The sequence below is a fragment of the Streptomyces sp. 35G-GA-8 genome, from assembly GCF_023534745.1.
Lineage (GTDB): Bacteria > Actinomycetota > Actinomycetes > Streptomycetales > Streptomycetaceae > Streptomyces.
The window spans coordinates 1-113,435 of the sequence record NZ_JAMHJQ010000010.1 but is presented as its reverse complement, the minus strand read 5'-3'; the positions used below and the strand labels follow the sequence as shown (position 1 = coordinate 113,435).

General features: G+C 68.5%; 98 protein-coding genes and 13 pseudogenes (1 of these 111 running past the window's edge). 52 read left to right on the top strand and 59 right to left on the bottom strand.

What is annotated here, in order from left to right; translation table 11 throughout:
• Positions 1–1,735: the 3' portion of a hypothetical protein gene (locus M1203_RS23720; RefSeq protein ID WP_249951799.1), read on the top strand. Its footprint begins 275 nt before the window's first position; only the last 1,735 of its 2,010 coding nucleotides appear in the window; the start codon falls outside the window, past its left edge; it ends in the stop codon at positions 1,733–1,735.
• A 37-nt stretch (positions 1,736–1,772) separates the two neighbouring features.
• Here M1203_RS23720 and M1203_RS23715 read toward each other — a convergent pair whose 3' ends face one another.
• Both M1203_RS23715 and M1203_RS23710 read right to left on the bottom strand, forming a co-directional pair.
• The gene (locus tag M1203_RS23715) at positions 1,773–2,156 is read right to left on the bottom strand and encodes a hypothetical protein (RefSeq protein WP_249951798.1); all 384 of its coding nucleotides are present in this window, start codon (positions 2,154–2,156) and stop codon (positions 1,773–1,775) included.
• Between the two features lie 138 nt (positions 2,157–2,294).
• Positions 2,295–5,672, bottom strand: coding sequence for an ALF repeat-containing protein (locus tag M1203_RS23710; protein ID WP_249951797.1), 3,378 nt, complete (start codon positions 5,670–5,672; stop codon positions 2,295–2,297).
• A 555-nt stretch (positions 5,673–6,227) separates the two neighbouring features.
• Here M1203_RS23710 and M1203_RS23705 point away from each other — a divergent pair.
• The 3 genes from M1203_RS23705 (at position 6,228) to M1203_RS38780 (ending at position 10,427) form a co-directional block, all read left to right on the top strand.
• Positions 6,228–6,785, top strand: a complete 558-nt coding sequence (locus M1203_RS23705; protein WP_249951796.1) for a hypothetical protein — start codon at positions 6,228–6,230, stop codon at positions 6,783–6,785.
• Between the two features lie 34 nt (positions 6,786–6,819).
• Positions 6,820–9,024: a S1 family peptidase gene (locus M1203_RS23700; RefSeq protein WP_249951795.1), complete on the top strand. Its 2,205-nt coding sequence runs from the start codon at positions 6,820–6,822 to the stop codon at positions 9,022–9,024.
• 161 nt (positions 9,025–9,185) lie between these two features.
• A complete protein-coding gene (locus tag M1203_RS38780; protein ID WP_283958961.1) occupies positions 9,186–10,427 on the top strand; it encodes a S1 family peptidase in 1,242 nt (413 codons plus the stop codon).
• Between the two features lie 486 nt (positions 10,428–10,913).
• Here the strand turns inward: M1203_RS38780 and M1203_RS23685 are convergent, their stop codons facing one another.
• Positions 10,914–11,414, bottom strand: a complete 501-nt coding sequence (locus M1203_RS23685; RefSeq protein ID WP_249951794.1) for a hypothetical protein — start codon at positions 11,412–11,414, stop codon at positions 10,914–10,916.
• 67 nt (positions 11,415–11,481) lie between these two features.
• Positions 11,482–11,643, bottom strand: coding sequence for a hypothetical protein (locus tag M1203_RS23680; protein WP_249951793.1), 162 nt, complete (start codon positions 11,641–11,643; stop codon positions 11,482–11,484).
• Positions 11,644–12,095: 452 nt separating this feature from the next.
• Here M1203_RS23680 and M1203_RS23675 point away from each other — a divergent pair, with 452 nt between their 5' ends.
• From M1203_RS23675 to M1203_RS23665, 3 genes are read left to right on the top strand one after another with little or no spacing between them, the layout of a single operon-like run.
• Positions 12,096–12,596, top strand: a complete 501-nt coding sequence (locus tag M1203_RS23675) for a TetR/AcrR family transcriptional regulator (RefSeq protein WP_249951792.1) — start codon at positions 12,096–12,098, stop codon at positions 12,594–12,596.
• A gap of 13 nt (positions 12,597–12,609) precedes the next feature.
• A complete protein-coding gene (locus M1203_RS23670; protein ID WP_249951791.1) occupies positions 12,610–12,960 on the top strand; it encodes a hypothetical protein in 351 nt (116 codons plus the stop codon).
• A 14-nt stretch (positions 12,961–12,974) separates the two neighbouring features.
• Positions 12,975–14,003, top strand: coding sequence for an alpha/beta fold hydrolase (locus M1203_RS23665; RefSeq protein WP_249951790.1), 1,029 nt, complete (start codon positions 12,975–12,977; stop codon positions 14,001–14,003).
• A gap of 36 nt (positions 14,004–14,039) precedes the next feature.
• Here the strand turns inward: M1203_RS23665 and M1203_RS23660 are convergent.
• Together M1203_RS23660 and mdlC are read right to left on the bottom strand one after the other, a co-directional pair.
• Positions 14,040–14,798, bottom strand: a pseudogene (locus M1203_RS23660) (IS630 family transposase).
• Positions 14,799–15,087: 289 nt separating this feature from the next.
• On the bottom strand, positions 15,088–16,716 hold the full coding sequence (gene mdlC / locus M1203_RS23655; protein ID WP_249951789.1) for a benzoylformate decarboxylase: 1,629 nt from the start codon (positions 16,714–16,716) through the stop codon (positions 15,088–15,090).
• Positions 16,717–16,893: 177 nt separating this feature from the next.
• On the opposite strand from mdlC, the pseudogene M1203_RS23650 reads away from it, so the two are divergent.
• A pseudogene (locus tag M1203_RS23650) lies at positions 16,894–17,318 on the top strand (IS5 family transposase); the annotation flags it as partial.
• 62 nt (positions 17,319–17,380) lie between these two features.
• On the opposite strand, the gene M1203_RS23645 reads toward M1203_RS23650, so the two are convergent.
• Positions 17,381–18,106 (bottom strand): hypothetical protein, encoded by a 726-nt coding sequence (locus M1203_RS23645; RefSeq protein WP_249951788.1) that lies wholly within the window; start codon positions 18,104–18,106, stop codon positions 17,381–17,383.
• Between the two features lie 427 nt (positions 18,107–18,533).
• On the opposite strand from M1203_RS23645, the pseudogene M1203_RS23640 reads away from it, so the two are divergent.
• Positions 18,534–19,044 (top strand): annotated as a pseudogene (locus M1203_RS23640) (GNAT family N-acetyltransferase); the annotation flags it as partial.
• A 122-nt stretch (positions 19,045–19,166) separates the two neighbouring features.
• On the opposite strand, the gene M1203_RS23635 reads toward M1203_RS23640, so the two are convergent.
• Genes M1203_RS23635 through M1203_RS23625 form a run of 3 tightly spaced genes read right to left on the bottom strand, consistent with a single transcriptional unit; the run spans position 19,167 to position 22,930 of the window.
• On the bottom strand, positions 19,167–21,395 hold the full coding sequence (locus tag M1203_RS23635) for a xanthine dehydrogenase family protein molybdopterin-binding subunit (protein ID WP_249951787.1): 2,229 nt from the start codon (positions 21,393–21,395) through the stop codon (positions 19,167–19,169).
• 9 nt (positions 21,396–21,404) lie between these two features.
• Positions 21,405–22,388: a xanthine dehydrogenase family protein subunit M gene (locus tag M1203_RS23630; protein WP_249951786.1), complete on the bottom strand. Its 984-nt coding sequence runs from the start codon at positions 22,386–22,388 to the stop codon at positions 21,405–21,407.
• Entirely contained in the window at positions 22,385–22,930 is a 546-nt protein-coding gene (locus M1203_RS23625; protein ID WP_374403752.1) for a 2Fe-2S iron-sulfur cluster-binding protein, read from the bottom strand. The genes M1203_RS23630 and M1203_RS23625 overlap by 4 nt, the downstream gene beginning before the upstream one ends.
• Positions 22,931–23,141: 211 nt before the next feature.
• On the opposite strand from M1203_RS23625, the gene M1203_RS23620 reads away from it, so the two are divergent.
• Positions 23,142–23,654, top strand: coding sequence for a hypothetical protein (locus M1203_RS23620; RefSeq protein ID WP_249951784.1), 513 nt, complete (start codon positions 23,142–23,144; stop codon positions 23,652–23,654).
• On the opposite strand, the gene M1203_RS23615 is transcribed toward M1203_RS23620, so the two are convergent.
• Together M1203_RS23615 and M1203_RS23610 are read right to left on the bottom strand one after the other, a co-directional pair.
• Positions 23,619–25,130, bottom strand: coding sequence for an NRAMP family divalent metal transporter (locus M1203_RS23615; protein ID WP_249951783.1), 1,512 nt, complete (start codon positions 25,128–25,130; stop codon positions 23,619–23,621). The two genes, M1203_RS23620 and M1203_RS23615, sit on opposite strands and share 36 nt — an antisense overlap.
• Before the next feature lie 422 nt (positions 25,131–25,552).
• Positions 25,553–26,839, bottom strand: a complete 1,287-nt coding sequence (locus tag M1203_RS23610) for a magnesium transporter MgtE N-terminal domain-containing protein (protein ID WP_249951782.1) — start codon at positions 26,837–26,839, stop codon at positions 25,553–25,555.
• 514 nt (positions 26,840–27,353) lie between these two features.
• Here M1203_RS23610 and M1203_RS23605 point away from each other — a divergent pair.
• Positions 27,354–28,022 carry a hydrolase gene (locus tag M1203_RS23605; protein WP_249951781.1) on the top strand — a complete coding sequence of 223 codons (669 nt, stop codon included), beginning with the start codon at positions 27,354–27,356 and terminating at the stop codon, positions 28,020–28,022.
• Positions 28,023–28,405: 383 nt separating this feature from the next.
• Here M1203_RS23605 and M1203_RS23600 read toward each other — a convergent pair whose 3' ends face one another.
• The 5 genes from M1203_RS23600 to M1203_RS23580 all read right to left on the bottom strand — a co-directional run bounded on the left by M1203_RS23600 (position 28,406) and on the right by M1203_RS23580 (position 33,000).
• On the bottom strand, positions 28,406–29,248 hold the full coding sequence (locus tag M1203_RS23600; protein WP_249951780.1) for an alpha/beta fold hydrolase: 843 nt from the start codon (positions 29,246–29,248) through the stop codon (positions 28,406–28,408).
• Positions 29,249–29,384: 136 nt separating this feature from the next.
• Entirely contained in the window at positions 29,385–30,689 is a 1,305-nt protein-coding gene (locus M1203_RS23595; protein WP_249951779.1) for a glutaminase, read from the bottom strand.
• Positions 30,690–30,855: 166 nt separating this feature from the next.
• Entirely contained in the window at positions 30,856–31,524 is a 669-nt protein-coding gene (locus M1203_RS23590) for an NADPH-dependent F420 reductase (protein WP_249951778.1), read from the bottom strand.
• Entirely contained in the window at positions 31,521–32,591 is a 1,071-nt protein-coding gene (locus M1203_RS23585) for an LLM class flavin-dependent oxidoreductase (protein WP_249952008.1), read from the bottom strand. The genes M1203_RS23590 and M1203_RS23585 overlap by 4 nt, the downstream gene beginning before the upstream one ends.
• Before the next feature lie 190 nt (positions 32,592–32,781).
• On the bottom strand, positions 32,782–33,000 hold the full coding sequence (locus tag M1203_RS23580; RefSeq protein ID WP_249951777.1) for a hypothetical protein: 219 nt from the start codon (positions 32,998–33,000) through the stop codon (positions 32,782–32,784).
• A gap of 195 nt (positions 33,001–33,195) precedes the next feature.
• On the opposite strand from M1203_RS23580, the gene M1203_RS23575 reads away from it, so the two are divergent.
• Complete coding sequence (locus M1203_RS23575) at positions 33,196–33,591, top strand: nuclear transport factor 2 family protein (RefSeq protein WP_249951776.1); 396 nt, start codon at positions 33,196–33,198, stop codon at positions 33,589–33,591.
• A gap of 32 nt (positions 33,592–33,623) precedes the next feature.
• Here M1203_RS23575 and M1203_RS23570 read toward each other — a convergent pair whose 3' ends face one another.
• On the bottom strand, positions 33,624–34,094 hold the full coding sequence (locus M1203_RS23570; protein WP_249951775.1) for a MarR family winged helix-turn-helix transcriptional regulator: 471 nt from the start codon (positions 34,092–34,094) through the stop codon (positions 33,624–33,626).
• Positions 34,095–34,366: 272 nt separating this feature from the next.
• On the opposite strand from M1203_RS23570, the gene M1203_RS23565 reads away from it, so the two are divergent.
• Together M1203_RS23565 and M1203_RS23560 are read left to right on the top strand one after the other, a co-directional pair.
• A complete protein-coding gene (locus tag M1203_RS23565; RefSeq protein ID WP_249951774.1) occupies positions 34,367–34,675 on the top strand; it encodes a GNAT family N-acetyltransferase in 309 nt (102 codons plus the stop codon).
• A gap of 30 nt (positions 34,676–34,705) precedes the next feature.
• A pseudogene (locus M1203_RS23560) lies at positions 34,706–35,116 on the top strand ((4Fe-4S)-binding protein).
• Positions 35,117–35,519: 403 nt separating this feature from the next.
• Here M1203_RS23560 and M1203_RS23555 read toward each other — a convergent pair.
• Entirely contained in the window at positions 35,520–35,933 is a 414-nt protein-coding gene (locus M1203_RS23555) for a MarR family winged helix-turn-helix transcriptional regulator (protein ID WP_249951773.1), read from the bottom strand.
• 110 nt (positions 35,934–36,043) lie between these two features.
• Here M1203_RS23555 and M1203_RS23550 point away from each other — a divergent pair, with 110 nt between their 5' ends.
• Complete coding sequence (locus tag M1203_RS23550) at positions 36,044–36,958, top strand: alpha/beta hydrolase (RefSeq protein WP_249951772.1); 915 nt, start codon at positions 36,044–36,046, stop codon at positions 36,956–36,958.
• Between the two features lie 166 nt (positions 36,959–37,124).
• Positions 37,125–37,655 carry a MarR family winged helix-turn-helix transcriptional regulator gene (locus M1203_RS23545; RefSeq protein WP_249951771.1) on the top strand — a complete coding sequence of 177 codons (531 nt, stop codon included), beginning with the start codon at positions 37,125–37,127 and terminating at the stop codon, positions 37,653–37,655.
• Positions 37,656–37,815: 160 nt separating this feature from the next.
• On the opposite strand, the gene M1203_RS23540 is transcribed toward M1203_RS23545, so the two are convergent.
• Positions 37,816–38,703: an aldo/keto reductase family oxidoreductase gene (locus M1203_RS23540; protein ID WP_283958960.1), complete on the bottom strand. Its 888-nt coding sequence runs from the start codon at positions 38,701–38,703 to the stop codon at positions 37,816–37,818.
• Positions 38,704–38,844: 141 nt separating this feature from the next.
• On the opposite strand from M1203_RS23540, the gene M1203_RS23535 reads away from it, so the two are divergent.
• The 3 genes from M1203_RS23535 (at position 38,845) to M1203_RS23525 (ending at position 40,974) form a co-directional block, all read left to right on the top strand.
• Positions 38,845–39,279: a helix-turn-helix domain-containing protein gene (locus M1203_RS23535; protein ID WP_249952006.1), complete on the top strand. Its 435-nt coding sequence runs from the start codon at positions 38,845–38,847 to the stop codon at positions 39,277–39,279.
• A gap of 280 nt (positions 39,280–39,559) precedes the next feature.
• Positions 39,560–39,916: a hypothetical protein gene (locus tag M1203_RS23530; protein WP_249952005.1), complete on the top strand. Its 357-nt coding sequence runs from the start codon at positions 39,560–39,562 to the stop codon at positions 39,914–39,916.
• 173 nt (positions 39,917–40,089) lie between these two features.
• On the top strand, positions 40,090–40,974 hold the full coding sequence (locus tag M1203_RS23525) for a menaquinone biosynthesis protein (protein WP_249951770.1): 885 nt from the start codon (positions 40,090–40,092) through the stop codon (positions 40,972–40,974).
• Positions 40,975–41,049: 75 nt separating this feature from the next.
• Here the strand turns inward: M1203_RS23525 and M1203_RS23520 are convergent, their stop codons facing one another.
• Positions 41,050–42,027, bottom strand: coding sequence for an aldo/keto reductase (locus M1203_RS23520; protein ID WP_249951769.1), 978 nt, complete (start codon positions 42,025–42,027; stop codon positions 41,050–41,052).
• Positions 42,028–42,251: 224 nt separating this feature from the next.
• Positions 42,252–42,854 (bottom strand): TetR/AcrR family transcriptional regulator, encoded by a 603-nt coding sequence (locus M1203_RS23515; protein WP_249951768.1) that lies wholly within the window; start codon positions 42,852–42,854, stop codon positions 42,252–42,254.
• 419 nt (positions 42,855–43,273) lie between these two features.
• Here M1203_RS23515 and M1203_RS23510 point away from each other — a divergent pair, with 419 nt between their 5' ends.
• Entirely contained in the window at positions 43,274–44,617 is a 1,344-nt protein-coding gene (locus tag M1203_RS23510; RefSeq protein WP_249951767.1) for an MFS transporter, read from the top strand.
• 217 nt (positions 44,618–44,834) lie between these two features.
• Positions 44,835–46,166: a carboxylesterase family protein gene (locus M1203_RS23505; protein ID WP_249951766.1), complete on the top strand. Its 1,332-nt coding sequence runs from the start codon at positions 44,835–44,837 to the stop codon at positions 46,164–46,166.
• 92 nt (positions 46,167–46,258) lie between these two features.
• Here M1203_RS23505 and M1203_RS23500 read toward each other — a convergent pair whose 3' ends face one another.
• Positions 46,259–47,215 (bottom strand): helix-turn-helix domain-containing protein, encoded by a 957-nt coding sequence (locus M1203_RS23500; protein WP_249951765.1) that lies wholly within the window; start codon positions 47,213–47,215, stop codon positions 46,259–46,261.
• A gap of 117 nt (positions 47,216–47,332) precedes the next feature.
• Here M1203_RS23500 and M1203_RS23495 point away from each other — a divergent pair, with 117 nt between their 5' ends.
• The 3 genes and pseudogenes from M1203_RS23495 to M1203_RS23485 all read left to right on the top strand — a co-directional run.
• Positions 47,333–48,361 carry a trans-acting enoyl reductase family protein gene (locus M1203_RS23495; RefSeq protein WP_249951764.1) on the top strand — a complete coding sequence of 343 codons (1,029 nt, stop codon included), beginning with the start codon at positions 47,333–47,335 and terminating at the stop codon, positions 48,359–48,361.
• Positions 48,362–48,586: 225 nt separating this feature from the next.
• A complete protein-coding gene (locus M1203_RS23490) occupies positions 48,587–49,525 on the top strand; it encodes a MerR family transcriptional regulator (protein WP_249951763.1) in 939 nt (312 codons plus the stop codon).
• A 244-nt stretch (positions 49,526–49,769) separates the two neighbouring features.
• A pseudogene (locus tag M1203_RS23485) lies at positions 49,770–50,109 on the top strand (ATP-binding protein); the annotation flags it as partial.
• 2 nt (positions 50,110–50,111) lie between these two features.
• Here the strand turns inward: M1203_RS23485 and M1203_RS23480 are convergent.
• The 3 genes from M1203_RS23480 to M1203_RS23470 all read right to left on the bottom strand — a co-directional run bounded on the left by M1203_RS23480 (position 50,112) and on the right by M1203_RS23470 (position 53,001).
• Positions 50,112–50,885, bottom strand: a complete 774-nt coding sequence (locus tag M1203_RS23480) for a methyltransferase domain-containing protein (protein WP_249951762.1) — start codon at positions 50,883–50,885, stop codon at positions 50,112–50,114.
• Positions 50,886–51,188: 303 nt separating this feature from the next.
• Complete coding sequence (locus M1203_RS23475; RefSeq protein ID WP_249951761.1) at positions 51,189–52,367, bottom strand: HAMP domain-containing sensor histidine kinase; 1,179 nt, start codon at positions 52,365–52,367, stop codon at positions 51,189–51,191.
• On the bottom strand, positions 52,348–53,001 hold the full coding sequence (locus tag M1203_RS23470) for a response regulator transcription factor (protein WP_249951760.1): 654 nt from the start codon (positions 52,999–53,001) through the stop codon (positions 52,348–52,350). The genes M1203_RS23475 and M1203_RS23470 overlap by 20 nt, the downstream gene beginning before the upstream one ends.
• Positions 53,002–53,150: 149 nt before the next feature.
• Between M1203_RS23470 and M1203_RS23465 the strand changes: the two genes are divergently transcribed.
• Genes M1203_RS23465 through M1203_RS23450 form a run of 4 tightly spaced genes read left to right on the top strand, consistent with a single transcriptional unit; the run spans position 53,151 to position 56,975 of the window.
• Entirely contained in the window at positions 53,151–53,720 is a 570-nt protein-coding gene (locus tag M1203_RS23465) for a hypothetical protein (RefSeq protein WP_249951759.1), read from the top strand.
• Positions 53,717–55,045, top strand: coding sequence for a peptidoglycan-binding domain-containing protein (locus tag M1203_RS23460; protein WP_249951758.1), 1,329 nt, complete (start codon positions 53,717–53,719; stop codon positions 55,043–55,045). The genes M1203_RS23465 and M1203_RS23460 overlap by 4 nt, the downstream gene beginning before the upstream one ends.
• Complete coding sequence (locus tag M1203_RS23455) at positions 55,042–55,755, top strand: ABC transporter ATP-binding protein (protein ID WP_249951757.1); 714 nt, start codon at positions 55,042–55,044, stop codon at positions 55,753–55,755. Before M1203_RS23460 ends, M1203_RS23455 begins: the two co-directional genes overlap by 4 nt.
• Positions 55,756–55,802: 47 nt before the next feature.
• Positions 55,803–56,975, top strand: a complete 1,173-nt coding sequence (locus M1203_RS23450; protein ID WP_249951756.1) for an ABC transporter permease — start codon at positions 55,803–55,805, stop codon at positions 56,973–56,975.
• Positions 56,976–57,466: 491 nt separating this feature from the next.
• On the opposite strand, the gene M1203_RS23445 is transcribed toward M1203_RS23450, so the two are convergent.
• A complete protein-coding gene (locus tag M1203_RS23445) occupies positions 57,467–58,894 on the bottom strand; it encodes a beta-propeller fold lactonase family protein (RefSeq protein ID WP_249951755.1) in 1,428 nt (475 codons plus the stop codon).
• Between the two features lie 1,072 nt (positions 58,895–59,966).
• Here M1203_RS23445 and M1203_RS23440 point away from each other — a divergent pair.
• Positions 59,967–63,104 (top strand): annotated as a pseudogene (locus M1203_RS23440) (Tn3 family transposase).
• Between the two features lie 43 nt (positions 63,105–63,147).
• Here M1203_RS23440 and M1203_RS23435 read toward each other — a convergent pair.
• Complete coding sequence (locus M1203_RS23435) at positions 63,148–63,726, bottom strand: TetR/AcrR family transcriptional regulator (protein ID WP_249951754.1); 579 nt, start codon at positions 63,724–63,726, stop codon at positions 63,148–63,150.
• A gap of 81 nt (positions 63,727–63,807) precedes the next feature.
• On the opposite strand from M1203_RS23435, the gene M1203_RS23430 reads away from it, so the two are divergent.
• The 3 genes from M1203_RS23430 to M1203_RS23420 all read left to right on the top strand — a co-directional run bounded on the left by M1203_RS23430 (position 63,808) and on the right by M1203_RS23420 (position 66,093).
• A complete protein-coding gene (locus M1203_RS23430; RefSeq protein ID WP_249951753.1) occupies positions 63,808–64,581 on the top strand; it encodes an oxidoreductase in 774 nt (257 codons plus the stop codon).
• A gap of 31 nt (positions 64,582–64,612) precedes the next feature.
• Positions 64,613–64,981, top strand: a complete 369-nt coding sequence (locus tag M1203_RS23425) for a VOC family protein (protein ID WP_249951752.1) — start codon at positions 64,613–64,615, stop codon at positions 64,979–64,981.
• A 188-nt stretch (positions 64,982–65,169) separates the two neighbouring features.
• Positions 65,170–66,093, top strand: a complete 924-nt coding sequence (locus tag M1203_RS23420; protein ID WP_249951751.1) for a recombinase family protein — start codon at positions 65,170–65,172, stop codon at positions 66,091–66,093.
• A gap of 216 nt (positions 66,094–66,309) precedes the next feature.
• Here M1203_RS23420 and M1203_RS23415 read toward each other — a convergent pair whose 3' ends face one another.
• Positions 66,310–67,113 (bottom strand): SMI1/KNR4 family protein, encoded by an 804-nt coding sequence (locus M1203_RS23415; protein WP_249951750.1) that lies wholly within the window; start codon positions 67,111–67,113, stop codon positions 66,310–66,312.
• A 29-nt stretch (positions 67,114–67,142) separates the two neighbouring features.
• On the opposite strand from M1203_RS23415, the gene M1203_RS39055 reads away from it, so the two are divergent.
• A complete protein-coding gene (locus tag M1203_RS39055; protein WP_308404897.1) occupies positions 67,143–67,505 on the top strand; it encodes a DUF6192 family protein in 363 nt (120 codons plus the stop codon).
• A gap of 103 nt (positions 67,506–67,608) precedes the next feature.
• Positions 67,609–67,737, top strand: a pseudogene (locus tag M1203_RS23405) (DUF3626 domain-containing protein); the annotation flags it as partial.
• A gap of 1,057 nt (positions 67,738–68,794) precedes the next feature.
• Here M1203_RS23405 and M1203_RS23395 read toward each other — a convergent pair.
• A complete protein-coding gene (locus M1203_RS23395; RefSeq protein ID WP_374403737.1) occupies positions 68,795–70,885 on the bottom strand; it encodes an ATP-dependent DNA helicase in 2,091 nt (696 codons plus the stop codon).
• Positions 70,886–71,962: 1,077 nt separating this feature from the next.
• Between M1203_RS23395 and M1203_RS23390 the strand changes: the two genes are divergently transcribed.
• Positions 71,963–72,442 (top strand): hypothetical protein, encoded by a 480-nt coding sequence (locus M1203_RS23390; protein ID WP_249951749.1) that lies wholly within the window; start codon positions 71,963–71,965, stop codon positions 72,440–72,442.
• An 880-nt stretch (positions 72,443–73,322) separates the two neighbouring features.
• On the opposite strand, the gene M1203_RS23385 is transcribed toward M1203_RS23390, so the two are convergent.
• Together M1203_RS23385 and M1203_RS23380 are read right to left on the bottom strand one after the other, a co-directional pair.
• Entirely contained in the window at positions 73,323–73,700 is a 378-nt protein-coding gene (locus M1203_RS23385) for a hypothetical protein (RefSeq protein WP_249951748.1), read from the bottom strand.
• 190 nt (positions 73,701–73,890) lie between these two features.
• Complete coding sequence (locus M1203_RS23380; protein WP_249951747.1) at positions 73,891–75,144, bottom strand: helix-turn-helix domain-containing protein; 1,254 nt, start codon at positions 75,142–75,144, stop codon at positions 73,891–73,893.
• A 393-nt stretch (positions 75,145–75,537) separates the two neighbouring features.
• Here M1203_RS23380 and M1203_RS23375 point away from each other — a divergent pair, with 393 nt between their 5' ends.
• The gene (locus tag M1203_RS23375; RefSeq protein WP_249951746.1) at positions 75,538–76,023 is read left to right on the top strand and encodes a hypothetical protein; all 486 of its coding nucleotides are present in this window, start codon (positions 75,538–75,540) and stop codon (positions 76,021–76,023) included.
• Between the two features lie 22 nt (positions 76,024–76,045).
• Here the strand turns inward: M1203_RS23375 and M1203_RS23370 are convergent, their stop codons facing one another.
• The 4 genes from M1203_RS23370 to M1203_RS23355 form a co-directional block, all read right to left on the bottom strand.
• Positions 76,046–76,918: an NmrA family NAD(P)-binding protein gene (locus tag M1203_RS23370; RefSeq protein WP_249951745.1), complete on the bottom strand. Its 873-nt coding sequence runs from the start codon at positions 76,916–76,918 to the stop codon at positions 76,046–76,048.
• A 66-nt stretch (positions 76,919–76,984) separates the two neighbouring features.
• Positions 76,985–77,251, bottom strand: a complete 267-nt coding sequence (locus M1203_RS23365) for an SCP2 sterol-binding domain-containing protein (protein ID WP_249951744.1) — start codon at positions 77,249–77,251, stop codon at positions 76,985–76,987.
• A 130-nt stretch (positions 77,252–77,381) separates the two neighbouring features.
• Entirely contained in the window at positions 77,382–77,897 is a 516-nt protein-coding gene (locus tag M1203_RS23360) for a hypothetical protein (RefSeq protein WP_249951743.1), read from the bottom strand.
• Positions 77,898–78,581: 684 nt separating this feature from the next.
• Positions 78,582–79,535: an NADP-dependent oxidoreductase gene (locus M1203_RS23355; protein ID WP_249952002.1), complete on the bottom strand. Its 954-nt coding sequence runs from the start codon at positions 79,533–79,535 to the stop codon at positions 78,582–78,584.
• A gap of 86 nt (positions 79,536–79,621) precedes the next feature.
• Here M1203_RS23355 and M1203_RS23350 point away from each other — a divergent pair, with 86 nt between their 5' ends.
• Positions 79,622–80,194 (top strand): TetR/AcrR family transcriptional regulator, encoded by a 573-nt coding sequence (locus tag M1203_RS23350; RefSeq protein ID WP_249951742.1) that lies wholly within the window; start codon positions 79,622–79,624, stop codon positions 80,192–80,194.
• An 843-nt stretch (positions 80,195–81,037) separates the two neighbouring features.
• Here M1203_RS23350 and M1203_RS23345 read toward each other — a convergent pair.
• The gene (locus tag M1203_RS23345) at positions 81,038–82,021 is read right to left on the bottom strand and encodes a zinc-binding dehydrogenase (RefSeq protein ID WP_249951741.1); all 984 of its coding nucleotides are present in this window, start codon (positions 82,019–82,021) and stop codon (positions 81,038–81,040) included.
• Positions 82,022–82,082: 61 nt separating this feature from the next.
• Between M1203_RS23345 and M1203_RS23340 the strand changes: the two genes are divergently transcribed.
• Positions 82,083–82,391 carry a helix-turn-helix transcriptional regulator gene (locus M1203_RS23340; protein ID WP_249951740.1) on the top strand — a complete coding sequence of 103 codons (309 nt, stop codon included), beginning with the start codon at positions 82,083–82,085 and terminating at the stop codon, positions 82,389–82,391.
• Positions 82,392–82,850: 459 nt separating this feature from the next.
• Here M1203_RS23340 and aztD read toward each other — a convergent pair whose 3' ends face one another.
• The 4 genes from aztD to aztB are packed head-to-tail and all read right to left on the bottom strand — an operon-like array spanning position 82,851 to position 87,119.
• Positions 82,851–84,044: a zinc metallochaperone AztD gene (aztD, locus tag M1203_RS23335; RefSeq protein WP_249951739.1), complete on the bottom strand. Its 1,194-nt coding sequence runs from the start codon at positions 84,042–84,044 to the stop codon at positions 82,851–82,853.
• Positions 84,041–85,033, bottom strand: coding sequence for a zinc ABC transporter substrate-binding protein AztC (aztC, locus tag M1203_RS23330; RefSeq protein WP_249951738.1), 993 nt, complete (start codon positions 85,031–85,033; stop codon positions 84,041–84,043). Before aztC ends, aztD begins: the two co-directional genes overlap by 4 nt.
• Positions 85,030–86,235 (bottom strand): hypothetical protein, encoded by a 1,206-nt coding sequence (locus tag M1203_RS23325; protein ID WP_249951737.1) that lies wholly within the window; start codon positions 86,233–86,235, stop codon positions 85,030–85,032. The genes aztC and M1203_RS23325 overlap by 4 nt, the downstream gene beginning before the upstream one ends.
• Positions 86,232–87,119, bottom strand: a complete 888-nt coding sequence (aztB, locus tag M1203_RS23320) for a zinc ABC transporter permease AztB (protein ID WP_249951736.1) — start codon at positions 87,117–87,119, stop codon at positions 86,232–86,234. Before aztB ends, M1203_RS23325 begins: the two co-directional genes overlap by 4 nt.
• A gap of 50 nt (positions 87,120–87,169) precedes the next feature.
• Between aztB and aztA the strand changes: the two genes are divergently transcribed.
• Entirely contained in the window at positions 87,170–87,886 is a 717-nt protein-coding gene (gene aztA, locus M1203_RS23315) for a zinc ABC transporter ATP-binding protein AztA (protein WP_249951735.1), read from the top strand.
• A gap of 285 nt (positions 87,887–88,171) precedes the next feature.
• Here aztA and M1203_RS23310 read toward each other — a convergent pair whose 3' ends face one another.
• Together M1203_RS23310 and M1203_RS23305 are read right to left on the bottom strand one after the other, a co-directional pair.
• Positions 88,172–88,369 carry a ferredoxin gene (locus M1203_RS23310; RefSeq protein WP_249951734.1) on the bottom strand — a complete coding sequence of 66 codons (198 nt, stop codon included), beginning with the start codon at positions 88,367–88,369 and terminating at the stop codon, positions 88,172–88,174.
• Positions 88,369–89,490: a cytochrome P450 gene (locus tag M1203_RS23305; RefSeq protein WP_249951733.1), complete on the bottom strand. Its 1,122-nt coding sequence runs from the start codon at positions 89,488–89,490 to the stop codon at positions 88,369–88,371. The genes M1203_RS23310 and M1203_RS23305 overlap by 1 nt, the downstream gene beginning before the upstream one ends.
• Positions 89,491–89,796: 306 nt before the next feature.
• Here M1203_RS23305 and M1203_RS23300 point away from each other — a divergent pair, with 306 nt between their 5' ends.
• Positions 89,797–90,402, top strand: coding sequence for a TetR family transcriptional regulator (locus tag M1203_RS23300; RefSeq protein WP_249951732.1), 606 nt, complete (start codon positions 89,797–89,799; stop codon positions 90,400–90,402).
• 74 nt (positions 90,403–90,476) lie between these two features.
• Here the strand turns inward: M1203_RS23300 and M1203_RS23295 are convergent, their stop codons facing one another.
• On the bottom strand, positions 90,477–91,376 hold the full coding sequence (locus M1203_RS23295) for an erythromycin esterase family protein (RefSeq protein WP_249951731.1): 900 nt from the start codon (positions 91,374–91,376) through the stop codon (positions 90,477–90,479).
• Positions 91,377–92,252: 876 nt separating this feature from the next.
• Between M1203_RS23295 and M1203_RS23290 the strand changes: the two genes are divergently transcribed.
• The gene (locus M1203_RS23290; RefSeq protein ID WP_308404901.1) at positions 92,253–92,639 is read left to right on the top strand and encodes a Tn3 family transposase; all 387 of its coding nucleotides are present in this window, start codon (positions 92,253–92,255) and stop codon (positions 92,637–92,639) included.
• 70 nt (positions 92,640–92,709) lie between these two features.
• Here the strand turns inward: M1203_RS23290 and M1203_RS23285 are convergent.
• A pseudogene (locus M1203_RS23285) lies at positions 92,710–94,025 on the bottom strand (MFS transporter).
• An 89-nt stretch (positions 94,026–94,114) separates the two neighbouring features.
• Here M1203_RS23285 and M1203_RS23275 point away from each other — a divergent pair.
• From M1203_RS23275 to M1203_RS23265, 3 genes and pseudogenes are all read left to right on the top strand, one after another.
• Positions 94,115–95,092 (top strand): winged helix-turn-helix domain-containing protein, encoded by a 978-nt coding sequence (locus tag M1203_RS23275; RefSeq protein ID WP_249951728.1) that lies wholly within the window; start codon positions 94,115–94,117, stop codon positions 95,090–95,092.
• 3 nt (positions 95,093–95,095) lie between these two features.
• A pseudogene (locus tag M1203_RS39240) lies at positions 95,096–95,202 on the top strand (Lrp/AsnC family transcriptional regulator); the annotation flags it as partial.
• Positions 95,203–95,553: 351 nt separating this feature from the next.
• Positions 95,554–96,261 (top strand): hypothetical protein, encoded by a 708-nt coding sequence (locus tag M1203_RS23265; protein ID WP_249951726.1) that lies wholly within the window; start codon positions 95,554–95,556, stop codon positions 96,259–96,261.
• A 257-nt stretch (positions 96,262–96,518) separates the two neighbouring features.
• Here M1203_RS23265 and M1203_RS23260 read toward each other — a convergent pair whose 3' ends face one another.
• The 3 genes and pseudogenes from M1203_RS23260 to M1203_RS23250 form a co-directional block, all read right to left on the bottom strand.
• Positions 96,519–96,947, bottom strand: coding sequence for a hypothetical protein (locus tag M1203_RS23260; RefSeq protein WP_249951725.1), 429 nt, complete (start codon positions 96,945–96,947; stop codon positions 96,519–96,521).
• A gap of 302 nt (positions 96,948–97,249) precedes the next feature.
• Positions 97,250–97,423, bottom strand: coding sequence for a NucA/NucB deoxyribonuclease domain-containing protein (locus M1203_RS23255; protein WP_249951724.1), 174 nt, complete (start codon positions 97,421–97,423; stop codon positions 97,250–97,252).
• A 7-nt stretch (positions 97,424–97,430) separates the two neighbouring features.
• Positions 97,431–98,339, bottom strand: a pseudogene (locus tag M1203_RS23250) (IS3 family transposase); the annotation flags it as partial.
• An 859-nt stretch (positions 98,340–99,198) separates the two neighbouring features.
• Here M1203_RS23250 and M1203_RS23245 point away from each other — a divergent pair.
• From M1203_RS23245 to M1203_RS23225, 5 genes are all read left to right on the top strand, one after another.
• The gene (locus M1203_RS23245) at positions 99,199–100,026 is read left to right on the top strand and encodes a sugar nucleotide-binding protein (RefSeq protein WP_249951723.1); all 828 of its coding nucleotides are present in this window, start codon (positions 99,199–99,201) and stop codon (positions 100,024–100,026) included.
• Between the two features lie 550 nt (positions 100,027–100,576).
• The gene (locus M1203_RS23240; RefSeq protein ID WP_249951722.1) at positions 100,577–100,918 is read left to right on the top strand and encodes a hypothetical protein; all 342 of its coding nucleotides are present in this window, start codon (positions 100,577–100,579) and stop codon (positions 100,916–100,918) included.
• A 75-nt stretch (positions 100,919–100,993) separates the two neighbouring features.
• Positions 100,994–101,275 carry a hypothetical protein gene (locus M1203_RS23235; protein WP_249951721.1) on the top strand — a complete coding sequence of 94 codons (282 nt, stop codon included), beginning with the start codon at positions 100,994–100,996 and terminating at the stop codon, positions 101,273–101,275.
• A gap of 133 nt (positions 101,276–101,408) precedes the next feature.
• Positions 101,409–101,966 (top strand): hypothetical protein, encoded by a 558-nt coding sequence (locus M1203_RS23230; protein ID WP_249951720.1) that lies wholly within the window; start codon positions 101,409–101,411, stop codon positions 101,964–101,966.
• A gap of 192 nt (positions 101,967–102,158) precedes the next feature.
• The gene (locus tag M1203_RS23225; RefSeq protein WP_249951719.1) at positions 102,159–102,491 is read left to right on the top strand and encodes a hypothetical protein; all 333 of its coding nucleotides are present in this window, start codon (positions 102,159–102,161) and stop codon (positions 102,489–102,491) included.
• An 86-nt stretch (positions 102,492–102,577) separates the two neighbouring features.
• On the opposite strand, the pseudogene M1203_RS39050 reads toward M1203_RS23225, so the two are convergent.
• The 4 genes and pseudogenes from M1203_RS39050 to M1203_RS23205 all read right to left on the bottom strand — a co-directional run.
• Positions 102,578–102,811: pseudogene (locus M1203_RS39050) on the bottom strand (winged helix-turn-helix domain-containing protein); the annotation flags it as partial.
• 161 nt (positions 102,812–102,972) lie between these two features.
• Positions 102,973–103,212 (bottom strand): helix-turn-helix domain-containing protein, encoded by a 240-nt coding sequence (locus tag M1203_RS23215; protein ID WP_249951718.1) that lies wholly within the window; start codon positions 103,210–103,212, stop codon positions 102,973–102,975.
• Between the two features lie 235 nt (positions 103,213–103,447).
• Positions 103,448–103,693, bottom strand: coding sequence for a hypothetical protein (locus M1203_RS23210; protein WP_249951717.1), 246 nt, complete (start codon positions 103,691–103,693; stop codon positions 103,448–103,450).
• Positions 103,681–104,664 (bottom strand): hypothetical protein, encoded by a 984-nt coding sequence (locus M1203_RS23205; RefSeq protein WP_249951716.1) that lies wholly within the window; start codon positions 104,662–104,664, stop codon positions 103,681–103,683. Before M1203_RS23205 ends, M1203_RS23210 begins: the two co-directional genes overlap by 13 nt.
• 251 nt (positions 104,665–104,915) lie before the next feature.
• Between M1203_RS23205 and M1203_RS23200 the strand changes: the two are divergent.
• A pseudogene (locus M1203_RS23200) lies at positions 104,916–105,038 on the top strand (IS481 family transposase); the annotation flags it as partial.
• Between the two features lie 196 nt (positions 105,039–105,234).
• Here the strand turns inward: M1203_RS23200 and M1203_RS23195 are convergent.
• The 3 genes from M1203_RS23195 to M1203_RS23185 all read right to left on the bottom strand — a co-directional run bounded on the left by M1203_RS23195 (position 105,235) and on the right by M1203_RS23185 (position 108,200).
• Positions 105,235–105,780 carry a TetR/AcrR family transcriptional regulator gene (locus M1203_RS23195; protein ID WP_249951715.1) on the bottom strand — a complete coding sequence of 182 codons (546 nt, stop codon included), beginning with the start codon at positions 105,778–105,780 and terminating at the stop codon, positions 105,235–105,237.
• Between the two features lie 20 nt (positions 105,781–105,800).
• The gene (locus tag M1203_RS23190) at positions 105,801–107,321 is read right to left on the bottom strand and encodes an MFS transporter (RefSeq protein WP_249951714.1); all 1,521 of its coding nucleotides are present in this window, start codon (positions 107,319–107,321) and stop codon (positions 105,801–105,803) included.
• A gap of 393 nt (positions 107,322–107,714) precedes the next feature.
• On the bottom strand, positions 107,715–108,200 hold the full coding sequence (locus M1203_RS23185) for a hypothetical protein (protein ID WP_249951713.1): 486 nt from the start codon (positions 108,198–108,200) through the stop codon (positions 107,715–107,717).
• Positions 108,201–108,315: 115 nt separating this feature from the next.
• On the opposite strand from M1203_RS23185, the pseudogene M1203_RS23180 reads away from it, so the two are divergent.
• A pseudogene (locus M1203_RS23180) lies at positions 108,316–108,745 on the top strand (helix-turn-helix domain-containing protein); the annotation flags it as partial.
• Between the two features lie 305 nt (positions 108,746–109,050).
• Positions 109,051–109,920, top strand: coding sequence for an LLM class F420-dependent oxidoreductase (locus tag M1203_RS23175; protein ID WP_249951712.1), 870 nt, complete (start codon positions 109,051–109,053; stop codon positions 109,918–109,920).
• A 408-nt stretch (positions 109,921–110,328) separates the two neighbouring features.
• Here M1203_RS23175 and M1203_RS23170 read toward each other — a convergent pair whose 3' ends face one another.
• From M1203_RS23170 to M1203_RS23155, 4 genes are all read right to left on the bottom strand, one after another.
• Positions 110,329–111,594 carry a serine hydrolase domain-containing protein gene (locus tag M1203_RS23170; RefSeq protein ID WP_308404895.1) on the bottom strand — a complete coding sequence of 422 codons (1,266 nt, stop codon included), beginning with the start codon at positions 111,592–111,594 and terminating at the stop codon, positions 110,329–110,331.
• A 165-nt stretch (positions 111,595–111,759) separates the two neighbouring features.
• Positions 111,760–111,972 (bottom strand): hypothetical protein, encoded by a 213-nt coding sequence (locus M1203_RS23165; RefSeq protein WP_249951711.1) that lies wholly within the window; start codon positions 111,970–111,972, stop codon positions 111,760–111,762.
• A gap of 126 nt (positions 111,973–112,098) precedes the next feature.
• Positions 112,099–112,866: a transposase gene (locus tag M1203_RS23160; RefSeq protein WP_249951710.1), complete on the bottom strand. Its 768-nt coding sequence runs from the start codon at positions 112,864–112,866 to the stop codon at positions 112,099–112,101.
• Positions 112,867–112,908: 42 nt separating this feature from the next.
• The gene (locus tag M1203_RS23155; RefSeq protein ID WP_249951709.1) at positions 112,909–113,328 is read right to left on the bottom strand and encodes a hypothetical protein; all 420 of its coding nucleotides are present in this window, start codon (positions 113,326–113,328) and stop codon (positions 112,909–112,911) included.
• Positions 113,329–113,435 lie beyond the last annotated feature (107 nt).

The following is a 113,435-nucleotide window of genomic DNA, read 5'->3' as shown; positions in this document are numbered from 1 at the left end:
TATAGGGGATTTCACCGGGTTCAACCCGCGCGACACAGGGGACTTCGCCGTCACCGTCACCGCGGCGGCCGGCACGGGAACATCGGTTCCCTTCGGGATCGGCGCGTACTGGACAGACCGTGTGTCCTACCAGCGCGCCATCGAGTTCATGGCGGGCAGCCGGTGCTACTTCGGTGACTACACGCGCAAGACGGTCGATCCTGTCAGCGACGAGTACGGCGCACGCGACTGCATGAAGGCAGTGGCCTGGCGCGACGCGGCGCAGTACTCAAGGGAGATCCAATCGCTCATCGACATGTACTTGGCCAACCCGAGCGCGTTCGACCGGATCCGTGTGGGCGCCGACTACCAGGGCCTGCCGGTGGCACTGCCGGAAGGCACCCCGGACGTGGTGCGACTCATCTACTGGGGAGTTGAGCTGCTCCTTCAGGAGAAGGCCAACGATCCGCAGTTCAAGGAGCAGTTGGCCGCGTTCGTCTACGCCTATCCGCAGCTCAGCACGTACATTCCCGAATCCGTGTACCGGCGTGCGTCCGATCATCTCTTCGCCTCCTGGGGTGATGCCGATCGTGATCGGTACCACTGGCAGGCCTTCACTCCCCACACCGGCGACCTGTTCCAGGTGTACACGCAGGTGGGGACCGGTAAGGGGGAGCTCGCACCAGGGCACTCGGTGTGGCCGAACCTGATGATGCACGAGGTGGCCGAGCGCGAAGGCCGCGATGATGCCGACCGTTATCTGCGGGCCGCCCAGAACCAGGCTGCCTGGTTGATCGACAATCTGGACCTTGAGGATCCACGCGTCACCAAGGGACAGCGGCAGAGTGAATCCGTGCTGGTCACCGGCCTGGTGCAGTTCGCCGAAACGTATCCGGACAAGGCTCCCCCTGGCATCAGGCAGTTCGTCAGGGACTGGGCTCGCCTCGCCGTCGACCGCTCGGACAATCTGTGGGACTTCCGCCGGTACTCCGACGACCGTTGGACCATTCCGGCCTTCAGCGGCGGCGGCGCCGACGACCCCAACGAGGTGGGAAACGTGGCCGGCTTCCCCGCGTCCGCACTCGCTGCCGCGAAGCTGTTGGGTCACGATCCGCTGGCCGCTCGACTCCGCGAGATCGCCACCGCTCAGGTGGACAACATCTTCGGCCGCAACCCCACCGGGCGGCACGCCTCGTACGACGCGCCCAGCGAGGAAGGGGGATTCGAGGGCGTGGAGAACGGATGGTTCTCCGAATACTACGGCGGCGCGGGACTGCTGGAAGGTGTCTCCGGTGTGCTCGACGGGAGCCCCAAGAACGGGCACTATCCTTTCCATCCCGAGCAGGGCAACATCGGTCACACCGAGGGCTGGGTCGCCTTCAACACCGCGTGGAACGAATCACTGGCCTGGCGGGCGGCCGACCGGACAAAGCTCAAGGCCGGCACCCAGGGTGATGTCCCGGCGCGTGTGGTGCGGGCGGATGCCAAGGTGCGCGTCGACCTGGAAGCGCCTCTGAATCTCGACGCGGACGCCCTCGGCCAAGGCACAGTCGATGTGCGCGTGGGCGACCGCACCACCCAGCGGCTGACCGTCACACAGACAGCGAAGAACGCGAAGACGTTCAGCGCCACCCTCGACCTCGCCGCATCGGGTGCCAGACCTCGCGATTCCGTCACCGTGACATATGGACATGGCCCATTCGCAGTGTCGTACTCCTTCACGGTGGCCAACACGCCATCGATGCCCGCCGACTGACGCCAAGGGCCCGAACGCGACTCAGCGGGTTAGCGGGTCAGCGGGTCAGCGCGAAGCCGGCGAGCAAGACGGCGATCACGCAGACGGCGAGAAAGACCTGGTGCCGGCGCGGGACCTTGATGGTGTCCGTGGCCTCACCTCTGCGCCAGCGCTCAAGCACCTCTTTGAACAGCTTCCGCTGGGGGAGCAGGCCAAGTGTCAGGCCGATGTGGGCGCACGAGTACATGACGAGCGCCCCGGTCAGGTCGATGCCCTTCAACCGGCAGACGACGACCAGGACCCCACCGCAGATGACCATGATCACCGGATAGGCGATACGGAACTTCCGGAGCGGAATCCAGCTGCCCAGGAGGCAGCTGGACAGGGCAGTGGACGCCGCGGCCAGCAGCCACAGCCATCCGATCGGCAGGGACGTGAGCATGGGGCCCTTCTGCGCCGGGGCGGGGGACCGGCCTGATGTGCCGGCCCCCCGCCGGCTGGATCAACGGTCGGCGGTCATCAGGTGATCAGCGGTCATGGGGCGATCAGCGGACATTGGGTGATCAGCGGTCATTGGTGATCATCCGAACAGGGACGTCAGCGTACCGGTGATGGGCGAGATGATGTCGCTGCCGAGCTGCGTGGCCCGCTTGGCGATGGGCGACACCACGCCGTCCAGTGTGGCCCCGATCCACTTGGACTGGCCGAACGTGAGCAGCCCCAGGCTGGTTCCGACGAGGGAGCCCGCGAACTCGGAGCTGCCGAAGCCGTACTCAATGCCCGTGAACAGCGTGCTGAGTGCGGCCGACCCCACGGAGACCCAGCCGAGGATCCCCGCCGCTCCGGCGACGAACGGTGCGAACGGGCCGGTCCACGGGGCGGCGAAGGCAAGTCCCGCGGCGAGGAATCCGGAGCCGATGCTGATCCAGTTGAACGCGTCGGCGTAGAACTGCGCGTCGTTCCACCACTCGTCCTTGTCGCCCTCGCTGCCACCCGAGTTGGTCTTGTCGTGCGTCGGGCTGTCGGCCGGGTTCCTTCCCTCCTCCTTTGCCCGCCGCGCCGCCTCGGCGGCCTGGCGTGCGGCCTCCGCCGCCTCCGCCTTGCGCTTCTCCGAGACGATGCGGCGGGCGTCGGTGGCCGCCGCCGCGGCCGTCCTCGCGTCCTGGCCCGCGGCGATCGCCGACTGGCGCGCGCTGTTCGCCGAGGCCTGGGCGCTGTAGGAGGAGCGCAGGGCGCTGCGGGCCGAGTCGATGGCCCGGTTCGCCGAGTAGTTGGCCGCACGGCTCGCCTTACGGGCCGTATTCGCCGCGGACTTCGCCCGGTCCGCGGACGCCTGGGCGGCCTGGGCGGACTTGTCCGCGTCGTCGGCGTTCTGCCTGGCCTGCGTGGCGTACGTGTCGGCCTGCTTCGCCGAGGCGAGCGCCTTGTCCGCCCATTCCTTGGCCTGGTCCGCCGCGTTGCGCGCCTCCGCGGCGGCCTTCGACGCGAGTTGCGCGTTCTCCTGCGCCTTGTAGGCGATCTTCGCGGCAGCGGCGATCGCACCGCGGATCGCGGCGATGTGCGAGGCCGAGTCGTGGTCGAGCTGAGCCGCCTTGTACTGCACGAGGTTGATGAAGTTCCGGCGCATCCACGTCGGGCCCTCCAAGGCGACTTCCGCGTACGCCTTGGTGTAGATGCCCACGGAGTTGAGCAGCGCGGCGGTGGCGACCCCGTCGTCGTCCCGTACCGCCTCGGGGTAGGTGTGGTCGAAGAAGCTCCTCAGCGCCTGCGGGGTGTTCGCGTCGAGCGCGGCGTTGGCCGCGGTCCTGACGGCCGAGCCGGGACCGGTGGAGAGGATGGCGGCGATGCTGACGCGGTTGTCCTCGGCCACGGCCTCGATCAGCCCGTCGGTCAGGAATGCCTTGACGGCGCCGGTGGCCTCGCTCGTCAGCGCCGCGTGCACGGCCGTTCCGACATTGGCGGACGCGACCTCCGCGAGGTGAAGGGCCGTCTCCCGGTCGTCCTGGTCCTCGGCGAGGGCCCGGTCGGTGTCGATCCAGGCGTGGACATCCGCATCCGCACCGGCCAGCGCGAACTGGGCGGCCTCCCGCGACCAGGAGCCCTTCGAGGCCGCCATGCCCAGGCCCGCTTTGCGGCCCAGCGTGGCGGCCAGCGCGAGATTTCCGTCCGCCAGCGCCTTCTCGGCGCTCGCGATCTGGTCCTTGAGGGTCCCTGCGGTCTGCTGCTCCTGCGTGCGCAGGTTCGCCAGTGCGGCCCGCTCCTCCTCTTCCAGCTGTGCGAGCAGCTTGGCCTCCGCCAAGCCGTCCTGCTTGTCCTCCTCCAGACGCGCCGACTCCGCGTCGCGGGCCGCCTGTTCCACTGCCCTGGCATCCTCGACGGCCTTGGTGGCGGTGTTGGCGGCCTTGATCGCCTCGGCCGCATGTGCGGTGGACTTGTTGGCATAGTCGATGGCCTGCCCCGCGTACTTGACCGCTTCCTCGGCCGCGTCGGCTGCCTTGTCGGCGTGCGCCGCCGCGGAGTTGGCGGCATCGCGTGCGGTGCGCGCGGCGGACGCGGCCTGGTTGGCGAGTGCCTGTGCGGTGGAGGCGGCGTTGGTGGCGCGGTTCGCGGCGCTGTTCGCGATCGCGGCCTGGCGCTTGGCCTCCGCGGCCTCGGACTGGGCGACGCCCGCCGCGGTGGCCGCCTGCGCCGAGGCGTTGGCGGCGGCGGCCGCGTTGCGGGCGGCGGACGCGGCGGCGGATCCGGCACCGGCCGCCTGGGAGGCCGCGGTGGCCGCGTAGTCGGCGGCCTTGGCCGCCGTACGGGCACGCGCGGCGCCGTTGCGCGCCGCGACGGCGGCGTTCTTCGCCGCGTTGGCCTTGGAAGCGTCCTTGGAGGCGGCGATCGCCGCGTTGTAGGCCAGAGACGCGGCGTTGCCCGCGGTGGCGGCGGCCTGCGAGGCGGCGGTCGCGGCGAACGAGGCGCGGCGCGAGGCCGCGACCGCGGACTGGGAGGCGCTGATGGCGTTGCGGGCGGCCTTCGCGGCTCCCTGAGCGGCGCTCGCGGCCTTGCGGGCCGCCGCACCGGACTTCGCCACGTCGTCCTTGGCCGCCTCGGCCTCGGCCGCGGCCTTCTCGGCCGCCTCCTTCGCCTTCTCCGCAGCGGTTTTGGCCCGCTCGGAGGCCTCGACGGCGAGGTCGGTCTCTTCTTGTGCGCGCTTGCCCTCGTGCTCCACGACGGCGACCAGTTCCTCGATCGTCGCGGCCTCTTGGTCGCGGGCGCGCGCGATGTGCTGCCCGGTGTTGAGGAACCACTCCACCTCTTGGCGACCGCCGCTGAGCGCGCGGTCCGCGTACTTCTGCACCTCCGGGCCGGCGGACATCAGCATGGTGGCGGTCTCCACCCGCTGGTCCTCCTCGCGGGCGTCGAACCGGCCCGTGGACAGGAAGTCCGCGAGGGCCTGTTCGGTGCCGGCGTCCAGGGCCGCGGACGCCTCACGCTTGACCCCCTTGCCGCCGGTGGCCGAGACCGTGGAAGTGGCCACTTGCAGGTCTTCCAGCAGGGCGGATCTGAAGCCGCCGCCGAGGAAGGCGGCCACCGTGCTGTCCCCGCCGTCCAGAGCCGCGGACGCCTCACGCCGCACCCCCACACCGGATCTGGCGAGATAGGTGGCGACCGCGACGCGATTGTCCTCCGCCGTCACGGTCGGGAGCGTTGTGGCGAGGAACGTCTGGATGTCCGTGTCCGTGCCGTACAGCGCGTATTCCGCGGCGGCCTTGGTCGCCTTGCCGCCCGTCAGCCACGCCTTGACGACCTTCGCCCGCTCGGTGCCCGGCAGCTCGAACGGATTCGGCGGTTCATCCGCCGCCGCTGTCGTGGCGCGGGCCAGCGGGGCCAGAGTCAAGGGCGTGGCGGCGGCGGCCGTGACGGCGGCGAGGGTGCCGAGCAGGCGTCGCCGGCTCCAGAACACTGTCTCCATAGGAAGTCTTCCTCCAGGTAAGTGCCGTGTGGCATTCGACGGATATCAGTCGTGACCCGACCGCCTAGCCATTCATATTTCTTGGGGACCGTCAATTGTCGCTGGACAAAGGAAGGTTAATCGGACACCCGGAGTCCTCTTTGGTCGCCTGCCGAGGAAACGCTCAGCTTTCCCTCGAATCCCTCCCGAATCCCCATCGGGTGGAAATATTCGCGCCACGTGAACTGTTCAATTGATCAACACAAATTCTCCATATATGGCAACGCAACCTTCCGGGAGGGTGACGGGAGTCACTGCCTGCATACAACTTGCGTCCGGTTTCAGCTGGTTGAAGATGTGGACAGGTCGTCGAGTGAGCGGATTGCATGGAGAAGTGAGCGGCTCCCGTAAAGGACGTGGAAGCCGCCTCTCCTTTGCGCGTCACGGCGAAATGGAGACCCTCGTCGCGTTTCGTCGCCGTGAGTCTCCGCTGGCCTGACGTGTCATCGGAGCGCCGTCCCCACCTTTATGAGGTGTTCCGCCCGGGGGGACGGAACCGACGAATATTGGAGCGCGATGAAGGCCCGTACCGAATCTTCGGAATTCACGGACAACAAGCAGAAGAAGAGATTTCTCGTGCGCACCCTCGCCGCCGCGACGGCGGGCGGCGCCCTGGCGTGGGCGGCCCTGTCGGGCGCGCTCACCGGCGTCGCTCCCGCCCCGACCGGTGCCACGTCGACGGTCGCCGACGGCGCGCCCGGCTACGCGGTCGAGGACTTCAATTACCCCAACGCGGACAAGATCCTGGCCGAGCAGAACATCGTGCTCAAGCGCGGCGACGGGCACATCACACTGGTGGACTGCACCAGCGGCACGGGCTTCATCGAGGTCCTGGCACGGCGGCACTCCGGCAAGGTGTGCTTCAAGGTCGTGGGCAACTCCGGCTGGCTGACTCTGGAGATCCCCGCGGTCTACTCGATGAAGGGCAACGACTACACCACCGAGGTCGACATGACCGCGGGTACCGAGAAGAGGTCCTTCGACCTGGACAAGAACACCTGGACCGCGGTCGGTGAGAGCGATGACGAGCAGGGCCGTGAGCACATGCTCGTGGAGATCCGCTCCGCCAAGTAGCCGTCGGACAGCAGGAACAGAGGACACGACCTTCATGCACTCCATCAGACGCCCTCGCCTCGGCGCGCTCGGCGCGGTCTTGGCGGCCGGGGCGCTCGCGGTGTCCGCGACGCCCTCCGCCGCCGTGACGGGACCCGCCTCCCCGTCCGGCGACACCACTCATGCCTACGCCGCCCAGTTGATCGTCGGCGACCACGACCGCGGCTGTTCCGGCGTCCTGGTCGACGCCGAATGGCTGCTCACCGCGGCCGGCTGCTTCGCCGCCGACCCGGCCACCAGCCTCGCGGTGCCCGCGGGCAAGCCGCAGCTGAAGACCATCGCGACCATCGGCCGCTCCGATCTGACGAGCACCACCGCGGGGGCGGTGCGCGAGGTCGTCGAGCTCCAGCCCCGCACCGACCGCGACGTGGTCCTGGCCCGGCTGAGCCGTCCGGTCACCAACGTCACCCCCATCACCCTGGCCACCGCCGCGCCCACCGCGGGCGAGGAACTGAGGTTCGCCGGGTATGGCCGCAGCGCGACCGAGTGGGCGCCGCTGAACCTGCACACCGGCGGGTTCTCGGTGGACGCCGCCGATGCCACCACCGCAACGGTCACCGGCAAGGACGGCGTGGCCGCGTGCATGGGCGACAGCGGTGGCCCGATGGTCCGCGTCTCGGGCGGCGCGCACCAGCTGGCCGCCCTCAGCAGCCAGTCGTACCAGGGTGGTTGCTACGGCATCGACGAGGCCGTGACCAGTACCGGCGGCATCGCCGCCCGCGTCGACGACCTGGGTGCCTGGGTGGCCTCCAAGACCAGTGCGGCCCGCATCACCGACTTCAACTGCGACGGCGCCGAGGACATCGCGGTCGGTGACCCGAAGGCGTCCGTGAACGGCCTGTCGCAAGCCGGCCTGCTCAAGGTCGTCTACGGCGCGGGCAAGGGCAGCGAGACGATCCACCAGGACCTGTCCTACGTGCCCGGCGAAGCCGAGGCGGACGACGAGTTCGGCGGCGAGTTGGCCGTGGTCGACTACGACGAGGACGGCTGCACCGACTTGGCGGTGGGCATCCCCCTGGAGGACGTCGAGACGACGGCGGACGCCGGCTGGGTGACCGTCCTCTACGGCTCCCCGGCCGGACTGGGCAAGGGCAAGGCCGCGCTCAACCTCCAGCAGGGCACCGGCACGGGCGCGCTCAAGGAGCGGGCGTCCGAGGCGGGCGACCGGATGGGCGCCGCGCTGGCCGCCGGCCGGACCGCCGCCGGTGAGCCGTACCTCCTGATCGGGGCGCCCGGCAAGAACCTGAAGGGTTACCACGACGCGGGCCTGGCCTACTACCTGCGGGGTTCCACCAGCGTCTCGTTCCATCAGGACTCCCCGGGCATCGTGGGCGTCATCAGCGAAGGCGACGAGTTCGGCGCCTCCGTCGCGGGCTCCCCGAACCACATCGCGGTCGGCTCCCCGGGCGAGACGGTCGGCACCAGCGCCGACGCGGGCATGGTGGCGATCCTCAAACACGAGGTGAACGCGGACGGCGTCCCCGCCCCGGTGGCGAGCGTCAACCAGGACTCGACCGGCATCAGCGACGCGAGCGAGCCCGGCGACCGGTTCGCCTCGTCGCTCTCGATGGTCGCGTACCGTCCCTCCGGCGCCACCGCCGCGACCGACTCTGTCCTCGCCATCGGCACGCCCGGTGAGACGCTCTGGGTCGGCACCAACTCCTTCCCGCAGGCGGGGCAGGTGACCACCGTCCGGGTGACCGGGGCCGGCGCGGTCAGTGAACTGGCCACCATCCATCAGGGAATCGAGGGCGTGAACGGCGCCTCCGCCTCCGGTGACGGATTCGGCACGCGGGTGGTCGCCGTCAACACCGCGCCGAACGCGGTCGGCACCGCCTCGACCATGCTGCTGGCGGTCGGCGTACCCGGAAAGGACATCGGCACGGCAACCGACGCGGGCTTCGTGCAGACCTTCTCACTTCTGGGAGCCCCGGGCGACTCCGACCACTGGATCGAGGCGGGTAACGACCGTGGTGTGCCCGGCACTCCGGGCGCGTCACAACTCATGGGCAACTACCTGAACGGCACGGGTACACACCTGTGGATCGGTATGCCGCACGGTCCCGCCGACCGGGGCGCCATCCACGGCATTCCGTGGTCGAACGCCATGGGCGGCACGGGCGGGACGGTCATCACCCACCAGCCCGGCCTGAACGGTCTGCCGCTGACAGGCAAGGCGTTCGGCATGGCGATCCGCTGATACGCACGACGTAGGTGCCCCGGAGCGGACCTTTCCCTCCGGGGCCACCCCCTCGCCTCCGGGGTCCCTCAGGGCGTTGGTGCGGGCACGAGGGAAGACCACCACGTAGCGCCCGCACACCGCCCTCGGCCCGCCACGTTCCGAACAGCAAAGGGATTTCCATGCCCAGACCCAACCGCTCCACGCTGGCCGCCCTGGCCGCCGGCATGCTCGCCATCCCACTGGCCGTCTCCGCTCCGGCCAATGCCGTCTCGGGCGCGCAGGCCGCGGACGGCGCCTATGCCTTCACCGCCAAGCTGGACATCGGCGACTCCCACCGCGCCTGCTCCGGCGTACTCGTCGAGTCCCGCTGGGTGCTCACCGCCGCCAGCTGCTTCGCCGCGGACCCGAACGTCAGCCTCGACATCCCGGCCGGGGCGCCCGCGTCGGCCACCAAGGCCACCATCGGCCGCACCGATCTGACCGGCACCGCCGGCGCGGTCCGCGACATCGTCGAGCTCGTCCCGCACCCCGACCGCGATCTGGTACTCGCCCGGCTCTCCGCCTCGGTCGGCAACACCCCCGCCCGCCTGGCAGCCACCCCGGCCGCCGCCGACGAGCAGCTCACCGTGGCCGGATACGGCCGCACCGCCGACACCTGGGTGCCCGACAAGCTGCACACCGGCACGTTCACCGTGAATGCCGTCAACGCCGGCCAGGTCACCACCACCGGCAACGACGGCGCCGCCGTCTGCCAGGGTGACACCGGCGGCCCCGCACTGCGCGACACCGCGAACGGCGTCGAGCTGGTCGCCCTCAGCAGCCGCTCCTGGCAGGCCGGCTGCCTCGGCACCGACGAGTCGGTCACCGACACCGGCGCCATCAGTACACGGCTGGACGACGTCACCGACTGGATCGGCACCCACGTCGCCCGCTGGACCCTCAAGGCGCACGTCAACGACAACTACGTCACCCCCGAGATCAACGAGACAGGCAACCAGCAGGGCAAGCTCCGCGCCCGGGCCACCACCCCGTACGGCTGGGAGCAGTACACCCTGCACACTCGCGACGGCGGCCAGACGGTCTCGCTGCGCGCCGAAGCGAACAACCTGTGGGTCACCACAGAGAACTCCATGACCGGCGACTACGAGGGCATGCTCCGCGCCCGTGGTACGGCCACGCCCGCCGGCTGGGAGCAGTACACCCTCGTACCGCAGGGCGGCCAGAACTACGCCCTGAAGGCCAAGGTCAACGGCAAGTTCGTCGCCGTGGAGCACAACTACACCGGCTCCGACGCCGACCTGCTGCGCGCCCGCTCCACCACCGTCACCGGAGGCTGGGAGCGCTTCACCTTCCAGCACGCCGACAACTTCACCGTCACCGGCAAGGCACCCGCCGCCCCTACCCCCCGGCCCCTGGACTGACCGCACAACACCGGATGCCGGGCCACACCACGCGGCCCGGCATCCGGCTGATACACAACCAGGCTCCCGTACGCCGCGAATCCCGCGCGCCGCAGTGGCGCTTCCCGCCACGATCGGGTTCTCGTCGAGCCGGGCACATGGCACGGACCACGGATCGGGATGCCGTGCAGCCGGGCGGCTGCTTCGCATCAAAACCTCCGTCAGCGTCCCACTTCAGCCGAGGCATCGACCCGGCCAAGAAGATGATCGGGCGAAAGCGCCACATCGTCACGATTCGCTCGGACTCCTGCCGGCCGTCGCCCTCACGGCCGCCAGCGGCCATGACTCAACGGCTGGTAAGGGGTAGCCAGGGGCAGCCGCCGAAGCTCGGGCCGCGCAGGCACGGACCACAGGGCCACAAGGGCTCTGCGATGCATGAGGCGCCACCCACCAGGCGGATCGAGCGGCCTGGTCGGTCCACTACAAGATCAGTTATTTGGTGCCGGCTCAGTGCCGTGGGAACGGGGCATAGACGGTGGCTGGTTCAGACGGCAGTGACCGGCTGGGGCGAAACTGCGGAAGATCGTGGTCAGGGATCAGGAAGCTGCTGTACCCCATGGGCACGGGACTCTCCGCCCAGTACATCGCGCCGGCCACCACGTGACCGTTGCTGCCGGACTCGGTCTCTAGGACGAACGCACGCCAGTCGTGCCAGCGACGAGGGTCTGCGACCCGAAGCTGCTCTTCTTCCGTCTGGGAGGCGAGTCGAATGGTCAGCCGTCGGTAGTGATCGCGTACCGAGAGCGCGCCAACATCCTTGAAGAGGAGTTCGACCGTGGTGGGCAGCCCGGCATCAAGGTCCTGCTCGCCGCGGAACAGGACCTGGCTGTGGCCGATGATGTAGGCAAACAGTCGCAGTGGCCGTTCGAACGAGACCGGCAGATCCACAAACTCTGTACGTTTCCCCGCCACGAACACCCCATAGTGCTGCTTCGATACCTGAGCCACCGACAGTCACACTGCAGATGAAGCGACACCACCTTACATCCCGACCCCGCAGCCCCGTGATCACGTGTCAGAACCCACTGACCGCATCCGTCTTGATGGTCATCGATTTGGCCCGGGTGGCCCCGCGGGCCACGATGCAGCTCGGGATGCCGTTACCGCGACGATGGCCGATCGGGGCTGGGCCGTACAGGCCGCCGGCAACGATGTTCTCGCCTGCTGACGGCATCATCGCCGTCGTTGTACCCGAACTCGCCGCGCATACCAGGCCGTGAAGTTCGTTCCGGACCGGGCAGCTAGTGCCCTGACCACATAGGTTCGCCGGGTTGGGATGGGCGTGACGGTTGGATGTGCGGTGGCCGACCTGTCGGTGTGCTCAGACCGACCGACCAGGGGTGGCAGAAGCCGCAGCAGATCGTGCGCCGGGGCAGCACCGGCTCGCCGCACTATCGGCGGGCGCCGATGCTGCCGGCCTCGGCGGTCCCCGCCTCGCAAGAGCTTTCGCGATGCCCAGCGATGTCTCAAACGCAACGTCTGCCGCCAGATCTTCAAACCCCGCAAAGGAAGCAAGCAATCGAACAAGGAAGAGTTCCCGCAGGCGGCTTGGCGCGCCTCGAAGGGGATGGGAGATTAAGGAACGATCGTTCTTGACTGATCGTTCCTTAACTGTCTACTCTAGTGGCCATGGGCAGGCCAAGAGCATTCGACGAGGACGAGGCGGTGCGTGCCGCCGTGGATCTGTTCGGCGGACGCGCCTATGACGGCGTGTCAGTTGACGATCTCGTCAGTCACCTCGGCGTGCACCGCAACAGCCTGTACAAAACGTTCGGCAGTAAGCGCGGCCTCTATCTGATCGCTCTGCGCCGCCACCTCACCGACGACGTCCGTCCTTTGCTCGACGCCCTCGCCGGCGCATCGGATGCCGCGGCCGCGCTGCGACTCGTCACCACGGCCGACCTCCGTCTGCTCCTACTCGCGACGATCGAACGCGCACCGGTCGACAAGGAGGTCGCCTCCGAGGTGAAGGCCGTATTGGCCGCCGTCGACCAGGCGATCGCCGACGCCCTCGGCGTTCCCGCCGACCTGGCCGCCGCCCTCACCGCCGCCGCGCTGGGCATTCTCCTGCGTGGCAACCCCGACAACGCCACCACCGCGCTGATCCAACACCTCGACCCATTCGCCTGAAACGGAAACCGAAATGGCACTGATACGTATCGACGGCGACGACCTCGTCGTCGTGATCGAGGGTCTCGACAAGCTCTGGTCCTTCAAAGGCAGCCTGACCATCCCACTGGCCAACGTCCGTGGCGCGACCGCCGACCCCGGTATCGCCACCGACCCCAAGGGAATCCGCGCGCCGGGCTCCCACGTACCCGGCGTGATCACCGCTGGCACATTCCATCAGGATGGCGAGAAGGTCTTCTGGGATGTCAGGGATCCGTCAAAGGCTGTCGTGGTCGAACTCGCCGACGAGCGGTACGCACGCCTGGTGCTCCAGGTCGACGACCCCCGCGCGGCTGTCGCCCTGGTTGAAAATGCCCTTGCATAAAGAGAGGTAAGCCGATGTTTCGCCACTTGGCAGCAGCTGTGATGGCACTGGCCGCCGTCACCGCCGCTCCGGCCGAGGCAACACCCGGGCTCGTGCCTGCCGCCGACCGCGAGGTCGTCTTCACGGCCGACGGTACGACCGCGTACGGCACCCTGCATGTTCCCGAACATCGTGCCGGGCAACGGCTGCGGGCGGCACTGCTGCTGCCAGGCAGCGGACCCACCGACCGCGACGGCAACCAACCGCCCGTGTCCTCACCGGACACCCTGGCACAGCTGGCCGACGCGCTCGACGGGGAGGGAATCGCCACGCTGCGGTTCGACAAGTACGGCACCGGCCGCACCGGACTCGGCGCCTACCGGGACCACCCGGAAGAACTCGACTACCCAGCATTCGTCCGCCAGGCACGGGCTGCCTACGAGTCGTTGCGCGATCAACCGGAGACCGACCCGCACGAACTGCTGCTCGTCGGACACAGCGAGGGCGCGATGACGGGCCTGGTGCTCGGCGGCACCGTCCGCCCGCGCCCTGTCGGCCTGGCGCTGCTGCAACCCCAGGCGATCCGCATGCTGGACCTGGTCGCGCTCCAACTCAAAGCTCAGATCGCCGAAGCAACCCGACAGGGCCAGTTCACTCCGGAGCAGCAACGCACCGTCAACGCGGCCATCGATGCCGCCGTCACCTCCCTGCGCGAACGCCGACCGGTCGACACCACCGACCTGCCCACCGCGATCGCCCAGCTCTTCGAGGCATTCCAAGGCCCCAACGCCCGGTTCGTGGAAAGCGATGACGCCGTCTACCCACCGGACACCGCCGCCGCACTCCGGCCGGGAACCACGGTGCTGCTGACGTGCGGCACGAACGACGCCCAGGTCCCTTGTGCCACAACGAACGCCCTGACGACCGCCCTGCGTCACGCGCATGCCGGTGGACCGGGCCGAGTGACACTGCCGGCAGTGGACCATCTCATGCACGACCCCGACCACCCGAACACGCTCGCGCCGCCCGTACTCGACGCCTTGCACCGGTTGGCCCGACACTGACGCCGGCCGAGGACGCCCCCGGACCCAGCGGAGACCCTAAACCGTGTGGTTGGGGTAGTTCGAGTTGGCGATGCTTAACCGCCGCAGCGGCCCGAAGTGCGCCTCGACGGGGTTCGCCCACGAGGCATAAGTCGGGGTGAAACACAGCTCGACGTTGTGCTTCTTCGCCCTTTGTCGGATGTCGGCGCCTTTGTGGGCGGACAGGTTGTCCAGGATGACGTAGATCGGGGCGCTGTCGGGTCGGGCGGCGCGGATCGACCTCAGCGCGGCCGGCGTGTTCACGGCTCCCTTTCTGCGGCGGTTGACGCCCCACAAGCGGTCGTCGCCGACCGAGTAGCGGCCGTGGAAGGAGTGCACGCCGTGGGTGCGGTGGTGAGCAGCGGGCAGCCGGTCGGGCGTTTGAGTGCGGCCCAGCCCGAGCCCGCGGTGGGTCTGATCCCGAGCGGGCTGAACTCGTCGAAAGCGAAGACCCGGTCGGGGAAGCGGTGGAGGACTTCCTCGATCCGGTCCAGCTTCGCCTCGCGGTCGGGCCCGGGGATTCTTTCCAGGCCTTGGTGCGCTGGAATGTAATGCCACGGCGGGTGAGCAGGCAGCGTAACGTCTCGCGGCCGATGAGGATCATCCGGCCGTGGACTTTGCGCAGGTAGGCGACGAGCTTGCGCAACGACCAGCGAGGGCCAGCAGCATCATCGTGCGCCGGTATCGCACCGTGCTGGTGCAGCTCCGGCGCACGATCTGCTGCAGCTTCTGCCCCTCCTGGTCGGTCAGTCCGCGCACACGGACAGGCTCGGCCACCGCGCCTCCAGCGGTCGGATCGGACGCCACCGCCCATCCAACCGCCACAACTACCAACCCGGCGAACCTATGAGGGCACAGCACTTGACACATCGTCTCCGCCGCACCCGCCTACGGTACGAAGCTCCGCTGGAGCGCCCCGAAGGTGATCAACCACGCCAACCAGGTGGTCCCGGGTGCGGCAGTACAGACGATCCACGTTCTCGCACCCGGTTCCACGGGAGTCTCAGCAGTGTCCGCTGCCGGCCCGGCCCTAGCGGCCAGGAACCGCCATGGCTATCGGAAGGGGTCACAGAGGGCCGGTGCCGCGCAGTGCCTGTACGGGGACGTCGACGAGAGTGGGGCCGGGGGCGGCGAGAGCAGCGGTGAGGGTGTCGGCCAGGCGGTGCGGGTCGTCGGCGCGGGTCGCGGTGGCGCCGAGGCTGGTGGCGAGGGCCACCAGGTCGAGGGCGGGCAGGTCGAGGGCGGACTGGATCGGCGGCGGGAAGGCGTCAATGCCGAAGAGGGTGGTGAACTCCTTCATCGCGCCGTACTCGCTGTTGTTGAGGACGACGACGGTGAGGGGCAGCCGGTGGCGGGCGGCGGTCCACAAGGCCTGGACGGAGTACATGAGGGAGCCGTCGCCGATGAGACACAGCGTGCGACGGTCGGGGTCGGACAGAGCGGCGCCTACGGCGGCGGGCAGAGCCCAGCCCAGGCCCCCGCTGAACGCGTTGTGGAACTGGCCGGCTTCCATCGGGAAGTGGGCGCGGATCTCCTGCCGGTAGGAGGGGGCCTCCTCGAACACCGGGCTGGCGTCCGGCACCAGCTCGCGCAGCAGGTGCAGGACTGCGGACGCCTCAAGCGGTGTGGCCAGAGGGGCGGGCTCGGGGCGCGGCGGCGCGCTGAGAGGTGTGCGCTGGGCAAGTTGGTCGGGCAGCTGGTCGAGGAGGGCCTGGATTCCGATGCGGGCGGAGCAGATCAGGCTTTCGCCGACCGGGGCGGAAAACGCGTGCACGGGATTGTCGGTCAGGTGCAGGCACTGGGCGCCGGCGGGCAGGAAGCGGCCCTCGGTGTGGACGTGGTAGGTGAAAACCTGGGCGCCGATGACGAGGACGACGTCGTGCCCGTCGAGACGCTGGACCACTTCCTCGCGGGTCGCGGTGAGGTAGCCCTGAAAGAGGGGATGACGTTCGGGGAAGCTGGCCCGAGAGCTCCAAGGGGCACCGTAGACGGCGGCGCCGAGGCGCTCGGCCAGCCGTACCGCGTCGAGGGCGGCGCCATCGCCGTCCACCGCGGGGCCCAGAACCAGGACCGGATGCCGGGCGCCGGCGAGGAGGCTGGCGAAGCGGGTGATGGCGGCGGGGTCGGCGCCCAGCGCCGGGACGACCGTGTGGGGCGGCACCGGCGTGGCCGGCTCGGACCAGTCGTCCTCGGGGACGGAGATGAACACCGGCCCGCACGGCGGGGTGAGCGCGGTCAACAGGGCACGGGCGACGGCACCGGGGACATCGGCGGCACGGGCGGGCTGGACAGCCCACTTCACATACGGGCGGGGAAACTGGTCCGCATCAAGCGCGGACAGGTACGGCTCGGTCGGCAGCATGGCCCGGGTCTGCTGTCCGGCCATCAGCACCAGCGGGCTCTGGTTCCGCCACGCGGCGATCACACTGGACAGCGCGTTGCCCACACCGGCCGCTGAATGCACGACCGCGACCCCGGCCCGCCCTGTGCGCTGCGCCAGGCCGTCGGCCATCGCCACCACGCTGCCCTCCTGGAGCGCCAGGATGTACTCCAGATCGTCGGGCCAGTGCAGGTACATATGCATCTCGGTGGAGCCCGGATTGCCGAACACCCGTGTGACATCGAAGGCGCGCAGTACCGCGAAGACCGCCTCGGCCACGCTCGGCCCGTCGGCGCGGGCACTCGCAGGAGCCATGAAAGACCTCTCTCGTGATCCCGGCACCAGCGTGAGCAACGCGAGAGGCGAACGCCACCTGAAAATCCGCTGATCGGCCGCTTCTCGCGCGGCTCGTTGAAGCGAGTGTGCGGCGTGTGATGTCCCCCGCGCACCGCGTATCACGGCGGGGACCCAGGTGAGCGGCAGTGGCGGCACTGCCACCGTCGTGTGATCAACGGGATCTTGTTCTGGCAGCGCTAGCCTGCCGTGGCGGGTTCTGCCGTCCCGTTTCGGGAGGTGGAAGACGGTTCATGACCATCATCGCAGGTGGTCAGCGGACGGGTATGTGGGAGAGGACCCTGAGAGCCGTCCGCGCCGACGCTGACGCTGCGGGCCAGATCGACTGGAGCATGGTCAGAGTGGACTCCACCTCATGCCGAGCTCATCAGCACGCGGCAGGTGCACACTCTCGACCGCCAAAAGTTTTCGGCAGTGGGAGCAAGCCCGTCCGGCACCGGGCCGACGAGACCCTGGGCCGTTCGAGGGGCGGGCTGACCTGCAGAATCCATCTGGCGGGCGAGGGCGGACGTCGCCCTCTCGCTTTCGTCATCACTGCCGACCACCGGGGCGGTGCCCCGCAGCGCGGTCCGGCTCTGGCTTCGTGCGTGAGGCACAGCCAGGTCGCTGTTGGTTTCGTCGCGGCCTACCGCATGATGGGGCGATTGGTGGAGGTGTACTCGTCCGCAACGTTGAAGACACTGGCGCAGAGCGGGCATTCCGCACGTCCGAATAGATGGGCAATTCCGTCGGCCAATACCTCCTGACCTGCGTGGACGGCCATCTCGAACATCCACCTGCCAGTTCCGGTCAGCTCCTCGGCGGGCGTCGGCCGCAGGTCCCTTCGTTCCACATCACCCAGGTTCCAATCCTGGGTCGCGGAGTACCGCCCGTAGTTGCCGATGGCGATCCTGACCTCTACGCCACAGTGCGGACATGTCAAGGGATAGAAGTCATCCTCGAAGTCACCAAGGACCGCGGCCCAGTGGTACTCCTCCTCGACCGCGAGTAGGGCACGCAAGGACACGAGGAAGTCAGCCGGCCGCGACCGCAGGTGCCGGTCCAGCACTTCGCGGAACTCCGCGATGGCGTCGGCACAATCCGTCAGGAGATCGTCGCAGCCATGGTGCCCTGCCGCGCGCTCGAGAATCTCCCCTGCCAGTGCGCGCGCCTCCGCGCTGCGCGGCGCGAGGCGCACCAGGCGCGGCAGGGCAGCGAAACTGGCCGGGGACACCAGATCATGCTCAAGAACGAGCCGCCATCCCAGCTCCTTCCATGCCTCTTGATCGTCATCGTGCTCGACCTGCTCCAAGAGCTTCGGAACAGGATCGACCTCAAACCAGCAGTCATACATATGTGCCCAGGCGCCCACTGCAGCATTGAACCTTGCCCAGGTGGCCAGGGGCGAGTGCGCGTTTGCGGGTCAATTCTGATGACACCCCTGAGCGACCCGTCGGACAGAACTTGGTCGCAGCGCCAGCACAGGCCGATGACCAAGTCGTCTGCACGGCCGCAGCAATCAGATCGTGTTGACGACCTTGTCCAGCAGGGCGCCGCTCGCCGGAATGTCGTGACTCAGCTGGACCGCGCGTCCTGTCCGAAGATGTCTGAGTACCGGTCCTCCGTGGCACCGTGGGGAGTCTGGAGCATCTGGAGGAAGTCGAGTCCGGCCGCGTCACGAGGAAACTCCGAGGGGTGACGGACCTGCTTCGCCACTGTGGCGCCGGCACAGCACGTCAAGCCGTCGAGGAGCTGACCGAGTACGTTCAGGCGAAAGGAGCGGCGTGACGCCGTCGGAGTTGACCTACGAACGGTTCGAGGGCAAGGAAGCCGCAGGAAAGCTCGACACCTTCCTCGAAGCGTACGAGGAGGTGTACGCCGAGCCGCCGTACGGCGAGGGCCCAAGCGACATCGCCGAGTTCATCGAGCACTACCAGGTCCATGCCCAGCGGGACGGGATGCGCCTGGTCCTCGCGCGGGACGGCGACCAAGTCGCCGGCTTCACGTACGGATACCTGCTCCCGGCCGACAGCCGGTGGTGGGCCAACGTCCAGGAAGAGCTTCCCGAGGACTTCACTCGGGAGGACGGGGCGCGCACCTGGGTCATCCTCGAACTCGCTGTACGGAAAGCGTGGCGGCGTCTTGGTGTCGCCGCCAACCTTGCACGGCCTACTCCTCGACGGCCTGGGCGTCGAGCGTGTCACGCTCACCGTCCGGCCCGAGCCTGAAGCGAAGGCCGCCCAGTCGGCGTACGGAAAGTGGGGCTACCGCGAAGTCGGGATGTCACACCCGTGGGAGGAAGCGCCTTTCTGCACCACTTCCCGCTTCGCGTGCCCGCGTTGTACCGAAGCGGGCGGGCCGCCGGGGCCTGTCCCACTGTCAGCGGATGTGCATGTAATCAGCGGAGGAGCTGGGCTCCGTCCCGCACGGACTCAGGCCTCCAGCAGTGGCAGACCGGGCAGCACCTTCTCGATGGTGATGGGGAAGTCGCGCACGCGCACCCCGGTGGCGTTGAACACCGCGTTCGCGACCGACGCACCCGCCCCGCAGATGCCCACCTCACCGACGCCCTTCGCGCCCAGGGGGTTGGCCTTGTCGTCGTACCCGTCGAGGACGACCGCGTCGATGTCGGGGATGTCGGCGTGGACCGGCACCAGGTACCCCGCGAAATCCCGGTTGACGAAGGCGCCAGATCGCGGGTCGACGACGGCCTCCTCTTCGAGGGCCGCGCCGACTCCCCAGATCATGCCGCCGATCAGCTGCGAGCGGGTCGTCTTCGGGTTGAACACGCGGCCCACCGAGAACACGCTCAGCATCCGCCGCAGACGGATCTCCGCGGTGTCGGCGTCGACTCCCACTTCGGCGAAATGGGCCCCGTAGGTGTTGATCGAGTAGTCGGTGTAGTTCGGGTCGTCGCCCATGAAGCGGACCTGCCCCTGCGCCTCCACACCTTCGGGACAGCTGCGCGCGACGATCCCGCTCAGCGTCTCGGACGCGTCACCGATGTCCACGCCGCCGTCGGAGAACACGGCGTCCGCCGGGTCCAGACCGTGCAGCGGGGAGCGGGGGTCGCCGCAGGCCGCTTCCAGCACCTTCTCGCGCAGAGCCGCGCATGCCCGATATGCCGCGGTGCACGAGTTGGTGGCGCCCCACGAGCCTCCCGACCCCCAGCTGGAGGGCAGATCGGAACGTCCGAGCTCGATCCGTACTCGTTCGAGAGGGAGCCCGAGTCCGTCCGCCGCGACCTGGGTCAGGATGGTGTAGGTGCCCGTGCCGATGTCGGTCATGTCGGTGTGGACGACAGCGGTGCCGTCCGCCTCCAGCCGCACCCGTACCGTCGTCGGCCCCTGGAAATGCCCCCGGATGGCGGCCGACATGCCGTAGCCGACCAGCCACCGTCCCTCGCGCACACTCGCGGGGGTGGCCGGGCGGTTTTCCCACCCGAACCTGCGCGCGCCCTCGCGCAGGCACTCGACCAGGTGCCGGTCGCTGTACGGCACGTTCCGCTCGGGATCGACCGTGGGCTCGTTGCGGATCCGCAGCTCGACCGGGTCCATCCCGAGCGCATCGGCCAGCTCGTCCATCGCCGACTCGACCGCCAGCAAGCCCGGCGCCTCGCCCGGCGCGCGGACGTCCGTCCCGCGCGGCAGGTCGAGCGCCGCGAGCCGGTGACTGGTCAGCCGGTGGGGCGCGGCATAGAGGCTGCGGGTGGTGGCGGCGGTCTGCTCGGCGTACTCGACATCGGGGTTGGTGTGCATGCTGACGTCGTGGGCGATCGCCGTCAGCCGTCCGTCGCGCTCCGCGCCCAGCCGGACCCGCTGGCTCGATATGGGGCGCATGCCGACGAGCTGGAAGACCTGCTGGCGGGTCATCGCGACCTTGACCGGTCGGCGCAGCGTGCGGGCGGCGAGCGCCGCCAGGATCGTTTCGGAGTGGATGCCCAGCTTGGAACCGAATCCTCCGCCGACGAAGGGGGCGACGACGTGGACCCGCTCCGGGGCCATCCGAAGCGTGCCGGCGACCGAAGCCTGCGCGGCATCGACGATCTGGCAGCTGACATGGACGACCAGGTCCTCGCCGCGCGGTTCCGCCAGGCACGCGTTCGGTTCTATCGGCAGCGAGAACTCGTACGGCGTCGAGTAGTGCTGGTCGACCTTGACCTCGGCGCTGTCGAACCCGGCGGCGAAGTCGCCCACCTCGGTGTCGGTGGGGAGGCCGGCGTTGACCACCTTCGGGATGTACACCTGGTCCTCGTACTCGGCGAAGTCGAAGCGCCCCCGCCCAACGCTGTATTCAACCTTGACGAGGCCGGCCGCGGCTCGGGCCTGCTCAAGGGTCTCGGCGACGACGAGCGCCACGGGCTCGCCGTAGTGGTGGATGTCCGGGCCGGTCAGCACCGGCTGGGCGCGCCAGTATTCGAAGGTGACGGACTCGTCCCGGGGGCCTTGCGCCGGGGCGTTGAGATGGGTCATCACCAGACGCACACCGGATGCGCTCGCTACGCTCTCGGTATCGATCCCGGTGATACGGCCTTTGCCGATCGTCGCGCCGACGATGAAACCGTAGAGCGGTTGGCCGGCCTCCCAGTGCTCGTAGGCGTAGGCGGCCTGGCCGGTGGCCTTCAACGGGCCGTCGACGCGGTCCACAGCTTGCCCGATCATCTCGCCTCCTCAGCTCGCCCCGGCCACTTGGGCCAGCGTGCGGCACAGCGTGCGCTTGGCCAGATCGATCTTGAAGTCGTTGTCCCCCTGCCCGACCGCGTCGCGCATGGCCACCTCGGCGGCGGCGCGATAGGTGGCCATCGTGGCCGGACGGCCGATCACCGCGTCCTCCGCCTCGGAGGACCGCCACGGCTTGTGCGCGACACCGCCGAATGCCACCCTCGCCTCACTGATCGTTCCCTGCTCGGTCGAGACGACAGCTGCCACGGAGACCAGCGCGAACTCGTACGACGCCCGGTCGCGTACCTTGCGATATCGCTGCCGGCCCGGCGGGGGCGGGGGCAGGAGGACACCCGTGATCATCTCGCCCGGCCTCAGCACGTTCTCGATGTGCGGTGTGTCGCCCGGCAGCCGGTAGAAGTCGGCGATAGCCACGCGGCGCACCTTCTGATCGACGCCGAGCAGCTCGATCTCCGCATCCAGTGCGGTCAACGCGACGGCCATGTCCGAGGGGTGGGTGGCGATGCAGGAAGCGTCGGCTCCGAGGATCGCGTGTATCCGGTTGAATCCGCCGATCGCCGAGCAACCGGATCCGGGATCACGCTTGTTGCAGCCGGCGGCCGTGTCGTAGAAGTACGGGCAGCGAGTGCGCTGCAGCAGGTTTCCGCCGGTGGACGCCTTGTTGCGCAACTGACCCGATGCGCCGGACACCAGCGCCTCCGACAGCACCGGATAGCGGGTGCGTACGTGTGTGTCGGCGGCCACCTCGGAATTCGCCGCCTGGGCGCCGATGCGCAGTCCGCCGTCCGGGAGTTCCCCGATGTCCCGCAGCGGGAGCCGGCTGATGTCGACCAGATGGCTGGGCTTCTCGATGTCGAGCTTCATCAGGTCGAGGAGATTGGTGCCGCCGCTGATGAACTTCGCGCCGTCTCTGGACACCGCGGCAACGGCGGCTCGCGCGTCCGTCGCTCGTTCGTAGGTGAAGGGCCTCATTCAGGGCTCCTTTCCGCGGTGCCGCGGATGGCCGCGACGATATTCGGATAGGCGGCGCACCGGCAGATGTTGCCGCTCATCCGCTCGCGGATCTCCTCGTCGGTCAACGCGATGTGCGGCGCGCTCACGTCAGCGGTGGCGTGGCTGGGAGAACCAGCCTCCACCTCGGTGAGCATGCCGACGGCCGAGCAGATCTGGCCTGGTGTGCAGTAGCCGCACTGGAAGCCGTCGTGCTCGACGAAGGCGCGTTGCATGGGGTGCGGATCATCGGGGGCGCCCAGGCCCTCGATCGTGACGATCTGGTCGCCCTCGTGCATCACGGCGAGCGTCAGGCAGGAATTCACGCGCCGGCCGTTGATCAGCACGGTGCAGGCGCCGCACTGCCCGTGATCACACCCTTTCTTGGTGCCGCTCAGGCGCAGGTGTTCGCGCAGCGCGTCGAGCAGCGAGGTCCGCGGATCGACCTCAAGCCGCCGCACCTGATCGTTGACGTTCAGCCTGATCGCCAGGAGTCCGGCCGTCTCGCCCTGGCTCCGCCCCATGGCGCCCGTATCCGAATCGCTCATCGCGGCCCGCCTTCCCCGCTAGCTGCGGGTTCCAGCTGGTAATGCGTCGCCACCTTCAGGCGCGCTCCTCCTTCCCACCGTCTCGCGAAAGCCGTCGCTCCGCGCGTCGAAGGCGGACGCCGGGCTGCCGGGCCCCTGGGACAGGGGACACGGGACACGGGACACGAGGTGCGGGAGAGTGGAAGGAGTGGCGGAGGAGGAAAGCCATATGGGTGTTTCACGGCTCGGTCGGCATCGGGAGGGCATCGCCATTTTGGTGGTGCTGGTGCTGGCCGTACTGGCGGAAATCGCTGTGACCGTGGGGCCCGCGTCCGACCGGCCGCTGGTGGGGGTGGCTGTTACCGGTCTGCTGGCCGTGGTGCTCGTGATCGGCATTGGCTGGGTGTGCGGCCACTGGTACATGATGCGGCACCGTTCTCGGCCGGAGTGGGGCGGCCTGGAGAAGGATGTGCCGCTTACCACCGAGGCTCTGGCAGGTTTTCCGTTCGCCGAGGTGAGTGAGCGGCTGGGACATTGCGACACGGCCTGTATGAACCGTGTGTACGCCGCCTGGGTCCTGGCGAGCCATGGCCATGACGCGGAATGGATCGTCCGCAGTCTGGACCTCCCTCTTGATGTCGCCGAGGTCCTGGTCGCGGCCGTGGACAGGAGGCCGCGGACCTCTTCAGGCGCCGCCGAGGCGGACCGCCTTGAAAAGTAGGAGCAGGACGCTGAGGATCAGGTAGCCGCGCAGCACCGTCATCCCCAGCCTCGTGCCCGGTGACCATCGCACGGGTTTGAGCAGGGTGACGGGTGGCATGCGCCAGGCGAGTTTGTCGGCGTGCGTCATGACCGGGGCCCGGGGCGCGGGCGAGCGGCGCCGCGTGGTGAACATGGTCGCTGCCGCGGTGGCCAGACCGATGACCAGCGCGATCGCGAGCCAGGTGACGAGGCGGGCGACGTCCAGGGCCGGGAAGAGTGTAGTGGCCATCAGAGTGCCGGACAGCAGGAGCAGTACGGCGATGATGACGGTGGCGAGTGCGTTCAGCCACCGAGGGTTGACCCAGGGACCCAGGACCTCGGAATCGTTGCACAGCAGCAGAAGGAACACGCTCGCCGAGGGCAGAAGCAGCCCCGCCAGCGCCTGCACGGCTTCCGTGATGAGCCCCAGCGGCGCTCCGGGGATGAGCACGATGGCGGCGGCGACCAGGACCAGCAGGCTGTAGGAGGTGTAGAACTGCTTGGCCTCGCGGAAGCCGCGGTGCAGGGAGTGGCGGAGATTGAAGACGTCTCCGAAGGCGTAGCTGGTGGCCAGGGTGACCGCCGCCGCGCCGATGATGCTGGCGTCCAGGAGGATGACGGCGAACATCACGCCCAAGGCGTGATCGTGCCGGCCCAGTGCGTGCGCGACTCCGGCGGCGTCGGTGAAGTGGCCCTGTGCGCCGGTACCCCGGACGGCGAAGTCGGCGACCATCATCAAAGCCGCTGCCCCCGCCACGACCACGAGGGCGCCGATGGCGGTGTCGGCGCGTTCGTAACCGATGAAGCGGGGGGTGATGCGTTTGTCGATCACATTGGACTGCTGGAAGAACAGCTGCCAGGGAGCGACCGTGGTACCGACGATCGCGATGATCAGCAGTACGGAGTTGCTGCTCACACCCCCCTCGACGCTGGGGACGACGAAGTCGTGCGCGGCCTGTCCCCACCGGGGCTCGGACAGCAACGTCAGCGGGACGATCAGCAGACTCAGCGCCATGAAGACGAACATCGCCCGTTCCCAGCGGCGGAAGGAACCGCTGGCCACCACCGCGATCAGGATGACGGCGGCGGCTGGCACGGCGACATACCGCGACAGGCCCAGGTAACCGGCGGCCAGTGAGACACCGATGAACTCGGTCACGATCGTCAGAAAGTTCAGCAGGAAGAGATCACCGGCGCTGAACCAGCCCCAGAACCGGCCGAACCGTTCCATGATCAGCCGCGCGTGGCCCACGCCGGTGACCGCGCCCAGCCGTACCACCATCTCCTGGTTCACCACCAGAACGGGAATGAGCAGGAGCAGCACCCACAGCAGCGAGTATCCGTAGTTCTGGCCGGCCTGGGCATACGTGGACACGCCGCCCGCGTCGTTGTCACCGATCATGACGATGAGCCCGGGCCCGACAATCGCCAGCAGCGTCAGCAGGCGCGTTCTCACACCGGGACGGCCGCCCTCACCGGCTGTGTTCGGGACGCGGCCGAGAGCACCGCGGATCTCGTCCTGAGGGGCCGGGCCCCGTACCGCGCCGGGCGGTCTCACCTCGGCGGCGGGCGGCACCGGCGTACGGGATCGCTCCGGGACATCGGGCTGCCCCGGTTTCTCCGGAGGGTGGGGTTCTTCTCGTCTCCCTGTGGGGCTCGCGGACGTCTCTGCGGGGCTTGCGGACGGGGGCTCCGGTGCGGCCGGGGCGGCGGGTCCCGGCCGCACCGGATGAGCGCCGTCGAGCGGACCGGCATGGTCGGGGAGCTCCGGAAACGGAGGAGGCTTCGGTGACGGAGGGGGCTGAGGGGAGGGGGGAGGCTTCGATGTCGGGGGCGGCTCCGGACGGTGATCGTCACCTCCGGGCGCTTCGTCCTCGCTCACGGGGAAGCGGGAGTCTCGCGCTCGGGGCGGCCCGGCGGACGCGGTGCGTGGCCACGCCGGCGCCAGTCCGGCGGAATGATCACTTCCAGTACATCATCGACGGTGATCACGCCCAGGATCCGATCCTCGTCATCGACGACCGGAACGGTCAGCAGGTTGTAGTCCGTCATCAGGAGGGCGACGTCCTCGATGTCGGTGTCCGGTACGACGCGCACCGGGTCGGCGTCCGCCAGTTGTTCAAGCGGTGCTGCCGCATCCGCTTGCAGGAGATCCACCAGTGTGACCGCCCCCGTCAGCCGATCTCCCTCGCCGATCAGATACACGCTGGTCAGCACCTCGGGCTGAAGGGCACGTGATCCGCCCGCCTCCCGCAGCGCCTCGGCGGCCGTGACGCCCGGCGCCGCGGTGAGTACGTCCAGGGCCATCAGCCCCCCGGCGCTGGAGGGATTGAAGCCCATCAGTGTCAGCACTTTGACGCGCTGTCTGGCCGGCAGCGCGTCGAGTACGGGCTGCCGCCGGGCCTGCGGCAACTCGTTCACAGCGTCCGTGGCGTCGTCGGCCCGCATCCGGGCGATCACCTGCGCGATCTCGGCGTCGGACCGCTCACGGAGCAGCCGGATCTGCGAATCCGGCTCCAGTTCCTCGAACACATCGGCTTCGAGTTCCGGGTCGCTGTGGACCGTCTGAAGGATCTCGTGGGACTCGGTACGGCTGGCCTCTTCGAGAAGATCGGCGATGTCCGCAGGTTTGAGCCGGCCCAGTCGCCCGAACACACTTCTGACCCGGGCGGAACGCGCGTGACCGATGAGTGGCTCGAAAGACTTCCAGTCCCTCCAGTCCCTTCGGTCGTGCTCGCCGTCGCCGCCTCCGAACAGACGCGCGAGTCGCTGCGGCCGACGTGTGTTCAGACCGGTGACCACCAGGCCCTCGGACGTCCGCTCCAGAACGAGGTCGTAGGCCCGGACGAACTCGGCCGCCGGCACATCGATCACCCGATGGCCCAGAACATCCGCGCGCAGCAGCACTTCCCCCTCACGCCGCTCGAAGCCGCCCAGGTTCACCCTCCGGCTGGTCAGTGTGATCCCTTCGGCACTCCAGTTCGCCACCTGCTCCCCGGGAAGGAAGACATCCCGCCCGCCCAGCCGCGCCACAAGACCCGTGACCAGTGGGTAATTCCGGCCCCGCAAACGCACGATGACATCGGAGAGACGGCCCACCGTCTCACCGCCTTTGCCCAACAGCGGCCGACGTAGCAGCTCCGCCAGATACAAGTCGCGACCCACAGGCCCAACGTAGGCACAGCGGCGGGAACCGCAATCGAAGACGCGGCCATCCAGCCCTCTCCGCACGTTGGCCTCAGCAAGGTGACGGAGGCCGGATGGTTCGCTTCGGACGCGGACGCGGAGGCGGCGTCGAGGCGGCGTCGCCGCCGACGGCGACGGTGGCCCGCGGGCTGGTGGTGTCCTCACCCTCGCGGCGGGCTTGGCATGTCTGCGACGAGCTGGTGCAGACGTCCGGCCCCGCAGTGCGAGCGCCCCACCAGGAGCTACATCCGCGCTCGGCAGGTCCAGAGTTGCGCTTCACGGACGCCGATGGCCATGCCTGACCAGCTCGCCTCCACACCCAAGACTGACGCTAGTTGACGCGTCAATAACCGACATCTAATGTAGATGACGCGTCAACCAAATGGTTGGGGGTCGCCGGCCCGGCCGGCCCGCACACGCCTTGCTGCGGGGCATCGAGGTGTCGGTGCACTGCCGGAGACCCGAGGACGCGAAGTTCCGGAAGGGGAATCCCGTGAGTACTGAGAACAAGGCCGGACTCGGCGCGCTGCTGACGCCCGAGGAGAGCGTGCTCGCCCTCATCGACCATCAGCCGTTCCAGGTCGCCAATCTGCACAGCCATGAACCGACGATGGTCATCAACAACGTCGTCGGGCTCGCCAAAGCCGCCAAGGTGTTTGACGTTCCGACCATTCTGACAACCGTTCTGGAGGAGCGCGGTGGCCTTCTTGTCCAGGGTCTGCAAGACGTGTTCCCGGAGCAGAAGCCGATCAACAGGACGTTCATCAACACCTGGCAGGACGAACGTGTCGTGGATGCCGTCAAGGCGACAGGACGCAAGAAGCTGATCATCGCCGGCCTCTGGACAGAGATCTGTGTGGCCATGCCGGCGATACAGGCGGCGGGCGAGGGCTTCGAGGTCTTCGTCGTCACCGACGCGTCGGGCGGTGTCTCGAAGGAGGCCCACGACATGGCGGTGCAGCGGATGATCCAGGCGGGCGTGGTCCCGATCACCTGGATGGCCGTGCTGGGCGAGTGGCAGCGCGACTGGGCCCGCGAGAAGACCGTGCAGGGCGCCGCCGAGGTCCAGGCGCAGCACGGCGGTGCCAGCGGTGTGGCCTTCGCCTGGGAGATGCAACTCCTGGCCACGCCCACCGCCACGCCCACCGAAAGCGAGGCCTGACATCGCCGCCACCCCGGCACTGGTCCGTATCGGGTACTGCCTGTCGTTGACCGGTTCCTTACGCGGAAGCTCTCACCGCTGAGTGACGGAAGTCAGTCGCAGCCTTTGGAGATCGGGCCGCCGGAGATTCCGGCGGCCCGTTCGGCGGCCCGGGGCGTTCCCCTGACCTGCGATGGACGCGGCACCGTGCGATGAGGCGTTCCCACAGGGGGTGACGGAGCCTTGGACCGATCGCGGGGAGCACCGTCTGCACGCCACGCGGTTTGTCCGACACATACTCCCAGGCGGAGAGGAGGATCTCATCCGAATACGCCTCTCGTCGGCAGCGATGACGCGGTTCCGCGTCATGAGAAGCCGTCAGGGGAACAGCCGGTCATCCACCGTCACTTCGAGAGAAAGTCGCGCAGCGCTGTGTTGACCTCGTCGGCGTGGGTCCAGAGCAGGCCGTGCGGCGCTCCTTCGACCTCGATGTAGTCGGCCTCGGGGAGCGCCTTGTGGAAGCGGCGCGCAGTGGCGTCGATCGGGAGGATGTTGTCCTTCGTACCGTGCAGGATCAGTGCGGGCTTGCCGCTCGCGCGGACCGCCTCGACGTCGGCACGGAAATCCTCGATCCATGCCGGTACCACGGCATACGCAGCCACCGGAGCGCTGCGGATCGCGACGTTCCAGCTGCCGGTCACAGCCTCCTCGCTGATACGTGTGCCGAGGTTCTCGTCGAGGTTGTAGAAGTCCGCGTAGAACTGCTTGTACCAGGCGTACCGATCCGCCTTTGCGGTCGCGGCGATGCCGTCGAAGATCTCCTGCGGCACCCCGTCGGGGTTGTCGTCGCGGGCGACGAGAAACGGTTCGAGCGAGGCGAGGAAGGCGAGCTTCGCGACACGCTCATGGCCGTAGTGACTTACGTAGCGGGCGAGTTCCCCGGTGCCCATCGAGAAACCGACAAGGATGACATCTTGCAGGTTGAGGGTCTCAAGGACCGTGTTCAGGTCGGCGGCGAAGGTGTCGTAGTCGTAGCCGGAGTTCACCTTCGACGACTCGCCGAAGCCACGACGGTCATAGGTGATGACCCGATAGCCCTGGGCCAACAGCTCGCGCGTCTGACGCTCCCAGCTGTGCCCGTTCAGTGGGTAGCCGTGGATCAGGACGACCGGCTGCCCGGAACCCTGGTCCTCGTAGTAGAGCTCGACGGGCGTGCTGTTCTCCGTGCCGACGGTGAGGTAACCCATGATTTCTTTCCCTTCTGGCCGACGAAACGAACGCAGGCCCATATCTGTATGTGGAAACCGTGTGTTGTCGGGGTGGGTCAGAGGTCTCGCCGTTCCGCATCGGCCTGCGGTGGGGAGCGGATTTCACCATGCGTGTTCAACCGCCCTGACCTCCTCCCGAGATCGCGGCGTTCAGGGCGTGATCCACGTTGTCGATGAGTGTGACTCGGCCACCATCGCCGGGATCGGGATCGGGCATGATCGATTCTGGGTCGACGAGGTAGACCTCGTGACCATTCAGTGTCAGCCTCCGTGCGACCTCCAGCAGCACGCGCCGTGCCACGTCATCGATCGAATAGACCCTTGTCAGGTCCAAAGCCACCCTGACTTCCGAGGGCGAAATATCCATGGATTCCTGAACAACTCTCTCGGCTCCGGCAAAGCCGATGCCACCTTGCAGTTCCAGGACCCGGAGCGCGTCCGGTCCGCTGCCGACGACATGGTTGGACCGTACGACGGCACGCGCGGCGGCGGGGACCTCCATCACATGCAGACCCATGTCTGAAGAGAATCGTTCGAACAGTGACACCCCGCGAACGCTGTTCCCGTGACGATCCAGTCGCGGTGAGAAAGTGGCAATGCCGATCTGTCCGGGGAGCGCGCCGATGAGGCCCCCGGCCACCCCGCTCTTCGCCGGAATACCTACCTGGGTCGCCCAGTCACCGGCGGCGTCATACATTCCACAGCTGAACATGACGCTCAGCACCTGACGCACCACCGGTTCAGGCACCACCTGCTCTCCCGAGAGAGGGTTTATCCCGCGGTTGGCCAACGTCGCGGCCATCATGGCCAGATCTCGCGTGGTGACGAGCACGGAACACTGGCGGGTGTAGCCGTCCACGACGGCCCTCGCGTCCTCGGTGAGGACGTTGTGACTCCGGAGCATGTGCGCAATGGCGAGATTGCGGTGCGCGTGCTCCATCTCTGACGCACATACCGCCTCATCCATCCTCAGTGGACGACCGGCGAACGCCGAGAGGCCGTGGAGCACGCGTTCCACACGCTCTGTCGGATTCAGGTCCTCCGCGCCGGCCAGTGAGTGAACGGTGATCGCACCAGCGTTGATCATGGGATTGCGAGGGCGCCCCGTATCGCTTTCGAGTGAGATCTCGTTGAACGCCTCTCCGGACGGCTCGACACCGACCTTGGCGAGCACCGGGTCGAATCCGCGGTCAGACAGGGCCAACGCATAGATGAACGGCTTGGAGATCGATTGGATGGTGAACTCGATATCGATGTCACCGGCACCATAGACCTCTCCGTCAACCATGGCGAACGCAGCGCCGAGACGCTCGGGGTCCGCTGCCGCGAGCTCAGGGATGTATCCCGCCGGCTCTCCGGACGTGTCCGACTCCACATCTCTCAGTACCTCGGCCAGATAGTCGGGAATGATCGGCCGCATTCGTCCTCCATGCATCATCGCAATCCTCACGCCGTGACATCCGTGTTGTGTTCGGCCGTAGTACCAGGTTGCACCCGGCGGCGCCTCACCGCGTCACGTTGTCGATGGAGAGCGTCACGGCGTGGCCGCATCTCTCCGGTCCGGCCGAGGTGCTTCTGTTGTTCTGTTACGAAGGTTCAAAAAGTCTTGTCGGAGCAGGGGCGGCGGTAAGCACGCGAAGCTGGTCGGCGTCGACATTGGCTCCGAAGGCGGGGGTTCCGGGTTCGAGCCGGACGCCCGCGGCGAGGTCGCCGATGGTGAGTGGGTCGAATCCGAGAGTGTCGATCAGCGCCGACACGACGGCGAGATCCTCGGGCGAGTCACCGGCGATCGCGATGGCCCTGCGTCCGAGGCCGCCGACTGGACGAGCCCCGTCTTCGAGGTCGTGGTAACCCATGTGGTTGAGGGCTTTCACGACACGTGCGCCCGTCAGGAACCGCTGAACGACTTCGCTCGAAGAGGTATCGGGCGGGAGGATCGCGTCGCGGGGACCATCGACCTCCCACCAATGGTTCATCGCGTCGAGGACCAGCTTTCCTTCCAGCTTCGGAACTGGGAGGTCGCGGTGTTTGCCGAGCGGGAGAGCCAGGATCACGACGTCGGCGGCATCCGCGGCCTGGGCCGGCCACACGGCGGTCGCTCCGGGGGTGAGGATTTTGACGGTAAGCGCGATCTTGGAAGGGTCACCGGACCCGGAGATCAGGACTCGATAGCCGGAGGCGACCGCCAGGCGCGCCAGGACGGTGCCGACCTTCCCGGCTCCCAGGATCCCGACAGTGGTGACAGGGTGGGTCATCGCGCCGCTCCCGCCGTGGCCGCGGGCCGCTCGGCCAGAAGCTCGCGGATCCGAGGGATGACTTGGGTGCCGTACAGCTCGACCGAACGCAGGCGCGCGGAGGCTGAAACCGTGCCGGCGGCAGAGTAAATCATGTCGAACCGGCCCGCGTTCAGTACCCGGATGGCATGGGCGATCTTGGTCGCGACCGTCTCGACCGAGCCGACATACAGCGACCCGCGGTCCACCTCGTCGTCGAATTCCTCCCGGCGGAGCGGCGGCCAGCCGCGCTGAGCCCCGATCCGGTCGCGGATCTCCTTGTACCCGGGGTAGAAGAGCTCCTTGGCTTCTTCGTCAGTGGAGGCGACGAAGCCGGGCGAATGCGTCCCGATCGGCTGCGCGGTAGTGCCGAACTCCTGGCTGGCACGCCGGTACAGATCCACGTAGGGAGCGAACCGGTCAGGGGCGCCGCCGATGATGGCGAGCATGAGCCGGAAGCCATACTGAGCGGTGCGGAGCACGGACCGCGGTGTCCCGCCCACCCCTACCCAGGTGTTGAGACGTCCCGAATCGGTTTTCGGGTACACGTCCGCGTTGTGCAGGGCGGCGCGCGTGGTGCCTTCCCAGGTGACCGGCCCCTCGTCCAGGAGCCGATGGAAAAGGTCGATCTTCTCCTCGAACAGCACCTCGTAGTCCTTGAGGTCGTAGCCGAACAGGGGGAACGACTCGGTGAAGGAACCGCGCCCGAGGATCACCTCGGCGCGGCCGCTGGAGAGCGCGTCGACCGTGGCGAACCGCTGGAACACTCGCACCGGGTCGTCCGAGGACAGCACTGTGACGCCCGAGGCGAGCCGGATGCGCTTCGTGGCTGTCGCGATGCCCGCCAGTACTGTCTCAGGGCTGGAGATCGCGTACTCAGGCCGGTGGTGCTCGCCCAACGCAACAACGTCGATACCGATCTGGTCGGCAAGGACCGCTTCGGCCACCGCGGCGCGGATCGCCTGCGCGTGCGAGACGATCATGCCCTGGTCGTTTCGGGGCCGGTCTCCGAAGCTGTCGATGCCGAACTCGATTTGCGAAACATCCATCGTGTTCACTTCGTTCAACGCTTTCGTTGTGTCGGGGCGTGACGGTGCCTGGTTCGTGACGACCGGGCGGGACGTCAGCCCCGGGCGACCTGCGCGAGTTTCCTGCCGGTCAGGTCCCGCGTGTCGTCATCGCCGGCCGGCGGCCACCTCCGCCGATCTAGTTGACACGTAAACTATGGCACCCCATTGTTTACGTGTCAACTAGATCGTGGCGCGGAGGGCGCGGCTGCACGTCGGTGGACTGGCGGTTGGTCACGAGATCCGCGCCCTGTTGTTCAACGGCGTTGGCGAGCCGCTGCTTTGCGAAGTTCTTCGCCGCCTGGACGAGGGCCGGGGCAAGACGCGTATTCACATCCTCGTGGCCGTGGTCTGTCGCCGTGGTGGCCAACTCGGTCAGCGTGTCCCGCACGGCCTGGACTAAGTGCCTGAGTGTGTTTCATGTCTCAGAAGACTTGCGTAAACACCGAGCGTGAGTTGAAGCTTCAACTCGCTGCCGAGGATGTGATCCTCTGTCTGGAGGACTGTGAAAACGGGACGTTGTATCCAACGTGACCGTCGACGGCAAGCTCTGCCACTTCATCGGAACGATCAAGGAGGCCTGACCATGACCCACTACACCGCCGTGCAGGACGATCAGGCAAAAAGCAACGTCGACATCGTGCTCACCGCGATGCGGGAGTTGTTCGCCGACAAGGACCTCACCGCGATAGATCGATACTGGGCCGAGCCCTACATTCAGCACAGCCCGCAGATGCCCAATGGGCTCGACGCTCTGCGCAAAGTCGTTCCAAACCTGGAGGGCTTCTCCTGGGAGCCGCAGCGGATCGCCGCCCAGGGCGATCTGGTCTTCACCCACAGCATCGTCCACGGCTGGGCCCCGAACCCCGTGGCCATCGTCGACATCTTCCGGCTGGACAACGGACGCATCGTGGAACACTGGGACGTTGTCCAGGACATTGTCTCTGCCGAAGAATCCGCCAACGGCAACACCATGGTGTAGACCCGGCACGTGGACATCTCGATCTCGCCCGGTCAGTCCGGCTGCTTCTCCATGTGGTCCAGGACGCGCTGGGAGATCCGGCCGAGTGTGCTGAGCTGGTTCGGGGTCAGGGCATCGATGAACAGGCGGCGGACGTGCTCGACGTGCTGGGGTGCGGCCTCTTCGATCGCCTTGTAGCCGGCCGGGGTGGCGACGATGAATGCTCCGCGTCCGTCGTCGGGGCACTCCTCCCTGGCCAGGAGCCCGCGTTTCGCCATCCGCGTGACCTGGTGGGACATCCGGCTCTTCTCCCACTCCACGAGTTTGGCCAGATCCAGGAAGCGCATCCGCCCATTGCCTCTTTCGGTGAGGCTGGCGAGCACGAGGTAGTCGGAGGCTGACATTCCGGAGTCGGCCTGGACGCGTCGGGACAGCCGTCCGATGAGTGTCTCCTGCATTCGGATGAAGCTGTCCCACGCGGCCTTCTGTTCTGGGTCGAGCCAGCGCGGTGGTGGTGCGTCCATGGGGGCAGTCTAACGAAATCGTTGACAGCTCATCTACTGGCGGTGGCGGCGATGCGGCCCGCGGCGAGGCCGCGTCCGTCGTGACCAAGATGCTGCGGTTCGCACCCGGCCCTGGTGCGCGAGCTGGAAGGCGCCGGGATCGATGCCCGTCGGACGGGTGAGGAACGTCGTCGAGGGTTAAGTTGATGCATCAACCTGGTGCGGCTAGGCTGATGTCCTGGCTGGCGGGATCCCGCCGAGTTGAGCGGGATCAGACCTTACAAGGAGGACACATGACGGTCGAAGTGATCGACGTGCCCGAGGCGAAGCGCTACGAGGCCCGTGTCGATGGAGAGTCCAAGGTGGCGGGCGTCGCCGAATACATCCGTACGACGGAACTCGTCGCGTTCGTGCACACCGAGGTCGAGGCGGAGTACGAGGGCAGGGGAGTCGGGTCCACGCTGGTCCGTACCGCCCTTGACGAGGCACGCGCCGCGAACCTGCGGGTACTGGCCACCTGTCCCTTCTTCGCGGGCTGGATCAGCCGGCACCCCGAGTACCAGGACCTGCTGTACCAGTCCCGCAGCAGGGTCAGTGACTGAGAGCCGAGCACGGCGGAAACGGAGGCGGGCATGAGCGGCGAATCCGAGCAGAAGGCATACCGGACGGAGTCGATCACGGTGACCTTCGAGGCCGGGCGCTGCCTCCACGCAGCCGAATGCGTCCATGGCCTGCCCGAGGTGTTCGACCCGACGAAGCGACCTTGGGTCCAGCCGGAGAGAACCACGGCCGAGCGCCTGGCGGAGGTGGTGCGGCGCTGTCCCTCGGGCGCGCTCCAGTACGAACTCGCGGAGGGCGGGACGGAAACCCCCGACCGGCCCACCACGATCACCCGCGGTGTCAACGGGCAGCTGACCGTGCGCGGGGAGCTGAGTGTGGACACGCCGTAAGGCGCGCGCGCCGAGACCAGGGTCGTGCTGTGCGGCTGCGGTCAGAGCCGCCTCCAGCCGTACTGCGATCACGCGGGCCCCTGCGGTCAGTGACACGACCGTGCCCGCTTCCCGCAGGTCACACCCAAGATCCTGAAGTCGAGCACATGTCCCTTGCGGTGCGGTTCTCTGAGTACGGCACCCCTGACGTGCTGCGTGCTGAGCTCCGCTCTTTCGGTGTGGAACCGGTCACCTATGGCAACGGCCTGGTCGAGCACCTGAGCGGCAAGCTCGTAGTGCTCCCGGCGTAAGGTCACGACCTTTCGCGCGAGCAGCGTGCGGCACAGCCCCGCGCGGGGGACCCGCTGCCCGCCCACCTGATCTTGCCCGTGATGCTGTTGGTGCACGGCGGACCCTGGCGGCGGGACACCCGGCGTTTCGATCCCGTCGGCAACTGCTCTCACAGCACTGGCGAATAGCGGTTCACCGGACAGGCGAACCGCTCGCAACCATGGACTCATACGGGCGAGAGCATCTCCTGAAGGATGCGCCGCAGCTCGGTGCGGTCCCGCGGGGTGATCCTCGCCAGCCTGCGGTCGTACTCCGCGGCCAGGGCTGCGAGTGCACGATCCCGAGCCTCTGTGCCCGCGGAGGTCAGTACGAGGCGGTGACGCCGCAGATCCGCGTCGTCGATCTCGCGCCGGATGAACCCCTTGGCGACGAGATTGCGGACGTAGACCGTCACGCTGGCTTTGGGCAGCAGCAGTGCCGCCGCGATCTCTGCCGGGTACGGCGACGCGGCCACCTCCGCCAGGACGAAGAACTCCTTTGTTTCCAGCCCGAGATCAGCCAGCTCCTCCGTGCAGGCATCCATTACGACACTCAGCAGCCGCTGGTTCAGCGTCCACAGCTGCGCACCGTCGACCGGCATACGAGTCCCCCAAACCAAGTGGTACTGTTCTGTACTAGTTCCAAGCTGTACCAGTAGTGTTTTTGTACTGGTACAGCTATGGAACAAGGATCTCACGAAGGGCGCTGTCCATGCTTCAGCACATCACGATCCCGCGCGGACCGATCGAGCTCGCGGCCGACCTTCACCTGCCCGACACCGCCGACAGCACCGCGCTGTTGCGCGCCGTGGTGCTCTCCACGCCCGGCAGCAGCGTGAAGGAGCAGATCGGTGCGAACTATGCGTCCCGCCTCGCCGCCCGCGGCATCGCGGTGCTCGTCTTCGACCCCGCTCACCAAGGGCAGAGCGGAGGCGAGCCCCGCGATCTCGAAGACCCCTACCGCCGAGGTGAGGACATCTCCTACGCCATCGATGCCCTCACCACGACCCCCGGCATCGACCCGAAGCGCATCGGCGTTCTCGGTATCTGCGCCGGCGGCGGCTACGCCGTGCACACCGCCCGCACGGACCACCGCATCAAGGCCGTCGGAACCGTCGTCCCCGGCAACATGGGCACCTCGTTCCGCGGCTTCCAGCCCGACGGCCCGGCCGCCGCACTCGCCGCACTCGCCGACGCGCGCATCGAAGAGGCACGCTCCGGTGAGATGTCCCGTGTGAACTGGCTGCCCGACACCCTGGAAGATGCGACGGATGCGGGGCTGACCGACATCGACACCACCCAGGCCATCACCTACTACCGCACCGAGCGGGGCGGCAACGAGCACTCCACCAACCGCCGCCTCTCGCGCGGCGACTCCCTCCTGCTTGGCTACGACGCGTTCCACCTGGTCGACCAGCTCATGACCCAGCCACTGCAAGTCATCCTCGCCGGACGCATCGGCAACACCGGCTCCTACGAGGCGGGCATGCGGCTGTGGAAGATGGCCCCCAACCCGGTCGACCTCATGGTGATCGAGGGCGCCGGCCACTACGAGATGTACGACGAGCCCGAATACGTCGACGCCGCCGTCGAACGGCTCACCAACTTCTACGTCAACAACCTGTAGGCATCCAAACCGGCGAACCTATGTTCCGGTCACGGGACAGCTGAATCGGCATGACTAGACTTCTCCCGGCAGGGTGGTTGCGCGAGTGAGTTGCACCCACAACTCACATGGGGGCTCGTAGTACGAAGGCTTGACCCGTGGGCAAGCGGGAGAGGTGGATGACCGATTGCCTGATCTCACATCGCCGCGGCCGGGCGGGCGAGGGCGAGCCCGCTCTCTTGCCGAATCCGTCGAGGTCGCCGCGCCCCGGGTGGCGCGGGAGCAGCGGGAGAACTGGCAGTCGCTGGTGATTCTCGCGCACTTGGTCGAAGCCGAGCTTGAGCGAAAGACGCAGGATGATGCCGGCATCCCGCACAGCCACTTCAAGATTCTCGCGTTGCTCGCCGGCGCGGATCGGCACACGATGGGCCTCACCCGATTGAGCCGGGCGCTACGGTTCCAGAAGAGCCGGCTGTCACATGCGCTCCGCTCACTTGAGGCCGCCGGATTGCTCCGCCGCGAGGACACCCCTGAAAGGGGCCGTGCCTACCAGGCCGTCCTCACACGCCGTGGTCTCGACCTCGTGGAGCGAGTGCTGCCGCTGCAGGACGCCTTCGCCCGTGACACAGTGCTCTCCGGCCTCACCGCGACCGAGGTCACGCAACTGCGCACCATCGCTGAGAGGATCATCGCGAACCTGGATGATCGGGGGGAATGACCCGACCGGCGTCCCCCTCTGTGAGCTCGGCGGAGAGCATGGACAGACGCCTAGTTGATGCGTCAACTGTCGGGCTTGGTGTCCTGCTTCGGCCCCGGTCGCACGAAGGTGACCGGGGCCGGGACGTGAACGGCGGCTTCGGGCGCGGCTTGTGGGCCGTTCAGCTCTGTGGCATTGAGCGGCCGATGTCGTCCAGTTCGGTCAGATCCTCATGGGAGAGGGAGAGTCCCGCGCCGGCGATGTTCTCGCGCAGGTGTGCCGTCGATGACGTGCCCGGGATGAGCAGAATGTTCGGTGATCGCTGCAGCAGCCAGGCCAGTGCGACGGACATCTCTGTCGCCTTGATTCGAGCGGCGACCGCCGAGAGCGCCGAGGACTGAAGCGGGGTAAAGCCCCCGAGGGGAAAGAAAGGCACATACGCGACGCCGTCGGTGGCGAGCCGGTCGATGAGCTCGTCGTCCTGGCGGTGGGCGAGGTTGTACATGTTCTGCACGCACACGATCGGCGCGATGCTCTGTGCCTCGGTGACCTGCTCCTCGGTGGCGTTGCTGACCCCGAGGTGGCGGATCAGGCCCTGCTGCTGGAGTTCCACGAGCGTCTCGAACGCCTCGGCCAGCGAGCCGGGCCGGCGACCTTCGGCGTTGCCGAGCCGGAGGTTGACCAGGTCGAGTGTGTCGAGCCGGAGGGACGTGAGGTTGTCCTGGACCTGGCGGCGCAGATCTTCGGGTCGGCGGGCCGTGGGCCAGCCACCCTGTTCGTCGCGGGTCGCGCCGACCTTGGTCACGATGTGCAGCGACTCGGGATAGGGGTGCAGTGCCTCGCGGATCAACTCGTTGGTGACCCGCGGCCCGTAGGCGTCACTGGTGTCGATGTGGGTGACACCGAGGTCGACGGCTTCGCGCAGAACGGCCAGGGCACCCCCGCGATCGGCCGGCGGCCCCATCACCCACGGCCCGGCCAGTTGCATGGCACCGTAGCCGAACCGGGTGACGGTCAGGTCACCCAGAGTCCAGGTGCCTCCGGGCAGAGAGAGGGACGGTGTGCTCATCGTGTTGCCTTTCGTCGTGCACTTTGGGGGTGGCGCCTGTTGCCTTCCTGCATCAGCATTGGAGAGAAACTTCCTGTCGGGAAGTAGGCACTCTGGAGTGCGTAACCCACCCATCGGTGAGAGGTGCGATCAGTGACAACGATGAAGGCGGCCCAGAAGAGGGCTCAGGCCAAGGTGGAGTACAACGCGTTCCTGGCAGGGTGCCCCAGCCGGCAACTACTCGACCGAATCTCGGACAAGTGGGTCGTCCTGATCCTGTGTGCGCTGGGCGGCGACAACAACCCTGGACCCGCCGGTGCGGCACACGCAGACGCTCCGAAGGCGCTGCGTTACTCCGAGATCTCCCGTCTTCTGGCCGGGGTCAGCCAGAAGATGCTGACCCAGACACTACGGTCGCTGGAGCACGATGGTCTCCTCACCCGCACCGTGACGCCAACTGTTCCCGTCACCGTCTCCTACGAGCTGACCGACCTCGGCCTCTCGCTCCACCACATGACGCGCGGGCTCAGAAGCTGGGCACAGACACACATGGCCGAGGTCCTCGCGAACCGCGAGAACTACGACGCTCGCACCTAACCGATCGGCGGCCCCTCCTTCGGCTTCCGTCGGCTACGCCTTGAGGCGGCGGGATTCGACGCCTCGCGGGTCGAGTGACGGCGGCCGTACCATGGGTGACCGTCGCGTCTTCGACCCGGGGAGTCCGCTCATGCCGTCACCAATGGACGCCGCCCACCAGCCGGACTACCCACCCAAGACTCCGCCACCCCCCAAGCGCCCGGTCCAGCCATCACGCCCTCCCACGGACACCAAGCCGAAATCGACCACGCTGGCCCGGCCGGGCAGGCGCACGGTGAACATGGCGAACCGACGGGGCGCCAACTGGAGGTTGGAAGCGGAACCGTGGGCGGCCGGGCGCGCCCGCAAGAACGTGATCGGCAAGCTCCACGAATGGGGTTACACCGGCGCGGACACCGCCGCCTCCGAGATCGTCACCGTCCTCGTCAACACCGCGGTGGGCGACGGCGGGAAGCGAGTGAGCCTGCACCTCGCTGACCAGAACCGACAGGCCCTCATGGTGGTACTCAGCCATCATCCCGGCCTGCCGGTCGCAGACGAGACCGTGTTGCCTCGGATCGCGGAGTTGGGCGCGACGAGCTGCGGCACGGATACAAGTGAGGATGGCCGACGCCTGTGGGCGGTGCTCGACCTATAGCCACCACGTCGAAGGCTCCACCCGGTTCCCTCGGGTCGGAGGCCGGGCCCGATCGGGGCGGGCGTGGGTGACCTGCTTGGATCCGCTTCGTTCCGCCCTTGGCTTGCCTGGTCACTGACCGGGTGGCCCTGGCGCCGGGCGCCGGGCCATGGCGGACTCTGAGGTATTAGCCTGTGGACGTGGATATTTCACATGTAGCTCGCGTCCTGCGTGATCCGGGGGAGCGTCCCCGGGTCGGGCATATCCAGTTCCTCAACTGTCTGCCGATTTACTGGGGACTGGCACGTACCGGCACCTTGCTCGACCTGGATCTGACCAAGGACACTCCGGACCGGCTGAGTGGTCTGCTGGTCGACGGGACCCTGGATATCGGTCCGATCGCCTGCATGGAATATCTCAAGCATGCGGATGACTTGGTGCTTCTCCCGGACATCGCGGTGGGCAGCGATGGTGCGGTGACCTCTTGTCTGATCGTCAGCCAGGTCCCACTGCGTGAGTTGGACGGGCGCCGGGTCGCCCTGGGTTCCACCTCGCGCTCGTCGGTACGCCTGGCTCGACTTCTGCTGGAGGAGAGGGAAGGGGTTCGCCCGGAGTACTTCACCTGCCCGCCGGACCTGCCGGTGATGATGCGGGACGCGGATGCCGCGGTCGTCATCGGTGACGCGGCGCTGCGTGCCTACCTTCACCAGGCCGAGGACCTGGGTCTGCTGGTGTACGACCTGGGCGAGATGTGGAAGGCGTGGACTGGTCTGCCGTTCGTTTTCGCGGCCTGGGCCGTCCGCAAGGACTACTTGGAGCGGAACCCTCGCATCGTACGAGAGGTGCACCGGGCCTTCCTGGAGTCCCGGGACCTCTCAATGGACGAAATTGACAAGGTGTGCGAGCAGGCCGCCCAGTGGGAGGCGTTTGGCGAGCAGGCGTTGCGGAGCTACTACACCGAGGCTCTGGACTTCTCCTTCGGCGAACGCCAGTTGGCAGGTGTTCGCGAGTTCGCCCGCAGGGTCGCTTCGGACTCCGGATTCGATCCTGAGCTGGAGATCTCGGTATTCCAGCCGTAGTGGCTGTCGTGGTAGGCCGTCGGCCGCGTTGCCGGTGCGTCCTGTACCGGGCGGGCGTGATCGGGCGGGCGCGGGTCAGAAGCCGGAGGCGGGGCGCGTGGTGTAGTGCTCTTCCAGTCGGGTCAGTTCTTCGGTGGTGAGCTTGAGCTCGGTGGCGGCGACGGCGTCGGTGAGGTGGTGCGGCTTGGTGGTGCCGACGATCGGTGCGGTGATGGCCGGCTGGTGCATCACCCAGGCCAGTGCTACCTGGGCGCGGCTGACGGCGCGCTCCGTTGCGATGGCGGCGACCGCGTCGATGATTCCCCGGTCGGCCTTGGCGGTCCGGCCGTAGAGGATTTCCTCGGCGCTGTCGGTGCTGTTGCGTGTGGTCTGCTCGTCCGGATCGCGGGTCAGCCGGCCGCGCGCCAGTGGGCTCCATGGGATCACGCCGATGCCCTGGTCGAGGCAGTACGGCAGCATCTCCCGCTCCTCCTCGCGCTGAAGCAGGTTGTACTGGTCCTGCATGGACACGAACCGGGTCCAGCCGTGCAGATCCGCGGTGTGCTGAAGCTTGGCGAACTGCCAGGTCCACATCGAGGACGCGCCGAGGTAGCGGGCCTTTCCGGCCTTCACCACGTCGTGCAGTGTCTCCATGATCTCCTCGGCCGGCACGTTCGGGTCGAGCCGGTGGATCTGGTACAGGTCGATGTAGTCGGTGCCCAGCCGGCGCAGACTCTCGTCCACCTGGGTGAGGATCGCCGCCCGGGACAGGCCGCCGCCCTTGGGGCCGGGGCCCATCGTGGCGTGCACCTTGGTGGCGATGACCACCTCGTCCCGCTTGGCGAACTCGCGCAGCAGCCGGCCGGTGATCTCCTCGCTGGCGCCGCGGCTGTACATGTTGGCGGTGTCGAAGGTGGTGATGCCGGACTCGATGGCCTGCTTGAAGTACGGACGGGACTCGTCGATGCCGAAGGACCACTGATGGGTGCCGCGGGCCGGGTCGCCGAAGCTCATGCAGCCCAGCACGACCTTGGAGACCGACAGTCCGCTGTTGCCCAACCGGAGGTATTGCATGGCGAGGAATCCTTACGGGGTGAAGGGGAAGCGAAGGGGGGCGTCGTACACGTAGTCGCCGTGCCTGAACGGGGAAGGCGGGCAGCACTTCAAGCGCGCCGTCCTTCTATCGCTATAGCTTAACGATCGTACAGTTACGCAAGGTAGCATAACGCTGCCTGCTGCCTGCTGCCTGCTGCCTGCTGCCCGCCCGCGCGCACGGCTGCCCACGGGCGGCATCGAGGTCACTCGGTGACGAGCCAGACCACTTCGTCGACGAAGTCGAGGAGGGCCTCGGCGGCTACGGGGTCCCCGGAGGCGTGCCAGAGCGCGACCCGGCCGTGGGCGGCTGTGAAGACCAGGACCGCCGCTCGTCGCGCCGGCAGCCGCAGCCGTACACCGGCCAGTTGGCAGCGCTCGAACGCCGTGGCCACCCTGGTCACGAGGTCGATCATCGGCCCGCTGCGGGGTGCCGTCAGCGGCTGATGGTTGATCAGCAGGCGGTAGTGGCCCGGATTGTCCACCACGAACTGGCAGTAGGTCCGCACCTGGGCCCGCACCCGCTCCAGCACGGCGTCCTGAGGGCACGACTCGTCGGCCTTGGTCATGGCCCGGGAGATCTGTTCGTAGTCGTACCCGATCAGGCCATTGACCAGTGCGGACTTGTCGGCGAAGTGCTGGTAGATGGCGGCCGGTGAGATGCCCGCGGCGCGTGCGACGCCGCGGATCGTCAGTCCCTCCTCGCCGCCCAGCTCGGACAGCAGGCGCGCGGCCCCCTCCAGGATTTCCAGGCGCAGCCGGTCACCCTGCCCCCGTGGATTACGTGCGCGCTGCGATGTCTCGGCCACGAGGCACTGTAACCGGTGATGTCGGGGCCCATCGAAGACCAATGCCGCCCGCGCCGGTTTCGCCCACGCCGGGCCATGTAGCCGAGGAGGTCGGGCACGCCGGGGATGATCTCGGTCACATCCTGCCCGTACGTGGGCTGCGCGCGCAGGCGCACGGCGCTAGGCTGCTCCCCGCAAATGAACAATCGTTTAGTTACGGAGAGCTGCCACGCCATGCCGGAAACGCTGCCTGCCTTCCCCATGCCATGGCTCATCACCGACTCGGCCAGGCCGATGCGGACGGCATCGTCGTACTGCTCAACGGGCCCGCCGCTCGCGCCGTCCGCGGGCGACGGGCAGCCCTCTGCGCACACAAGTCCCCGACCCGCTCAACCCCGCCGACGAACTGGGAACACCATGAACATCAACAAGGAAATACCGTGAGCACCCACAAGGGCACGCCCCGGAGCGTGCGTTCCCCCGGGTGGATCCCCACCCTCCTCGGAGTCATCTATGGACTCGCCACCACCGGTACGTCCGCCCTCGCGGTGAGCCTGCCCCAGATATCGGGCGAGTTCGACATCAGCGCGGGCGGCGCCGCCTGGGCGATCAGCGTGTACACGGTGATGCTTGCCGTCGCGACCCCGCTGCACGGACGGCTGGCCGACGCGTACGGACTGCGGGTTCCCCTCGTCGTCGGGGTGGTGACGATGGCGGTCGGCGCGGTCGCGTCCGCGCTGGCCCCGAACTTCGCGTTCCTGATCGTCGCCCGGGTGGTGCAGGGCTTCGGCGGGGCGAGCATCGCGGTGCTGACCACCGCACTGCTCTCGGTGCTGTGGGCAGAGCCGCAGCGGGGTGCGGCGCTCGGCCGGGTGACCGGGGTGGGGGCCACATTCAGCGCACTGGGTCCCCTTATCGGCGGGGCACTGGAAAACATCGGCGGTTGGCGGCCGGCCGTGGCGCTGCCCGCGCTCGGGCTGCTCGCCCTCCCGTACGTGGCCCGGCTCGCGCCGTCCGGCGGGTCCGGCAAGCGCATCGACCGCACCGGTGCCCTGCTCGTCGCGACCGCCGCGTCCGGGCTCGTACTGCTGCTGCAGTCGCCGTCCTCGGGCCCGGTCACGGCGATCACCGGCGCGGTGCTGCTCGCCGCGGGCGCACCGGCCGTCGTCGCCCGGGTGCGGGCGCGACCACACGGGTTCCTGCCCCGCTCCGTCGTGACCAACCCGGCGGTGCTGCACAGTGCGTTCGCCGCCTCCGCCATACCGGCCGGCTGGTTCGCACTGCTCGTGGGGGTACCCAGTGTGGCCGCCGGCTGGGGCTGGACACCGCTGGCCACCGGCCTGTTGATGCTGCCGGCGGCGGTCGTCGGGCTGGTGGCCCCGTCGTTCTGCCGCAGGGCGCTCGCCCGGCTGGGCGCACGGCCCGCCATCACCGTCGCGTGCGCCATCGCGGCCCTGGCACTGCCCGTCGCCGCGGTCGGCGTGGCCATGGACTTCCCCCCGGTACTCGCGCTGGGCGTGGCGCTCACCGCGGTGGCGTTCGGGCTGGGACAGCCGGCCATGATGTCGGCCGTCAACGAGGCGGTGGCCGCCACCGATCGCGGCGTCGCCATCGGGGTCGCGACGCTGGTGTCCTTCACCGGTGCCAGCATCGGCGCCTCCCTGGTGGGCGGTCTCGGCGGGGTGGCGAGCCTGTCCACGGTGTTCCTCGTGCTGATGACGCTGCCGGTGCTGGGGCTGACCGTCCTGCGGCTGGCGGGTCGTCGGCGCGCCGCACTCGCGTGACCGCGCCGACGCGGGGACGGCCCTGCCTCAGGGCCTGCCGTTTCGCCGGGCCGCGTCGGTGGCCACCGATGGTATGGACACCGGCCGCACAACGGCAGAAGGGCGTCCGCCTGCTCCCGACCGCGCTGTACTTCCGCGGCGGCCTCGCGTAGGACCGCGCACGGCGCCGTGCCCCGCGCGGCTGAACCACTCTCAGGACAACACAAGGAGCCAGCCCATGAACACCCACATCGACACCGGCGCCGGACGAGTGGTCGCCCACCCGGAGTCCGGTCCTGTCACCGGCCTCCGTGGAACGGACCGGCTACTGCGGTTCGCCGGGATCCGCTACGGAACGGCCGAGCGGTTCGCGCGGCCGGTCCCGGCCGCCCGGCACACCCTCCCCGTCGACGCGACCCGGCCGGGCCCGATCTGCCCGCAGCTGCCGTCCCGTCTGGAACCGGTCTACGGCCCACACCGGAACGAGCCGCCGCAATCCGAGGACTGCCTCTACCTGGCGATCACGACAGCGGATCTCACCGGGAGCCGACCGGTGATGGTATGGGTGCACGGCGGCGGGTACCTGACCGGCGGCGGCACCCTCCCCATGTACGACGGTGGGCGGCTCGCCGCCGACGGCGATGTCGTCGTTGTGTCGATCAACTACCGGCTGGGCGCGCTGGGCTTCCTCGCCCACGAGGGGGTCAGCGAGGGCAACCTCGGCCTGTACGACCAGATCCTCGCGCTGGAATGGGTGCACGACAACATCACCGCGTTCGGCGGCGATCCGGCGAGCATCACCGTCTTCGGTCAGTCCGCCGGCGCGAGCTCCGCCATGGCGCTCCTGTCGGTCCCGCGCGCCCGGAAGCTGATCCGCCGGGTGATCGCGCAGAGCGCACCGTCCCTGGCGAGGCTCCCCACCCGCGACGAGGCATTCGCGGCGGGGCCCTACTTCGCCGAGGCAGCGGGTGGCGATCTGATGACCCTCCCGGTGCGGCGGATCCTCGACGCCCAGGCCCGGACCGAGCAGTGGAACGCGGACACGCCGGCAAGGCCGGGGACAGTGTCGTTCCGGCCCGCCCTGATGGAACCGCTCCCGGACACCGAGACGCGCGAACGGACCTTCCGCTCCGAACCCGTGCCGGACCTCGTCATCGGCTACACCTCCGACGAGGGCGGGGCCTTTGTGGTCGGCGCCGCGTCGCCGGTACCCAGGGAAGCCGTCGCGACGATGTCCCGCAAGACGTTCGTCGAGCCGGCGCACGAGGCCGGCCGACAGGTCCTCGACGCAGGCGGAGCGGCCTTTCTCTACGAGTTCGGCTGGGCACCGGCAGAGGGGGGTTTCGGCGCTGTGCATGGCATCGAGGTGCCCTTCCTGCTGGGGACACGGGAGGCGTGGGCCGACAGTCCGGTGCTGGGCAGCACCGACTGGGCCACCGTCGAGGCCAACGGCAGGGGCTTACGGCGGAGTTGGGGGCATTTCGCGCGGTACGGTACGCCGGGCACCGCCGAAGTCGAATGGCCGCAATGGAATGGCGACGAGATGTCCGTCCAGCAGATCAATTGGTGACTGGTGACTGGTGACTGGTGACTGGTGACTGGTGACTTGTGACTGGGCGCCCAGCCCCCGGCGGCCGGGATTGGCCGGGGTTTTCTCTGTCGTCAGGTCATTCCACCCGGCGCGGATGTGCGGAAGGTTCGGCGGTAGGTGTCGGGTGGTACGCCGATGGTGCGGTTGAAGTGGCGACGCAGTGTGGTGGCGGTGCCCATGCCGGTGGTCTTCGCGATGCTGTCGATGCCGTTGTCGGTGGTTTCCAGGAGTTCCTGGGCGTGGCGGATGCGTTGGGTGAGCAGCCATCGCAGGGGGGTGGTGCCGGTGACGGTCCTGAAGTGGCGGCTCAGGTTGCGTGAGCTCATCCGTGCCTGGCGGGCCAGGTCTTCCACGGTCAGGGGCTGGTCCAACCGCGTGATGGCCCAGGGGAGGAGGTCGGCGAGCGGGTGGTTGCCCGGTGGGGGGACGGGAGTGGTCACGTACTGGGCCTGGCCGCCGTCCCGGTGCGGTGGTACGACCAGGCGCCGGGCGAGTGTGTTGGCGATCGCTGATCCGTGGTCGTGGCGGACGAGGTGCAGGCACAGGTCCATGGCGGCGGCCTTGCCGGCGGAGGTGAGGACGCTGCCGTTGTCCACGTAGAGGACGTCGGGGTCGACCGTGACCCGGGGGTAGCGGTCGGCCAGGGCTCGGGTGTGTGCCCAGTGCGTGGTCGCGCGTTTTCCGTCCAGCAGGCCGGCGGCGGCCAGTACGAACGCGCCGGTGCAGAGAGAGACCACACGCGCACCTGCCTCGTGGGCCGCGCGGACCGCGTCGACGAGGTCCGCGGGCGGATCCTGGTCGGTATCCGCCCAGCCGGGGACGATCACTGTCTCCGCGTGCGGGAGCCGGTCGAGGCCGTGGTCGGGAGGCAGTTGGAACCGGCCGGCCCGTACAACGCCCGGTCCGCAGACGGCGAGGTCGTACCAGGGACCGTTCACGCCTGCCGGGGCGGGGCCGAAGACCTCGCATGCCAGGGACAGTTCGAAGTGCAGTATCCCGTCGGTGACGGCCAGGGCCACAGTATGCATGTCCGGAATTGTACGGGGCATGGCGTTCCGGACACTCACGGCTGGATGGCGGTTCTCGTCAGGATGTCCGTGACAGATCGCGGCAGAGCGGTTCGAGTTCGAGTACAGGGGGAGTCCATGAAGTCGGAACGGACAGTGACGGTGTTCGGCGCGTACGGGCACACCGGGCGCTTTGTGGTGGCGCGGTTGAGGGAGCGCGGCCTGGTCCCGGTTCTCTCCGGCCGCGATGCGGGACAACTGGAGGCGCTGGCCCGCGAGTCCGGTCTCGGCGCCCGTGTGGCGTCGGTGGAGGATCCGGCCTCGCTCGACCGTGCGCTGTCCGGCGCGTCTGCCGTGATCAACTGTGCCGGGCCGTTCGCCACGACGGCGGCTCCCGTGATAGAGGCGGCTCTGCGTGCCGGGATCCCCTATGTGGACGTGGCGGCCGAGATCGAGGCCAACGCCGATACGTTCGCGCGTTTCGCGGGCCGTGCTCGCGCCGCGGGAGTGGTGGTCGTCCCGGCGATGGCCTTCTACGGCGGTCTCGGTGACCTGCTGGCCACCGCGGCGATGGGGGAGTGGACGGCGGCGGATGAGGCCCACATCGCGTACGGGCTGAGCGGCTGGCATCCCACCGCGGGAACGCGCACGGCCGGTGCGGTCTCCCGGCAGCGGCGGGGCGGGGGACGTGCTGTGTTCACCAAGGGGCGGCTGGAGTACCGTCACGACGACCCGCCGACCCTTCAGTGGCCTTTCCCGGGCCCGATGGGCCCCCGGGCGGTGATCGGGGAGTTCACGATGGCTGATGTCGTCACCATTCCCAGCCACCTGTCCATCCCGGAAGTGCGTACGTACATGACGGTGGAGGCGGCCAGGGAGGTGTCGTCCCCCGACACCCCGGCACCGGCCGCGGTCGACGTGCGGGGGCGGTCCGCGCAGACCTTCCTCGTCGACGTCGTCGTACGCTCGGGCGGCATCGAACGGCGCGCCGCGGCAAGGGGGCAGGACATCTATGCCGTCACCGCGCCACTCGCGGTGGAGGCGGTCGAGCGTATCCTCACGGGCCGGACCAGGACAGTCGGTGTCGCCTCCGCGGGAGAGGTCTTCGACGCGCCCGGTTTCCTTCGCGCGCTGTCCCCGCACATCACCGTGGAACTGGATGCGTAGCGGGCCGACCGGCCCTCAGGGCAGAGCCGGCGCGCTCGTATCCGGCAGCACGCGCCCGGCTGGCGGCCACCCCACCGCACCCGCACCGCGCGCGCTTCGGGAACGGTCACCTCGCCGGACGCTCCGGGAGATTCCACGGCGAACCAGGCGCGCCGACGGCATCCGGCTGGTCGAGGGCTTTAACCGCTTGAGTCTCCAGTAGGGGGAGACAGCAAGGTGGAGGGCATGAACGGCGACGCGCTCTACGCGATTGGTGATCTTGCCCGGCGGACCGGGCTGACGGTGAAGACCATTCGGTTCTACTCCGACGCGGGAATCGTGCCGCCGACTGACCGAAGCCCGGCCGGCTACCGGCTCTACGACATCGACGCCGTCACACGTCTCGATCTCGTGCGTACCCTGCGCGACCTGGGGCTGGATCTTTCCGCCATCAGGAAGGTTCTCGACCGGGAAGTCTCCGTCCCCGAGGTGGCGTCGGCGCATGCCGACGCCCTGGACGTGCAGATTCGTACGCTCCGTCTGCGGCGCTCAGTACTGAGAGCGGTAGCCAAGCGTGGCCCCACACCCGAGGAATTGGATCTCATGCACAGACTCGTCAAGCTCTCTGACAGCGAACGACAGCGATTGGTGAACGACTTCATCGATGACACCTTCGGCGGTCTCGACGCCAACCCGGAGTTCGTGGCCATGATGCGTTCGGCCATGCCCCAACTCCCCGACGACCCGGCTCCCGAACAGGTCGAGGCGTGGGTGGAACTGGCGGAACTCTGCCAGGACACGGACTTCCGGGCCGCCGTCCGGAGGATGGCCGAACACCAGGCAGCGGAGCGGGCGCAGGGCGACACGACCGGCCTGCATCATGATCTGACCAGAGCGGTGTGTGAACAGGTCGACAAGGCTCTCGAAGCGGGAATCCAGCCGATGTCCGAGCTGGCGGCGCCCATCGTCGATTCCCTCGCCGGTCTCTATGCCGAGACTTTCGGACGCACCGACGATGCCGACCTGCGGCGATGGCTTGTCACCCGATTGGAGACCGGCGCGGACCCCAGGGCAGAGCGCTACTGGCAGCTTCTGTCGACCATCAATGGATGGCCGGTACCGCCTACTCTCGCGCCGGTCTTCAGTTGGTTCATCACCGCTCTGCGCTCGCAGCTGAGCCGATAGAACGCCGCCCAGCCCCGGGACACATCGGCCGCAAGGATGACGGACCGCAGAGCAGGTGGGCAGAGGCCGTCAGTTGGCCACCATGGCTTTATCGAGCGGTAGTGACGTCAGTTGTCGACGGGTTTGGGAGGCGCCCAAAACCACGATTGGGTGATGTTGATGAGTTTGAGGCATGGCGGCTCCTCCCGGGGCAGCATCGGGATGCTCTTGGTGAAGGGTGCTGGTCATGCTGCGGATGTCGAGGGTCGACGCGGCGACCATCCACACCCTCGCCAGCTGCGGATGGATCAAGCAGAGTCAGTCGCTCTGCCTGATCGTGGACTCCGGCACTGGGAAGTCCCACATGCTCATCGCTCTGGGCACCGAGGCCGCTATGAAGGGCTATCGGGTCCGCTAAACGCTCGCCACGAAGCTGGTGAACGAGCTGGTCGAGGCCGTCGACGAGAAGCAGTTGAACAAGACCATCGCCCGTGGCCATCGTCGACCGCCTCACCTTCAACGGCACCATCATCGAGACCGGCACCGACTCCTACCGCCTCGCCAGCACCCGAGCACGAGCCCAAGCCCCCGCCAGGGCCGGCTGACCTCAGCGGGAGCAAATCACGCTGACGAGAGTGAACGATGCGTAGAACGGCCCCTGGGAAAGGCTGGCGAACCAGCGATGGCCGCGGTCTCGGTCGACGCGGCCTTCGTTGATGGCTTTCTGCATGTTGCGGCCGAGGCCCAGGGTGTGGTCCGCCTCTTGAAAGTCACGGAAGACTGGTGTCGTGGCGAGCACAGCTTCGACGCAGAAGCCTGCCTGTTCGGCGAAACGCGCAAGGCTGCGTCCGATGGTCGCATGGCGGACCATTTCTGCGGTGGTATAGCGGGTGAAAGCGCGGCTCGTCTCAAGATCCTCAGCGTCAACGATCAGGGTGTCCCAATCGGGTTCGGCAAGGCCGATCCGCGCGCTTGGCCGGGTTGCACGATGGAGCTGTGCAAGAGCATCCCCGGGTTCGTCAACATGCATGAGGACTCGGTCAATCTTGGCCCGATCCACCGTGCCCGGCTCGACGGGGAGTGCGTGCACGTCCCCTTCACGGATCTCCACCCGGTGCAGGTCGTTCGTGCGTTCGCGAGCCTGGGCAAGCATGGCCGGGTCACGGTCGACGCCGATCACCGTGCCCCAGTCTCCGACACGTTCCGCCAGCGCCGGCAGGTCTGTGCCCGGGCCGCATCCCACGTCCAGGACGGTGTGGCCCTCCTGGAGATCCAACAGGTCGAGCAACTGCTGCTTGTACGCGCGGCCCGCATCGCCGGCGGCGGCCCGCAGCATGTAGGAAGCCTGATCAGGCCGGGGCACGCCAAGAATCGATGACATACGAGCCAGTCAAACACTCCGTTCCCCGCCTGACGTCATTTCTCGTCAACATCTACGGGCCCCAAGATCATCAACTGCCGTCCGAACTCGCAGACAGACGCTGCTGCTGAAACTAGACATAGCCACTCGATCCGGCCGGTCCTGCCGTCGTGGCCGCACAGACCGGATCATGCGAGCTGTGCGGGCTGTTCGCGTCGTTCTCGTGTCCGTGGCGTGGGCAGTTCCGGCGGATCGGACGCAGGCGTCCCGTACCCCTCTCTCGCGGGCGCCGCGTGCAGCCCTCTCGTTCACAGGACCCCAGTCTTACGGTCTTTCCCTGGTTCCTTCCTGCGGGAATGCGATGGTGATGTCGAGTCCGCCTTCCGGTCCTTGTGTGGTGGCGATCCGGGCGTGGTGGGCGTCGGCGATCGCGGCGACGATCGACAGTCCGAGGCCGTGTCCGTCGGCGCGTGCGGAGCGGTGGCCGAGTCGCTGGAAGGGCTGGTACAGCGATCCGATCGCCTCGCGCGGGATGACCGGCCCGCTGTTCACGACGCGTACCGTGGGTGTCCCGCTGCGCGAGGCGGTGGTTACCCGGATCCAGCCGCCGTCGGGTGTGTAGCGCTGGGCGTTGCTGAGGAGGTTGGTCACCAGCCGTTCCAGGAGAGGGGTGCTGCCTTCGGTCGGGGCGGGGGCGAGTGAGCTGTCCAGGGTGACGTTGTCGGGGCGGGTGGGTGCGAGGTCGTCGAGTACGCCGGTGACGATGTCGGCGAGGTCGAGCGGCTCGGTGCGGAAGACCTCGCTCTGGCTGCTTGCCAGGGTCAGCAGTGCCTCGATCAGCCGTTCCTGGTCCTCGCCGATCGCCAGGGCGCGCTCGCATACTGCCCGTAGTGTTCTCACGTCCGGATCCGGTGTGTTGAGCGCGACCTCGATCACGGTGCGTTGCAGGGTCAGCGGGGTGCGCAGTTCGTGTGAGGCGTTGGCGACGAAGCGGCGTTGCGCGTCGAACGCGGTGTCCAGGCGGGCGAGGAGTTCGTCGAAGGTGTCGCCGAGGTTCTTCAGCTCGTCGTCGGCGGGGCCGGGCATCGCGAGCCGTTCGTGGAGGTTGTGCGCCGAGATCCGCCGGGCCCGGTCCGTCATCACGCGTACGGGCCGTAGCACTCGTCCGGCCACCAACCAGCCCAGCCCGCCGGAGAGTCCGGTCATCACACCGAGTGCGATCCCGGACCGGGTGAGCAGGGTGCGTTGTGCCTGCTGGCGTTCACGGTCGGCGACGTAGGAGATCTCGGCGGTGATCTCCTGTGTCTCCGTGTCGCGGGAGGCGTTCGTGGTGGTGACCTTGGTGCCCTTGGACGCGGGGCTCTGTACGACCAGGAGGTAGGTGACGGCGAGCAGACAGGCTCCCGAGACGAAGAACAGTGCCCCGTACAGGAGGGTGAGCCGGAGCCGGGCCGACCAGCGGATACGGACCCGGCCGGCCGGTTCAGATGCGGTAGCCGGCATGCGGCACCGTCTCGATCACGGGCGGGCCGCCGAGTTTGCGGCGCAGTCGGCTGACGGTCACCTTCACGGTGTTGGTGAACGGGTCGGTGGCGTCGTCCCAGGCCCATTCGAGCAGTTCTTCCGCGGAAACGACCGCTCCCTGTGCGGCCAGCAGCAGTTCCAGTACGGCCATCTCCTTGCGGGACAGGTCGAGCCGGCGTCCGCCGCGCCAGGCGGTGTGCTCGGCGGGCGACAATGAGAGATCACCGTGCGTCAGCACCGGCGGTACGGCGGGGTGCGCGCGCCGGGCGAGGGCGCGGATCCGCGCGACCAACTCGGCCAGGGCGAACGGCTTGGTCAGATAGTCGTCGGCGCCCAGGCTCAGCCCGTCGACGCGTTCGGCGACGGTGGCGGAGGCCGTGAGCATGAGAACGCGGGCGCGGCAGCCGTGCTTGATCAGCGCACGGCAGACCTCGTCGCCGTGCATCAGCGGGAGGTCCCGGTCGAGCACGATGACGTGGTAGTCGTACACGGTGGCCTGCTCCAGTGCCTGCCTCCCGTCCAGTGCCAGGTCGATGGCCATGCCTTCCTGCCGCAGTCCGGCGGCGATCGTCTCGGCGAGTTCGAGGTGGTCGTCGACAATCAGCACTCTCATACCGGTCAGGATGCCCTGGGGCCCATAACAGGGGAGTAACGCGTAGGGGCCGCGCACACAGGCCGGGCACACATGGCGGGCACGAACCGGGCGTGGGGCAGGCTTGGTTGTTCCTCGGGTGTAACCGCGGCCCGCGTACAACTCTCTGCATGTTCTCCACACACCGTCGCGCCCTGGCCGGGCGCACGCTTCTTCCCGTATCCCTGCTGCTCACAGGCGTGTTGATCAGCGGCTGTTCCGGCGGGTCCGGCGCGGCCTCCGGCGGTGAGGCGTCCTCGGACTCCTCGCCGGCGGCGGACAGCGCGTTCGACCAGGCTCTGGCGTTCGCCGCGTGCATGCGCGCCGAGGGCGTACCCGCGTTCCCCGATCCTCAGCAGGCCGATGGCGGTGTCCGCATGGACGCGGGGGGCGTCGACACCGATTCACCCGAGTTCCAGGGCGCCATGGAGGCCTGTCGCGACAAGGCTCCGCAGGCCGAGGGCCAGGCACAGGGCGGCGAGCCGCTCGATCCGGCGAAGGTCGCCGCCTGGGCGAAGTGCATCCGTGAAAACGGCGTGCCGGACTTTCCGGACCCCAAGATCAACGGCGGCCAGATGGCGCTTGACTTCGGCGGCGCCGGCCTCAGCATGGCCGACCCCGCCTTCCAGCAGGCCCGCTCCGCCTGCCAGGACACATGGCCCGGCGGCGGCATGATGATTCAGGGCGGCGGGGGCCAGTGACCACGCACGACGAGACGCAGCACCCGCCCGCCGTCGTGGAGCCCGCCAAGGCCCCTGCGGTCACACAGAACGAGCGCCGGACACCGGCCCTCACTCAGGAGATGGCGCAGCAGGCGGTGACCGGGGAGGCGGGCCCGCCTCCGGCGGACCGGCGCGAGCGCCGCACCCGCCGTACGGCTCTGATCGTGGTGGTCGCTACCGCCGTGGCCGCCGCGGCGGGGCTCGCCGCCACGGGCGCGTTCAGCGGTGACGACGGTTCCGCGGCGCGGGCCGCCCCCGGCCGACCGGCCGCGACCGTGAAGGTCCAGCGGCTGACGCTGACCAGCACCGAGACCGTGGACGCCACCCTGGGCCACGGTGAGCCGGCCGCCGTCACCGACGCCTCCTCCGCCTCCGTCCCCTCCGCCGCCTCCGCGTCCGGGACGGGCGGGACGGGCGGCGACGGCCCGCCCGGCGCCGACGGCGAGTTCGTCACCTGGGTGCCCCGCGAGGGTGACACGCTCGGACGCGGCGACGCCGTATACCGGGTCAACGAGCGCGAGGTGCCCCTGCTGTACGGGTCGATCCCCTTCTACCGCACGCTGAAGCCCGGCAGCCAGGGCGCCGACGTGCGCTTGCTGGAGCGCAACCTCGCCGAGCTGGGCTACAGCGGCTTCACGGCGGACGACGAGTACACCTCGGGCACCGCCGCGGCGGTCGAGGAGTGGCAGGACGATCTGAACGCCGAGGAGACCGGAACCGTACGGCCCGGGGACGCGGTGGTCGCACCCGGGGCGCGGCGGGTCGCGGAGCTGAAAACCTCGCCCGGCGCGGTCGCCGGCGGCGAGGTGCTGACCTGGACGGGCACCGAGCGGATCGTCTCCATGGACCTGGACCCGCGGCACGAGGCTCTGGTGAAGGAGGGCTTGAGGGTCACGGTCCGGCTGCCGGACGGCGGCACCGTGGTGGGCGAGGTCACCGACATCGGCACCGTGGGCAACGACAACGCCGGTTCCGGTTCCGGGGCCGGGGCCGGCAGCGAGAGCCGGGGCGCGGACGAGGCGACCCTGCCGGTCCGGCTGAAGATCGGGGACCAGAAGAAGCTGGGCCGCTACCAGGCCGCGTCCGTCGACGTGATCCTGGAGGCCGGCAGCCGCGAGAACGTGCTCGCGGTGCCGGTCAACGCGCTGATGGCGCGCCCGGGCGGCGGCTACGCCGTGGAGGTCCCGGCGGCCGGCGGCGGCCAGGACATGGTGCCGGTGGAACTGGGGACGTTCGCCGGCGGACTGGTCGAAGTCAAGGGCCCGGGCATCAAGGAAGGCATGGACGTGGGGGTGCCCAAGTGACGTCCCGCATCATCGAACTGACGGAGGTCTCCCAGCGGTACGGGGAGGTCCTCGCGCTGGCCGGCACGAATCTGGTGATCGGGCGCGGTGAACTGGTCGCGATCGTCGGGCCGTCCGGGTCGGGGAAGTCGACCCTGCTCAACATCATGGGCACGCTGAGCCGCCCGACCTCCGGTCACGTCCGGGTCGACGGCCACGCGGTCCAGGAGCTGAGCGACCGCGAGCTGTCGGCGCTGCGCGCCGGCACGATCGGCTTCGTGTTCCAGCAGTTCCATCTCACCGCGGGCATCCCGGTACTGGAGAGCGTGGCGGACGGGCTGCTCTACAGCGGCACCCCGCGCGCCGGGCGCCGCCGGCTCGCCGAGGCTGCACTGCGCCGGGTCGGTCTCGGGCACCGGCTGCACCACGAGCCGCACCGGCTCTCCGGCGGGGAGAAGCAGCGGGTCGCGATCGCCCGCGCGGTGCTCGGTGATCCCCCGCTGCTCCTGGCCGACGAGCCGACCGGCGCGCTCGACTCCCGCTCCGGCACGGCCGTGCTGGAACTGCTGCATGAGCTGAACGGGGCCGGCACCACGGTCGTCGTGATCACGCACGACCGGGATGTCGCCGCGTCGCTGCCGCGCGAGGTACGGCTCAGGGACGGGCGGATCGAGCACGACTCGGCCGTCGGCGGACAGACGGCGGCCCTCGTCCCCGGGGCGCGGCCGTGACGGGGGCGCGTCGGCGCACGGCCGGCGCACGACCCCGCCCGGCCCGGATGAGTCCGGCCGATGTGCTGCGGGTGGGCGGGCACGGGCTGCGGGCCCGGCCGATGCGGGTGTTCCTGTCCGCGCTGGGCATCGCCATCGGCATCGCGGCGATGGTGGGCGTGGTGGGCATCTCCACCTCCAGCGCGGGGGACCTGGAGAGGCGGCTGAGCGCCCTGGGCACCAATCTGCTGTCCGTCACACCGGGGCCGTCGCTCAGCGGTGACGCCTCCCGTCTGCCCGGCGAGTCGGTGGACATGGTGGACAACCTCCCGGACGTGGAGTCGGTGACGGCGCTCGGCGAGGTCGACGCCAAGGTCTACCGCAACGACCACATCCCCGAGGCCGAGACCAGCGGTATCGCCGTCAAGGCGGCGAAGACCAACCTGCCCGGAACGACCGGCGCGAAGCTGGCCGACGGCCGCTGGCTGAACGCGGCCAATGACCGCTATCCGTCCGTGGTGCTCGGTCCCCGCGCCGCCGAACAGCTCGGGGTGCAGCGTGCCGGACCCGACATCCAGGTGTGGCTCGGCGAGCGCTGGTTCACCGTGATCGGGGTACTCGCGCCCAGCGAGCTGGTCCCTCAGCTGGACACCCAGGCGCTGGTCGGCTGGCCCTACGCGCAGGAGAACCTCGGATTCGACGGCTACCCGACGCAGATCCACGTACGAGTCGTGGAAGAACACGTCACCGAGGTGCAGGGCATCCTCGGGGCCACCGTCAACCCGCAGAAGCCCGACGAGGTGGCCGTCTCCCGGCCCTCCGACGCGCTCGCCGCCAAGGAGGCCACGGACGACACCCTGAGCGGACTGCTCCTGGGGCTCGGCGCCGTGGCGCTGCTGGTCGGCGGCGTCGGCGTGGCCAACACCATGGTCATCTCCGTGCTGGAGCGCCGCTCCGAGATCGGTCTGCGCCGGTCGCTGGGGGCCACACGGGGCCAGATCCGTAATCAGTTCCTGTGCGAGTCACAGCTGTTGTCCCTGCTCGGCGGTGTCGGCGGGGTGGCCCTGGGGATCGCGGTGACCGTCGCCTACGCCTCCTACCAGGGCTGGCCGTCGGTCATCCCGGTCTGGGCCATGGCCGGTGGGGTCGGCTCGACCCTGGTCATCGGCGCTCTGGCGGGCTTCTATCCGGCGGTGCGCGCGGCCCGTCTGCCGCCGACGGAGGCGCTGGCGACACCCTGATCACCCGTTGCCGCTGAAAGGGCGTTTTGTTCTGGTGGGGGTGTGTGGTAACTGGTGCGATGCCGGCTGCTTGGGGCGGACTCCGCTGCCGTGTGAGGATCCGCTCGTGGAGTGTGATGTGTGCGGACAGGCGATGTGGCGGTGGCTGGCCGGTGCCACCGACGGCCTGGGAAGAAGAGATCTCCGCCGGGCGGTGAGCATCAGCGTCGGCAAGAGCCCGCAGGCCGTGGCGGTCATCGTCGACTCCCAGAGCGTGAAGGCGTCCGGGCCGCACGGAGACGGCCTGCCGGGGCCGGGTCTCCGCACCTCGGTACCCGGGTGCGGTTCGCCGCGCCCGCGCCGGCCGCTGCCGGGAGCGAGCCTCCCGTTCCTCGGGAGGGCGGTCAGTAGATGGTGTGTCATCGGACTCACGGGATCGGCCGTTCCTCCCACGTGCGGGGAGGAACGGCCGGTGATGGGCCGATGTCCGGACCTATTGGATGCTGGGGTGGTCAGGTGCAGTTGATGAGGAGTGCGGTGGTGGCGGTACAGGTGCGGGATGCGCTGTCGTTGGCGGGGTTGGGGTCGGTGGGTGTGCTGGTGGTGCGGGTGGCGGTGACGGTGTAGGGGGTGCCGAGGCTGAGGACGGCGACGGGCACGGTGATCCGGTGGGTGGTGCCGGCGCCGGGGGCGAGGCCGGTGGTGGTGCAGGTGGCCTTGCCGGTGGTGAGGGTGCAGTCGGGGCTGGTCGCTCCGGTGGGGGTGGGCAGGTCCACGGTGACGGTGGCGGAGGCGAGAGTGCGGGGTCCGTGGTTGGTGAGGGTCACCGTGTAGTCGATGCGGCCGTTGAGCAGGCCGGGGCGGGGAGTGGCGGTCAGTTCCACGCCGACGTCGGCGGTGGGGCGTTCGGCGATCGCGATGTCGACGGGGGTCGTGCCCACGGGGATGCCGCTGGTGGTGTGGGTGGCGGTGTCGATCACGGAGACGGTGGCCGAGTTGCCGTTGGCGGCGTAGACCTGGCCGCCGTCCGGGGTGACGGCCACCCCCCTGGGGGTGTTTCCGGCGGCGGTGGTCGCGGACACGGTGTTCGTCGCGGTGTCGATCGTGGCGACGGTGGCGCCCTGGCCCCGGGAGACGTAGACGCGCGCACCGTCCGGGGACACGGCGACGTCGTACGGGCCATCGCTGAGAGGGACGTTGGCGGACACGGCGTTGGTGGCCGTGTTGATCACCACGACGGAGTTGGAGTAGGGACGGGTGACATAGGCGCGGCTGCCGTCGGGGGTGAAGGCGACGCCCTGGGGGAATCCGCCGACGTTGACGGTGGCGGTCACGGTGTTCGTCGCGGTGTCGATCACCGATACCGAGCGGGCGTTGTAGTTGGTGACGTAGGCGCGGCTGCCGTCCGGGGAGACGGCCACCTCCTGGGGGGCGCTGCCGACGGTGATGGTCGCGGTCACGGTGTTGGCAGCGGTGTCGATCACCGTCAGCCGTTGCAGGGCGCTGTTGACGACGTAGGCGCGGGTCCCGTCGGGCGAGACGGCGATGCCGTTGGCACCATTGCCGACGGGGATGGTTGCGGTGACCGTTCCCGTCGCGGTGTCGGTCACGGAGACGGAGCCGGCGTCCCCGTTGCTCACATAGAGGCGGGCCCCGTCCGGGGAGGCAGCCACGCCTTTGGGGCCATCGCCGACCGGGAAGGTGGACGTGACGGCGGCGGTGGCGGTGTCGATCACGGAGACCGTGTCGTCGCTGTAGTTCGTCACATAGGCGAGCGGCGCTTCAGCCGTGGTCCGTGCCGCGGGTGAGGCAGGGACGGAGTGCGCGGCCGGGGCCATGGCGGTCAGCGAGGCCACGGCCAGGCCACAGGAACCGGCGATCGCGAGGAATCGGCGGACGGACTGCTTCCAGGGCCGGACGGACGTGGTGGGCAGGCTCATACAGGTGCTCCTTTCCCATCGGGCCCCGGCGCAGGAGCACATGGCCATGCGGCCGGCCGGTGGCCCGTGTGGTGATGTTGTGGAAGTGGGTCAGACGGTGGCGCGGCGGGACATGAGCCGCACAGAGCGGAGGCCGGGGCGGTGGCCCGACCGGAGTGCACTCCGCCGGGTAGCGGGGGACCGTGACGGGAAGGGGTGTTGGTGTCGGCGGGATGTGCTGCCTCGTGCGGGCCGATCGTGTACGGAAAGGACTCGCGGCCGCGGACCGGGGGCGATGGTCTCGGGCGGGCCGCCGTCCATATGCCTTTGTCTTCCCGGGCAGTCGGCGCGGGCCGCCACCATCGGCAGTTCCGGCACGGCCGTCCGGGGAGCCGTTCCCGTGGTGACCCCGGCTACCGGGGCCCTCCGTCCCGCCCCGCACTCCGGCAACGTGCCACCGGCGCCCACTCCCTTCGCCATCGGCATGGCGCCCGGTGATAACTGTGGTGCCTCCCGCGCCGGTCCGATCACGGCCACCGGCATAACCATCCGAACGGATGATCATTGGGTCATATGTTCAATCTGTCGGCCTGCGCTGTTCCCACAAATCAACGGATGGAGGCGCCCAGGTGTCGTACCCGGACCCGTCCGGACGTCACCTCAAGACGTCCGCCGACCACCGAACACCCGCAGCTTCGTCGTGCTGCCCCGCCATTAGGTCGTGGAACGCTCCCTGTTGTGGATCAAGCGGGGGGCTAGGCGGCACTGACGCAACCACGAAGGCCGCCCCAGGCCAGCGGGACACTGATCACTTGGGCATCCATCACCTTGATGGAACATTCCTGCCCACGCGATCGCAGCTCGTTGGAACTTGACTAGCCCTGCTGGTTGCACTCGTGGGATGCGGTAGTGCCGGTGGTGATGCCGCGGCCTTGGGTGAAGTAGAGCGTGTGGAGGCAACCGGCCTCGGGGAACATCGGTACAGCGGTTGGCGCTGAGAATGATCATGGTCGGCTAGCACACCGGCTGCGGGCTCTGCTGGGGTTCGCGGAAAGATCGCCGGGTGGGTGCCGGGGCTGGCTACGGTCCGCTCGTGCCGGTGGAGTTTCTGACTGATGAGCAGGCCGAGGCGTACGGGAAGTTCGCCGAGGAGCCGACCCGCCCCGAGCTGGAGCGGTTCTTCTTCCTGGACGATGTCGACCGCGACCTGATCGCCCGGCGGCGCTCGACGTACCACCAGCTCGGCTTCGCGCTCCAGATGTGCACGGTGCGCTACATCGGCCGGTTCCTCCCGGATGACCCGCTGGATGCGCCGTAGCCGGTGGTCGAGCACTTGGCCGTGCAGCTGGGCATTGAGGATGCGTCGGTGGTGAAGCGGTACACCGAGCGGCCGAAGACGGCGTACGAGCACGCGTGGGAGATCCGGGACGCCTACGAGTACCACGAGTACGACGATGCGGAGTGGTCGCGGCGGTTCCGTACGTTCCTGCATGGGCGGGCGTGGACGCACGCCGAGGGCCCGAAGGCGCTGTTCGACCATGCGGTGGGCTGGCTGTGCCGTAACCGGGTGCTGCTGCCCGGGGTGTCGGTGCTGGCCCGGCAGGTGTCGGAGGTGCGGAAAGTCGCGGACAAGCGGCTGCACGCCACGGTTGCGAGCGCCGCCCGCCGCGCGGACCCGGCGCTGCCCGGGGATCTGGTGGCGACGCTGAAGACGCCGGAGGGCTCGCGGTTCTCGGAGCTGGAGCGGCTGCGCCGGCCGCCGACACGGACGACGGGCACGGCGTTCGCCCGTGCGCTGGAGCGGGTGGACGAGATCGGCGCGTACCGGCTCGGGCGGCTGAGACTGTCGCAGATCCCGCCGAACCGGATGGCGGCGCTGGCCCGGTACGCGCTGGGGTCGAAGGCGCCGCTGCTGGAGCGGGCGGCGGAGCCCAAGCGCACGGCGATGCTCACCGCGGTGATGCGGCACCTGGAGGCGAAGGCGATCGACGAGGCCCTGGACCTGTTCCAGGTCCTGATGGCCACCCGGCTGCTGAACACCGCGAAGCGCAAGACGGAGAAGGAGCGGCTGTCGACGCTGCCGCAGCTGGAGAAGGCGTCACGGGTGCTCGCGCGGGCGGCGAAGGTGCTGTTCGAGGAGCTGGAGCTGGTCGAGGAGCAGGAGGCGGACCTGGACGTGGCCGCGCTGTGGGCGGCGCTGGAGGAAGTCGCCCCGCGTGCCGCTGTGATGAGTGCGGCGGCCACCGTGGTGACCCTGGTGCCCGAGGACGAGAATTCGGCCGAGGTCGCCATGCGGGCCGCGCTCGCGACCCGGTACGCCACCGTGCGCCCGTTCCTCGCGTTGCTGGGCGAGTCGAAGGCGCTGGACGCGGCGAGCGCCGGGAAGCGGGTCCTGGCCGGGGTGCGTGGCCTTCCGGCGCTGGCGCGGCGGAAGGTGGGCGTCAAGCCGCTGCTGCCGCGCGAGGTGGACGACAAGCTCGTGCCGCCTGCGTGGCGCAAGGCGGTGTACGCCAACCCGGACCTGCCGCAGGGCGCGGTGGACCGGGACGCGTACGTGGTGTGCGTGCTGGAGCAGCTGCACCGGGCCCTGAACAACCGCGACGTCTTCGCCTCGCCCTCGCACCGCTGGTCCAACCCGCGCGCCCGCCTGCTGGACGGGCCCGACTGGGACGCGGTCGAGGAGGACGTCCTGGCGGCCCTGAGCCTGGACATGCCCGTCACCGAGCACTTGGCAGAGCTGGTGCGCGGCCTGGACGCCGGATGGAAGCAGCTCGCGACACGGCTTCAGGAGGCGGGGCCGGCGGCGACGGTCTCCATCGAGCTCCAGGACGACGGGCGGGTGAAGCTGAACGTCGACAAACTCGGCGCGCTCGGCGAGCCGAAGTCCCTGACCTGGCTGCGCCAGCGGGTCGAGAAGATGCTCCCGAAGATCGACCTGCCGGACCTGCTGTTCGAGGTGAACGCCTGGACCGGGTTCCTGGACGCCTTCGTGCACCTCGGCGACGGCACCACCCGGATGAAGGACCTGCCCGCCTCGGTGGTCGCGCTGCTGGTCTCCGAGGCGTGCAACATCGGCCTGGCCCCGGTGGTCAACCCCGGCTACGAGGCCCTGACCCGGGCCCGGCTCGTGCACGTCGACCAGTACTACCTGCGCGCCGACACCATCGCCGCCGCGAACGCAGCTCTCATCGCCGCCCAGGCCGGCATCCCAATCGTGCGCTACTGGGGCGACGGGCTGCTCGCCTCCGTGGACGGGCTGCGCTTCCAGGTACCGGTGCGCACCATCAACGCCGCCCCGTCGCCGAAGTACTTCGGGTTCAAGCGCGGCATCACCTGGCTCAACGCCGTCAACGACCAGGTCGCGGGCATCGGGCAGATGGTCGTACCCGGCACCCCGCGCGACTCCCTGCACATCCTGGACGCCCTGCTGAACCTGGACGGCGGGGTGAAGCCGGAGATGGTGGCGACCGACAACGCCTCGTACTCCGACACGGTGTTCGGCCTGTTCAAGATCCTCGGCTACAACTTCAGCCCCCGGTTCCGCGACCTGGACGACCAGCGGTTCTGGCGGGCCACCATGCCCGGCGTCGAAACCGGCACCTACGGCGCGGGGGAGGACCTGGCCCGCAACCGGGTGAACCTGAACAAGGTGATCACGCACTGGCCGGACATGCTGAAGGTCGCCGGTTCCCTGGTCACCAACCAGGTCCGCGCCTACGACCTGCTGCGCATGTTCGGCCGCGACGGCCGCCCGACCCCGCTCGGGGCGGCGTTCGCGGAGTACGGGCGGATCGCCAAGACCGAGCACCTGCTGCGGGTGGTCGACCCGGTGGACGACACCTACCGCCGCCAGATGAACCGGCAGCTCACCGTGCAGGAGTCCCGTCACAAGCTGGCGAGGGACGTGTGCCACGGCAAGCGCGGCACGATCCACCAGGCGTACCGCGACGGCATGGAGGACCAGCTCGGTGCGCTCGGCCTGGTCCTCAACGCCATCGTGCTGTGGACGACGAAGTACATCGACGCCGCCGTCACCCAGCTCCGCGCCGAGGGCCACGAGATCCGCGACGAGGACATCGCCCGCCTGTCCCCGCTCAAGCACCGCAACCTGAACCTGCTCGGCCGCTACAGCTTCACCGCCTCCACCCCCGCCGCCGGCGCCCTGCGCCCGCTGCGCGACCCGGACACGCCCGAGCTGGACGAGGACGACGACGGGAGCAGTCAGGAGTGACGAGCAGGACCTGGCCGACGGCGCACGGCGCGCGGCCTCCGACTCAAAGCGCCTGCGGGGCGCCGTGTCGCAGGCCGTCGAAGAGGAGGGCGGTGATCTGCCGGGCCTCTACCAGCCAGCCCTCCGTGGCGCGCATTCCGCAGATGCCGCCCAGGGCACGCAACAGAGTGGGCCCTGTGACGTCGTCGCGGACGGTGCCAGCCGCGCTGCCGGCTTCGAGTAGCAGAGAGAGGGCGCCGGCCATCCGCGTACGGGCGTCGTCGAAGACCGGTGAGTCCGTCGCCATGATGCTTTCCAGCACACCGGACATCCCCTTGCCCACCGCCGCGTGGTCCACGAGCAGCAGCAGGAAGCGCCGCAGCGCCTCCTCCGGAGCGTGTTGGTCCAGCAGGACGCCGGGCGCGGTGCACAGGTCGTCGACCTCTTTGCGGTAGACCTCCTCGATCAGCGCGTCGCGGGTTTCGAAGTGGCGGTAGAGCGTTCCGACGGCGACGCCGGCGCTGCGGGCGATGTCCTCGACGTGCGCGTCGGTGTTGCCGCCGAGGAACGCCTGGCGGGCCGCAGACAGCAGTGCCTCGCGGTTGCGTCGCGCGTCGGCGCGCAGCGGGCGTGATGCCGACAAGAAAACCTCCATAAGGTGAGTCCGGTTCCGTTTACATGTACCGTTTCCGGAGTCAGGTTCATTTTACGGAGGAGAAACCCCATGGCCATCACGGACAACAGCCTCGACGGCCTTCGAGTACTGGTCACCGGCGGCAGCCGGGGCCTGGGCGCGGCGACCGTGCGCCGCTTCGTCGCCGCGGGCGCGACCGTGCTGACGGCCTCCCGCAGTCGGCCCGAGAAGGACAGCGGTGCCACATTCCTTGCGGCAGACCTCTCCACGCAGCAGGGTGTGGCCGAACTGGGCCGCCGGGTCGTCGACCAGGTGGGCGGTGTGGACGTGCTCGTGAACAACGCGGGCGCGGCGAGCGCCCCGGCGCCGACCCTGGGCCGGTCGGACGAATCCTGGCAGGCGGACCTGGAGATGAACCTCCTCAGCGCCGTGCGCCTGGACCGGGCCTTGGTGCCGGGAATGGTTGAGCGGGGCTCCGGCGTCGTCGTGCACGTCTCCTCGATTGCCAGCCAACTGCCTCAGCGCACCGAGGCGTCCTACGCCGCCGCTAAGGCCGCGCTCAACACCTACAGCCGTGAACTGGCAACCGAGGTCGGTGAGCATGGCGTGCGCGTGGTCTGTGTCCTTCCCGGCTTCGTCGTCACCGACGGCGCCACCGCCCATCTGAAGCGCATGGCCGAGAAGCAGGGCATGACCACTGAAGAGGTCACCCGGCGGATCGTGGACCACCTGAACGTCCCCATGGGCCGCCCCGGAGATCCCGAGGATGTCGCCGAGATGATCGCCTTCCTCGCCTCCGGCCGCGCGAAATGGCTCACCGGAGCGCAGTTCCGCGTCGACGGCGGCATCATCCCGACCGTCTGAGCAACCACCGACAGCACGAACAGGACACCCCATGCCCATCACCCTGGCCTCCGTGATCATCGACGCCGCCGACATCGAGAAGGAAAGCTCCTTCTGGCACCGGCTGCTCGGCGGCTCCCTCACCCCCACGCCGACGCACCACTTCGTTCAGGCTCCCGGCCTCCCGGTGATCGTGGTCCAGTCCGCCCCCGGACACACCGCCCCGAACTGGCCGGACGGCACCTCCCAGCAGATGCACCTCGACTTCGGCGTCGACGATCTCGCAACCGCCGACCGCACGGCCACCGACGCCGGCGCCACCCGACTGCGCCCCACCGACGAGATCACCGCGGAAACCCGCACCGGTAGCCGCGTCTACGCCAGCCCAGCCGGACACCCTTTCTGCCTGCGTACGGCCTGAGCCGGTCGCCGTCCACTGAGCCGCGCCTTTCGTCAAACGATCGTTTGACGACAGGCAGCCGGGGCGTCCAATGAACCCGCGCAATCCGGGGGTTCGAGGCGCCGCGAATCCAATCAGATCCGATGGTGATTGCTGACAGGGTTTGACGACAGATAGGGTCCGATCCTCCGTGCGGAAGGGGCCCAACGGTGGCGAACCTGGTCTACAAACGCGTCTCGACGGACCAGCAGTCCACCGCCCGGCAGGACCTCGTCCTGGCCGAGGCCGGGATCGAGGACCCGATCTTCTTCGAGGAGAACCCGGGCACCTCCAGCCGCCTCCACCCGCTCCAGCGCCCGCAGTTCGGCAAGCTGCTCACCTACGCGCGGCCGGGCGACACCGTGCACATCTCCGAGATGTTCCGCCTCGTGCGCGGCAACCAGCACATCCTCGACGTGCTCGACGTCCTGCACACGGGCCGCCTCGCTCTGCGCATCCACGACGGCGCGTTCTCCGCGATGGACCTCACCGCCCGCCACCCGCGCACCGGCGAACTGCTGTCCACCGTGAAGTTCATGGTGCAGACCCTCGCCGCCGCCGGCGAACTCCAACGCGACCTCCAGCGCGAGCTGACCTACGACGGACTGCGCGCCGCCGAAGCTAAGGGCGCGAAGGGCGGGCGCCGCCCCGCCGTGGCGGCCGCGAAGACCGCCAACGTGCGCACCGCGTACCTGGGAGGCCGCTCCATCGCCGCCCTCGCCCGTGACCACGACGTCAGCCGGGGTGCGATCCGCACAGCCGTCGCCGACCTCCTGCCCGACCACATCGCCGCCGCCGAAGAGGTTCCTTCGCCGGAGCTGCCGGTCACCCTCGACATGCCCGGCAAGGTCGCCGACTACCTCCGTACCACCGAGCTGGACCCCACCGAGCGGGCCGCACTCGACCAAGGTGTGACCGTACGGCGCGGCCAGGGCTACACCCTGCGCGTCAGCGCCGTCCCCGCCGTGCACCGCGGACTCCGCGCCCGTTGCCAGCCGTTCGATGGCGGCCATGGCGCCCCGGCGGTCGCCGCCCAGCGCAAGGCCCGTCGCGAGTACGAGAACCGGGTCAGCACGCTCACACCGGGGCCATGATCGTTCTCAGCGCCAACCGCTGTACCGATGTTCCCCGAGGCCGGCGACGGCGTCGATGGCCCGGACTCGATCACTGTTCTGGTGACCTTTGTCGGCGGGCCGGCCGACGGTCGGACTGAGCATCTGCCGCTGTCCAAGGCAAGACGGACCGGGGCGATCCTGTTCCCCGAAGGCGCCGCCGAGCGGGCTGCGGATGCTGTGGGCGGCGCAGCTTGGTCAGGTGCTCTCCTCCCGGTAGTTCATGAACCAGTGGGTGTCGAAATAGCAGGCCATCGTGTACGGGTGGCGCGGGTCGATGAGGACGCGGCAGACGAACTCCGCGGCTTGGCAGTCGAAGAGGAGGTCCTCGCCGTCGAAGGACCGGACCACAACAGGCCAACGGTCGGGGTCGTTCCCGTCGACCCTCCAGCAGTACAGGTTCTTGTGCTCAGTGCTCGCCCAGATGAGCAGTCCGCTCTCCCTGAGATGTGTCCACGGCTCTTGGTTCAGGTCCAGGAATCCGTCGAAGGCGCCCTCGCCGAACGTCTCGACCATGCGCTTGTAGTCGCTCGGCAGCGTGATGCCCAGGCGCGATTCCACCTCCGTCCAGTCCATGTCCGGCCGCTGGGCGGGCTGTGTCCAGCCGGTGATCCCTCTGAGCCGCTCCATCCAGTCGACGTCCTCGCCCTCGCCTAGGGCGGCCGCCAGAGGTTGTGGCAGCTCCCTGCGAGCGACCACCAGCACCGGACGCTCGGCCCCCTCGGTGTCCCGCGCCGTACCTGCCCCGACCCACTGATCCCCGTACGCCCACGCCCGAATCGTCACGGCCCGGTCCTCGAAGGGGACGAGGAGAGCCGCGCCCCTGGAGTCGTCGACCGTCGGATCGGTGAAGCCGTCCAGGACGAGCGTGCGCGGGGCGCCGTACCTGCTGTTGAGCAGGTCGGTCAGGTCCTGCGGGTCCAGGTTGCTGGGCAGGTACAAGCAGCCGTCCGGACCGAGTTGAGCCAGCAGGTCGTCGACGGTCCCTTGTGTGAGCTTCATGGCGGACAGTCAAGCGCACTGCACTGACAATGGACGTGCTCACAGACGTATCTGACGTTGATTCGCTGTGCGGGGCCAAGACCACCGTCAACCGCGCCATGACGCCCCAGGGGCTTGTGTCGTGTCCACCCTCATCACGGATGGAGCAACGCGGCTTCCGTTCTGTTGGCCCAGTGGCTCCCGTTCATCCTGCCGAAAACAGACGGGCCGACCGGATGAGGGTCACGGAGCTGACCAGCGACGACAACGTTGCCCAACAGGTGACCGTGGACCTGCTGCGCAGGCCGACGGTGGCCCGGAAGGTGGTGGGGGACGATATCCGGACTACGACTTGGTGGCGTGAGGCCGCGAAATTTACGGGTGCAGCGAAGGAAGGCGTCCATGCACACTGAGCGGATGGGTGGTGACGATTTCTGATGGCAGCAGGAGAAGGCTCTGCGGCAGGTGGCGGCCCTGTCGCTCTGGCGTCCACTCGATTCGCGGCTGCGGCTGACGATGAACTTCCATCCCGACCGATTGGTGGGCGAGCGTCCAACCCTTCTCGCGGAAGACGGCGTCTACCGCTCACAGTTCGTGACTGGCACCAGCAACGGCGGTCTGACCGTGTATCCGGGTGGGGACCGGTCGTACTTCGTACTGCGCGGGTCCCGGAACCGATGATGTGTGGCGGTCGGACTCATCGGACCAGTATGCGAGCCATGCACCAAAGGCTCCTTCGGGTTCGGGTGGCCCGTGGGATCTCACCCACGGGCCACCCGACCGTCGTCAGGGGGAGATGTAGTCCCCCCAGCCGAAAGTGGCAACGTAAGCCCGCCGGAGTGCATCCTTGCCACGTCCACCGCGGTGGCGAATGACTGCCAGCGCGAGGACAAACCATGTAGCGAAGCACCCCGATACGATCAAGGTCCAGCGAGGGCCTGGGGAACTGGCGATGCCGACCAGGACAATAACCGTCATGAGCAGTCCAATGTGGGCACCACCAACGTCTGCGCGTAGTGCTTGCCGTATGGCCTGACGGTCAGCACGGAGATCTTGCGTGTACCGGTCCGATGATGCTCCGGCGTCGTTGTCGGACTTGCTGTCATGTGTCATGAGATCCACTCGTCGAAGTCACTTCAGCCCACGCCACGAGCAGATTACGACGCCTTCCCACCGGTGTCGGCATGGCTTCCTCGCCGCGGTTCGCCCCTCTTCCTGGGTGGCAAGGACCTCGCCGACGTCATGCCGGGAAGCCGGTCGGCGGTTCCTCGAACCTGGCGGTCGACCGGGACCTGGGTGCTTCGGCTTCGGTGCACAAGCCGGGGAGCCGGCCTTCGCACGCAGGTTTCTGGACTCCCTGCGGACGCGGGCCAGTTGTGATGTCTCATGATGTTGGTTCCATGAACTCCTCGAACGTGAGCTGCTGCGGGAGCGTGTCGAGTGGTTCCGGCGGCTGGTCGAAGGTGACGTGATTGTCGGCCGCTCTCGCCGCGCGCGCCAGCGGGCGTACGACTTGGCAGGAGACGGCAGGAGATCGCGGCCTTCGCCGCGACGTGCGCGATCGGACGCCCGGCATCCACGCGCTCACATAACCGGCGACGTCCTTCCAGCGTCGGCAGGGCGTTGGGATGTCCCGTCATATCGGCCCATCGAGGTATCAGCTGCTGTGAGTGCCTATCAAGGGGCGTCATGAGGCGTCATTTCACGCGCGTTGGACGGCAATCAAGCACAGCCTCTTGGTGGCACGCGTGAGAGCGACGTACAGGTCACGTTCGCCGCTGGGGCGAGCCTCGATGATCTCCTGCGGGCCGACGACAACGCTCGCGTCGAACTCCAGGCCGCGGGCCTCGGATGCCGGCATGAGCCGCGCCCACTGTGTGACGCCGGCCGACGCCATGTCGTCGAGCCGGGCATCCGCGCAGATCACGACGAGCAGGTCGCCCGGATGTGCTGCGGCCTGGGCCCGGAGCTCCCCGGCCACGGTGGCGGCGAGTGTGTGCGGATGTGCGGTGAGGCTGCGGGGAGGCTCGCCGTGGCGGATGGACCGGCTCGGCTTCTGGCCGGGGGCGATCCGGGCGAGTAGGTCGCGGGTGGTGGCCAAGATCTCCTGGGTCGTACGGTAGCTGACGGTCAGGGTGTGCAGGGTGAACCGGGTGCCGAGATGCGGGCCCAGCGCCTGGGACCAGTCGCTCGCCGCCGTCGCCGGGCCCGCCTGGGCGAAGTCGCCCACCAGCGTCATCGACCTGGCCGGGCACCGGCGCAGCACCATCCGCCACTGCATGGCGGTCAGCTCCTGGGCCTCGTCGACGACGACGTGCCCGAACGTCCGCTCCGGCGGCCCGTCCACCAGGTTCGCCGCCTCGTCCAACAGCGCCACATCGGCATCGGTCCACGGAGCGTCAGCAGAGCGCAGCAGCCGGGAGCGCTCGTCATCGGTGAGTGAGGGCAGACGCGTGGCCAGGGTGCGGGTGTCCGTCAGCAGGGCCCGTACGACCGTCTCGGGCGTCAGCCGTGGCCAGAGGGACTCCACCGCACCCTCGGCGTGGGCGTCGCCCATGAGGCTCGCGCGCAGCGCGTCCGCATCAAACATCTCGGCCGGGTCGTCGGCCGGCGCTCCATCGAAGCCGAGAGCTTGCAGGTCGGCCTCGGCCGCGGCATCGAGGTCGAGGCTCGTGCTCATAGCGATCTCGGTGTCGATGTGTGCGAGGGCCTCGGCGGTGCCACGCTCCAGCGTGCTCGTGACCGTGCCGATCAGGTGCTCCTTGAACACCTCCCGCGCACGGTTGTGCGCCAGGCCGCTCGCCACCGCGGCCTCTCGCGCCGCCGCGACATCCACCCTCGTCAGACGGATCCACTCCTGCCCCACACGTACCGCGAACCCGGCGTCCGGAGGCGCCTGTTGGGCGTGCACCAGGCCTTCCAGCGCCTCGGCCATGGCGAAGCCGCCCTTGAGCCGTGCGACATCGGACGGCTCCACAGTGGCGGGCACCACTCCGGCCAGCTCCCCGCACGTCGCCAGGTCCACGTCGTTCTCCCCGAGCGAGGGGAGGACACGGGAGACGTAGTCGAGGAACCGCGCGTTCGGTCCGAGCACCAGGACACCGCGTTCGGCGGCGCGCGGGAACGCGTACAGCACATACGCCGCCCGGTGCAGCGCGACGACGGTCTTGCCCGTGCCCGGTCCGCCCTGCACTACCGTCACCCCCCGATGCGGGGAGCGGACGATCGCGTCCTGCTCCGCCTGCAGCGTCGCCACCGCCGCACGCATCCGTCCCGTGCGCTGCGCCTCCAGCGCCTCCGTCAGCGGACCGTTGTCGACGATGTCACCGGCCGCGGGTGCGGATCCGTCCAACAGCTCGTCGCTCACCGCGCGCACAGCGCGCCCCTCCACCCGCAAGTGACGGCGTCGCCGCAGTCCCATCGGGTGGACGGCCGTCCCTGCGTAGAAGGGCCGCGCCGCTTCCGCCCGCCAGTCGACGAGCAGCGGCAGGTCCCGGTCGTCCAGGTACAGGCCGAGCCGTCCAATGCGCAGGACTGTGCCGTCCGCGCCGTCGATCCGGCCGAACGCCAGCCCCTCCTCGGCCCCCACGAGCCGGTGGACCTGCCGTGCCAGACGCTCTGCGGCGACATCACGTGCGTACACCTCGCCCGCACTGTCGGCCGGCGACTTCAGTACGCCGTCCAGCTGGGCCCGTGCATCCGCGACTCGCTCGTCGAGCAGCCCGTACATGGCGGATACGTGGGCCTGCTCCGCCTCGACTTGCCCAACGGCATCTTGGTTGAACTGCGGCAAAGCCGTACTCCTCTCGACTCGGCCCTCCACTATGCAGATGAATTTCCATGAAAGTAAGGCTTGACTTACTTATCCGCGTCAGCCGCCCGAGCTCGGTTCGCCACTGCACCTCATGAGTTGAGGAGATGGTCGGGCTGCATTCCAGTCTGAAGAGATCCGAGCTGGAGGACGCCCGGCATTCGCTGCCATGCCGGAGCTCGTGTCTCGTCGCCTCGCACTCGACTACGCGCCGCCACCGGGATCGGCCTGGACCCCTTCGGCGACGGCCAAGGGCCCTCGGTCGAGTGTTGCCATCTCACGCACATACATTCAGCTCGTCGCCTGGCACAGCCGGACCCTTCCTGACGTCGTCCGTCTGCGCGCCGCCACCCGCCGCCGAAGCGGCACCAACCTCATGCGACAGCACAGCCAGTGTCAGTCTGTTCGGCTCGGTCGGCTTCTCCCAGGGCCGCCGCAGGTCGGTGGCCAGAGCGCGGGCGAGCCGGCAGCGGATGGGTGGCCACGCTACGGCACGGCCACGTCCAGGCCCATGCCGTGTGCGTGCCAAAGACCAAGGCACCATTGGTGGTACGCGGCCAGTCGAGCGCGCGGAGCAGCGACTCTGACGCGGTCTGTCCCGAGGGAACCAAGTCGGTTGGCGGTGGATACGTCTCCCACAGTTGGGCCCGGAACGACTACAGCGAATCAATGGATCACGTGATCACGAACACACGCAGGCGAGGCGGCACCGGCTGGTTCGCCAAGCAATTCGCCGGCCAGATCGAAGCCCGCGCCCTCTGCATTCAACCCAGTGCGGCCCCGGCGTCTCACGAAGACGCCGGGGCCGCACTGGGTTAGCGCCTCAGCCTCAGCCTTTGTACGCGACGGGGGACACGGCGGCTGTTCCCGCCGCGCGCTTGGCAGATCCGGGGCCCTATGCGCCCCCGAACTCGACCACAACGGACACAAGCACCGCCGGGCCATGGACGACGCCACCTTGTGGGACATGGCCCGTAGGATCCCGATGGCTCTCGCCCGGTCAACCCGGCTGGCCTGGTCCGTCGACCGGCGCTGACGATCACGATCCTCCTGTGCCAGTTGATTTCCGGCCTTGGCACCGCCGTCATCCTCACCGCGATCTCCAAGGCTCTGCCCCACCTCGCCACCTTGGGCGCCCGAACAGGGTTCCGGGAGGCGTGGCCGCCGCTGACCGTCGCGGTCGTCGCGATGGCGACCGGCGCCGGCATGTGGATCCTCGCGGACTGGCCAACCCGCCGCCTGAACCCGAAGATCGCCTCCGCCGCCGACCACACCCTGGTCGGCCTCCATATGAAAGCCGAACTGCCGGCCTACGACACCGAAGGGTTCACCGACCGAAGCCAGGCCGCGGAGATCGGCGCCCTGCGCGCGGTCGACCTCGCGGGGCAGCCGACAGTACACCGGCCGGGGACGTCAGCGTGGGTGGCCCTACTGCTTCCTTTTTGCCTTCTGGGCGGCCGCCCGCCGTGCCGCGCGGTTTCCGCTCAGGTCCGGGGCGTTGCGGTCGTTGGGATGACTTGTCCTTGCGGATGGGCTTGAAGCCGACCAATTCACTCATCCTTTCGGTCTCTGTCTGATGAACCCGTTCTGGCGGGCGGCCGGGGCGGGATCAACGGGGGGTTTCTGGCGGCCACGTAGGGGCGGACGGGGCTCCGCTGGGCGTCGGCGGACAGCAGCAGTAGCCACCCCTCGCACGCCCGGCAGGCGTACAGGGGGACGTCGAGGGCCCGGTGGCCGGGGCCGCCGCTGCTGGTCGTCAGTTCACCAACTGCTACGACGGCGAGACAGCCGCGTCGGCACATGAAGCAGGGGCCCAGCGTGGGGATGGAGGGCGCTGCGTCGGTCCGGAGCCGGATGTTCACGGCCCCTCACTGCGTGGCTCGGCGGTGAGGCCGATGGCAACCGCGAGGACGACCAGGAGCACGACCAGGACGACGACGTACAGCACTTGCTGGGTCCTCTCGCTCACCGCACCCCCTCGTTCCGGCAGTCGCAGGGGCACGGCTGGGGCTCTGCCAGGGTGATGCCGGTGACCAGGGCGCGGGCGATGCTCCGGCCGAGGCAGCGGTGCGGGGAGCTGAGCTCGAAGACGCGCGGACATGCATGGCCCGCACAGCGCGAGGGCGCCCACCGTCGGGGGAGGTCGTCCTCTGTGACGGGCGGGCCTTTCCACAGCAGAGTGAGGCCGTGCGCGTCGCAGAGCACACCCTCGTCGTCCTCCGGCCGGAAGTCGTGGCCGCCGCTGGGACACTGCGTCATAACTGCCCCTGATGGCAGTCGCAGGCGCAGTGCAGGGTCTCGATGGGCGGCTGTGTGGTCGTCTGCCAGTCGAGCCGTGTCTCTCCGGGCCCGGGGCACTCGGCGTGCTCTTCGAGGCGGCATGCCGGCGTCGTGTAGGTGCGAGGCGTCTTGGCGGCGATCACGAGGCGGGGCTTTCGAGGAATGCCCGGCCGACCCGGAGAAGTTCGGCCACTGCGTCGGGGTCGCACAGTTTCCCCGCCTGCTTCAGGGGGACGGCCCAGTACGGGGTGACGGGCGTCGGCTCCGTGCGGTCCGGCCGGGGAATCCCGAGCCAGGCACCCGGGCCGCGGACCACAGCCTCCGCCGACCGCCACGTCTCGCACGTCCCCGGTGGTACAAGCGCGTAGTACCAGTGACGCGGATGGCAGATCACCGGGCCCTCAAGGGTCTTGGCCAGGACACCGGCCACGACATCCTCGGCGCCGCTCCCGGCCGCCGCGTGGACCAAGGCGAGCGGCATTCGGACGGCGTCGTAGGAGCCGCCGGTGCGCAGCATGGCCGGTCGGCCGTCTCGCCACGCCTCGTGGGCGACAGCGGGGGCTCGGCTGGAAGACGTCAGCCACCGGCTGATTGAGCTCTCGGTTTGTACTTTGGCGTGCACGCCTGCCCCTGTCGTCGTCGGATTCTCTTGGGACGACGGTTGGAGCGGGTGATTGAGAGCAGGCGCACAAACTGTGCGCCCTCGTTCAGGCAGCCAACAAGCCGAGTTTCAGGGCGAGTTCGGAGGCGCGACGTCGGCGATCCGGACTCTTCGACTCTGTCTCTTCAAGCACGATGGCCTTTGCGTAGCCGTTGTACTTGATCGTTTCCGGAGCCGCTTCGTGCGCGCGAGCCAGCGTGTCCAGGGCCACGTCCGGCTGTCCGTCCAGCTGATAGCCACGCGCCTCCTCAATCCGATGGCGCGCGTGGCGCGGCCTGGAGGGGATCGTGGTGGCGTCGGAGGCTGTGGCCTGCCGCACTGATTCTCCGCCGGCGTGCAGTTCCACGGCTACGGTTACGGCGTGCGCCCCGATGATGGCCTGCGAGAACGACGTGACCGGGTGGTAGTAGCCGGCTGGAAGGCGCTTCGCCATGGCGCGTGCCTTGTCCCAGTGGCGCCATGCCGTTCCGGTTACACGACGTCGTGCGGCCGTATACCCCGCTTCGAAGGTCAACGCCCCTGTGATGGCAAGCACATCGTCCGGCGCGTCTGTGAGCAGGGGAGTGAGAAAACGCAGTGCCTCTGCGGTGACGGCATCAGCCGCGTCGTAGTGACTTGGGCCGGAGTCCCTGTGGGCCTGTGCGGTGAGCCACGCAGCGACGCCGATGGTGTGGGGGTCTTCGGATTCCTGTGCGGCGATCATGCCGCGCTCGGCGATGCGCCACAGCAGGGGTGCGTCTGGCTGGTAGGCCACGAAGAACTGGCTCAGGCTGTAGACCTCCGAGAGCGCGGCCTGCGCGATCCGGCGCTCGGCCGCGCGGTCTGCCTGGCGGACAGCGAGCTGAGCGTCCCGGATCAGATCCGGCAGCAACGTCCCGATGGCTTCCCGGTGGTTCGGGGCTGAGTGCCGTGCTTTCCAGGCGCGAGCCAGGCGGGCCTGAATATGGGCGGTCGGGGGCGCTTCGCGCACCGTCGTGAGTGGGAAGGTGTTGATGGCGTCTTTCACGGCGCGGAGCCGTGGATGGCCAGGGCCGGTGAAGAGGGCGACGGGCACAGACTGGTCTCCAGCGAGTTCGGAGAGGTCGCGGATCCGCAGTACCTCGGCTAGGCGCAGGACCGTCTCCAGTTTGGGTGTCTGGAGCCGTCCTTCCTCGATTGCCCTGACCCAGGAAGCGGTCTTCCCATCGACCAGCCCGCCGAGTTGGGAGCGCGTCATCCCTCTGCGGGTGCGGAGGATCTTCAGCCTTTGCCCGAAGGCGATTGGAGTGGCGTACGGGTCCGGGGTTGCATCGGAAGGCATGGCTTTGCCTCTCTCTGAACAGCTCGACACTGTCAGGGTATGGGGCAAGGCCGATCTCATGTGAGCCAGAGCGCATGAATACGCCCCCTGCCCAGCCCGACCAGCGGCGTCTCATCGGGTGGCCGGTGCGGCGCTGGGTAGGTATCAGCGATCCGTCGATCAGGACGACGCTGCCACACGCCCGGGCGAGTGCCACTTCCTGGTGGGTGACATCACGGACGCAGTGGAGGAGACCTACCGGGCCATTGCGGCAGCCCGGCTTACCCAGTCGGGAAGGGTCCGTGGTCAACTCGGCCAGCTTTACCCGTACACGGTGGGCCATAGCGCCTCGCGCACGGTCCGCGAGGCGCGGGATAGTGTCCGCGATCTTCTGTCGAGCTGAGGGGCGGACGCATGACGACGCTGGCTGTGACTGGGCACATGGATCTTGCCGAGGAGAGTGTTCCGCTCGTACGGGCTGCTTTGCGCAAGGTGCTGGAGCCGTACCGTGATGACCTTGTCGGGGTGTCGTGCATTGCCGCTGAATCGGACAGTCTCTTCGCGGAGGAGGTGGTGGCCCTCGGCGGGCGCCTCGTCGTGCTGATTCCCTCCGTGGACTACCGGGAGAAGAAGGTGAAGGGGGGTCACGCGCCGGTCTTCGATCACTTGGTGGAGGCCGCCGTTGAGGTGGTGACGCTGCCGAACGAGACGGCGAACAGGGCGGCGTACGAGAAGGCGAACGCACTCCTCTTGGAGCGTGGCGATCGGCTGGTTGCGGTGTGGGACGGAACGCCTCCCTCCGGGAAGGGCGGTGGCACGGCCGACACGGTGCTGCTGGCTCGTGAGGCGGGGCTGCCGGTAGATGTCGTATGGCCGGAGGGGGCTGCGCGGCGGGTCTGATCAGGGCGGGTGGGTGATCTGCTCAGGCGGTGTGTGACTCGTAAGATGCCCGGTTCAGGGTGACGAAGCCTTCGACATCGAGGGGATCGGCACCGCCGATCTTCTTCACGAGGTCGTTGGTGCCGGCGAAGATGCCGTTGCGGTAGTCGACCGCGACGGCGAGCAGGTGCTGGATCATGTGGGGCGATGTGCCGCGCTTCTCCAGGATGGTGGCGAATTCGTCGAGGCCGATGGGGACATAGGCGACCTGACGGCCGAGGGCCTGCGACATCTTCTCGGCGATCTCGTAGTGGTTGAGTTCCACAGGCCCGTAGAGGCGGTAGATCTTGCCGGCGTGCGGGGCGGGATCCTCCAGGATTGCCGCGATCACTCTTGCCTGGTCGCTTGCAGCGATCGGAGCATGACGTCCTTCGGCGAAGGGAAACCGCAACTCGCCACTCCCGTCCCACATGTTGATCAGCCACTGGGCGAAGAAGGTCGGACGGATGTGGGTGACGGCCACCGGGAAGCGGTCCAGCACACGCTCGGCGACCCAGTGCTGGCGTGCTGCGTTGCTGGCGGAATCACGGCGGGCGGAAACTTGCGACATGTTCACGATCGCCTGTACCCCGTTCTCCTCCGCCGCCAGGGCCACGTTCGCCGTGGCGTCCATCAGGCCGGGACGGATCGGGTACGTGAAGTACAGGGCGTCGATCCCCTTCGTCGCCTCCGCCAGGGAGTTGAGGTCGAGGACGTCGCCTTCTACGATCCGGGCTCCGAGGCCGGCGAGCCTCTCAGCACGTTCGTCGATCCGGCGGACGAGCGCGCGAACGTGGTGGCCACGCTGAAGCAGCAGTTCGGCGGTGGGACCACCGGTCTGGCCGGTCGCCCCGATCACCAGAAGATCGCGTGCCATGATGATTTTCCCGTTTCTGGTGAAGTGTCGGTGTGGGGGAGTGAGGCCGTTGACTGGGCGCCGTGCTCAGGGAGAGGTCGTCCGATGTCCGTCAGGCAGGCGGAAGAGTTCGAAGAACAGCCGGGCGGTGTCCGACTGGCCTTTCACGACGAGTCGCCCTGAGGTCATCGCGTCATCGATGGCGACCTGCCCCTTCGCGAGGGCGTAGAGCGCTTCCTTGTCGAAGATCAGGAACAGATTGGGCGTCACCGGCGCCGGGCCGGTCTCCACTCGTACCCGCTCGCCGTTGCCCCGCAGCCACAGCGTCTCCTCGCCGTCGCCCGCTGCCGCCACAAGCGATTGGCCAAACTCACCACATAGGACACGGTTTACAGGTCCGAGCCCCGTGGATCGAGGTAGGGGTAAGCCCAGTCCAAGACGCATGTCCTGTCGGATGCGTCACCTGGTCACCGGCCCCATCAAGCTACGAGGCGCGCCAGGTCGCTGCGGTGTGACGCCCGGGCCCGTAAATCTGGGCCAGTGCCTCGTCGGCTTTTTCCGGGCTGCCGGCACGCAGGAGCGCCCGGAAGCCCTCCCAGTCGGGAACGCGGCCGTCCTGTCCCCACTGATCGTTCGGGATGGTGTAGACGTGCACCCACGGCCCGTGCGCAGGCACCGGACCAGAACCGAACACCGATCGCACGGCTTCGGCGGTTCTCATCAGCATGGCACGGGTATCTTCGGGCGTGGAGAGAAGTTTCTGAGGAGCAATTACGTCGAGTTGAACTCGCGAGTTGGGATCGGCGCCGACGACATTGGCCGGTGCATACCAGTTCTCGGGCTCAAACTCGTAGAACTGTACCCAAGAAGGCTCCTTGTGGGTCTGGTTGTTGACCAGGTCCTCGACGTCAGCCACGGCCTGAATGAGTTTTTCGCCGAGCGCCTCCTTCTGTGCGGCACTCAGATAGCCCTTCATCGCGTGCACGCGTACGAAAACCATTTATGTGCGTCCTTCCCGGTCGTCGGTCGACGGCCAACCCTGAGCGGGAAAAGGCGGCCGATCTCAGCAGCCACGCTGACCTGCGGCGATCCATCACCTGATCGGGCGAGGCGCGAGGCATCTTCATGTAGGACACGGTCTTACTCCTACAGAAAGGGGATGGCCGCTCTGGGGAAGCACGGAGCATATGGGAATCGCTGATCGCGCAGGGAAGGGAGCCGAACCCCGATTAATCCTTAGCGCGACGACCTTGGATGTTGGGTCGTCATCGGCCGGCACCGGATCACAGGAATCCACGCGCAGTCGGCGTTTGCAGTTCAGAGAACACGTCAACACGCTGCTGATGCAGCAAGTCCTCGCCGACCCGAAGTGGGCGGACAAGCTCACCGACGCCGATCGGCGCGCCCTGTCCCCGCTGTTCTGAACCCTTGTGAATCCGTACGGCCGGTTCGAGCTGGACATGGAGAGCCGTCGCGATCTGGATCTGACGACTGCGGCGGTGCCCGGTCCGCGCTCCCCGCGGAGGCGGGTCGTTGGGCGGCCTATTGCTCCAGTGTGACTTCGCGATCCTGTAGGGATCCTGGTCGGGAACGGATACAACCACCGCGTGATCATCGGGAGTTATATGGACTCCTGAAGATTGTGCGGTGGCTGTATCCGTTCCCGACCAGTCCAGTAACCCGATCACAGGACGAGCATGAGCTTGCCGCCGGGCCGACGGGACTGGCTGAGCTTGGCCGCCTCCTGGATCTCGTCGAGCGTGTAGGTGCGGGCGACCGATACGACGAGAACGCCTTCGCCGGCCAGCCGGGCGAACTCGCCTATCAGGTCGTAGCGCATCTCGATCTGGGTGGTCCGGGTGCCCAGCTCGGCCGCGGCGGCGAAGTCAGAGATAGTGAGGACGCGGTCGGGGTTCCCGGTCAGCTCGATCAGGGACGGCAGCGCGCCGCCGGCCGGGCTGGCCTGCTCGGCGCGGTCGATCCGGCCGCCGGTCGGGGTCGTGTCCAGGGCGCGGTCGACTCGGCCTCCGGCCAGTGCGGCGACGCGTTCGGCCATGCCGTCGCCGTAGCCAGTCACCCGGGCGCCGATCTCTCCCAGGGCCCCGGCCCGCGTCGGCCCCGCGGTGGCGATCACCCGGACACCCCGGTGCAGCGCGAAGCGCACCGCCGCCTCACCCACCGTGGAGCCCGCGCCATGGACGAGCAGCAGCTCACCCGGCTGGACGCCGAGGTCGTCGAGCGCGTGCCATGCCGTCTCGGCAGCCATCGGCAGCGCGGCGGCCTGCTCGGCGGTGACGCCCTCAGGGATGTGCGCCCAGGCCGCCATCAGCGCATACTCGGCGGCCCCGGCTGTCGGGCCGTCAAAGGCCGCCGGGCCGAACACACGGTCGCCGATCTCGACGCCGATGACGCCCTCACCGAGCGCGTCGACGGTGCCCGCGATCTCGACGCCGAGCCCGCGCGGCAGCGGCGGCAGCCGGTCGGCGAGCAGGCCGTCGACCACCGCCCAGTCGCCCGGCGTCAGGCCGCACGCCCGCACCGCGATCCGGATCCGGCCGGGTCCCGGCTCCGGCTTCGGGACCTCGCGGAGCACGATCACGTCCGGGGATCCGAACCGGTCGAACTGAAGAGCCTTCATGACGATCTCCCATGTGATGACAGCATCTGTTGTCATCGATCGTATCGTGTCATGGCGACAGCCTCTGCTGTCATATCCTGGTGGGCATGCCGCGATGGGAGTCAGACGCACAGGGCCGGCTCCAGCGCGCGGCGCTTGAGCTGTTCGAGACGCAGGGGTTCGAGCGCACCTCGGTCGCACAGATCGCACGCACCGCCGGCCTGACCGAGCGCTCCTTCTACCGCTATTTCCCCGACAAGCGGGAAGTCCTCTTCGCCGGCGACGAGCTTCAGGCCCATCTCGTCGCCCAGGTCGAAGCGGCCGACCCAGGTCTCACGCCGATCGAGGCGCTGCTGACCGCGATCGGGACCGCCGACGAGATCTTTCGCCCACGCGAGTTCCTGCTGCGCCGCGTCAGGGTGATCGCCGCCAGCCCGGCGCTGGCCGAGCGCGATCTGATCAAGCTCGCCGACATCGCCGACGCGCTGGCACGGACGCTGGAGCGCCGCGGCGTCGAGCCCGGCAAAGCACGCTTCATCATCGACGTGGCGATAGCGGTCTCCCGGCGCGCCACGTCCCGCTGGCTGGCCGAGCCGGACGCGACCCTCTCCGAGCTCGTCGCCCAGACCGCCACCGAACTGCGTGAGGCGGTCGCGCCGCCGACCTCGACGGTCGGCTGAGTCTGTCGCACGGGCGCGCGTTCGGCTCGCCCTGGCTCTTGCCGCGGTCCATGCAGCCCAGCCGAAAGCAGTGCGCGAAGTGCGACTCGACGACATGGACCCGGGCAATCGCCGCCTGGTCCTGGCCGGCCACGCTCGCCCGCTCGACGACCTGACCCGCGCGATGATCCTCGCCCGGCTCGACTACCGGCGCCAACGGTGGCCCAACACGGCCAACCCACACTTGATCGTCAGCAAGCACACCGCCATGGACACCCGCCCGGTCAGCGGTGTGTGGATCACCGAAGCTCTCCGCGGCCAGACCGCGACGCTGGAGCGGCCGCGCATGGACCGCCAGCTGGAGGAAGCCCTCACCCACGGCCCCGACCCGCTCCACCTCGCGCGAGGTCTTCGACTACGGGGGACACAGGCACCGCCTGCCCGCCAGGGATCCCGACACGGTCCTTTCCTGCGAGACCCGGCTTCGTCCAAGGCGAGAAGACGGCCCACCATCGTCCGGCGTGTCAGGGCCCGTTCCCGGAACGGGAAAGCGAGTGACGAAGCCCGTGTTGCAGCGGACGACGGCGGGCGGGGCTTGTCCGAGACCGAAGTCACCGACGGCGGAGACGGCTTGACGTCATACCGCCAGCACACCCCGCCCTCGATCCGAGTGACACAGGAATGTGCATCCTCACGTCAGCCGGGACATGCATGTGCAAACGGCCCCTGGGCGGACCGCGACAGCGAATCGGTCACCCCGTGACAGCCGGCAAACCCTGGCCGGACCAACAGAACCCCAGCTCAACACGGAATCACCACAACCGGCAACAATGCCGACCACCCCGCTGACACCACCCCACACACTCACAGGTGCACAGCGACGGCGATCTTGCCGCGTGGGCGTCCGCGGCCCTTGCCGGCAGAGCCACCTTCCAACAGTGTGTGCGCCTGTGCGATGTCGGCCAGCGGTAGCACAGCGCCGATCACCGGCCGGAGTTTGCCCTGGTCGACCAGCCGGCCGAGGGCCGCGAGCTTCGCCCGGCCGGGGCTGACGAAGAGGAAGTGGTAGGTCGCGTTCACGCCCCACGCGGCGAGCAGGTTCTGAGGTTCGGGGATGTCCACGATGGACACCACGCGGCCTCGGTCGGCGAGGACCTCCGGGCTGCGGGCGAGGGTGTCCCCACCCACCGTGTCCAGCACGACGTCCACCCCACCCAGCGCGCGGATCTGCGGCACGTAGTCACCGGCCGAAAAGTCGATCGCGATGTCGGCTCCCAGTCCGGTGACGAACTCGTGATCCCTTGCCCGCGCGGTGGTTACCACCTCGGCTCCCAGCGCGCTGGCGACCTGGACGGCGACCGAGCCGACCCCGCCCGCTCCGCCGTGCACCAAGACCCGTTCCCCGACTCGCGCCCCGGCGCGTTCGACCAGTGCCTCCCACGCTGTCACGCCCACGAGCGCGAGAGCCGCGGCCTCGACGTGCGACAACCGTGCGGGCTTGCGGGCGACCAGGGCCTGGTCGACCACGTGGAACTCGGCGTAGGTCCCCCGCCCGGCGAACACCGGCGCCAGGTACCAGACCTCGTCGCCCGGCTGGAAGTCGCCTGCCCCAGGGCCGGTCTCGACCACCACGCCGGACACGTCGTTGCCGATCACCGCGGGCAGCGCTACCTGGTCGCGGTAGTCGCCGCGCCGGGTCTGCAGGTCGAGAGGGTTCACGGACGTGGCCAGCACGCGCACCAGCACCTGGCCGGGTCCGGGAGTGGGTCTTGGCAGCTCTCGGGTGGCGAACGCGGTGTCCGGGTCACCGAAGCGGACGAGTTCCACCACACGCATCGAAGTCGACATGCAACGATCTTAGATCGGAATATCGCGAATTATCAATATGTATGTGCGTTACGATCATCGCATGTTCTCGGAGGCGGAGTTGCTGGCTGTGTTCCGGGCCCTGTCCAACCCGGCCCGCCGTCAGATGCTGGTGTGGCTCAAGGAGCCGATGAGTTTCCCCGGCCAGGAGCCCGACGATGTCGAAATCGGGGTCTGCGTGACCGACATCCAGCAGCGTACAGGTCTGGGGCAGTCAACCACCTCGCAGTACCTCGCGATGCTGCGGCAAGCCGGGCTGGTCGTCGCCACCCGACGGGGCAAGTGGACCTACTACCGCCGCGACGAGGCGAACATCGCCCGCCTCCTGGAGACCCTGCGCGACGTGTTCTAGATCCAATGCCGTTCAATCAGGGCGTGGGTTGGGCCTCAAGGGTCGGCCGGAGTGGTGATGTTTCCAGCGAGGCGAAGAGCTCTCCGTGACAGCGTTGTCGTAGCAGGAGCCGACCCGGCCGGTTGACGGCCGTATGTCGGCCTCCTGTTAGCTTCGTGGCGCGCTCATAGGTGTGCCTTTTGCAGTCCGGGCGCGTGGCCGGGGCCGGCTTCCTCCAGCGCGCCGTCGACGCCCTTGGCGACCTCCGTTTACCCGAAGGGGTAGAGCCAGATGCGCGGGTCGAAACCGGTTTCATTCCTGTGACGGGGCGGCGTTCCGTCCCACGGCTTTGGCCCACGCCCCCACGCCCCCACGCCCCCACGCCCCCACGCCCCCACGCCCCCAAGGCTGTGGGCCAAGCCGTTACGGAGTCCGGCCGCCACCGCGGCCGGCCCGTTCCTTCTTCCCTTCTTCGGTAGCTCAGTGCTTGACGCCGCTGATCTCATTGGGCGCCGTGGGCAAGGTGACGGAGGCGAGTTCCTTGCCCGTCTCGATGTCGATGGCGTGGATCTTCTTGGTCGCGGGGTCGGTGACGTACGCGGTGTGTTCACGGACGAAGAGGGCGGGGCGCGGCTGCTGCCACTCCAGGGGCTCCTGCCAGGCCCCGGTGACCGGGATCGTCCTGGTGACCTTGCCGGCCTCGGGGTCGATCACGTGGATCTTGCCGTCGGTGCCAAGGACGAGTCCTTCGCCATGCGGGCCTCGGGCCAGGGAGCGGAACGTGTAGCTGGTGTTGATGTCGACCAGTTTCATCTTCGCGGTCGTGGTGTTGATCAGCGAGACCTGCTGGGGACGCTCAAGCTCGGCGTCCTTGTCCTGCTTGAAGTCACCGAGGACGATCGGGGACTGGTCGGACCCGGCCTGGTTGCCGATCCGGCCGTAGGCCGTGGGGCTCCGCACCTTGGTGATGGCGCCGTTCTTGTAGATGAGGACCCCGTCCTCGCAGCCGACGACGACCACTTCGTCCTTGGCGGTGGCCTCTCCGTGGACGCCCGCGCATTCCTCGTTGCGGGTGACTTCCTTGCGGTCCTTGTCGAGGACGACGATGCCGGTGCGCTTCTCCTCGGTGCCCAGTGTGCTGACCAGCCGGCCGTTCTTCAGCTCGATGGCGACACCGTGATGGGGAGCCGCGGAGGTGTATGTGGTGGTGGCGGGCTTGCCCTTGGCGAGGTCGTGGGGGTCGAAGATGGTGACCTGTCCGGTGCCGTCGGTGAACAGGACGGTCTTGTCCGCGTGCCGTACGACGTGGCCGGGCTTGGGCCCCTTGAACTCGATGTCGGTGAGCCGCTGGTCGACGGCGTCCATGACACGGAAGCCCTCCGGGGTGGAGAGCATGACGTGGCGGTCGTCACCGACGGGATTGACGCGGTTGAAGCCGGCCAGGGGTATGTCCTTGGCAACCTTGAGGCTCTGGCCGTCCAGGACGTAGAGGCCGCCCTCGTAGGTGGTGACGAGCGGGTCGGCGACCGGCTGCGCCGAGGTGCCGGACTTGTTCTGGTCCTGCTTGGCCGCCGGCCGGCCGGCGGTGTCGGTGCCGCAGGCGGTCAGGACTAGGGAGGTGGCGATCAGGAGGGTGATGCCTGCCGCGGCGCGGGGGCGTGGGGTGGTGGTCATGAGGGTTTCCTTTCGGTGCCTGCCGTCGGGCGGGCGGTGGTGGGCGCGCCGAGGCCGTCGGCTATGGCCGTGGTGTTGGCGCGCATCATTTCCAGGTAGGTGGCGGCGCCTCTGCCCTGTTCCGTCAGGGATTCGGAGAACAGGGGCAGAACGCGCACGTCCACGTCGCTTTCGCGTTTGAGGACCTGGGCGAGACGGTCGGGCTGGGAGGAGTCGGCGAAGATCGCCGTCACCCCCGCCGTTTCGATCGCCGTGGCCAGGGACTTGAGGTCTGAAGCGCTGGGTGAGGCGAGGGTGGTCCCGCTGGGGATGACGGCTCCGATGACGTGGAATCCGAAGCGCTGCGCGAGGTAGCCGAAGACATGGTGGTTGGTCACCAGGTTGCGCTTGTTCTCCGGTATCGCGGCGAAGCGGCCGCTCATCCAGGCAGTGAGGTCGGCGAGTTGGCGGTCGTACCGGGCGGCGTTGGCGCGGACGGCGGAGACGTCGACACCATCGACATGCCCGGTCAACTGTTCGGCGATGAGCCGGACCGCGGTGCGTACGCGTGTGGGATCGGTCCAGAAGTGCGGATCGGGCCGGCCGGCCATGTCGTCCGACGCGTATGTGAGAGGGCCGACGCCGTCACCGACGGCGAGCGCCGCTACGCCCGCCTCCCGCGCGGCTTCGACGTGGCGCAGGACGTTCTCCTCCAGTCCGAGCCCGTTGTAGACGATCAGGTCGGCTTGTTCGACCCTCGCTGCCTGCGGAGCGGAGATACCGAAGGAGTGAGGGTCGGCGCCGGCCTTCATCAGGACGGTGACCTCGGCCTGGTCACCGACGATCTCCCGGGTGATGTCACCGAGGATGTTGGTGGTGACCACGACGCTGGGACGCTCCGCGTCGGTGGCGGTGGTGCAGGCCACGAGGCCGAGGAGCACCGCGCCGACCAGAGCGAGGACGGTGACCGAAGTGGTGAAGTGCCGCTGGACTTCAGCGCGGTGTGTCATCGTCCGGTCTCCACCATGTACGTCGGGGTGAAATCGAGGGGGAAGGTACGGGCCTTGCGCAGCCGGTCGTTGAAGTCGATCTCGTGCACCTCGCGTCCGGCCGGGTCGTTGACGTAGGCACGACTGGTGTCGACCTCGATGACCGGCGCCGGGCCGTCGGCGATCGGTGGCAGCAGCGGGGTGTGGGCCGTCCGCTCGCCGGTGGCCGGGTCGTAGGCGCTCAGGCTTCCGTCGGTGCCGAGGACGAGCAGCGGAGTGCCTTCTCCGGCCGTGTTCACGGCGGCGACCGGGCCGGTCTCGATTCGCTTCCAGGTCCGCTTGGTCACGTCGAGGATCCAGGCCGCCTCCGGCCCGGCCTCAGCTGTGAGGGTGGTGCTCCCGGCCCGGTGGCGGAACTCGCCGGCCCGCTCGGCCGGTGCCACCGCCGCACCGTAGGGGATCTTCCGCGCGCTGAACGTGCCGCCGCTCTCGCCGACCAGCAGGGCGCCGTCGGCACAGCCCATGACCACGCCGCGGCGGGTGAGCGCCGTACCGCGCGGTTCGGGACAGGTCCCGTCCGGCGAGGAGACCAGGCCACCGGCCCGGTCGCGAATCTCGACCCGGTCGCGTGCGGCGCCGCGACCGGGTACGACGAGATGCTCCTTGTACGGCACTACGGGGGCAGTGGCGCCGGGCAGCGCCCGGCCCGCACCGGGGTGTGCCTGCTCCAGCGCCTTGCGGTCGAACAGGCGCACCGAGCCGTCTCCGAAGGACAGGGCGGTGATCGTGGAGTCGGAGTGGGCGCGGACCGGTCCGGGACCCCCGATCTCACCGGCCGGGCGGATCGGCGCACGGTAGTAGTGCACATGGTCGCCGTGGTCCACCGTCCAGGCACCGCTGTCGACGATCTCGGCTCCGGTGCCGGTAGTCAGGTACGCGAAGCGGCCGTCGGTGGTGATGCCCTTCACGGGCCCGACCCGCCGCAGGGGCGTGACAGCCTCGGTGATCAGGTCCAGCACGCGTACCGCGCCGGTCGCGGCGTCGGCCAGGACCAGACGGGACTGCTGCTCGGCGGCCTCCTGCGCGCCTTCGACATAACCGTGCGATACCGGCTCCTTCGTCTCCTCCCCAACTGGCTCCGGCTTCTTGCCGCCGGAGCATCCTGAGGCGAGCAGGCAGACGGCGAGGGTCACCGCGGTGGAGGTCTTCCTGAGGTCGATCACGAGGGCACCTTGTCCGTGCGCGGCCCTGGCCGCGCTATGAGGGTGAGTACGAGCCGGGACAGCCGCGGGCGGCCGTTGACATATGCGGCGGCGAGGTGGGAGAGCAGGAACTGCAGGACCGCGATGGCGGAGATGGTCGCTCCGGCCGCGGTCCCCGCGTGCCAGGACACCAGCAGCCCCAGGAACACCGCGGCGGAGCCGAGGACCGCCGCACCGATCATGATCACGGGGATCCGGCGTGCCCATGGCAGCACCGTCGCCGGCGGCGCGATGAGCAGACCGAAGACAAGCAGGGTGCCGACGATGTGGAATGAGGCGACAATCGCGAGGGTCAGCAGACCCAGCAGGGCGGTGTGCGCCGCCTTCGGCCGCAGGCCCAGCGTATGCGCCTTGCGCTCGTCGAACGCCAGGGCGACAAAGGGCCGGTAGCCCAGTACCGAGACCACCAGCGCAAGGGCGAGAGCGGCCCCGAGCAGGAGGAGGTCGCCCTGGCGAACGGCGAGCACATCGCCGAACAGGAACCCGGTCAGGTCCACCGCGAAGGACTGCGAACGGGAGACGATGATCACTCCCAGCGACAGCATCCCGACGAACAGCAGCCCGATGCTGGTGTCCTGGGACAGCCGGGGCGATCTGCCGACCATCGTGACGCCCGTGGCCATGACGACCGCGCTCACCGCCGCCCCGGCCAGCAGATCGCCCCCCAGCAGGGAGGCGAGGGCGATGCCGGGCAGCATCCCGTGTGACATCGCGTCACCGAGAAACGCCATCCCCCGCAGAACCACCCACGTACCGGCAAGAGCGCAGATCAGCGACACGAGTACGCCGCCCCACAGAGCCCGCTGCACAAAGGCCACCTCGAAGGGGCCCACCAACCATTCCATGAAGCGGGACCATATAATGAAAATGATTATCAATACAAAGGAGGTTCGTCATGACAGCTCCGGAGCATGCGCCGCGGGTCTCGCTCATCGGTGTGTCGGCGGGGTATGCGCGCACCGCCGTTTTCTCCCAACTCGACCTCGACATACCGCCCTTGACGGTTACCGCGGTGATGGGACCGAACGGGTCGGGCAAGTCGACCCTGCTGGGACTCCTGGCCGGCGTGATTCCGCCGACATCCGGGACGCTGGTCCACCGCACGAGCGCGCGGCCGGCGTTCATCATGCAGCGCAGTGCCGTGGCCGACGCCCTGCCCCTGACCGTGCGAGAGACCGTGGCCATGGGACGCTGGGGCCGACTCGGTCCCTTCCGGCGCCCCTCCTCGGAGGACCGCAGGGCGGTGGAGTCGAGCATGGAGCGGCTGGACGTCGCCGACCTGGCAGAACGGCAGCTCAGTGAGCTGTCGGGGGGACAGCGCCAACGCGTCCTGGTCGCCCAGGGCCTGGCACAGGGCGCCGACCTCCTGCTGCTCGACGAGCCGGCCAGCGCGCTCGACAGCTCGGCCCGCGAGGCGATCACGCGGGTCCTCGACGAGGTGGCGGCCGAGGGGGGCACGGTTGTTCAGGCCACACACGACATCACCGCGGCCCGCCGGGCCGGACACTGCCTGCTGCTCGACGGCGGCCGAATCGTGGCAGCGGGCCCTCCTCCCGAGGTGCTGGGAGGGACGGAGCGGGAGCGCCTGGCACAGCCCTTCGCCCGGCGGTGAAGGCACACGTGGCCTCTACGGTTCAGGGGCGGGCGCGGTGCGTGCGCTCGTCGGTGGCGAGTGCTCGTGACAAGGCAGGCCCCCCGGGCAGATCAGGCGCAAGAGGTCACACACCATATCTACCGACGGCGATTCCACGCCTCCGGACGGATTACAACTGCCTCCCGCGACGGCCGAACAGGGCGGAGCGCCGCCCTGTTCGGCCGTCGCCGAGGGGATTGAGCGTGTTCCGGCTCCGGGCCCACACGGCCAGGACGCTCGAAGGAACGCCCGACCGGGCCGTCCTCACGCGTCCGTGGCCAGGCGGATCACGGCCGCCGGGCAGCGGGCTGCCGCGTCGAGTACCACCTCTCGCCGCTCGGCCGGAGGGCTGTCGTCGAGTACGACGACCAGGCCGTCGTCGTCCTGGTCGAACACGTCAGGGGCGGCGAGCACGCAGACCCCCGCCGCCACACACTTCCCGATGTCGGTGTGAACACGCATCAGAGCACCTCGTCCCAGGTGACCGGGAGCGCGGCGGGCCCGGTCACCACGGTGTCGGTCTTGAACTCGATCTGCTCGAACGGAACGGCCAGACGCAGGCTGGGGATCCGGCGCAGCAGTGTTTCGAGCACCGTCCTCAGTTCGAGTCGGGCCAGTTGCTGGCCGGCGCACTGGTGCGGACCATGGCCGAATCCGATGTGCCTGCCGGCGTCGCGGGTCACGTCGAGCCGGTCGGCCCCCGGGAACTGCTCCGGGTCGTGATTGGCGGACTGGATGGCGGCGATGACGAAATCGCCCGCCAGAACGGGCTGCCCGCCGATCTCGGTGTCGCGAGTGACCTCCCGCATGATGCCCACCCCGACGCCGAGGAACCGCACCAGTTCCTCCACCGCGCCCGGCACCAGCCCGGGGTCGTCTCGCAGGGCCGTGAGCTGGTCGGGGTGGTGCAGGAGTGCCAGCACACCGTAACTGATCATGCTGGCCGTGGTGTCGAAGCCCGCGACGAGCAGACCCGCCGCCGTCGCGACCAACTCGGTGTCGGTGAACGGCTGGTCGCTGCGGTCGCCCCGTTCGATCAGATTGCTGAGGATGTCACCACCGGGCTCGTCCCGCCGCCGGCGCACGAGGATGTGCAGGTAGTCGAAGAGCGCCTCGAACGCGGCGGCTTTGTCCTCCGGGTCGGCGGTCGCGGTGAACAGCGCGGCCCCCGCCTTCTGGAACAGCCGGTGGTCGGTAGCGGGAACTCCCAGCAGTTCAGCGATGACGGTGGAGGTGAGCGGTACGGCGAACTGCTGGTAGAGGTCCACCGGCGGGGCCGACTCACCGATTGCGTCCAGCCGTTCGTCCACGATCCGCTGCACTGTGGGGCGCAGCCGTTCGATGCGCCTGATCATGGAGAGTTCGGGCCCCAGGATCCGGCGGAACCGCAGATGCTCGGCCCCGTCCATCCTGGAGAACGCCCCCTCCGTCACAGGCGCGTCGGGCGGCATGTCGGCCAGGACGTGGCCCGCCTGTCCTGAACGGTTGCTGAAGCGCTCCGGGTCGCCGAGTACATCGCGTACGTCGGCGTAGCGAGTGACCAGCCACGCCTCGATGCCCGTGGGGCCCACGACTCTGGCCACCGGGAGGTCGGTCCTGAATCCGGCGACCTCGGGCGCCGGACGGAAGGGGCATTCCTGTTCGCGCGGAAGCGGTAACGGAAGCGGAGCCTTGGCACCGGAGAGTGCGCTATGAGGGGAAACAGCCATGGAATTCCCTTCAGTTGAGGGCATTGATGCACGACATGCAAAATGTCTGCGCCAGACAAATTAGCACTCGTGACTGTGCTCCGCCCCCGCAAGACCGAAGGCGGCCCGATCAGTTGCAGCGGAGTCCGGCCGGGGGTACGTTGCGGCGACGCGTCATCCACAGGAAGGTCTGGGCTGTTCGTGAGGACGTATGTCCCGGAGACGGCGGGACTGCGGGAACGGAAGAAGCTGCTCACGCGCCGGGCGCTGATGGAAGCGGCGACCGAACTGTACGAGCGGAAGGGCTTTCACGCCACGTCCCTGGAGGACATCGCCGCGGTGGTGAACGTCTCGCCCCGGACCCTTACCCGCTACTTCGGCTCCAAGGAAGGCGTGATCCTGGGGTACGAGGACGACGACCATGCCGCCCTGCTGCGTGAACTCGCCGCGCGTCCGGCCGCGGAATCCCCGCTGGAGGCACTGCGGGCCGCCACCCTCGCCGTGATCGACGGCAGTTCGGGGGAGGACGGCGAACGCTACCTGCGCGTCCAGCGGTTGATCCTGGCCAACCCTCCTCTGCTGGCCAGGAGCCTGGAACGGACCGCGGAGCAGTGCCACGGGCTGACGGGTCTGCTTGCCGAACGCATGGGAGTGGACGCCGACACCACCATGTACCCGCGGCTGGTCGTCGGCGTGGTCGGGGCGGCGGTACAGACCGCGAAAGAGCGCTGGCTGCGCCTCCCGGGCGAGCCGACGGAGCGGTTGCCGGATCTGGTCCGGGAAGCCCTCGACCTACTGGAGCCCTGAGGCTTGTCCGGCGGGCCGGCGCAGATCCGCGTGGCAGAGGCAGCGTCTCCGGAATGCTCCACCGGGCGGCCCTTTCAGGGCAGGGGCCGGGACGGAGTCACCTCTTGCGTGTGGACGACGACGTCGAACCAGCTCGCGAGCGACCCGCCCGACATGTGGTGGGCCCCGTCATCCCGGGGGTCGTAGAACGGGCCGATCAACCGCGTGCGCGTCGGGGCGTCCAGGATGCGGCGGATCGGCTCGGGTCGTGATGCGCCCAGATCCAGGACGTATCCCGCCCTGTTCCCGGCGGCCGCACGCAGCAGGCTGTCGACGAAGTCCGGGCGTGGAGCGGGCAGGGGCCGGCCGATCGAACCATGCGCCATGGTCAGGCCAACGGACCGGTAGTCCGGTCCCAGTCGTTCACGCAGGTACCCGCCCATGTTCTGGTGCGACTCCAAGGGCTCGGACGGTGACACGGTACGAGGGGCGCCGACGGCGGTGTGCGCCATACCGCCCCAGTAGACGAGCCTGTCGCCGGTGAGCCGCTGCCACCGGCTCACACCGTCGGCGAGCGTACGTTCCAGTTCGGCCAGACCGCCGAGCCGTGTGGTGTGCCGCACCGGTTCAGCAGGGAATCGCGCGAAACGTACCGGGTCGCCTGGGTGACGCTTGTTGTGGGACCGCATCCAGTGGACGAGATCGAGGATCTCGGCGGTCTGCCAGAATGACCGTGCTTTTCCCAGCAGTGCACGGGGGTCTCCATCGCCGGTGGCGACATGGGCGTCCAGACCGAGGCGACCAGGGTCGTCGCCCTCCAGGGCAAGGGTGCGGAACCCCTCTTCCTCCACCAGCAGCCGCACGATGCGATGCGCCACGTCCGACAATTCGCGTGTCTGCCGGGCAGCTGCTCCAAGCGCCACGATCTTGGCGTCCCGCACCAGCGGGGCGAGCGGCCGCAGATCGTCCAGTGCCTCGTCAGGCTTCCTGTTCACGAGCACGTGGGAGTTCTTCCTGATCCATTCGGTCACTGTCTCCAATGGCCTGCCCTTCATCCCCGGGCTCCGCTTCGTGCGGACCACTCCGGGAGATCGTCTGACTTCGAGCTTGGTTGAGGTCAAGCGCCTGTGACGTCGAGTTGGCGCTCCCCACTGGAGAGCGGACTGTCCCGTTCCTTGGAACTGCTGACGGAGTGACTTCCAGAGCCTTTTTTTGGGGGGTGCGGAGGAGATACGCGCGCGAAACGGGCCGCACGGTCACGGCCCCGAAGTCCTGGCCCAGATCCGCCAGTAGGTTCTGGTCCCGGTTTCCCGGTGGTGGGACGCCTCGTTGGACTGTCCGCGTGAATGCCCGGGAGGACGACGACGAGGGGCGGGTGTGCGGCAGGAGTGGTCGCCTGAGGAGTTGCTGGCGAGCAGGACGCGCCGGGTGATTTCGAGGCCACCAACACCGTGCACTACGCCGCGATCCGCCGGCCGCTGAACCCCAGGACGTTACGAGGTCGTACGGCGCTGGGGTGTCCTGGGCCCTGTGGACGTTGTGAAGAACGCCGACTTCATGACCGGCTTCACCGACGAGTTCTCCTCGGTGGCCGCCTAGGAGCGCATCGACCGGGACGTTCTCCGGCGCCGGTTGTTGCTCGCGCTGTTCGCGCTGGCTACGGACATGGGCATCCGCGCGATCGTGGCGACCGGCGAGCACGGCGAGAGCGAGGCCGCGCTGCGGCACATCCGTCGGCCGCGATACCGTCCTCGGTGTCGGCTTCGCGTTCACCGAGCTGCTCAACTTCCGCCTGCTGCCACGCTTGAAGAACATCGGCAGCATCCGCCTGCACCGCCCGGACGACACCCCCGCCGGTTGGTCGGCGCACGATCTTCGCGTGCGACTACCTCGCCAGCCCAGGCCCGCGCCGCGAGATCCACGGCGAGTTCCAGGTCGTGGAGAACTGGAACAGCGCGAACACCGTGCTCCACTACGGCAAGGACGGCGCCCTGACCGGCCCGGACAAGGAGCACGCCGAGACGTCGATGCTCGCCCCGCACCTGCTCCAGTCCGCGCTCGTGCACGTGAACACCCTGCTCGTGCGGCAGGTCCTGGCCGAACCGGCCCGGGCGAAGAAGCTGAGCGACGAGGACCGGCGCGGGCTGACTGCCCTGTTCTGGTCGAACGTCAATCCGTACGGCATCTTCCGCCTCGACATGGACAAGCGCCTCGACCTGGGGCTGCCCACCACTGTGCCGGCCCCTCAATGGGAGTGACTGTCTGTCAGAGAGACGTGGGGTGAGGGTGCCGTGCGTGACGGCTCGGGGTTGACCCGACCAGCGACGGTCACCGCGCAGGAGGACTACACGCATGCTGTTCGGTTTCGTTCTCCGATCCCGTCGAGTCGTTCGGGACGGGGACCGGGGAGGCGGACGGGTGCCAGGTGAGGATCCAGCCGGCGGTAACCGCCGCCGCCCCGCCTGCCAGGGCGATTGCGCCGCCTGTTCCGATGCCTGCGGCCACCGCGCCGAAGCAGGCCGGCCCGACGCCCTGCAGCGTCATGTTGCCGGAGCCGAGCAGACCGAAGGCCTGGCCCTGGCCATCCTGCGGTAGGGCGTCGAGGAACGGCCGTTGCAGGCCGAGACCGGAGGCGAATCCGAAGCCGCAGAGAAGCAGCAGACAGGACGAGACGCCCACTCCGGGCTCGGCGGCGAAGCCGACCAGCGGCAGTCCCATCAGCGCAATCAACGGAACTACCAGTCGCTCCCGGGTGAGTGGCCGCAGCAGTCGGCCCACCAGCAGGTCGCCGACCAGCATGCCGACCGGCAGACAGCCCATCAGCACCGCGTACCAGCCGGGCGCGAAGTGGCGTTCTCCCGCGTAGGCGACGATCAGGCCTTCCGCGCCCGCTACGAATGCGACGGGCAGCCACTGGGCCAGCATCAGTCGTCGCACCGTGTGTTTGCGCATCAGCAGGCCGGCACCGTGCAGGCTTGTCCGGACGGTGCCGCCATCGCCCCGAGCGCTGCCGGGTGTGTCGCCGAACTCTCCCGGCTGCAGCCGGGGTAGCCCGATGCGGACAGCGAGCCCGCAGCCGAGGTAGAGGGCGGCGCTGACCGCGAGCGCCCGGCGTGGGCCGAGTGCCGCGACGGCCGCACCTCCCAGCGCCAGGCCGAACAATTGCGCGCCGGAGGCAGCGATGTTGTTCAGTGACCGGCCCAGTACATAGGCGTCGCCCTCCAGCGACTGCGCGACCAGCCGACTCGACGCGCCGTGAAACACCGGTGTCGCGAGGGCGACCAGCGCCACGACACCGAGGCTTGCCGCGATCGGCATCCGCACCAGGGGGGCAGCAGGGCGGCGGCGCACGTCAACGCGTAGCCGCCGGTGATGAGCGCGCGGGGCGGCAGTCGGTCGGCCAGTGAGCCCAGCAACAGCGAACCGAACAACTGCGGGATGAAACCGATGCCGAAGGCCACTGCGCTCAGCAGCGGGGAGCCGGTGGCCGAGAAGACCAGAACCGTGAACGTGGTGATCCGCAGCGCGTCCGCGGTGATCGCGACGGTGCGGGTTGAGAAGAGCAGCCGGAATCGCGGCTCGGCCAGCACCTCCCGGTAGGTGGCACGGTGGTTGCCCTGCGCGGGCTCGGCGGTTGGAGTCATGACGCGCAGCCTCGCCGTGCGCCCTCGCCACTCACCAATGATTCGTCGCTGGACGAATCGGAACAGACGTCCTTCGGTAGCATGGCAGAGTGCTGCGCTTCGAAGTCTCCGTCGAGGACCTGCTGCGCAGCCGGTTCGCGCTGTCGCCCGCGCTGGACCTCTGTTTGCTGCTGCGCTCGCTCATCGGCCAGGGCCAGCCGCTGCCGCGAGCTTGGGCCGCCCGGCTCCTGCCGGCCTTTGAACGGCTGCGCCGCGAGACCGAACTGGACGCCGCCCTCGCGCTGCAGGCCCCGCACGGCGGACCGAACTTCGTCGCCCCGCCCCCGCGCGGTCTCAACCAGACCTGGGCGGACGACCTGGCCATGATCAGGGCCACGCCGCTGGAAGCGGCCCGCCGCGAATTCGCCACCACCGCGACCGGCCAGTCCGCCCGCGATCCCCGCGTACGCGCGGTGCTGGACTCGCCGGACGCCGTCTCCAGGATCGCCGAGGCGATGGACCAGGCATGGCACGAGCTGCTCGCCGCGGACTGGCCGCAACTGCGCGCGATCTGTGAGCGCGATGTCGTGCACCGGGTGGGTGTGATCGGCGAACACGGATGGGCCACGACCATCGAGGGCCTGCACCCGGGCATCGTCTGGCACGCAGGCGGTATCGAGATCGACTTCTTCCGAGGCGGAACAGTCCGCCTCTCCGGCGACGGCCTCCTGCTGATCCCCTCGGTCTTTGTCGGGCATATCGCAGCCCATCTGGAAGACCCCTGGCCCAGGACCTTGGTCTATCGTGCCCGCGGCACCGCCGCCCTGCGGGGCGAACAGGAAACCGTCCCCCAACCGGACACGCTGACCGCTCTGGTCGGCCGGGCCCGAGCCCGGCTGCTGTTGGCGCTGGACGCCCCGGCCAGTACCAGCCACCTCGCCCGAAGCCTCGCCATGGCACCCGGCGCGGTAGGAGACCACCTCGCCATCCTGCGCGGCGCGGGGCTGCTCGTCCGCGCCCGGTCCGGACGGTCGGTGCTCTACCGGCGCACCCCGCTCGGCGAGGCGCTGGTCGCCGGTTCGGGCTGAGGGCTCGGATCAGCACAGCAGCTCTACGATCAGCAGCTCGTCCGACTCCCTGGCGTCCAACGCCTGACTTCCACCGGGTCATGAAGAACGTCGTCCGGGACAGACCGCTGGCCGAACAGCCGGCTGTCGTGGTGCACGGCACCATCCACTACACGGACTTCATCCACCTCGCGCCGGTCTACTTCGGTATCGCCATGACCGGCACCGGCCCGCTGCTCGCGCATCCGTACCTCTGCGCCAAGGCGTTGGCGAGGCCGAAGGACTGACGGGCCGCCCCTGCGAGCGTTCCACCACCGATCCACCAGACAGGCAGCTGTATGTGGTTGGCCTTCTGGGCCCCGGCCCGATCGTCGGCGAGAGCGGGCGGGTGGCGTCGTACATTGCTGGGTACAGCCATTCGTTGAGGGCTGTGATCCGCACAGTTGCCTCGTAGCGGACCGGCAGCGTGCGAGGATGCTGTTGTGCTGGATGAGATCGATGCGGTGGACTGGGGATCCATACCGGGTCATCCCGACTGGTATGAACCGGATCGTGTCGCCCGTGGTCTGCGTGCCCTGTTTGAGGCGGCGAATCTGGTTCAGGCGGCGGAGGCCGGATCGCTGCTTGGTGGCGGTGGAGTTGTTCATGGTCACAGCGCCGCAGTGTTCCCAGCCGCTGTGGTTGCGGCTCCGCTGCTCCTCGACATCGCCCGGCAGCGACACCCGGCGGCCAGGGAAACCGCGTTGGGTCTGCTCGATGAGGCTCTGTCGTTCTATCCGCATGCCGGGTATACGCGGGCAGAGGCTCCTGACGGCACCGCGGTGCCCATCTGCTGTGCCATCGCCCACCACCTGCGAGCTCACACCGATGTCCTTGCCGCGATGGGCAAGAGGGGCAAGTTGTTGCTGGCCGAAGCGGCCGCACACTGGCGTTTCGAGATCCGCGAGTGCGTCGCAGACAGCAGTGGCACCGCAGCCTTCGGCCTCTTGGCCGGCGCTATCCCTGATGGCGTGCACGCGGCGGAAATGCATCTCGCCGGCGCCATCACCATGGTGAGCGAACTCGCCCTCGAATACCCGCCTACAGAGGGTTCCCGTGAGGCATGCCTACAGGTGATCGCCCGGCATCCGGGCGAACTGCCGACAGGTGCCATGCTGCTTCCGGCGGAGTGCGGGGACCGCGTGCACTGAATGGCTCCAGTGCTTCAAGAACCTTCTGGTGCAGGACATAGGCGCGTTCGATGCCCCTCTCGATCGCCTTGGCGAGCGTCAGCATGTAGCCGCTGGCTGCCGGACACACCGTCTGGGCTGTGGTCCATGCTCGCGACCAACTCGCCCGGCGCGCCCCGCGTCTGGTGCTCATCTCGGAGCTGCCACAGCCGGGGGTGTGGCTGTCACGGAGAGGCGGCGCGGGGACGAGGTGTTCTGGTGTCCAGTGCGATGGCGGTTCAGGGTGCGGGTTTTGAGGACAAGCCGCCGGTCCAGGGGCCCGCCAGGTGTTCGTGGCTGAGTTGAATGCCTGTGATGGCTTGCATGACGAGGAGCGCGCCGACGGCTTCCCGGTGGAGCTCCGGCACAGATTCCTCTGCGGTGGCGTAGCCGTCTGGAAAGCCGACGAGACGCAGCGACTCTGCGGGGTGTCGGCTGTATGGGCCCCAACGCCTTTTGGTGCGTGGTTCGATAACGCACAGTTGGGAAGCGTTCTCACAGAACTGCACGAGAACCTTGTTGGGGACGGAGTAGGCCGTGCACGCCGGATGGCCGGGGGCAGCGAGCGAGGAAAGTACGTCGGAGTGTGTTCCGATCCATCCTGCGGTCGCTTCGCTTTCGACGATCGTGCCCCAGGAGTCGTCCACGGGAGTGGCGGCGAGCAGCACGGGTGGACCGTTCCGAGGGTCTCGTCCGGCGAAAGCGGTGGCGAGGTCTGAGGGCAGTGGCTCGATCTCCTGAGCTCCCATGATGTGCTGCGCGGATTGCGGTGATCGTGGAGCAAGAGTGATAGACCATCCCTCTCCCCAGAGCTGCCGCACGTCAACGGGTTTGCTGCTCATCAGTGACTCCACATGGACGCAGGTGGTGTGGGGTGGGGAGCGCGGGCGCCCCACCCCACGATGACCTTACGGAAGGGTCTCGACCCAGAACGCTTCGTTGGTCACGTTTGGTCGGGCAGGGCGGCGTCTCAGGCGAGGACACGGTCCGTGTTGTAGTAGGCGACGAGCGTGCCGTCGGCTGAGCTGTTGTCGGCCTGTGGAACAGCCCGCACTGAGAAGTCCCAGTCTTTGCCGGCAGCGCCTTCAAGCGTCGATACGAAGGGGTACTCGTCGCACTGAAGTTTCCCCGAGATCTTGGACACGGTGTTGTTACGCCGCGAGGGCCTGATTTTGCCGGTAGCGCGGGCGTGTCTCATGGGGCGTGAGGTGGCCCCAGTGGATGTGTTTGCGTGGACGGTGTCTGTTGTAGAAGGCCTCGGTGAAGTCGAAGTTGCCGGCTCGGGCGGTGGCTTGGTGGGTCCGGAATCGGGTGCCGATCTCTTCTTTCAGGACGGCCCAGAAGCTCTCGGCGGCGGCGTTGTCGAAGCAGCTTCCGGTTCGGCCCATGCTTTGTCTGTGCCCGAACTCGCCTATTCTGGTGCGGAGTTGGGTGGAGGTGTATTGCGATCCGCGGTCGCTGTGGATCACGCGGCCGGGCTCCGGGCGACCCGGCGCGGCGGCCATGTCCAGCGCGTCGACGACGAGTTCGGCGCGGTGGTGGTCGGCGATCGAGTACCCGATCACTTCCCGGGTGGCCAGGTCCAGCCGCGGGGCGAGGTAGAGCCGGCCTTCGGCGGTGGGGACGCAGGTGATGTCCCCGACGATCTTCGTGCCGGGGCTGGTGGCGGTGAAGTCCCGGCCGATCATGTCGGGAGCTGGCGCGGCCTTGCTGCCTGCCTTGGTCGGACTGCGGCGCCCGGTGCGCCGCCTGTTCCCGGCAATGCCGTGTTGCCGCATGACCCGCTCCACCCGCTTACGGTTGACCAGCCGGCCCTGTCGGCGCAATGCGGCGGTGACGCGCGGGACGCCGTAGTTGTGCCGGAACGCGAGGTGGATCACCGTGATTTCATGGGCCAGGGCCTCGTCGTCCCGCTGCCTTGCTTCGCGGGCTTTCCGTCCGGCCACCCATGCGTAGTACGTCGAGCGGGCGGTCTTCATCACCTTGCACAGCAGTGTGACCGTGTAGTTCGCCTTCTCTGCATGGATGAACCAGCACATCTTGCTCACCGGTCGCTCTCCTTCGCGAAGAAGGCGGTCGCTTTTTTAGGATTTCGATCGTCTTCGCCTGCTCGGCGGTCGGCTTCCGCGGCCGCTTCAGCTCCTCGTCCCGAGTGTCGCCGCCTGGCCCGGGCGGGCAGGAACCGGCTTCGTCCTCCTGGGCGGCACGGGCCTTCTTCACCCAGCCCCGCGGGGGCTCCGAACTGACCCCGAGCTCCCCGGGCGACTTCGGTCACCGTTCGGCCCGACGACCGCACGAGCTCGATCGCGTCCCGCTTGTACTCGTCCGCGTACCGATTCGTGTGCTTGCTTCCCACCTGACACTGCTTCCTCTGGAACCTCGGATCCCAGTCTCCAGGTGTTCACGATCAAGGGGAAGCTTCAGTTTACGGTGAGGAAGCATGTCGGACGGATCCTCGCGAAGATCGGAGCGCGCGACCGTAGTCCAGGCCGTGATCACGGCCTGCGACGCCGGGCTGGTCAGGGCGAAGCCCCAGTAGCCGTTCCCGCACTCGGCTCCTACGTGTCTTTGTACTGGGCCGAGGTCCTGCTGCCCGCCACCGGCACATGGAACGCCCCGGCAAGACCAGGTCGCCGCCGCAATCGAGCCGGGCACGCCTGCCCAGCCGTTCACTGACGCGCTGACCGAGTTGGTCCAGGCTCAGGTCGACACCACCGGGTTCGTCGTACTCCACAGACGGGCGGAGATCCTGGAAGGCCACTTCCCCCGGAGCTCCCCAACCCCAAACACCAGCTTGGCGGCCTCGGGGGAACAGATCCGACGGGGACACAGCCACCGAGGTGCGCCCGAGTGGCAGATCGGGGACCCTGTCGGCTTCGGTCCGGGGTCGGCTCAGCGGTTGGGCTACGGTGTCGCATCGTGACGACTTTGATCATCGGTGGCAGTGGCTTCCTCGGCACTGAGCTGATCCGGCAGGCAGCGGCGGTTGGGCAACCGACGGTCGCGACATACGCGACCAGCCCCGGCAACAGTGCCCGAGTCGCGTGGCACCACCTCGACTTACGGGGGGACCCTGGGCGGGTGGACGCGGTCATGGCCGAGGTCAGACCCCAGCTCATCGTCAACGCATCGAGCGGCGGAGCCGATTGGGCGGTCACGGCCCAAGGCCCCGTGCGCCTGGCCATCGCGGCGGCGAAGTACGGCAGCCAACTTGTCCACGTCTCCAGCGATGCAGTCTTCTCCGGCGCGCGTGACCACTACGAGTCATGCCTCCCCGACCCCGTCACCCCGTACGGAGCGGCGAAAGCCGCAGCGGAGACCGGCGTCCTGCTCGTGCATCCGCAGGCCGTCGTCGCCCGTACCTCGCTGATCATCGGCGGCGGGCGGTCCGTTCACGAACGGGCCGTGCACGAGCTTGCCGCCGGCACACGCGAAGGCGTCCTGTTCACCGACGACATCCGCTGCCCGGTGCACGTCACCGACCTGGCCACAGCCATCTTGGAACTGGCGTCACACGACACCCACGGCATCCACCATCTCGCAGGAGCAGACGCCCTCAGCCGACACGAACTCGGCACCCTCATCGCCAGACGCGACGGCCTCGACGCCTCCCGACTACCAACCGGCCTGCGCGCCCACAGCACGCTTCCCGGCCCCATCGACGTCCGCCTCGACAGCCGCGCGACCCAGCGGAAACTGCGCACCACGCTACGCGGCGCCCGGCGATTCCTCACTGCAACAGCGTGACCCGCGGCTCTGACGAATGAGAGACAGGCTGCCCGAGACGCCACGCCGATGCCACCCATCCCATGGGGACATCGGGTGACTGGTGTCAATCAACCCCGTAATCGTGCGGCCCCGTTCAGCGGTCGGACGCACCCTTGACTATCCGGTGGCCTGCGGAGCTGAGCGCCCTCGCGACCTTCGGTGCGGCCGAGCAGGCCAGGACGCGCCCGTCGGGCCGCAGCGGTTCGTCGGCCACCAGCACATGACCGGCGGGTAGTGCTACCGCCTTTCGGCACGGGAGATCGTCACCGGCAGTTCGTCACTGCCGAGGGGGGCCCGCGCGAACAGGCCACCCTCGGTGGCGCATCGGGATTGAGGGACCGATCCAGGCGGGTACCTCCCCTTCAGTACATCCTCGAAGTCCCGCTCCGTGTAGGGGGTTTGGTGCGCGGATGCGCTGCGCGTGCTTCGTCTGTGCGCCCTTGTGGAAAGCGCTGTATCCGGAACATCTTGACGAGGGCTGAGAACGGGGAGGTGCGGTTTCGCGTCCGAACACGGTCACGACCTGACCGTGAACCGCTCGACAGCTACACGCTGGCTCACCGGCGCGCATCCCCGTCCGCCCGCGTCCGCCTACATCGTGGAGGCGCTGTCCCGGCGCCTGGGCAGACCCCTGGCCGCCGCCGACGCCGGTCTGACCCGCACCCCCGCCCGCATACCGGACTGGTCCGGCGAGGCACCCCCCGTGCACCATCTGGCCAAGCTGACCCACAGCCAACTCGACCCCAGCCGTGGAAGATTCCTGGGAGCGGACGTCTACAGCCTCACCGCGCTGAGGGTCCCCGGCTGGGAGGACCTCCTCGCCGGGAGGCCGGTTCGACAGCGGCCGGGCGATCCACACCTCGCCCGGTGAGCTGGCCATTCCGAGCCGGGCGAGCTGGCCATCCCGAGCCGGGCGAGCATCGAGTTGGTGGAGCACGGCGGCCAAGTGGGGCGGCCGCGGCTGCTCGGACTCGGCGTTGGCGTCGCGGCCTACGAGGTCTGGTCCGCGCTGGACAGCCAGAAGGGCGAGGCGGCCGTGTCGGTCGGCTCCACCCTGGCCGGCGCCTGGGCGGGTGCCAAGATCAGTGCAGCGGCCGGCGCGGCAATCGGATCCATCATCCCGGGCGCCGGAACTGCCGCCGGTGGAGTTGTCGGAGGCGTGGTCGGCGGTATCGCCGGGAGCTATGTCGGCAGCAAGGCGGGTGATTTCTTCAGCAGTCTCTGGTGACTCAACCCTGAGTCTCCGGTAACTCACCCCTGATAACCTGGCCTCCTGCGGTGCACTGTGGCCATGGGGGCCAGGCCCTTTGTCCGGTCGCACCGATTCGGGCCTATTCCCAGGCCCTGCGAGGCTGAAAAACGTGATGGGCGAGTACGACACGTCCGGCGGCTGGTTCGACGTCGATCCGGAGCTGGAGGCCACTGAGGACGGTCTGCGGTTTCTCGCCGCGCTGCGGGAGCGGGCGGCGTCCGGCGGATGGGGTTGCGAGCCCGACGACACCTATGCGATGTTCGCGGTCTTCGAGAACCGTATGGAACTTCTGGTCACCCTGGGTCTGTCCGATCCCACGACCGAGCCCGAGCAGCATGTGCTGACCGTTGGCGCGTTCTTCACCGGTTCGCGTCTCGTCGGCGGGGAATTCCACGATCAGCTGTACACCCTTGAGCGGACCCTGGAAACGCTGATCGAGAATGACGGGTCGCCGGAATTCCTCGCCGAGCGGGCCGCGGGGTGGTTCGCGCGGATGACCGAACTGCCTGTCTTGAGGAACGAGTTCGCCGTCGATGGCCGGGTGGTGAACCGGCAGTGGGTGCTGGCCGGCTCCGGCCGGGAGCTGGCGGCGCAGTTCCGGGTGGAGCCGGGCGACCCACTCGCGCGCAGGGTCCAGGTGCGGGGCGCGGGCGGTTCCGCGGAGTGAGGGCGCGGGCTGACCGCGGACGGACTCAGCCCTTCGCGGTGACGTCCCGCGTCAGGTCCACGAGCAGGCTGATCAACCGGGTGCGGGGCCGCGTCGCGCCATGCGAGCACGACCGGGACGGGCGGGGCGTCTGCCAGGGGACGGTAGACGACGCCGGGGTGCGGGTGCATTTCGGCGGTGGGAGCCGCCGAGATGGCGATGCCGCGGCCCGCTGCGATCGCCGTCGGCCAGTCGGCCGGAGACCGGGTTGAGGATCGCGGTCTCCGGCGCCAGGTCGGCGAGCGGCAGGAACGTGCGGGCGGCGAGCGGGTTGCCCGCCGGGAGCGCGGCGACGCGGGGCACGGCGACCAGTTCCACCGTCGCCAGACCCGGTGCGTCGGCCGGACCGCTGAGCAGGGCTGGTTCAAGGTCGGGGTGATCACGTGGCGCCGCTGGTCATCTCAGGATGGCGATATTCTGGAGGGGTGTCACGTACGCAACGAAGCTCCGGTTACTGAGGTTGTAGGCGTGGTGTCGTCAGTGTGAGTCCAGTCGCGGTGAGACATCCGTCGATGACGTTGCTGCCGTACTGAATCTGGCGGAGGCCATGTCGCCGTCGGAGGATGAGGTGGTCGAGAATCCGGCCTCGTCTTCGAAGACGATCCAGGCCCCGGGCGCCGCCGCGGTGGTTCCAGGTGCGGCCACACCTCCTTCACCCAGCCGGCCACGGCCGCATCGTCACGCTCGACGGCCCGACGGGCCGGAACCTGGTGACTTCAGCCGTGCCGCCGCAGCATCTGCGAGATGCCCGACAGTGTCATGCTCTTGTGGAACCGTCGGCCGATCAGCGGCTTGATACAGGCTAGGCCCTGTCTGACAAATCCCGCCTGGCTCGCGACGCCTGGCACGCGCGCTCGCCGCGTTGTCGGGTCACCCCAGTACGTCCAGTACTGGGGAGACCCTCCGCCTTGCGATCGCACGCACCAGACGCCGCGAGCCCCGCCCTCCGGGCGGACGGCGCTATTTGTCAGACAGGGCCTAGGGTCCATCGTTGATCCGGCCGGCCGTGGGCGACCGGGCCTTTGGCCAACTCCTCCTCGAGCACGGCGAACAGTGCCTCGCTCAGTTTCGGACGAGACGCCGGGCCACGGGAACGAACCGCGTCCTCGCCGGTCTCCCTCCAGGCCCGCCGCCACCGCTGGACGGACCGGACGCTGACCCGTAACTCCTTCGCGACCTCCGTACTGCCCTGCCCGGCGGCGAACATCCCGACAGCTTCCATCCGGACCCGCTCGCGGAAAGCTTGCCTCTCCGCCGTCAGACCCCCACCCCGCGGATACCTCATACAACCGGCATACCGCGACGATCAACAACAGTCAGCCCCTACGACAACCCGCCTTCAAGGTCAGTCCCCCCTGCGCGTACCTCACACCACACAGCTACCGGCCCGACTCAGCCGCTGTCAGGCCAACTGTCCGACATCACTCGATCAAGTTCAGTAGCTAGAAGGGAGGGTCGTTGGGGCCACGGGCGGCCTGCATGACCGCGTCACGCCGCCGGCTGGCCGCATGCTGTTCGGCGACGGAGGGCATTCCGGCGATGGCTTCGGCGGCGCGGCCATGCCGGATGAGCAGCTCGGCCACTTCCGACGGCCGCAGTTCGGTGTCCGCCCGCAGCAGAGTGACAGCCTCCTCAACGCGCCCCATCTCTTCCAGAATCCACGCCTTGCTGACCGTCAGGCCGTACATGTCCGGCGGCAGCGTCTCAGCGTAGGCGAGGGCCCCCTCGTGCCGGCCGGCCTCGCCCAGCAGCCAGATCCGGTAAGCAGTTCGATCAGGGGCCAGCGGAACTGGTCCGGATACTCGGCGGCCGCGATGAAACGCCGCAGCACGGCCTCGGCCTCATCTGCCTGCCCGTCGTCTTCGAGCGCCCGCGCGTAGTACGCGAGCGTCTCACCCGCACCCGCACCCGCACCCGCACCCGCACCCTCGCCGGTGCCCAGCACGCGCAGTTCCTCCAGGCGCCCGTGGCGCCGCAGGAGCTCGGCGTAGGCGATCAGTGTGTTCTGGACCACGAAGTGCCCGGCTGCGACGTCTGCCCCAAGTATCCGTACGGCCTCGTCGACCCGGCCCGCACGCTCCAGGACCTGGGCTTGGAGGTCTTGCGCGTTGCTGGGGTTCAAACCCCATCGCTCCTCGCCGCGGGCGCTGCGGGCCTGCTGAGCTCGCGGCGCGATCAGCTCCAGGATCTGCTCATCACGGCTTTGGCTCTCTGTCAGCTCGACGAGGGTGGACAGGATCCATTCCCTGTCCAGGTGCGGCGTGAGGACGGTGATCGCCTCGTCCAGCCTCCCCGCCTTGGCCAGCAGTTCCGCGAAATCGTGGCACACCCACTCCGAGGCAAGGCCTTCCTCGTCCGGGCGGACGGCGTCCAGTGCCTGCTGCACCCGCCCTGCCTCGAAGAGGACCTCGGCCCTCTCCAAGCGCGCCCTATTCCACCCAGCCTCGATGAACGGCTCCAGCACGTCCAGGGCCCGCTCGGCCTCGCCCGCCCGGGACAGCTCGCGAGCCGCAGCCTGGGCGCAGAACCATTCCCCCCGCTCCGATGCGGCCTGAATCAGCAGCTCTACCTCCCCCCCCCGATCCACCAGCATGGTGACCAGGCGAGGAGATATTCCGCCGAGTGTCCGTGACTGCCATTCAAGATCATCAATGTTCACGGGCCTGAGCGTACGAGCGACCACCCACAATGAGCCTCTGAGCTTGTTCTGCCTTCTGAACATGGTCCTGAGCTGGTCCTTCGTAAGATCGGCGAGCCCAGGAGCTTCGGGTACGGCTGTAAGCTCCCGGCCTCATCGACCAACTGGGCTGAACCCACTCGTTCTGCGTCGGAAACGCATGCTGGCGGACGGCCGTCAGACCTCCGCCAGATTCTGCGAACCCGCGCGCTTGCCACGACGACGAGCGCTAAGAGACCGCCACCGCCTTGTGGACACGGGCCCGGGCATTCTTCGCTTCGAGCGGGATCACCGTCGAACGCGTCCTGACTGACAACGGCTCCTGCCACAAGTCCCGCCTCTGGCACGACGCGCTCACAGGGCAATACACCTGGCCGGCGCCCTGCGGACGCTGCGTGATCCGGACGCGTCGGAGCTGTCGGAGCTGGACGAGTACGACGACGGCAGCGAGGACTGGCGCGTTGCCCGACGAACAACCGCGGCAGGGCTTTGCGGGTTGATGTGACGAGCGAGGCGAGGATCGAGCCGTACAGGGAGCGGTACAGGGAGCGGTCAGTCGCCGTCGCTGCTGAGGGTGCCGGCAATGCGTTCGGCGATGGCTTGGCGTAGGCCGGGGTCGAGACGTTCGGCCGTGAGGCATTCGTACAGCCACAGCCCGTCGGCGGCCAGGCGGGCGATGAACCGGTCGAGCGTGCCGGGGTCGTCGGTGGGTGTGGCCGGGGGTGGTGCCCATCGCTCGATCACCGCGTTCCAGGGGGCCGCGTGTTCGGCGGTCGTCGCTCCTTCCAGCATGAGCAGCAGTTCGGCCCGGGTGGCGCTCTGGGTGGCGACGCGGGTATAGGCGGTGAGCCGTTCGGCGGCGGTGGCTTCCGAAGAGGGCTTCCCCGCCGCTGCGGCCATGCCCGATTCCCACTGGTCGGCGAGGTGCTCGTGGATAGCCCGGACGAGGTCTTCGCGTGAGGCGAAGTGGTAAAGGAGGCCGCCCTTGGTCAGGCCGGCCTCGGCGGCGACGGAGTCGAAGGTGACACTCTTGATGCCTTCACGCTCCACGACGCGGGCAGCCGCTTCAAGAATCTGGGTTCGTTTGCTGGTCCGCATGGGTACTCCCGGGCTGGGTTTCAGTGGTGTGCTGAGGCTTGAGCGGCGTGCGCGGAGGTGGTCAGGGCTGATCCGGGGCCGTGACGGCGCAGGAGCAGGCCCGTGGCGATCGCGCCGATGGCCATCACGGCGGTGACCACGACCATCACGGCGAAGTACGCGCTGTCGAATGCGTCTGAGGCCGCTGTGACCAGCGAGGGGGTGTTCTTGCCGGCCAGGGCGAGCGCGGCGTCGAGACTGTCGCGTGCCCGGTCGGGCACTCCGGCGGGCAGGTTGATGGTCGCGCTGTAGACGGCGGTCAGGAGACTGCCGAGGAGGGCGACCGCGATGAGGCTGCCGAACTCGTAGGAGACCTCCTCGACGGAGGAGGCCATGCCGGCCCGGCGGGCCGGAACGTTGCCCATGATGGCGCTGGAGGCGACGGACATCGCCGAGCCGAGTCCGGCGCCGGTTATCAATAGGCCGGTGACGAGCAGTCCCATGCTGGTGTCGAAGCCGGCCAGGACCACCACGGAACCGGCCGTGCTGAGGGCGAGACCGCCCGCGACGATGGGCAGCAGGCCGACCCTGTGCAGGATGGCGCCGCCGACCATGGCCGTCGGCAGCGCCCCCAGGGCGACGGCGGCGACCAGGAGCCCTGCGTGCAGCGGAGTGCAGCCTGCCACGAGCTGAAAGCGCTGGGTGGTGACCAGCTGGACACCGGCGACGGCGAACATGGACAGCCCGGCGGCCAGGACGCCGGCGAGAAACGCCGGGTTGCGGAAGATCGCGAAGTCCAGCAGAGGGTAGGGCAGGCGGCGCTGCCGCCGTGCGAACGCCCACCCGCCAACAACGGCCGCGAGAACGGGGGCGGCGATGACGAGGAGAGCGGGGCTGGTCTTCGCCGTCTCCTTGATCGCGATCACGAGGCCGACCAGGGTGACGAGCGCGAGCAGTGACGAGGCCAGATCCCAGCGCTTGGAGGGGTCCGCGTCATTGGGGGGCGCGAGGACCAGCGTGGCAATGAGCGCCGCGATGACGACCGGGACGTTGATCAGAAAGACCGACCCCCACCAGAAACTGTTGAGCAGGATGCCACTGACGATCGGGCCGAGCCCGCTGCCCACGATTGCCAGGCTTCCCCAGATGGCGATGGCGACGTTGCGCTCACGTTCATCCTCGAACGTGACACGGATCAGGGCGAGGGTCGCGGGCATCATCGTCGCCGCCCCCACCGCCAGGAACGCCCGTGCCGCGATCAGGGTCTCCGGGCTCGACGAGAACGCGGCTGCCAGCGAGGCGGTCCCGAAGACCACCAGGCCGATCAGGAACATCCGCCGGTGCCCCACCCGGTCTCCCAGTGTTCCGCTGCCCAGCAACAGCCCGGCCATCACCACCGGATAGGCGTTGATGATCCACAAGCTCTCCGAACTGCTCGCGCCCAGGTCCTCCACCAGCGTCGGCAACGCCGCGTACAGGATGGAGTTGTCCAGGGTGATCAACAGCAGCCCCGCACTCACGACCGTGAGCAGCAGCCAGCGCCGCTTCGTACTCAAAACCATCTCCGCACGCCTCTCAAGCAGTCGACATCAGCTCGTAACTATACCTTCCGAAAGGTATAGTTACGAAAGCGATCGAGTGCGGCTCGATCCCGGTGACTGTGCCGCCCGCTGACCGGCGGATCGCCGCTCCGCGACAGCCCGCACGGGACAGACACCGCAGGCCGTCCAATGAACGGAGGCGTGCATCCGAAGGCCGGTCGAGGAGGGCGAGGAGATCGACTTCCGGACCGTCGCCCGCGCCGCGGGCGTTGGCTCGGACTTTCTCTATGCCCACTGACCTGCGCAAACGCATCGAGACCTTGCACGGTCGGCAACGGACCGAGAACTGCGCCTGCGACGCGTGATCCAGTCACATAACCCGAGACTGTGACAGCACTCGTCCGGCTCCACAGCTCACGATCCAGAACGCAATCCCAGAACGCTGTGCTCCACCACACCCGCGGGAAGATCAGTTTTCCCTGAAGCCCTGGCGGTCAACTCCACGAGTCCGGCCCGGAGGTCGGCGGCTGCCTCACCAAGGACGATCGCGCTGATGACCAGCTCCATCATCAGTCGGTCGTACTCGTCGCCCATGCTCCGATAGCGCTCACCATCGGCCTCCACCACAGCAGAGGCGATGCTCCACCCACCGCCGGCCAGGGGGGCAAAGGACGCCTCATAGACTCCATGACCGGTCCAACTCCGGTGCATGAAAAGGACATCGCCTTCGACGAAGACGTTCCACTTCTCATCCATGTCCCGGGCCCGATATCCGCGCCGGATCCGCTCCCAGTCCTCGTCCGTCCAGACACGATTCGGCAACTGGGGCACCGGCCTGGGCGTGTTGATCGGCTGGAGGCGCCGGAACGACTCTCGGGTGAGCGGGGCATCGGCAGTCATGACGTGATCCTACGGACGCACCACTCCAACAGGACAGCGACTCCCCCCAACTGGGAAGAGGACGAGGCTCTTCGGCGCACCACCTGACTGGGCGTCGGTGGAGGTCGCCGTACCTCTTGACCGACGGATGAGCACGCGCCCGTCGCTTGATCCGGAGGTGGCTGCTGCTGCCTGGTGGTTGACTCTCACCTGCCGGGGACGGGTGCGCGTTGACAGCCTGGCGAACGAGGCGGGATGGAGCCGTACGCGCCTGTGGTCCCGCTTCCGGTCCCAGATCGGTCTCCCCCCAATCACGCCGCCCCGCTGGTGAGCTTCGACCACGCCGCCCATCTCCTCGCGGCGGGTAACGCCGCCGCGCAGGTCGCGGCCGCAAGCGGCTACGTCGACCAGGCCCACCTCCACCGCGAGGTCAAAGCGTTCACCGGGTGACACGCACCGCCGTAGCCGCTGCGCCGTGGCTCGCCATCGATGACGTCGCGTGGCCGACCTCGTTCGCGGACCTGACACCGTCGAGGTCTACGATCCGTCAGGCGCCGACGCTGTGACCTGGACGTTCCCCTTCAGTCTCATGACGTGTCGGGAAGGACGTCGAGACGCCGGCTGAAGCCGTGCATGGCGGCCTCGGGCTTCCTGCTGGAGGGCGCGCTGTCACCCGTTCGACGACGCGCCCGACGCGGCGGCTCGGACAGCCCTGGTCGGCCTTGAGGAATGTCGGCATCGGCTCCAGAGGCGGTCGCGGCGCGGGCCGGGGCGGGTGGTTTCGCTCGTCCGGACGGCATGCCCGCGCGCGGATCGCCACGTCCCCGAGCCATCCGCGCTTCGCGCTTAAGGTGACGCTCGGAGGTGGAGGATGCGAGTGGGACTGCACGCGCTCGGTATCGGTGGCGGTGCCCGCCCCGAGGTGATCCGTGCGGTGGCCACAGCCGCGGAGACGCACGGCTTCGCGAGGCTCTGGTGCGGCGAGCACGTGGTGCTCGTGGACGCGCCCGCGTCTCGCTATCCCTACTCCGCGGACGGCCGGATCGCCGTGCCCGCGGACACGGACTGGCTGGACCCGCTGCTTGCCCTGACCTTCGCGGCGGCGGTCACCAGCCGGATCGAACTCGCCACCGGGGTACTCCTGTTGCCTGAGCACAACCCGGTGGTGGTCGCCAAACAGGCCGCCACACTCGACATGCTCTCCGCCGGGCGTTTCAGCCTCGGGGTCGGGGTCGGCTGGTCGGCCGAGGAATTCGCAGCGCTCGGAGTCCCCTTCGCCAGACGGGGACGGCGCACCGAAGAGTACCTTGCCGTGATGCGCACCCTCTGGGCCGAGGACCTGGCCTCCTACACAGGGGAGTTCGCCCGCTTCGACGCGATCCGCGTCAACCCGAAGCCACTGCGCGGCGGCCGGCTCCCGGTCGTGGTCGGCGGCAACAGCGACGCCGCCTTGCGCCGGGCGGTCATGCTCGCCGACGGCTGGTACGGCTTCGACATCCCGGCGACCGACGTTCCGGCGCGTATCGCCGTTCTCGCCGCCGAGTGCGCCCGCCGCGGTCGCGCTTTCGACGAGCTCACGGTCGCCGTAGCGCTGAGAGACGGCACCCCGGACCACGTTCCCGCACTCGACACAGCCGGCGTCACCGAACTCGTTGTCGTCGGCGAGCCCCCGCCCGCTCCCGACGCGGCGGCCACCTGGGTTGCGGAACTCGCCCAGACCTGGATCCACCCGAGGGAATAGGCAGGACTGGCCGGGACATCAGCCGCATAATCACAGTCGTTCCCCGGTGGATCAAGGGCACGGAGAGAGGGGTGTGCGCAGGCGCTTCGCAGTCCGGCCGTGATGCGGACCTTGGAGGTCTTCCGGTAGGCCCTGGAACTGTACGCCCCCTCCGGGACCCGGACGCCGTTGAGGGCGACGAGGACGAGGACTGACGGCCCGCACGATGATGGATCGGGTGTACAGAGGGGGTCGTTGAGAGGGCGGCGTCGTTGGCTGGTCATGACCCGTAATTGATCCTTGCCATGGCGTTCGCCGGTGCCGTTCCGGCATCTCTGGGGGCAACCGTGTGGCGCGAGGCGAGTGGAAACCACTTTGTGCAGCTCAGCGCCGCTGTGATCGACACTTTCGTGTGCAATACCATTGGCGCTACTCGTGATTGGAGCGGCTCTTCGAGTTCCTGAAGAGGAAGCCGCAGTCACCCGACTTGGCACGAACGGCCTGAGCCTCAGACGATGGTTTCAGGTGGTGCGGCAGAGGGCGTGATCGATGAGGTCGCGCAGTGCGTCTTCCTGGCGGGCGGCGGTCTGCGGGTCCGCGGAGCGGCTGTGCGCGGAGACGGTGATAGTGCGTCGACTGTCCGTTGTTGTCGCTGCCCGGATGATATCCGAAGCCGCTTCCTCCGTGCCCGAGGTAGCCGCCGCCGCAGGACAGGGGTGTGAAGAACAGGCCCAGGCCGTTCCGGGTGCCTTCCGGGTGACCGCTGTTCTTCGGCACCGGCACAGTGTTCTGCATGGCAGCGAGTTCGGCGGGCTCCAGCAGTTGTCCGCTTGCCAGTGCGGCGAAGAAGCGGTTGAGGTCGCGGGCCGTTCCGGTCATCGAGCCGTCGGCCCCGCTGTCGAAGGGACGGTAGGGGATCGTGGTGTCGACCATCGGGCCGTCCACGGTGAACTGCTGGTAGTTGGCCGTGTGCGGATACGGAAGGAAGGGCCAGGTGCCGGGGGTGTCGGTATGCTGCAGGCCGAGCGGGCGCAGGATGCGCTCGTGGACCTGCTGTTCCCAGGTACGGCCTGTGATCTTCTCAATGATCATTCCGACGAGCACGTAATTCGTGTTGGAGTACGCCCAGTTGGTGCCTGCCGGGAAGGCGGGCTCATGGCGCATAGCCAGGTCCACCAGCTCTTCGGGCTTGTAGGCACGCCACCGGTTGGCGAAGTAGGTCTGGGTACTGGGGTCAGGGAAGACGTCGTAGATGTAGTCGGGAAGGCCACTGGTGTGCTGCAGCAGGTCGCGGACGGTGATGGTCCGGCCGTCGTTTCCAGCGCCGGACACGACCCCGGGCAGCAGCTGCTCCACTGTCTGGTCGAGGGAGATCCGTTTTTCGCCCACCAGTTGCATCATGACGGTGGCGACGAACGTCTTGGTGGTGCTGCCCAAACGCAGGTAGCCGTCCGCCGCCACCGGGCGGCGAGTCGCCAGGTCCCCGACCCCGGAGCGGGCTGTGACCGTCCCGCGTGGGGTTTCCAGGCGGACGGCCACCCCGGTGACCCCGGTATCCCGCAGTGCGTCGGCGTCACGCTGCACCGACCATGCCGTGCCCGATGGGCGTGGCGCGGCTGAAGCCGCAGCGGAGGGCAGAGATGACACAGCCAGCGCCAGCACCGCGGCTGATAACCACGAACGACGAAAGATCATGATGCGAGGTTAGGAACTGCAAGGGTCACCAGCCATCCGGCATACGCCCCATCCCGAACGGGTGCCAGCCGGATGGACATCACGGCTGGCACTGAGCGCCACCACTGTCTTCCCCAGTCTGGTCATGCTCCTGAAGAGCACAGAGACCTTCCGACAGCTGTTGGCTCAGCCGCGTTGGTTCAGTGCTCTGGTCAGGTCCCGGTTGGCCTCCCTCGCGGCATCGAGATCGGACCGGTCTTCCTCCAGCGCGGAGGTCAGTTCGACGCTGTGCTGCTCCAGCTCGGCGGGGCAGGGGAGTTGGCCCCGTTCCGAGCCGAGCGGGCTGCGGACAGCGTCCCCCGGCTTGGTCTCCGCACTGCGCTCATCAGGCGGAATCATGGCTTGCCAAGTCAAAGGCAGGCGTGCTGCTGGAAATGACCCGAGCGAAGTCCGGCTTGTAAGGGTTGTCCCGTAACGATCTTGGAGTTGGTGGAGCCGGAGTCGGTCGCCGCGCTGCCCCTGTGCTTATCCGGCGAGAGCGAGGTTGTGCAGTCGGGCGATGCCGAGCATCGCGTGATGGACTCCGTCGCCTTTGAGTCGGCAGTCGCGCAGGATCTTCCAACCCTTCATGCGGGCGAAGGTGTGCTCGACGCGGGCCCGGACCTGCTTGTGGGAGTGGTTGTGTTCCTCTTTCCAAGCCGGAAGTTCCTCGCCTTTGCGTCGGCGGTGTGGGATGACCAGTCCGGTGCCTTGGTAGCCGCCGTCGGCGATGGTCATCGTTTTGCCGACGGCGGCCTTGGCTCCGGATTCTTCCCAGCGGCGGGAGTCGTGCCGGTTGCCGGGCAGGGGCCGGCCGACCATGACGACCAGGCGGGTGTCGGCGTCGATGACCACCTGATGGGCTGTGGAGTAGCGGTAGTTTTTCGACTGCTCGGCCACCGCATGGTCGCGAGTGGGCACCAGGGTGCCATCCACGATCAGCACGCTGTCTTTGCGGAACCGCTGGCGTGGCTGCAGCGCGAGCAACGGCCCAAGGTGGCCGATGATCCGGTCCGCCGCGGACTTCGAGATGCCGAACAGCGGTGCGATCTGGCGCATCGTCAAGTTTGTGCGCCAGTAAGCCGTGACAAGCAGAATGCGATCCTCAAGTGGGAGCCCCCAAGGCCGCCCACGCTGAAGCTCGGCAGCGGTCTCGCGCCGCACGGCGGTCACCAGCTTGCCGAAGCAGCGCGGGCTCAGCCCGGTGAAGGGACCTATCCAGGACGGCACCGACGCCGTGATCACTGCAGTCACACCAAGATCGTTCCATCTGAGGCCGGCCGGGATGTGCACGGATCAAATACGGAGCCCGAGGTGCCGGTCCAGCTGACTGCGCAGACGAGCAGAAGCCCCACGCAGAGTCCCGAGTTCTCTCACTTCCGCCGCCGGAAGTTCTGTCCGACCTGCGAGCGCGAGCACAGCGGCATAGGGTCGTTCGCCTTCGGCGAGCTTCGCCGCCACGGCGTCACGGACGGCTCGCAGCACTGCGTGGTCGGCACTCGGATGCTCCGCCAGCAGGCGAAGGAGCCTGTTGTCGTTCCACGCACTGTCATGGGCCGTGCTCAGTTCCAGCAGCGTGCCGGGCGCCGTTGAGGGATTGGCGGCCAGCGCCTGCCAGACGAAGGGGTATGGACAACGCGAGAGTCGATGCAGGACGGCGGTGTCGTTCTCAGCATGCGCCAGTTCGAGGTAGTCGGCAGGGGCGTGCACGGGCATGGCCCCTCAGGATCGTCGGGGCAATCATCCTGCCATCAGGGCTCGGTCGCCCGTGTGCGGGGCTCTGACCGTAACCGGTCGAAGATCGCTTACGGGACAACCCTTAG

Excerpts from the sequence above, each read along its gene's own strand:
- M1203_RS23715 (WP_249951798.1), bottom strand. The coding sequence starts at position 2,156 with ATGCTCACGTCCCTGCCGATCGGATGGCTGTGGCTGCTGGCCGCGGCG.
- M1203_RS23710 (WP_249951797.1), bottom strand. The coding sequence starts at position 5,672 with ATGGAGACAGTGTTCTGGAGCCGGCGACGCCTGCTCGGCACCCTCGCC.
- M1203_RS23705 (WP_249951796.1), top strand. The coding sequence starts at position 6,228 with ATGAAGGCCCGTACCGAATCTTCGGAATTCACGGACAACAAGCAGAAG.
- M1203_RS23700 (WP_249951795.1), top strand. The coding sequence starts at position 6,820 with ATGCACTCCATCAGACGCCCTCGCCTCGGCGCGCTCGGCGCGGTCTTG.
- M1203_RS38780 (WP_283958961.1), top strand. The coding sequence starts at position 9,186 with ATGCCCAGACCCAACCGCTCCACGCTGGCCGCCCTGGCCGCCGGCATG.
- M1203_RS23680 (WP_249951793.1), bottom strand. The coding sequence starts at position 11,643 with ATGATGCCGTCAGCAGGCGAGAACATCGTTGCCGGCGGCCTGTACGGC.
- M1203_RS23675 (WP_249951792.1), top strand. The coding sequence starts at position 12,096 with ATGGGCAGGCCAAGAGCATTCGACGAGGACGAGGCGGTGCGTGCCGCC.
- M1203_RS23670 (WP_249951791.1), top strand. The coding sequence starts at position 12,610 with ATGGCACTGATACGTATCGACGGCGACGACCTCGTCGTCGTGATCGAG.
- M1203_RS23665 (WP_249951790.1), top strand. The coding sequence starts at position 12,975 with ATGTTTCGCCACTTGGCAGCAGCTGTGATGGCACTGGCCGCCGTCACC.
- mdlC (WP_249951789.1), bottom strand. The coding sequence starts at position 16,716 with ATGGCTCCTGCGAGTGCCCGCGCCGACGGGCCGAGCGTGGCCGAGGCG.
- M1203_RS23635 (WP_249951787.1), bottom strand. The coding sequence starts at position 21,395 with ATGATCGGGCAAGCTGTGGACCGCGTCGACGGCCCGTTGAAGGCCACC.
- M1203_RS23630 (WP_249951786.1), bottom strand. The coding sequence starts at position 22,388 with ATGAGGCCCTTCACCTACGAACGAGCGACGGACGCGCGAGCCGCCGTT.
- M1203_RS23625 (WP_374403752.1), bottom strand. The coding sequence starts at position 22,930 with ATGGGGCGGAGCCAGGGCGAGACGGCCGGACTCCTGGCGATCAGGCTG.
- M1203_RS23600 (WP_249951780.1), bottom strand. The coding sequence starts at position 29,248 with ATGGGTTACCTCACCGTCGGCACGGAGAACAGCACGCCCGTCGAGCTC.
- M1203_RS23595 (WP_249951779.1), bottom strand. The coding sequence starts at position 30,689 with ATGCGGCCGATCATTCCCGACTATCTGGCCGAGGTACTGAGAGATGTG.
- M1203_RS23590 (WP_249951778.1), bottom strand. The coding sequence starts at position 31,524 with ATGACCCACCCTGTCACCACTGTCGGGATCCTGGGAGCCGGGAAGGTC.
- M1203_RS23585 (WP_249952008.1), bottom strand. The coding sequence starts at position 32,591 with ATGGATGTTTCGCAAATCGAGTTCGGCATCGACAGCTTCGGAGACCGG.
- M1203_RS23575 (WP_249951776.1), top strand. The coding sequence starts at position 33,196 with ATGACCCACTACACCGCCGTGCAGGACGATCAGGCAAAAAGCAACGTC.
- M1203_RS23570 (WP_249951775.1), bottom strand. The coding sequence starts at position 34,094 with ATGGACGCACCACCACCGCGCTGGCTCGACCCAGAACAGAAGGCCGCG.
- M1203_RS23565 (WP_249951774.1), top strand. The coding sequence starts at position 34,367 with ATGACGGTCGAAGTGATCGACGTGCCCGAGGCGAAGCGCTACGAGGCC.
- M1203_RS23555 (WP_249951773.1), bottom strand. The coding sequence starts at position 35,933 with ATGCCGGTCGACGGTGCGCAGCTGTGGACGCTGAACCAGCGGCTGCTG.
- M1203_RS23550 (WP_249951772.1), top strand. The coding sequence starts at position 36,044 with ATGCTTCAGCACATCACGATCCCGCGCGGACCGATCGAGCTCGCGGCC.
- M1203_RS23540 (WP_283958960.1), bottom strand. The coding sequence starts at position 38,703 with ATGAGCACACCGTCCCTCTCTCTGCCCGGAGGCACCTGGACTCTGGGT.
- M1203_RS23535 (WP_249952006.1), top strand. The coding sequence starts at position 38,845 with ATGAAGGCGGCCCAGAAGAGGGCTCAGGCCAAGGTGGAGTACAACGCG.
- M1203_RS23530 (WP_249952005.1), top strand. The coding sequence starts at position 39,560 with ATGGCGAACCGACGGGGCGCCAACTGGAGGTTGGAAGCGGAACCGTGG.
- M1203_RS23520 (WP_249951769.1), bottom strand. The coding sequence starts at position 42,027 with ATGCAATACCTCCGGTTGGGCAACAGCGGACTGTCGGTCTCCAAGGTC.
- M1203_RS23505 (WP_249951766.1), top strand. The coding sequence starts at position 44,835 with ATGAACACCCACATCGACACCGGCGCCGGACGAGTGGTCGCCCACCCG.
- M1203_RS23500 (WP_249951765.1), bottom strand. The coding sequence starts at position 47,215 with ATGCATACTGTGGCCCTGGCCGTCACCGACGGGATACTGCACTTCGAA.
- M1203_RS23495 (WP_249951764.1), top strand. The coding sequence starts at position 47,333 with ATGAAGTCGGAACGGACAGTGACGGTGTTCGGCGCGTACGGGCACACC.
- M1203_RS23490 (WP_249951763.1), top strand. The coding sequence starts at position 48,587 with ATGAACGGCGACGCGCTCTACGCGATTGGTGATCTTGCCCGGCGGACC.
- M1203_RS23480 (WP_249951762.1), bottom strand. The coding sequence starts at position 50,885 with ATGTCATCGATTCTTGGCGTGCCCCGGCCTGATCAGGCTTCCTACATG.
- M1203_RS23475 (WP_249951761.1), bottom strand. The coding sequence starts at position 52,367 with ATGCCGGCTACCGCATCTGAACCGGCCGGCCGGGTCCGTATCCGCTGG.
- M1203_RS23470 (WP_249951760.1), bottom strand. The coding sequence starts at position 53,001 with ATGAGAGTGCTGATTGTCGACGACCACCTCGAACTCGCCGAGACGATC.
- M1203_RS23465 (WP_249951759.1), top strand. The coding sequence starts at position 53,151 with ATGTTCTCCACACACCGTCGCGCCCTGGCCGGGCGCACGCTTCTTCCC.
- M1203_RS23450 (WP_249951756.1), top strand. The coding sequence starts at position 55,803 with ATGAGTCCGGCCGATGTGCTGCGGGTGGGCGGGCACGGGCTGCGGGCC.
- M1203_RS23445 (WP_249951755.1), bottom strand. The coding sequence starts at position 58,894 with ATGAGCCTGCCCACCACGTCCGTCCGGCCCTGGAAGCAGTCCGTCCGC.
- M1203_RS23430 (WP_249951753.1), top strand. The coding sequence starts at position 63,808 with ATGGCCATCACGGACAACAGCCTCGACGGCCTTCGAGTACTGGTCACC.
- M1203_RS23425 (WP_249951752.1), top strand. The coding sequence starts at position 64,613 with ATGCCCATCACCCTGGCCTCCGTGATCATCGACGCCGCCGACATCGAG.
- M1203_RS23415 (WP_249951750.1), bottom strand. The coding sequence starts at position 67,113 with ATGAAGCTCACACAAGGGACCGTCGACGACCTGCTGGCTCAACTCGGT.
- M1203_RS39055 (WP_308404897.1), top strand. The coding sequence starts at position 67,143 with ATGGACGTGCTCACAGACGTATCTGACGTTGATTCGCTGTGCGGGGCC.
- M1203_RS23385 (WP_249951748.1), bottom strand. The coding sequence starts at position 73,700 with ATGCTGCGCACCGGCGGCTCCTACGACGCCGTCCGAATGCCGCTCGCC.
- M1203_RS23380 (WP_249951747.1), bottom strand. The coding sequence starts at position 75,144 with ATGCCTTCCGATGCAACCCCGGACCCGTACGCCACTCCAATCGCCTTC.
- M1203_RS23375 (WP_249951746.1), top strand. The coding sequence starts at position 75,538 with ATGACGACGCTGGCTGTGACTGGGCACATGGATCTTGCCGAGGAGAGT.
- M1203_RS23370 (WP_249951745.1), bottom strand. The coding sequence starts at position 76,918 with ATGGCACGCGATCTTCTGGTGATCGGGGCGACCGGCCAGACCGGTGGT.
- M1203_RS23360 (WP_249951743.1), bottom strand. The coding sequence starts at position 77,897 with ATGGTTTTCGTACGCGTGCACGCGATGAAGGGCTATCTGAGTGCCGCA.
- M1203_RS23355 (WP_249952002.1), bottom strand. The coding sequence starts at position 79,535 with ATGAAGGCTCTTCAGTTCGACCGGTTCGGATCCCCGGACGTGATCGTG.
- M1203_RS23350 (WP_249951742.1), top strand. The coding sequence starts at position 79,622 with ATGCCGCGATGGGAGTCAGACGCACAGGGCCGGCTCCAGCGCGCGGCG.
- M1203_RS23345 (WP_249951741.1), bottom strand. The coding sequence starts at position 82,021 with ATGTCGACTTCGATGCGTGTGGTGGAACTCGTCCGCTTCGGTGACCCG.
- M1203_RS23340 (WP_249951740.1), top strand. The coding sequence starts at position 82,083 with ATGTTCTCGGAGGCGGAGTTGCTGGCTGTGTTCCGGGCCCTGTCCAAC.
- aztD (WP_249951739.1), bottom strand. The coding sequence starts at position 84,044 with ATGACCACCACCCCACGCCCCCGCGCCGCGGCAGGCATCACCCTCCTG.
- aztC (WP_249951738.1), bottom strand. The coding sequence starts at position 85,033 with ATGACACACCGCGCTGAAGTCCAGCGGCACTTCACCACTTCGGTCACC.
- aztB (WP_249951736.1), bottom strand. The coding sequence starts at position 87,119 with ATGGAATGGTTGGTGGGCCCCTTCGAGGTGGCCTTTGTGCAGCGGGCT.
- aztA (WP_249951735.1), top strand. The coding sequence starts at position 87,170 with ATGACAGCTCCGGAGCATGCGCCGCGGGTCTCGCTCATCGGTGTGTCG.
- M1203_RS23310 (WP_249951734.1), bottom strand. The coding sequence starts at position 88,369 with ATGCGTGTTCACACCGACATCGGGAAGTGTGTGGCGGCGGGGGTCTGC.
- M1203_RS23225 (WP_249951719.1), top strand. The coding sequence starts at position 102,159 with ATGGCGATGCCGCGGCCCGCTGCGATCGCCGTCGGCCAGTCGGCCGGA.
- M1203_RS23215 (WP_249951718.1), bottom strand. The coding sequence starts at position 103,212 with ATGTTCGCCGCCGGGCAGGGCAGTACGGAGGTCGCGAAGGAGTTACGG.
- M1203_RS23210 (WP_249951717.1), bottom strand. The coding sequence starts at position 103,693 with ATGTACGGCCTGACGGTCAGCAAGGCGTGGATTCTGGAAGAGATGGGG.
- M1203_RS23195 (WP_249951715.1), bottom strand. The coding sequence starts at position 105,780 with ATGCGGACCAGCAAACGAACCCAGATTCTTGAAGCGGCTGCCCGCGTC.
- M1203_RS23190 (WP_249951714.1), bottom strand. The coding sequence starts at position 107,321 with ATGGTTTTGAGTACGAAGCGGCGCTGGCTGCTGCTCACGGTCGTGAGT.
- M1203_RS23185 (WP_249951713.1), bottom strand. The coding sequence starts at position 108,200 with ATGACTGCCGATGCCCCGCTCACCCGAGAGTCGTTCCGGCGCCTCCAG.
- M1203_RS23175 (WP_249951712.1), top strand. The coding sequence starts at position 109,051 with ATGCGAGTGGGACTGCACGCGCTCGGTATCGGTGGCGGTGCCCGCCCC.
- M1203_RS23170 (WP_308404895.1), bottom strand. The coding sequence starts at position 111,594 with ATGATCTTTCGTCGTTCGTGGTTATCAGCCGCGGTGCTGGCGCTGGCT.
- M1203_RS23165 (WP_249951711.1), bottom strand. The coding sequence starts at position 111,972 with ATGATTCCGCCTGATGAGCGCAGTGCGGAGACCAAGCCGGGGGACGCT.
- M1203_RS23155 (WP_249951709.1), bottom strand. The coding sequence starts at position 113,328 with ATGCCCGTGCACGCCCCTGCCGACTACCTCGAACTGGCGCATGCTGAG.